This window comes from Streptomyces sp. NPDC048442 (assembly GCF_040651475.1).
In the GTDB taxonomy this organism is placed as follows: Bacteria; Actinomycetota; Actinomycetes; order Streptomycetales; family Streptomycetaceae; genus Streptomyces.
Window position 1 is genome coordinate 1 of the sequence record NZ_JBEZKB010000024.1, and the last position, 114,087, is coordinate 114,087.

The 114,087-nt window shown below is 71.1% G+C and carries 104 protein-coding genes and 2 pseudogenes; 71 read left to right on the plus strand and 35 right to left on the minus strand.

What is annotated here, in order from left to right:
* Nucleotides 1-216: 216 nt before the first annotated feature.
* Together AB0D18_RS29395 and AB0D18_RS29400 are read right to left on the minus strand one after the other, a co-directional pair.
* Nucleotides 217-894, minus strand: coding sequence for a response regulator transcription factor (locus AB0D18_RS29395; RefSeq protein WP_362425041.1), 678 nt, complete (start codon nt 892-894; stop codon nt 217-219).
* 65 nt (nt 895-959) lie between these two features.
* Nucleotides 960-1,841, minus strand: coding sequence for a PD-(D/E)XK nuclease family protein (locus tag AB0D18_RS29400; protein WP_362425044.1), 882 nt, complete (start codon nt 1,839-1,841; stop codon nt 960-962).
* A 151-nt stretch (nt 1,842-1,992) separates the two neighbouring features.
* Between AB0D18_RS29400 and AB0D18_RS29405 the strand changes: the two genes are divergently transcribed.
* The 3 genes from AB0D18_RS29405 (at nt 1,993) to AB0D18_RS29415 (ending at nt 5,356) form a co-directional block, all read left to right on the plus strand.
* Entirely contained in the window at nt 1,993-3,357 is a 1,365-nt protein-coding gene (locus tag AB0D18_RS29405) for a site-2 protease family protein (protein ID WP_362425047.1), read from the plus strand.
* Nucleotides 3,358-3,416: 59 nt separating this feature from the next.
* Nucleotides 3,417-4,325, plus strand: a complete 909-nt coding sequence (locus AB0D18_RS29410) for a tRNA (adenine-N1)-methyltransferase (protein WP_362425050.1) — start codon at nt 3,417-3,419, stop codon at nt 4,323-4,325.
* Nucleotides 4,326-4,789: 464 nt separating this feature from the next.
* Nucleotides 4,790-5,356: a hypothetical protein gene (locus AB0D18_RS29415; RefSeq protein WP_362425053.1), complete on the plus strand. Its 567-nt coding sequence runs from the start codon at nt 4,790-4,792 to the stop codon at nt 5,354-5,356.
* A 33-nt stretch (nt 5,357-5,389) separates the two neighbouring features.
* Here the strand turns inward: AB0D18_RS29415 and AB0D18_RS29420 are convergent, their stop codons facing one another.
* Nucleotides 5,390-5,710, minus strand: a complete 321-nt coding sequence (locus AB0D18_RS29420) for a ferredoxin (RefSeq protein ID WP_362425055.1) — start codon at nt 5,708-5,710, stop codon at nt 5,390-5,392.
* Between the two features lie 242 nt (nt 5,711-5,952).
* Between AB0D18_RS29420 and arc the strand changes: the two genes are divergently transcribed.
* The 6 genes from arc to prcA all read left to right on the plus strand — a co-directional run bounded on the left by arc (nt 5,953) and on the right by prcA (nt 12,065).
* The gene (arc, locus tag AB0D18_RS29425) at nt 5,953-7,719 is read left to right on the plus strand and encodes a proteasome ATPase (protein ID WP_362425058.1); all 1,767 of its coding nucleotides are present in this window, start codon (nt 5,953-5,955) and stop codon (nt 7,717-7,719) included.
* Between the two features lie 274 nt (nt 7,720-7,993).
* Nucleotides 7,994-9,505, plus strand: a complete 1,512-nt coding sequence (gene dop, locus AB0D18_RS29430; protein ID WP_362425061.1) for a depupylase/deamidase Dop — start codon at nt 7,994-7,996, stop codon at nt 9,503-9,505.
* A 98-nt stretch (nt 9,506-9,603) separates the two neighbouring features.
* Entirely contained in the window at nt 9,604-9,822 is a 219-nt protein-coding gene (locus tag AB0D18_RS29435; protein ID WP_362425064.1) for a ubiquitin-like protein Pup, read from the plus strand.
* Between the two features lie 3 nt (nt 9,823-9,825).
* Nucleotides 9,826-10,419 (plus strand): endonuclease VII domain-containing protein, encoded by a 594-nt coding sequence (locus tag AB0D18_RS29440; RefSeq protein WP_362425067.1) that lies wholly within the window; start codon nt 9,826-9,828, stop codon nt 10,417-10,419.
* Entirely contained in the window at nt 10,371-11,216 is an 846-nt protein-coding gene (gene prcB / locus AB0D18_RS29445; RefSeq protein WP_362425070.1) for a proteasome subunit beta, read from the plus strand. Before AB0D18_RS29440 ends, prcB begins: the two co-directional genes overlap by 49 nt.
* Before the next feature lie 99 nt (nt 11,217-11,315).
* Nucleotides 11,316-12,065, plus strand: coding sequence for a proteasome subunit alpha (gene prcA, locus AB0D18_RS29450; RefSeq protein ID WP_362425073.1), 750 nt, complete (start codon nt 11,316-11,318; stop codon nt 12,063-12,065).
* A gap of 95 nt (nt 12,066-12,160) precedes the next feature.
* On the opposite strand, the gene AB0D18_RS29455 is transcribed toward prcA, so the two are convergent.
* Nucleotides 12,161-13,222 (minus strand): LacI family DNA-binding transcriptional regulator, encoded by a 1,062-nt coding sequence (locus AB0D18_RS29455; RefSeq protein ID WP_362425076.1) that lies wholly within the window; start codon nt 13,220-13,222, stop codon nt 12,161-12,163.
* Between the two features lie 135 nt (nt 13,223-13,357).
* Here AB0D18_RS29455 and AB0D18_RS29460 point away from each other — a divergent pair, with 135 nt between their 5' ends.
* From AB0D18_RS29460 to AB0D18_RS29510, 11 genes are all read left to right on the plus strand, one after another.
* Nucleotides 13,358-14,638 carry an MFS transporter gene (locus tag AB0D18_RS29460; protein WP_362425079.1) on the plus strand — a complete coding sequence of 427 codons (1,281 nt, stop codon included), beginning with the start codon at nt 13,358-13,360 and terminating at the stop codon, nt 14,636-14,638.
* A gap of 9 nt (nt 14,639-14,647) precedes the next feature.
* Nucleotides 14,648-16,009: a Pup--protein ligase gene (gene pafA, locus AB0D18_RS29465; RefSeq protein WP_362425082.1), complete on the plus strand. Its 1,362-nt coding sequence runs from the start codon at nt 14,648-14,650 to the stop codon at nt 16,007-16,009.
* 175 nt (nt 16,010-16,184) lie between these two features.
* Nucleotides 16,185-17,207, plus strand: coding sequence for an FKBP-type peptidyl-prolyl cis-trans isomerase (locus AB0D18_RS29470; protein WP_362425084.1), 1,023 nt, complete (start codon nt 16,185-16,187; stop codon nt 17,205-17,207).
* 44 nt (nt 17,208-17,251) lie between these two features.
* On the plus strand, nt 17,252-17,626 hold the full coding sequence (locus AB0D18_RS29475) for an FKBP-type peptidyl-prolyl cis-trans isomerase (RefSeq protein ID WP_362425087.1): 375 nt from the start codon (nt 17,252-17,254) through the stop codon (nt 17,624-17,626).
* 200 nt (nt 17,627-17,826) lie between these two features.
* Nucleotides 17,827-18,783, plus strand: a complete 957-nt coding sequence (locus AB0D18_RS29480; protein WP_362425090.1) for a WYL domain-containing protein — start codon at nt 17,827-17,829, stop codon at nt 18,781-18,783.
* Nucleotides 18,784-18,795: 12 nt separating this feature from the next.
* The gene (locus AB0D18_RS29485; RefSeq protein ID WP_362425093.1) at nt 18,796-19,776 is read left to right on the plus strand and encodes a WYL domain-containing protein; all 981 of its coding nucleotides are present in this window, start codon (nt 18,796-18,798) and stop codon (nt 19,774-19,776) included.
* A 112-nt stretch (nt 19,777-19,888) separates the two neighbouring features.
* Nucleotides 19,889-20,143, plus strand: coding sequence for a hypothetical protein (locus tag AB0D18_RS29490; protein WP_362425096.1), 255 nt, complete (start codon nt 19,889-19,891; stop codon nt 20,141-20,143).
* Nucleotides 20,144-20,198: 55 nt separating this feature from the next.
* Entirely contained in the window at nt 20,199-20,396 is a 198-nt protein-coding gene (locus AB0D18_RS29495) for a hypothetical protein (protein WP_362425098.1), read from the plus strand.
* A gap of 222 nt (nt 20,397-20,618) precedes the next feature.
* Nucleotides 20,619-20,891: a Sec-independent protein translocase subunit TatA gene (gene tatA, locus AB0D18_RS29500; RefSeq protein WP_362425101.1), complete on the plus strand. Its 273-nt coding sequence runs from the start codon at nt 20,619-20,621 to the stop codon at nt 20,889-20,891.
* A gap of 107 nt (nt 20,892-20,998) precedes the next feature.
* Nucleotides 20,999-21,892: a twin-arginine translocase subunit TatC gene (tatC, locus tag AB0D18_RS29505; protein WP_362425439.1), complete on the plus strand. Its 894-nt coding sequence runs from the start codon at nt 20,999-21,001 to the stop codon at nt 21,890-21,892.
* A gap of 144 nt (nt 21,893-22,036) precedes the next feature.
* Nucleotides 22,037-24,859, plus strand: coding sequence for a DEAD/DEAH box helicase (locus AB0D18_RS29510; protein ID WP_362425104.1), 2,823 nt, complete (start codon nt 22,037-22,039; stop codon nt 24,857-24,859).
* Between the two features lie 122 nt (nt 24,860-24,981).
* Here the strand turns inward: AB0D18_RS29510 and AB0D18_RS29515 are convergent, their stop codons facing one another.
* The 5 genes from AB0D18_RS29515 to AB0D18_RS29535 form a co-directional block, all read right to left on the minus strand.
* Entirely contained in the window at nt 24,982-25,977 is a 996-nt protein-coding gene (locus tag AB0D18_RS29515; RefSeq protein ID WP_362425107.1) for an RluA family pseudouridine synthase, read from the minus strand.
* Nucleotides 25,978-26,189: 212 nt separating this feature from the next.
* Nucleotides 26,190-26,840 carry a fasciclin domain-containing protein gene (locus AB0D18_RS29520; RefSeq protein WP_362425110.1) on the minus strand — a complete coding sequence of 217 codons (651 nt, stop codon included), beginning with the start codon at nt 26,838-26,840 and terminating at the stop codon, nt 26,190-26,192.
* 56 nt (nt 26,841-26,896) lie between these two features.
* Nucleotides 26,897-28,717, minus strand: coding sequence for a molybdopterin-dependent oxidoreductase (locus AB0D18_RS29525; protein WP_362425112.1), 1,821 nt, complete (start codon nt 28,715-28,717; stop codon nt 26,897-26,899).
* Between the two features lie 290 nt (nt 28,718-29,007).
* Complete coding sequence (locus tag AB0D18_RS29530; RefSeq protein WP_362425114.1) at nt 29,008-30,195, minus strand: HAMP domain-containing sensor histidine kinase; 1,188 nt, start codon at nt 30,193-30,195, stop codon at nt 29,008-29,010.
* Complete coding sequence (locus AB0D18_RS29535; protein ID WP_362425116.1) at nt 30,192-30,869, minus strand: response regulator transcription factor; 678 nt, start codon at nt 30,867-30,869, stop codon at nt 30,192-30,194. The genes AB0D18_RS29530 and AB0D18_RS29535 overlap by 4 nt, the downstream gene beginning before the upstream one ends.
* A 167-nt stretch (nt 30,870-31,036) precedes the next feature.
* On the opposite strand from AB0D18_RS29535, the gene AB0D18_RS29540 reads away from it, so the two are divergent.
* The gene (locus AB0D18_RS29540) at nt 31,037-31,699 is read left to right on the plus strand and encodes a M15 family metallopeptidase (RefSeq protein WP_362425119.1); all 663 of its coding nucleotides are present in this window, start codon (nt 31,037-31,039) and stop codon (nt 31,697-31,699) included.
* Between the two features lie 348 nt (nt 31,700-32,047).
* Nucleotides 32,048-32,923, plus strand: coding sequence for an endonuclease/exonuclease/phosphatase family protein (locus tag AB0D18_RS29545; RefSeq protein ID WP_362425122.1), 876 nt, complete (start codon nt 32,048-32,050; stop codon nt 32,921-32,923).
* Between the two features lie 101 nt (nt 32,924-33,024).
* Here AB0D18_RS29545 and AB0D18_RS29550 read toward each other — a convergent pair whose 3' ends face one another.
* The 5 genes from AB0D18_RS29550 to AB0D18_RS29570 all read right to left on the minus strand — a co-directional run bounded on the left by AB0D18_RS29550 (nt 33,025) and on the right by AB0D18_RS29570 (nt 37,463).
* Nucleotides 33,025-34,461, minus strand: a complete 1,437-nt coding sequence (locus AB0D18_RS29550; protein WP_362425125.1) for a deoxyribodipyrimidine photo-lyase — start codon at nt 34,459-34,461, stop codon at nt 33,025-33,027.
* Entirely contained in the window at nt 34,458-35,204 is a 747-nt protein-coding gene (locus AB0D18_RS29555) for an anti-sigma factor (protein WP_362425128.1), read from the minus strand. The genes AB0D18_RS29550 and AB0D18_RS29555 overlap by 4 nt, the downstream gene beginning before the upstream one ends.
* Nucleotides 35,201-35,785, minus strand: coding sequence for a sigma-70 family RNA polymerase sigma factor (locus AB0D18_RS29560; RefSeq protein WP_362425131.1), 585 nt, complete (start codon nt 35,783-35,785; stop codon nt 35,201-35,203). The genes AB0D18_RS29555 and AB0D18_RS29560 overlap by 4 nt, the downstream gene beginning before the upstream one ends.
* Nucleotides 35,786-36,012: 227 nt before the next feature.
* Nucleotides 36,013-36,495 carry an ABA4-like family protein gene (locus tag AB0D18_RS29565; RefSeq protein WP_362425134.1) on the minus strand — a complete coding sequence of 161 codons (483 nt, stop codon included), beginning with the start codon at nt 36,493-36,495 and terminating at the stop codon, nt 36,013-36,015.
* Complete coding sequence (locus AB0D18_RS29570; RefSeq protein WP_362425136.1) at nt 36,492-37,463, minus strand: hypothetical protein; 972 nt, start codon at nt 37,461-37,463, stop codon at nt 36,492-36,494. Before AB0D18_RS29570 ends, AB0D18_RS29565 begins: the two co-directional genes overlap by 4 nt.
* Nucleotides 37,464-37,592: 129 nt before the next feature.
* Here AB0D18_RS29570 and AB0D18_RS29575 point away from each other — a divergent pair, with 129 nt between their 5' ends.
* A complete protein-coding gene (locus tag AB0D18_RS29575) occupies nt 37,593-38,252 on the plus strand; it encodes a MerR family transcriptional regulator (RefSeq protein ID WP_362425139.1) in 660 nt (219 codons plus the stop codon).
* Nucleotides 38,253-38,424: 172 nt separating this feature from the next.
* Here the strand turns inward: AB0D18_RS29575 and AB0D18_RS29580 are convergent, their stop codons facing one another.
* Both AB0D18_RS29580 and AB0D18_RS29585 read right to left on the minus strand, forming a co-directional pair.
* Nucleotides 38,425-39,270 (minus strand): siderophore-interacting protein, encoded by an 846-nt coding sequence (locus tag AB0D18_RS29580; RefSeq protein ID WP_362425142.1) that lies wholly within the window; start codon nt 39,268-39,270, stop codon nt 38,425-38,427.
* Between the two features lie 75 nt (nt 39,271-39,345).
* Complete coding sequence (locus AB0D18_RS29585; RefSeq protein WP_362425442.1) at nt 39,346-40,251, minus strand: 5'-3' exonuclease; 906 nt, start codon at nt 40,249-40,251, stop codon at nt 39,346-39,348.
* A gap of 401 nt (nt 40,252-40,652) precedes the next feature.
* On the opposite strand from AB0D18_RS29585, the gene AB0D18_RS29590 reads away from it, so the two are divergent.
* The 4 genes from AB0D18_RS29590 (at nt 40,653) to AB0D18_RS29605 (ending at nt 46,056) form a co-directional block, all read left to right on the plus strand.
* A complete protein-coding gene (locus tag AB0D18_RS29590) occupies nt 40,653-41,834 on the plus strand; it encodes a glycine betaine/L-proline ABC transporter ATP-binding protein (RefSeq protein WP_362425145.1) in 1,182 nt (393 codons plus the stop codon).
* Entirely contained in the window at nt 41,827-44,451 is a 2,625-nt protein-coding gene (locus AB0D18_RS29595; protein WP_362425148.1) for an ABC transporter permease/substrate binding protein, read from the plus strand. The genes AB0D18_RS29590 and AB0D18_RS29595 overlap by 8 nt, the downstream gene beginning before the upstream one ends.
* A 290-nt stretch (nt 44,452-44,741) precedes the next feature.
* Nucleotides 44,742-45,317, plus strand: coding sequence for an XRE family transcriptional regulator (locus AB0D18_RS29600; RefSeq protein WP_362425151.1), 576 nt, complete (start codon nt 44,742-44,744; stop codon nt 45,315-45,317).
* Nucleotides 45,318-45,327: 10 nt separating this feature from the next.
* A complete protein-coding gene (locus AB0D18_RS29605) occupies nt 45,328-46,056 on the plus strand; it encodes a helical backbone metal receptor (RefSeq protein ID WP_362425154.1) in 729 nt (242 codons plus the stop codon).
* Here the strand turns inward: AB0D18_RS29605 and AB0D18_RS29610 are convergent.
* Nucleotides 46,025-47,155 (minus strand): TDT family transporter, encoded by a 1,131-nt coding sequence (locus tag AB0D18_RS29610; RefSeq protein ID WP_362425157.1) that lies wholly within the window; start codon nt 47,153-47,155, stop codon nt 46,025-46,027. The genes AB0D18_RS29605 and AB0D18_RS29610 overlap by 32 nt on opposite strands.
* Before the next feature lie 70 nt (nt 47,156-47,225).
* On the opposite strand from AB0D18_RS29610, the gene AB0D18_RS29615 reads away from it, so the two are divergent.
* Together AB0D18_RS29615 and AB0D18_RS29620 are read left to right on the plus strand one after the other, a co-directional pair.
* Nucleotides 47,226-48,152 carry a LysR family transcriptional regulator gene (locus AB0D18_RS29615; protein ID WP_362425160.1) on the plus strand — a complete coding sequence of 309 codons (927 nt, stop codon included), beginning with the start codon at nt 47,226-47,228 and terminating at the stop codon, nt 48,150-48,152.
* Nucleotides 48,153-48,350: 198 nt separating this feature from the next.
* Nucleotides 48,351-48,707 carry a hypothetical protein gene (locus AB0D18_RS29620; RefSeq protein WP_362425163.1) on the plus strand — a complete coding sequence of 119 codons (357 nt, stop codon included), beginning with the start codon at nt 48,351-48,353 and terminating at the stop codon, nt 48,705-48,707.
* Nucleotides 48,708-48,918: 211 nt separating this feature from the next.
* On the opposite strand, the gene AB0D18_RS29625 is transcribed toward AB0D18_RS29620, so the two are convergent.
* On the minus strand, nt 48,919-50,424 hold the full coding sequence (locus tag AB0D18_RS29625; RefSeq protein ID WP_362425444.1) for an SDR family oxidoreductase: 1,506 nt from the start codon (nt 50,422-50,424) through the stop codon (nt 48,919-48,921).
* A gap of 262 nt (nt 50,425-50,686) precedes the next feature.
* Between AB0D18_RS29625 and AB0D18_RS29630 the strand changes: the two genes are divergently transcribed.
* Nucleotides 50,687-51,325: a hypothetical protein gene (locus AB0D18_RS29630; protein ID WP_362425166.1), complete on the plus strand. Its 639-nt coding sequence runs from the start codon at nt 50,687-50,689 to the stop codon at nt 51,323-51,325.
* A gap of 6 nt (nt 51,326-51,331) precedes the next feature.
* Here the strand turns inward: AB0D18_RS29630 and AB0D18_RS29635 are convergent, their stop codons facing one another.
* From AB0D18_RS29635 to AB0D18_RS29645, 3 genes are all read right to left on the minus strand, one after another.
* Entirely contained in the window at nt 51,332-52,084 is a 753-nt protein-coding gene (locus AB0D18_RS29635) for a gamma-glutamyl-gamma-aminobutyrate hydrolase family protein (protein ID WP_362425169.1), read from the minus strand.
* A 32-nt stretch (nt 52,085-52,116) separates the two neighbouring features.
* On the minus strand, nt 52,117-53,598 hold the full coding sequence (eat, locus tag AB0D18_RS29640) for an ethanolamine permease (protein ID WP_362425172.1): 1,482 nt from the start codon (nt 53,596-53,598) through the stop codon (nt 52,117-52,119).
* Between the two features lie 143 nt (nt 53,599-53,741).
* Complete coding sequence (locus tag AB0D18_RS29645) at nt 53,742-54,467, minus strand: FCD domain-containing protein (protein WP_362425175.1); 726 nt, start codon at nt 54,465-54,467, stop codon at nt 53,742-53,744.
* A gap of 98 nt (nt 54,468-54,565) precedes the next feature.
* On the opposite strand from AB0D18_RS29645, the gene AB0D18_RS29650 reads away from it, so the two are divergent.
* The 4 genes from AB0D18_RS29650 to AB0D18_RS29665 all read left to right on the plus strand — a co-directional run bounded on the left by AB0D18_RS29650 (nt 54,566) and on the right by AB0D18_RS29665 (nt 59,338).
* The gene (locus tag AB0D18_RS29650) at nt 54,566-55,930 is read left to right on the plus strand and encodes a glutamine synthetase family protein (RefSeq protein WP_362425447.1); all 1,365 of its coding nucleotides are present in this window, start codon (nt 54,566-54,568) and stop codon (nt 55,928-55,930) included.
* A gap of 204 nt (nt 55,931-56,134) precedes the next feature.
* Complete coding sequence (locus AB0D18_RS29655) at nt 56,135-57,487, plus strand: aldehyde dehydrogenase family protein (RefSeq protein WP_362425178.1); 1,353 nt, start codon at nt 56,135-56,137, stop codon at nt 57,485-57,487.
* A gap of 5 nt (nt 57,488-57,492) precedes the next feature.
* A complete protein-coding gene (locus tag AB0D18_RS29660) occupies nt 57,493-58,278 on the plus strand; it encodes a 3-oxoacyl-ACP reductase (RefSeq protein ID WP_362425181.1) in 786 nt (261 codons plus the stop codon).
* 67 nt (nt 58,279-58,345) lie between these two features.
* Nucleotides 58,346-59,338 carry a DUF2510 domain-containing protein gene (locus AB0D18_RS29665; RefSeq protein WP_362425183.1) on the plus strand — a complete coding sequence of 331 codons (993 nt, stop codon included), beginning with the start codon at nt 58,346-58,348 and terminating at the stop codon, nt 59,336-59,338.
* A 64-nt stretch (nt 59,339-59,402) separates the two neighbouring features.
* On the opposite strand, the gene AB0D18_RS29670 is transcribed toward AB0D18_RS29665, so the two are convergent.
* Entirely contained in the window at nt 59,403-60,653 is a 1,251-nt protein-coding gene (locus AB0D18_RS29670; RefSeq protein ID WP_362425186.1) for an amino acid deaminase/aldolase, read from the minus strand.
* A gap of 355 nt (nt 60,654-61,008) precedes the next feature.
* Here AB0D18_RS29670 and AB0D18_RS29675 point away from each other — a divergent pair, with 355 nt between their 5' ends.
* The 3 genes from AB0D18_RS29675 (at nt 61,009) to AB0D18_RS29685 (ending at nt 64,047) form a co-directional block, all read left to right on the plus strand.
* Complete coding sequence (locus AB0D18_RS29675) at nt 61,009-61,836, plus strand: hypothetical protein (RefSeq protein ID WP_362425189.1); 828 nt, start codon at nt 61,009-61,011, stop codon at nt 61,834-61,836.
* Nucleotides 61,833-63,062: a type VII secretion-associated serine protease mycosin gene (gene mycP, locus AB0D18_RS29680; RefSeq protein WP_362425192.1), complete on the plus strand. Its 1,230-nt coding sequence runs from the start codon at nt 61,833-61,835 to the stop codon at nt 63,060-63,062. Before AB0D18_RS29675 ends, mycP begins: the two co-directional genes overlap by 4 nt.
* Nucleotides 63,063-63,306: 244 nt before the next feature.
* The gene (locus AB0D18_RS29685) at nt 63,307-64,047 is read left to right on the plus strand and encodes an SseB family protein (protein WP_362425195.1); all 741 of its coding nucleotides are present in this window, start codon (nt 63,307-63,309) and stop codon (nt 64,045-64,047) included.
* A gap of 127 nt (nt 64,048-64,174) precedes the next feature.
* On the opposite strand, the gene AB0D18_RS29690 is transcribed toward AB0D18_RS29685, so the two are convergent.
* Nucleotides 64,175-64,540, minus strand: coding sequence for a DUF1844 domain-containing protein (locus AB0D18_RS29690; protein WP_362425198.1), 366 nt, complete (start codon nt 64,538-64,540; stop codon nt 64,175-64,177).
* A gap of 361 nt (nt 64,541-64,901) precedes the next feature.
* On the opposite strand from AB0D18_RS29690, the gene infC reads away from it, so the two are divergent.
* The 10 genes from infC (at nt 64,902) to AB0D18_RS29740 (ending at nt 76,043) form a co-directional block, all read left to right on the plus strand.
* Nucleotides 64,902-65,591 carry a translation initiation factor IF-3 gene (gene infC, locus AB0D18_RS29695; RefSeq protein ID WP_362425450.1) on the plus strand — a complete coding sequence of 230 codons (690 nt, stop codon included), beginning with the start codon at nt 64,902-64,904 and terminating at the stop codon, nt 65,589-65,591.
* A 133-nt stretch (nt 65,592-65,724) separates the two neighbouring features.
* Nucleotides 65,725-65,919 carry a 50S ribosomal protein L35 gene (gene rpmI / locus AB0D18_RS29700; protein WP_189827454.1) on the plus strand — a complete coding sequence of 65 codons (195 nt, stop codon included), beginning with the start codon at nt 65,725-65,727 and terminating at the stop codon, nt 65,917-65,919.
* A gap of 106 nt (nt 65,920-66,025) precedes the next feature.
* A complete protein-coding gene (gene rplT, locus AB0D18_RS29705; protein ID WP_362425201.1) occupies nt 66,026-66,412 on the plus strand; it encodes a 50S ribosomal protein L20 in 387 nt (128 codons plus the stop codon).
* A 166-nt stretch (nt 66,413-66,578) separates the two neighbouring features.
* The gene (locus AB0D18_RS29710; RefSeq protein WP_362425453.1) at nt 66,579-67,418 is read left to right on the plus strand and encodes an RNA methyltransferase; all 840 of its coding nucleotides are present in this window, start codon (nt 66,579-66,581) and stop codon (nt 67,416-67,418) included.
* A gap of 71 nt (nt 67,419-67,489) precedes the next feature.
* A complete protein-coding gene (locus AB0D18_RS29715) occupies nt 67,490-68,587 on the plus strand; it encodes an ATP-binding protein (protein ID WP_362425204.1) in 1,098 nt (365 codons plus the stop codon).
* Nucleotides 68,588-68,816: 229 nt separating this feature from the next.
* On the plus strand, nt 68,817-69,947 hold the full coding sequence (gene pheS / locus AB0D18_RS29720; protein WP_362425207.1) for a phenylalanine--tRNA ligase subunit alpha: 1,131 nt from the start codon (nt 68,817-68,819) through the stop codon (nt 69,945-69,947).
* A complete protein-coding gene (gene pheT, locus AB0D18_RS29725; protein WP_362425210.1) occupies nt 69,947-72,475 on the plus strand; it encodes a phenylalanine--tRNA ligase subunit beta in 2,529 nt (842 codons plus the stop codon). The genes pheS and pheT overlap by 1 nt, the downstream gene beginning before the upstream one ends.
* Before the next feature lie 204 nt (nt 72,476-72,679).
* Nucleotides 72,680-73,789: a PP2C family protein-serine/threonine phosphatase gene (locus tag AB0D18_RS29730; protein WP_362425213.1), complete on the plus strand. Its 1,110-nt coding sequence runs from the start codon at nt 72,680-72,682 to the stop codon at nt 73,787-73,789.
* Between the two features lie 280 nt (nt 73,790-74,069).
* Nucleotides 74,070-75,425, plus strand: coding sequence for a transcriptional regulator (locus AB0D18_RS29735; RefSeq protein ID WP_362425216.1), 1,356 nt, complete (start codon nt 74,070-74,072; stop codon nt 75,423-75,425).
* Nucleotides 75,426-75,512: 87 nt separating this feature from the next.
* A complete protein-coding gene (locus tag AB0D18_RS29740; RefSeq protein ID WP_362425219.1) occupies nt 75,513-76,043 on the plus strand; it encodes an NUDIX domain-containing protein in 531 nt (176 codons plus the stop codon).
* A gap of 41 nt (nt 76,044-76,084) precedes the next feature.
* On the opposite strand, the gene AB0D18_RS29745 is transcribed toward AB0D18_RS29740, so the two are convergent.
* Nucleotides 76,085-76,342, minus strand: a complete 258-nt coding sequence (locus tag AB0D18_RS29745) for a hypothetical protein (protein ID WP_362425221.1) — start codon at nt 76,340-76,342, stop codon at nt 76,085-76,087.
* A 268-nt stretch (nt 76,343-76,610) separates the two neighbouring features.
* The gene (locus AB0D18_RS29750; RefSeq protein WP_362425224.1) at nt 76,611-77,471 is read right to left on the minus strand and encodes a 3-hydroxybutyryl-CoA dehydrogenase; all 861 of its coding nucleotides are present in this window, start codon (nt 77,469-77,471) and stop codon (nt 76,611-76,613) included.
* A 171-nt stretch (nt 77,472-77,642) separates the two neighbouring features.
* Between AB0D18_RS29750 and AB0D18_RS29755 the strand changes: the two genes are divergently transcribed.
* Both AB0D18_RS29755 and AB0D18_RS29760 read left to right on the plus strand, forming a co-directional pair.
* The gene (locus AB0D18_RS29755) at nt 77,643-78,806 is read left to right on the plus strand and encodes a family 10 glycosylhydrolase (protein WP_362425456.1); all 1,164 of its coding nucleotides are present in this window, start codon (nt 77,643-77,645) and stop codon (nt 78,804-78,806) included.
* Nucleotides 78,807-78,938: 132 nt separating this feature from the next.
* On the plus strand, nt 78,939-79,355 hold the full coding sequence (locus tag AB0D18_RS29760) for a barstar family protein (RefSeq protein WP_362425227.1): 417 nt from the start codon (nt 78,939-78,941) through the stop codon (nt 79,353-79,355).
* A gap of 24 nt (nt 79,356-79,379) precedes the next feature.
* Here AB0D18_RS29760 and AB0D18_RS29765 read toward each other — a convergent pair whose 3' ends face one another.
* On the minus strand, nt 79,380-80,816 hold the full coding sequence (locus AB0D18_RS29765; RefSeq protein ID WP_362425230.1) for a PLP-dependent aminotransferase family protein: 1,437 nt from the start codon (nt 80,814-80,816) through the stop codon (nt 79,380-79,382).
* On the opposite strand from AB0D18_RS29765, the gene AB0D18_RS29770 reads away from it, so the two are divergent.
* A complete protein-coding gene (locus tag AB0D18_RS29770) occupies nt 80,815-81,795 on the plus strand; it encodes a DMT family transporter (protein ID WP_362425232.1) in 981 nt (326 codons plus the stop codon). The two genes, AB0D18_RS29765 and AB0D18_RS29770, sit on opposite strands and share 2 nt — an antisense overlap.
* 137 nt (nt 81,796-81,932) lie before the next feature.
* The gene (locus tag AB0D18_RS29775; protein ID WP_362425235.1) at nt 81,933-82,118 is read left to right on the plus strand and encodes a DUF1918 domain-containing protein; all 186 of its coding nucleotides are present in this window, start codon (nt 81,933-81,935) and stop codon (nt 82,116-82,118) included.
* 65 nt (nt 82,119-82,183) lie between these two features.
* On the opposite strand, the gene AB0D18_RS29780 is transcribed toward AB0D18_RS29775, so the two are convergent.
* Complete coding sequence (locus AB0D18_RS29780; RefSeq protein WP_362425238.1) at nt 82,184-83,788, minus strand: glycosyltransferase family 39 protein; 1,605 nt, start codon at nt 83,786-83,788, stop codon at nt 82,184-82,186.
* A 123-nt stretch (nt 83,789-83,911) separates the two neighbouring features.
* Between AB0D18_RS29780 and AB0D18_RS29785 the strand changes: the two are divergent.
* From AB0D18_RS29785 to AB0D18_RS29810, 6 genes and pseudogenes are all read left to right on the plus strand, one after another.
* Nucleotides 83,912-84,361 (plus strand): annotated as a pseudogene (locus AB0D18_RS29785) (GNAT family N-acetyltransferase); the annotation flags it as partial.
* Nucleotides 84,362-84,514: 153 nt separating this feature from the next.
* Nucleotides 84,515-85,900, plus strand: a pseudogene (locus tag AB0D18_RS29790) (carboxylesterase family protein); the annotation flags it as partial.
* 263 nt (nt 85,901-86,163) lie between these two features.
* Nucleotides 86,164-86,538: a nuclear transport factor 2 family protein gene (locus AB0D18_RS29795; protein WP_362425240.1), complete on the plus strand. Its 375-nt coding sequence runs from the start codon at nt 86,164-86,166 to the stop codon at nt 86,536-86,538.
* 241 nt (nt 86,539-86,779) lie between these two features.
* On the plus strand, nt 86,780-87,655 hold the full coding sequence (locus AB0D18_RS29800; protein ID WP_362425243.1) for a hypothetical protein: 876 nt from the start codon (nt 86,780-86,782) through the stop codon (nt 87,653-87,655).
* 194 nt (nt 87,656-87,849) lie between these two features.
* The gene (gene sigJ / locus AB0D18_RS29805) at nt 87,850-88,764 is read left to right on the plus strand and encodes an RNA polymerase sigma factor SigJ (protein ID WP_362425246.1); all 915 of its coding nucleotides are present in this window, start codon (nt 87,850-87,852) and stop codon (nt 88,762-88,764) included.
* 222 nt (nt 88,765-88,986) lie between these two features.
* Nucleotides 88,987-91,206 (plus strand): NADP-dependent isocitrate dehydrogenase, encoded by a 2,220-nt coding sequence (locus AB0D18_RS29810; protein WP_362425249.1) that lies wholly within the window; start codon nt 88,987-88,989, stop codon nt 91,204-91,206.
* Between the two features lie 112 nt (nt 91,207-91,318).
* Here AB0D18_RS29810 and AB0D18_RS29815 read toward each other — a convergent pair whose 3' ends face one another.
* Complete coding sequence (locus AB0D18_RS29815) at nt 91,319-92,086, minus strand: hypothetical protein (protein ID WP_362425252.1); 768 nt, start codon at nt 92,084-92,086, stop codon at nt 91,319-91,321.
* Between the two features lie 120 nt (nt 92,087-92,206).
* Nucleotides 92,207-92,800 (minus strand): MauE/DoxX family redox-associated membrane protein, encoded by a 594-nt coding sequence (locus AB0D18_RS29820; RefSeq protein WP_362425255.1) that lies wholly within the window; start codon nt 92,798-92,800, stop codon nt 92,207-92,209.
* A gap of 199 nt (nt 92,801-92,999) precedes the next feature.
* On the opposite strand from AB0D18_RS29820, the gene argC reads away from it, so the two are divergent.
* From argC to AB0D18_RS29845, 5 genes are read left to right on the plus strand one after another with little or no spacing between them, the layout of a single operon-like run.
* Nucleotides 93,000-94,028 carry an N-acetyl-gamma-glutamyl-phosphate reductase gene (argC, locus tag AB0D18_RS29825; RefSeq protein WP_362425258.1) on the plus strand — a complete coding sequence of 343 codons (1,029 nt, stop codon included), beginning with the start codon at nt 93,000-93,002 and terminating at the stop codon, nt 94,026-94,028.
* Nucleotides 94,025-95,176: a bifunctional glutamate N-acetyltransferase/amino-acid acetyltransferase ArgJ gene (argJ, locus tag AB0D18_RS29830; RefSeq protein WP_362425261.1), complete on the plus strand. Its 1,152-nt coding sequence runs from the start codon at nt 94,025-94,027 to the stop codon at nt 95,174-95,176. The genes argC and argJ overlap by 4 nt, the downstream gene beginning before the upstream one ends.
* Before the next feature lie 11 nt (nt 95,177-95,187).
* On the plus strand, nt 95,188-96,132 hold the full coding sequence (argB, locus tag AB0D18_RS29835) for an acetylglutamate kinase (RefSeq protein WP_362425264.1): 945 nt from the start codon (nt 95,188-95,190) through the stop codon (nt 96,130-96,132).
* Entirely contained in the window at nt 96,129-97,337 is a 1,209-nt protein-coding gene (locus AB0D18_RS29840) for an acetylornithine transaminase (protein ID WP_362425266.1), read from the plus strand. The genes argB and AB0D18_RS29840 overlap by 4 nt, the downstream gene beginning before the upstream one ends.
* Before the next feature lie 5 nt (nt 97,338-97,342).
* Complete coding sequence (locus tag AB0D18_RS29845; protein WP_362425458.1) at nt 97,343-97,891, plus strand: arginine repressor; 549 nt, start codon at nt 97,343-97,345, stop codon at nt 97,889-97,891.
* 79 nt (nt 97,892-97,970) lie between these two features.
* Here the strand turns inward: AB0D18_RS29845 and AB0D18_RS29850 are convergent, their stop codons facing one another.
* Nucleotides 97,971-98,945 carry a bile acid:sodium symporter family protein gene (locus AB0D18_RS29850; RefSeq protein ID WP_362425269.1) on the minus strand — a complete coding sequence of 325 codons (975 nt, stop codon included), beginning with the start codon at nt 98,943-98,945 and terminating at the stop codon, nt 97,971-97,973.
* Nucleotides 98,946-98,993: 48 nt separating this feature from the next.
* Between AB0D18_RS29850 and AB0D18_RS29855 the strand changes: the two genes are divergently transcribed.
* Nucleotides 98,994-99,167 (plus strand): hypothetical protein, encoded by a 174-nt coding sequence (locus tag AB0D18_RS29855; protein WP_362425272.1) that lies wholly within the window; start codon nt 98,994-98,996, stop codon nt 99,165-99,167.
* Here the strand turns inward: AB0D18_RS29855 and AB0D18_RS29860 are convergent.
* The 4 genes from AB0D18_RS29860 to AB0D18_RS29875 are packed head-to-tail and all read right to left on the minus strand — an operon-like array spanning nt 99,154 to nt 103,153.
* Entirely contained in the window at nt 99,154-99,864 is a 711-nt protein-coding gene (locus AB0D18_RS29860; RefSeq protein WP_362425275.1) for a L,D-transpeptidase family protein, read from the minus strand. The genes AB0D18_RS29855 and AB0D18_RS29860 overlap by 14 nt on opposite strands.
* A gap of 9 nt (nt 99,865-99,873) precedes the next feature.
* A complete protein-coding gene (locus AB0D18_RS29865) occupies nt 99,874-100,464 on the minus strand; it encodes a pyridoxamine 5'-phosphate oxidase family protein (protein ID WP_362425278.1) in 591 nt (196 codons plus the stop codon).
* A 43-nt stretch (nt 100,465-100,507) separates the two neighbouring features.
* A complete protein-coding gene (locus tag AB0D18_RS29870; protein WP_362425281.1) occupies nt 100,508-101,752 on the minus strand; it encodes a hypothetical protein in 1,245 nt (414 codons plus the stop codon).
* A gap of 42 nt (nt 101,753-101,794) precedes the next feature.
* The gene (locus tag AB0D18_RS29875; RefSeq protein ID WP_362425284.1) at nt 101,795-103,153 is read right to left on the minus strand and encodes an NAD(P)/FAD-dependent oxidoreductase; all 1,359 of its coding nucleotides are present in this window, start codon (nt 103,151-103,153) and stop codon (nt 101,795-101,797) included.
* 301 nt (nt 103,154-103,454) lie between these two features.
* Between AB0D18_RS29875 and phsA the strand changes: the two genes are divergently transcribed.
* The 5 genes from phsA to AB0D18_RS29900 all read left to right on the plus strand — a co-directional run bounded on the left by phsA (nt 103,455) and on the right by AB0D18_RS29900 (nt 110,628).
* Complete coding sequence (phsA, locus tag AB0D18_RS29880) at nt 103,455-105,329, plus strand: O-aminophenol oxidase PhsA (RefSeq protein WP_362425461.1); 1,875 nt, start codon at nt 103,455-103,457, stop codon at nt 105,327-105,329.
* Nucleotides 105,330-105,494: 165 nt separating this feature from the next.
* The gene (locus tag AB0D18_RS29885) at nt 105,495-106,688 is read left to right on the plus strand and encodes an argininosuccinate synthase (RefSeq protein WP_362425287.1); all 1,194 of its coding nucleotides are present in this window, start codon (nt 105,495-105,497) and stop codon (nt 106,686-106,688) included.
* 108 nt (nt 106,689-106,796) lie between these two features.
* Complete coding sequence (argH, locus tag AB0D18_RS29890) at nt 106,797-108,224, plus strand: argininosuccinate lyase (protein ID WP_362425289.1); 1,428 nt, start codon at nt 106,797-106,799, stop codon at nt 108,222-108,224.
* A gap of 281 nt (nt 108,225-108,505) precedes the next feature.
* Nucleotides 108,506-109,054 (plus strand): TetR/AcrR family transcriptional regulator, encoded by a 549-nt coding sequence (locus tag AB0D18_RS29895; protein WP_362425292.1) that lies wholly within the window; start codon nt 108,506-108,508, stop codon nt 109,052-109,054.
* Nucleotides 109,051-110,628 (plus strand): MFS transporter, encoded by a 1,578-nt coding sequence (locus AB0D18_RS29900; protein ID WP_362425295.1) that lies wholly within the window; start codon nt 109,051-109,053, stop codon nt 110,626-110,628. Before AB0D18_RS29895 ends, AB0D18_RS29900 begins: the two co-directional genes overlap by 4 nt.
* Nucleotides 110,629-110,755: 127 nt before the next feature.
* Here AB0D18_RS29900 and AB0D18_RS29905 read toward each other — a convergent pair whose 3' ends face one another.
* Nucleotides 110,756-111,427, minus strand: coding sequence for a lysophospholipid acyltransferase family protein (locus tag AB0D18_RS29905; protein WP_362425298.1), 672 nt, complete (start codon nt 111,425-111,427; stop codon nt 110,756-110,758).
* Between the two features lie 262 nt (nt 111,428-111,689).
* Here AB0D18_RS29905 and AB0D18_RS29910 point away from each other — a divergent pair, with 262 nt between their 5' ends.
* The 3 genes from AB0D18_RS29910 (at nt 111,690) to AB0D18_RS29920 (ending at nt 113,996) form a co-directional block, all read left to right on the plus strand.
* Nucleotides 111,690-112,853: a glycerophosphodiester phosphodiesterase gene (locus tag AB0D18_RS29910; RefSeq protein WP_362425301.1), complete on the plus strand. Its 1,164-nt coding sequence runs from the start codon at nt 111,690-111,692 to the stop codon at nt 112,851-112,853.
* Nucleotides 112,854-112,937: 84 nt separating this feature from the next.
* A complete protein-coding gene (locus tag AB0D18_RS29915; RefSeq protein ID WP_362425303.1) occupies nt 112,938-113,462 on the plus strand; it encodes a sigma-70 family RNA polymerase sigma factor in 525 nt (174 codons plus the stop codon).
* Nucleotides 113,463-113,498: 36 nt separating this feature from the next.
* Entirely contained in the window at nt 113,499-113,996 is a 498-nt protein-coding gene (locus AB0D18_RS29920; protein ID WP_362425306.1) for a GNAT family N-acetyltransferase, read from the plus strand.
* Nucleotides 113,997-114,087 lie beyond the last annotated feature (91 nt).

Sequence of the window (114,087 nt, forward strand, 5' to 3'; positions counted from 1 at the left end):
CCCGCACCCGAACCAGCCCTCTGGCAGCACTTCGCCCCACCGGATAAATCCGGTGGGGCGAAACACAGGGCCCACATTCGCCAACAGCGTCCGGAGAATATCCGGCGGGGGCCCTTCCGCTACGTGCTCCGGAGGACGGGTATGCGCTCCGCACGACGGGCGCCCGCCCTGCGCCCGGACCCCTGCGCGCGGACCCCTGTGCCCGGACCGCAGACGCTAGCTGCCGCCCGCGCCGGGCCGCACCAGACCGCTCTCGTACGCATACACCGCCGCCTGCACCCGGTCGCGCAGCCCCAGCTTCGTCAGCACGTGCCCGACATGCGTCTTCACCGTCGTCTCGCTCACGAACAGGTCCGCCGCGATCTCCGCGTTCGACAGACCGCGCGCCACCAGCTTCAGCACCTCCACCTCACGCTCCGTCAGCGTGTGCAGAGTGTCCGGCACCTCGTCCTCGCCGGTCGGCAGATGATCCGCGTACTTGTCCAGCAGCCGACGCGTGATGCTCGGCGCCAGCATCGCCTCACCCGCCGCCACCACCCGGATCGCCTGCACCAGCTCGTGCGCCGGCGCATCCTTCAGCAGGAACCCGCTCGCCCCCGCCCGCAGCGCCTCCACCACGTACTCGTCCAGGTCGAACGTGGTCAGCACCAGCACCTTCGCCGGACCGTCCCGGCCCGGACCCGTGATCTGCCGGGTCGCCTCGACACCGTCCATCCGCGGCATCCGGATGTCCATCAGCACCACATCGGGCTGCAACGCCCGCACCTGATCGAGCGCCTGCAGACCGTCCCCGGCCTCACCGACGACCGCAAGATCCTGCTCGGCCTCCAGAATCATCCGGAAACCGGTACGCAGCAGAGGCTGGTCGTCGACCAGTAGGACGCGGATAGCCACAGGTACTCCTTCGCTAGACGGCCCCATTCTGCCCTGCCCGCCACCCGGGCCCACGGCCCCCTGCCCTACTCCGAAGCCTCCGACGCCGCCGAAGCCTCCGACGCCTCCCGCGGACGGATCTCCAACGGGTAGACCGGCGGCGTCCCGCCGAACTCCGGACACACCGCCCGGTGGTCGCACCAGCCGCACAGCTTCGTCGGACGGGGACGCCACTCACCCGTCTCCGTCGCCTCCTTGATCGCCTCCCACAGCGCATGCAGCTTCCGCTCCATCCGCTCCAGATCCAGCTCGTTCGGGTCGTACGTCATCACGTCGCCGCTGCCCAGATACACCAGCTGAAGCCTGCGCGGCACGATCCGCTTCCACCGCCAGATCACCAGCGCGTAGAACTTCATCTGGAACAGCGCACCCTCCGCATACTCCGGACGCGGCGCCTTCCCCGTCTTGTAGTCGACGATCCGCACCTCGCCCGACGGCGCCACGTCCACCCGGTCGATCACCCCGCGCAGCCGCAGCCCCGACTCCAGCTCCGTCTCGACGAACAGCTCCCGCTCCGCAGGCTCCAACCGCGTCGGATCCTCCAGCGTGAACCACTTCTCGACCAGGTCCTCCGCCTGCCCCAGCCACCGCGACAGCCGCTCGCCCCCGGCATCCTCCGCGAACAGCCCGGACAGCTCCGGCTTCGACTCCAGCAGCCGGTCCCACTGCCCCGGCACCATCGCCCGCGCCTTCGGAGCCGTCCGCTCCACCGCCGGATCGTCGAACAGCCGCTCAAGGACGGCATGCACCAGCGTCCCGCGGGTAGCCGCCTCACTCGGCTTCTCCGGCAGCTTGTCGATCACCCGGAACCGATACAGCAGCGGGCACTGCATGAAATCGCTCGCCCGCGAGGGCGACAACGAAGTGGGCCGCCTCGCCGCGACCGCCGGACCGGAACTCGTATTCATGACTCCGACCCTACGGCCCGCCACTGACAACGCCCCCCTACCATCGACGGCAGACCCTCCCGCACTGCATGATCGGGGCAATGCCCCGCACAACGGCATCAGGGAGACAGAGGATTTACGAACGTTTTCCGTACGATGTTCCACCGGCGCAATGAAGCAGCACCAACGAAGGGACACCGTGGACGAGAGCGGCGACAACGGACGCCCCAAGCCCGGCACCGACGCCACAGACACCACGGACGACAGCACGAACACCACCGACAGCACCACAGGCGGCACCACTGGCACCGGCACCACTGGCGGCACTGGTGGCACCACCGGCACCAGCGGCAACCCGGGCAAGGGCGGCCCCGGACGGCCCGGCGAGCCGGGCGGCGGCCTCCTCATGGGCCGCCCCTTCGGCGTGCCCGTCTACGTCGCCCCCAGCTGGTTCGTCGTCGCCGCCCTCATCACCTGGGTCTTCGGCGGCCAGCTCGACCTCGTCCTGCCCGAACTCGGCGCCGCCCGCTACCTCGTCTCTCTCTTCTTCGCGGTCGCCTTCTACGCCTCCGTACTCGTCCACGAACTCGCCCACACCGTCGCCGCCCTCCGCTTCAAACTCCCCGTCCGGCGCATCCAGCTCCAGTTCTTCGGCGGCGTCTCCGAAATCGAGAAGGAGACCGAGACCCCCGGCCGCGAATTCGTCCTCGCCTTCGTCGGCCCCCTCCTCTCCCTGGCCCTCGCCGGCATCTTCTACCTCGCGATGGACCTCGTCGAAGCGAGCACCGTCCCCGGCGTCCTGCTGGCCGGCCTGATGATCTCCAACCTCATCGTCGCCGCCTTCAACCTCCTCCCCGGACTCCCGCTCGACGGCGGCCGCATGCTCCGCGCCGTCGTCTGGAAAATCACCGGCAACCCCATGACCGGCACCGTCGCCGCCGCCTGGATCGGCCGCGCCCTCGCCGTCGCCGTACTCATCGGCCTCCCCCTCCTCACCCACACCGGCGCCCTCGGCAACCGCACCCAGGACATCACCGGCATGGATACCGTCCTCGACGCGATCCTCGCCGCGGTCCTCGCCGCCATCATCTGGACCGGCGCCGGAAACAGCCTCCGCATGGCCCGCCTCCGCGAACACCTCCCCGACCTGCGCGCCCGCGCCCTCACCCGGCGCGCCGTCCCCGTCGAATCCGCCACCCCCCTCTCCGAGGCACTGCGCCGCGCCAACGAAGCAGGCGCCCGCGCCCTCGTCGTCGTCGACGGACAGGGCGAGCCCACCGCAGTCGTCCGCGAAGCAGCCATCGGCGCCGTCCCCGAACACCGCCGCCCCTGGGTCGCCGTCAGCGGCCTCGCCCAGGACCTCACCGACCGCCTGCGCGTCCCGGCCGAACTCGCCGGCGAAGCCCTCCTCGACCGGCTCCGCGCCAACCCCGCGACCGAGTACCTCGTCGTCGAGGAAACCGGCGAGATCTACGGAGTCCTCTCCACCGCCGACGTCGAGCGCGCCTTCGTCAAGGCCATGGCCCGCCCGCAGTGACGCCCGCACCGAACGGGGACGCGGCGTAAGGCCGGTCAAACAGCCGGTAGGCTGGTCACATGTCCGAACCGACCGGTGCCGCCCGCCGACGCGGGCCCTTCAAGGTCGGGGACCAGGTCCAGCTGACTGACCCCAAGGGCCGCCACTACACGTTCACGCTCGAAGCCGGGAAGCAGTTCCACACCCACAAGGGTGCCTTCTCGCACGACGAGCTGATCGGGGCGTCCGAGGGCAGTGTTGTCCGTACCACGGGGAACGTCGCCTACCTGGCACTCCGCCCCCTGCTCCCCGACTACGTCCTGTCCATGCCCCGCGGCGCAGCCGTGGTCTACCCCAAGGACGCGGGGCAGATCCTGGCCTTCGCCGATATCTTCGCCGGCGCCCGCGTCGTCGAAGCCGGAGTGGGCTCCGGCGCCCTCAGCGCCTTCCTCCTCCGCGCCATCGGCGACCACGGAATGCTGCACTCCTACGAGCGCCGCCAGGACTTCGCGGACATTGCGCAGGGCAACGTCGAGCGCTACTTCGGCGGCCCCCACCCCGCGTGGACCCTCACCGTCGGCGACCTCCAGGACAACCTGTCCGACACCGAGGTCGACCGCGTCGTACTCGACATGCTCGCCCCCTGGGAAACCCTCGAAGCCGTCTCCAAGGCGCTCGTCCCCGGCGGCATCATGTGCGCGTACGTCGCCACCACCACGCAGCTCGCCAGGACCGTCGAGTCCATCCGCGAGATCGGCTGCTTCGCCGAACCCCAGCCGTGGGAGTCGATGGTCCGCAACTGGCACGTCGAAGGCCTCGCCGTCCGCCCGGACCACCGCATGATCGGCCACACCGGCTTCCTCGTCACCGCGCGCCGCCTCGCCGACGGCGTCGAGCCCCCCATGCGCCGCCGCCGCCCCTCCAAGGGCGCCTACGGCGACGACTACGAGGGCCCCAACAAGGAGCGCGGCAGCAGCCAGCAGGCCTGACGCCCGCCGCCCCAACAGACCGGCGCCGCCGTCCAGTTCCCGGACCGACACGAGAACTGGACGGCGGCGCCTTCCAGTTGCCCCGCCCTCACACGCAGCCCCCCGCGAGAGGCTTCCGTACGCCAGGCCCGGTACGAGGCCTCCGTACGCCAGGCCTCGGTACGAGACCTCCGCCCGCAGCCCCGGTACGAGACCTCCGCCCGCGGCCCCCGTGCGACGAGGTCCCTGCCCGCGGCCCCCGTGCGACGAGGTCCCTGCCCGCGGCCCCCGTACGACAAGGCCTCCGCACGCAGCCCCGCTGCACGAAGGCTCCGCCCGCAGCCCCGCGCGAGGCCCCCGTACCAAGACTTTGCCCGCGGGCCCGCACCCCGGCGTTCCGCCCCGCCCGCCCCGTGTGGCACGATGCCAGCCTCCCTCCCGTCGCCGGCGCCCCTCCCGGCACAGCCCCACAGGAGACACCCCGCGTGCAGACCCCCGCGCTCCCGGACCTCGCACACACCCGGCCCCGCGCGGTGCACTGGCTGGCCACCGCCGCCGCGACGGCCGCGGTCGTCGCCCTGGCAGGACTGCTCCAGCCCGCAGCGGCCACCGCCTCCAAGGCCGCGGTGCAGAACGCACCCGGCGGCCCGGCGGCCGCCCGCCCCGCCCCCGGCGCGGCAGCCGCCACGTACCCCCTGAAATGCCGCGGCGGCAAACCCGCCGTCGTCAAACACGCCTCCGGCGACCTCGACGGGGACCACCATCCCGAAACCGTCGCCGTCGTCCGCTGCGAGAGCGGATTCGGCACGCCCCCCAGCGGAATCTACGTACTCACCGCACCGCACCGCGTCGTCGCGACCCTCCTGGACCCCGCCGAACAGCAGAACGCCACCGACCTCGCGATCACAGGCGACACCGTCACCGCGACCCTCCTCGGCTACTCGTCCGAGACCGTCGCCCGCTGCTGCCCGGACACGAAACAGAAGATCAAATGGCAGTGGCGGAACGGGAAGTTCACCCGCTCCGCCACCACCGACGCCCGAGGCGTCTGACCCGGGCCCGGGAAGGACCCGGGCCGGAAGGAACTACTCCGCTTCCGGCCCGTACACCTCGACCCTGTCCGAAACGCGACGTACATGAATACAGTCGCCCGGGCACTCCTTCGCCGAGTCCACGACATCGTTCAACAGAGTCAGCGGCACCGGCGTCGTGGCCCCAGGGGCCTGAAGCAGCTCGTCGTCGCCGCTCTTCACGTACGCCAGTCCGTCGATGTCGAGCTCGAAGACCTCGGGCGCGTACTGCGCACAGATCCCGTCGCCGGTGCAGAGGTCCTGGTCGATCCACACCTCAAGAGGGTCCCCGACCTGGGCACCGTCTGCGGTGGGAGCCTCTTCCTGCACGGTCATATCTCCTGCCGTTCCCTGCGCGGTATGCACCAATTGAAGCCAGCCCTGACGGGTGTTGAACACTTCGACGATACAACCGCCCGCTTTCCGATGTTGCTGGGTGGGTATCCCCCCAGTGTGAGGGAGTACGCAAGGGTGAAGATCAGACACTCCTCGATCGGTTTTTGATCTAGGGGTTTCAACCAGCACCCACCCAGGTAGGGTCAGGAAGCGTCCAGCTCCCCTTGGAGGAGGTGAGGACCGTGGCAGCCCACGACGACGACATCAACCGCGGCATCCGGCCCGCGCGAGGGTCCGAGGACCCCGCCGGACAGGTTGCCTATCTAGAGCAGGAAATCGCCGTCCTGCGACGCAAGCTCGCCGACTCTCCGCGTCATACGAGGATTCTCGAAGAGCGGATCGTCGAGCTGCAGACCAACCTGGCAGGCGTGTCCGCCCAGAACGAGCGGCTCGCCAACACACTCCGCGAGGCCCGCGACCAGATCGTGGCCCTCAAAGAAGAAGTGGACCGGCTCGCACAGCCGCCGGCCGGCTTCGGTGTGTTCCTGGAGGCCATCGAGGACGGCACGGCCGACATCTTCACCGGGGGCCGCAAGCTCCGGGTGAACGTCAGCCCAGGCGTCGAGCTCGAAGAGCTCCGACGCGGCCAGGAAGTAATGCTCAACGAAGCACTCAACGTGGTCGAAGCCATGGAGTTCGAGCGCGCCGGGGACATCGTCACCCTCAAGGAAATCCTTGAGGACGGCGAACGCGCCCTGGTCACCGGGCACACCGACGAGGAACGGGTGGTCAGGCTCGCCGAGCCGCTGCTGGACGTCACCATCCGCCCCGGCGACGCCCTGCTGCTGGAACCCAGGTCCGGCTACGTCTACGAAGTCATCCCGAAGAGCGAGGTCGAGGAACTCGTCCTCGAAGAGGTCCCGGACGTCGACTACGAGAAGATCGGCGGCCTGGGCAACCAGATCGAGCTGATCCGCGACGCAGTCGAACTCCCCTACCTCTACCCCGACCTCTTCAAAGAGCACGAACTGCGACCCCCCAAGGGCATCCTGCTCTACGGCCCACCAGGCTGCGGCAAGACCCTCATCGCCAAGGCAGTCGCCAACTCCCTTGCCAAGAAGGTCGCCGAAGTCACCGGCCAGCCCGCCGGAAAGTCGTACTTCCTCAACATCAAGGGACCCGAACTCCTCAACAAGTACGTCGGCGAGACCGAGCGCCACATCCGCCTGGTCTTCCAGCGTGCCCGCGAAAAGGCGAGCGAAGGCACCCCCGTCATCGTCTTCTTCGACGAGATGGAGTCCCTCTTCCGCACCCGCGGATCCGGCGTCAGCTCGGACGTGGAAAACACCATCGTCCCCCAGCTGCTCGCCGAGATCGACGGCGTGGAAGGCCTGGAGAACGTCATCGTCATCGGCGCCTCCAACCGCGAAGACATGATCGACCCCGCGATCCTCCGACCCGGACGACTCGACGTCAAAATCAAGATCGAACGCCCGGACGCGGAAGCGGCCAAGGACATCTTCGCGAAGTACCTCAAGGCAACCCTGCCACTGCACTCCGACGACCTCGCCGAGCACACCGGCTCCAAGGACGCCGCAGTACACGGCATGATCCAGTCCGTCGTCGAGCAGATGTACGCGGAATCCGAGGAGAACCGCTTCCTGGAAGTCACGTACGCCAACGGCGACAAGGAAGTCCTCTACTTCAAGGACTTCAACTCCGGCGCGATGATCCAGAACATCGTCGACCGGGCCAAGAAAATGGCGATCAAGGCCTTCCTCGACCACAACCAGAAGGGCCTGCGGGTCGCGCACCTCCTCCAGGCCTGCGTGGACGAGTTCAAGGAGAACGAGGACCTGCCCAACACCACCAACCCCGACGACTGGGCCCGCATCTCCGGCAAGAAGGGCGAGCGGATCGTCTTCATCCGCACCCTCGTCACCGGAAAGCAGGGCGCAGACACCGGACGCTCCATCGACACGGTGGCCAACACCGGCCAGTACCTGTAGAACACAGCCCGGCTGCGGATACCTGCGGACACCCCGCCCGGTATCCGCAGCCGACTGCATTCCACCCCAAACACAGCAGGAAACCACCGCACAACCAGCCACAACACAGCAATGACGGTATTGATCTCCCCACCAGCGCAAAGGCGTTCTAGGCTCTTCCCTACCGCCACCGCCGGACGCACAGTGCGGGGACGGGCACCGCACACGCACCCGAAATCCAGCGGTACTTGAGCGCCGCCCCAGGACAGGGGCAGCGCCGGGCAAGGAGGGCCGCATGACCGTACGGCGAGTAATGGGCATCGAGACGGAATACGGAATCTCCGTCCCCGGGCACCCCAACGCCAATGCCATGCTCACCTCGTCCCAGATCGTCAACGCCTACGCGGCGGCGATGCACCGGGCGCGCCGCGCCCGCTGGGACTTCGAGGAAGAGAACCCGCTCAGGGACGCACGGGGCTTCGACCTCGCCCGCGAAGCAGCCGACTCCAGCCAGCTCACCGACGAGGACATCGGCCTGGCCAACGTCATCCTGACGAACGGCGCCAGGCTCTACGTCGACCACGCGCACCCCGAGTACAGCTCCCCGGAAATCACCAACCCCATGGACGCCGTCCTCTGGGACAAGGCCGGCGAACGCATCATGGCCGAAGCGGCGGAACGCGCCGCCCAGCTCCCCGGCGCCCAGCCGATCCTGCTCTACAAGAACAACACCGACAACAAGGGCGCCTCCTACGGCACGCACGAGAACTACCTGATGAAGCGGGAGACCCCCTTCTCGGACATCGTGCGCCACCTCACCCCGTTCTTCGTCTCCCGCCAGGTCTTCACCGGCGCCGGCCGCGTCGGCATCGGCCAGGACGGACACGAACACGGCTTCCAGATCAGCCAGCGCGCCGACTACTTCGAGGTGGAAGTCGGCCTGGAGACCACCCTCAAGCGCCCCATCATCAACACCCGCGACGAACCCCACTCCGACGCCGAGAAGTACCGCCGCCTGCACGTGATCATCGGCGACGCGAACCTCTCCGAGATCTCGACGTACCTGAAGCTGGGGACGACCGCCCTCGTGCTGTCCATGATCGAGGACGGCTTCATCAACGTCGACCTCGCCGTGGACCAGCCGGTGCGCACCCTGCACCAGGTCTCCCACGACCCCTCCCTGCAGCATCTGGTCACGCTGCGCAGCGGCCGGTCACTGACCGCGGTGCAGCTGCAGATGGAGTACTTCGAGCTGGCCAGGAAGTACGTCGAGGACCGGTACGGGGCCGACGCCGACGACCAGACCAAGGACGTCCTCACTCGGTGGGAGGACGTGCTGAACCGCCTGGAGAACGACCCGATGAGCCTGTCCGGGGAACTGGACTGGATCGCCAAGCGGGAGCTCCTGGAGGGCTACCGCCGCCGCGACAACCTCGAATGGGACGCACCCAGGCTCCACCTGGTCGACCTCCAGTACGCGGACGTACGGCCCGGCAAGGGGCTCTACAACCGTCTGGCGGCCCGGGGAAAGATGAAGCGGCTGCTGGACGAGAGCGCGGTCGAGCGGGCCGAGACCAAGCCTCCGGAGGACACCAGGGCGTACTTCCGCGGCCGCTGCCTGGAGCAGTACGCGGACGACGTCGCGGCGGCCTCCTGGGACTCCGTGATCTTCGACTTGCCGGGTCGGGACTCGCTCCAGCGGGTACCGACGCTGGAGCCGCTGCGAGGCACCAGGAACCACGTCAAGGAGCTGCTGGACCGGTGCCGCACGGCGGACGAACTGGTCCGGGTGCTCTCGGGCGGCTGAAATGCGCCGTGAGTGGGAATCACAGAAGTACGGAGCGAATGTCGGACCCCGGTTATAGGGTCTGATCAAAGCATCCAATCGAGCGGGGTGAGGTAGAGATGGCGAGCAAGGACACCGGCGGCGGACAGCAGAAGGCGACGCGTTCCACCGAGGAGACCGAAGAGCAGACTGCGGAGGCGCAGGGCTCGGAAGACCTCAAGGAACGGCAGGAAAAGCTTTCGGACGACGTGGACTCTGTTCTCGACGAAATCGATGATGTCTTGGAAGAGAACGCAGAGGAGTTTGTTCGGGGATTTGTGCAAAAGGGTGGACAGTGAGGAATGTCCGATTCGCTTGACGGAAAGAAATGTTCCACCTGTCAGCGATGTTTGCCCCTGACGGCATTCGCGGCCAACAGGTCGCGGAATGATGGCCTCCAGACGTCCTGCCGGGAATGTGCAGCGGAATATTACCGGCAACGCCAGGAGGCCAGAGGGAAATCCGTTCGGGAAAAGGTGGAGGTGCCTGCGGGGCACAAAATCTGCCGACGTTGTGGAGTGGTGAAACCCCACTCCGAATGGGATCGGAACGTCACCGCCCCTGACGGGCTGTCGTCGCGTTGCAAGGTATGCCGCGCCGTGGAGGGTCGTGCCAGCCATTTGAAACGCTCCTACGGCCTCACCCTCGCCCAACGCGACGAAATGGTCGCCTCCCAAGCGGGGGTCTGCACGATCTGCCTGAAGGCTCCCGCCGTGCATGTGGATCACTGCCACGAGACGGGTAGGGTCCGAGGCGTACTGTGCTTCAACTGCAATGCGGCCATCGGCCAGTTGGGAGACGATCCCGACTCCTTGCGTCGGGCCATCGCATACCTGGAGGGAAACGCGTGGAAGCCAACACTCGTAGCACCGGGCGTCTACCAGCTGCCTTCCTGACGCCCGGGTCGTCCTCGTTCATGGACTTCCTCGGTGAGCACTCGCCCGAGATGCTCCCCGGCAACCGGGTGCTGCCGCCCGTGCAGGGCGTCGTCGAAGCGCCGCACGGGACGACCATCGTGGCCGCCTCGTTCCCCGGCGGAGTCGTCCTCGCCGGCGACCGTCGCGCGACCATGGGGAACATGATCGCCCAGCGCGACATCGAGAAGGTCTTCCCGGCCGACGAGTACTCGGCGGTCGGGATCGCGGGCACGGCCGGTCTGGCCGTCGAGATGGTGAAGCTCTTCCAGCTGGAGCTGGAGCACTTCGAGAAGGTGGAAGGCGCTCAGCTCTCGTTCGAGGGCAAGGCGAACCGCCTCTCGACGATGATCCGGTCGAATCTCGGAATGGCCATGCAGGGGCTGGCAGTTGTGCCGCTCTTCGCCGGTTACGACGTCGACCGCGAGAAGGGCAGGATCTTCTCGTACGACGTCACGGGCGGCCGCTCGGAAGAACTCGGGTTCGCGGCCACCGGGTCGGGTTCCGTGTTCGCGCGCGGCTCGATGAAGAAGCTGTTCCGGAAGGATCTGACGGAGCAGGAGACCACCACGCTGGTCATTCAGGCGCTCTACGACGCCGCCGACGACGATTCGGCGACCGGCGGGCCCGATGTGGCGCGGCGCATCTATCCGATCGTCACCGTCATCACGGAGGACGGTTTCCGGCGGTTGACGGACGAGGAGTCCGCCGAGCTGGCTCGGACGGTTCTGGCGAAGCGTCTGGAGCAGCCCGACGGTCCGCGGGCCGCGCTTCTCTGAGTTGCGGGGTTCCGCGTGAATTCCCGGGCTTCTTCGGCTCGTTCAGCATCTTCAGCTTCTTCGATGGTTTTGCCTCTGACAGAAAGGGACGGATAGCCGGTGTCGACGCCGTTCTATGTCTCACCCCAGCAGGCCATGGCCGACCGGGCGGAATACGCCCGGAAGGGCATCGCCCGTGGACGCAGCCTTGTGGTGCTGCAGTTTGCCGACGGCATTGTCTTCGTCGGCGAGAACCCGTCCCGTGCGCTGCACAAGTTCAGCGAGATCTACGACCGGATCGGCTTCGCGGCCGCCGGTAAGTACAACGAGTACGAGAATCTGCGGATCGGTGGCGTCAGGTACGCCGATCTGCGCGGGTACACCTACGACCGTGGCGATGTGACGGCGCGTGGGCTGGCGAATGTGTATGCCCAGTCGCTCGGTTCGATCTTCTCCAGCAATGCGGAGAAGCCGTACGAGGTGGAGCTGGTGGTCGCCGAGGTCGGTACCGAGCCGGAGGGTGACCAGATCTACCGGTTGCCGCACGACGGGTCGATCGTGGACGAGCACGGTTCGGTCGCGGTCGGTGGCAATGCCGAGCAGATCAGCAGCTATCTGGATCAGCGGCACCGTGACGACATGGGTCTGGCGGAGGCACTGAAGCTTGCCGTGCAGGCGCTGTCGCGGGACACCAATGGTACGGAGCGGGAGATTCCGGCGGAGCGGCTCGAAGTGGCCGTGCTGGACCGTACGCGGCCGCAGCAGCGGAAGTTCAAGCGGATCGTGGGGCGGCAGTTGTCGCGTCTGCTGGAGGCCGACGGTGATGCGTCGGCGCCGACCGAGGTGCCTTCGGACACCGAGGAGGAGTAGTTCCCCGAGAGCCCGCGGGTGGCCCCGGATCGCGAGTGCGGTCCGGGGCCACCCGTGTGTCCGGGGGGGGTGTGGGAGAAGGCCGGGGCGGGGGCTCAGCGGGCAGGAGGGGGTGCCGTGGTGCCGCGTACGACCAGTTCGACGGGGAGTTCGGTGCTGTCCGGGGTGCGGTCTTCCAGTACGGCGAGGAGGGCGGCCATGCCGCGTCTTCCGACCTGTTCGGCGGGGAGCCGTACGGTCGTCAGCTCGGGTTCGAGGGCGGTGGCGAGGGCGAGGTCGTCGAAGCCGGTGACGGAGACGTCGTGGGGGACGCGCAGTCCTAGGCGGTGCAGGGCCTTGCAGGCGCCGGCGGCGAGGATGTCGTCGTCGCAGATCAGTGCGGTGGGACGGGTGCGGGAGTCGGTGAGGGTGCGGGTGGCGGCCTCGCGGGCGCTGTGGACGTCGAGGGCGGCCCGCACGGTGCGCACCGATGCGTCGGGAGCCGAGGCGAGGGCTTCGGTGAGTGCGCGGGCGCGTACGTCGAAGGTCCAGGAGTCGACGGCCGAGGCGAGGTGGACGAAGCGGCGGTGGCCGAGGCCGAGGAGGTGCGCGGCGACCTGGTGCATGCCGTCGGCGATGGCGAGGTTGACGTGTGCGGCGGCGCCCCCGGGGCGGGGGTCCGGGGCGTCGGTGTCATCGGGGTCGCCGGGGTCGCTGTCGAGCATGACGAGGGGGAGGCCCGCGCTGCGGAGTGCGCCGAGGGCGCCGGTGGCCATGGAGGAGGCGATGACGCCGTCGAGGGCGGTGCGGGCGGAGGCGAAGGGGTCGCGGGCGGGTCCTGTGCCGTCGGGGGAGGGATAGAGGACCACGCCGAAGCCGTGTTCGGCGGCGGTGGCGGCGGCTCCGGCGTAGACGCGGGCGAAGAATTCGTTGGTGAGGGCGGGGACGACGAGGAGGGCGGTGCGGGTGCGGCCGAGGCGGAGGCTGCGGGCGGCCTGGTTGGGGCGGTAGCCGAGGCCGGCGGCGGTGGTGCGGACGAGTCCGGCGGTGCGCTCGGAGACGCGGCCCTGCCACTTGTCGCCGAGAACGAGGGAGACGGTGGCCTGGGAGACGCCTGCTGCTCGGGCGACGTCCCGGCTGGTGGGGGTGGTGCGGGCGGGGTGGGCGGGGGTGGTCACCGGATTCTCCGTACGTGCCTGGGCCGGGGCCGGAGGTGGACCTCTGGCGTGTGCACATGGTACGTATGACGTCGGACGTTATACGTAAAACCTGGGTGTGCGCGCGGGCGGCGCCCGGGGAGAAGGGCGGAACAGATGGCCGCGGGATACGCCGAACTGCTCGGGACGCGGCATGCCGCGCGCCTGCTGGCCGGGACGCTGGTGGGGCGGCTGCCCAATGCGACGGCGCCGATCGCGATCATGCTGTTCGTCCGCGCCGAGGGCGGGAGCTACACCCTGGGCGGTGCGCTGGCGGCGGTGTACGGGGTGGCGAACGCGGTCGGGCAGCCGCTGCTCGGGCGGGCGGTGGACCTGCGGGGGCAGCCGAGGGTGCAGTTTCCGGCGGCGTTCGTGTCGGCGCTGGGTGTGCTGCTGCTCTGTCTGTCCGGCATCGACCACCCGGTGCTCGCGTACGCGGCGGTGGTGGTCGCGGGTCTCTTCACGCCGCCGCTGGAGGGCGGGCTGCGGGCGCTGTGGCCGAGTGTGCTGGGGGACGGGGACAAGGTGCACCGGGCGTACGCGATGGATGCGGTCGCCCAGGAGATCATGTTCACGGTGGGGCCGTTGCTGGTGACGCTGCTGGTGTCGCTGTGGTCCCCGGCGGCCGCGCTGCTGGTGATCAACGGGATCGGTGTGCTGGGTGCGCTGTCGGTCGTGGTGTCGGAGCCGTCGCGCACGTGGCGCTCGGCGCCGCGCGAGGCGCACTGGCTGGGGGCGCTGCGCTCGCCGGGTCTGCTGGCGCTGCTGGGGTCGTTCTTCTTCGTCGGGGTGGCGCTGGGGTCGATCACGGTGGCGGGGGTGGCGTACGGCGACGACCACGGGAAGCCGTGGGTGTACGGGGTGCTGATGGCGGCGCTGGGGCTCGGTGCGCTGGTGGGCGGTCTGGTGTACGGGGCGCGGCAGTGGGCGGGGGCTCCGGAGCCGCGGCTGCGGGTGATCGTGGCGCTGCTGGCGGCCGGTTATCTGCCGTTGATGCTGACGCCGGGGATCGTGGCGATGTCGGTGCTGGCGGGGGTGGCGGGGGTGTTCCTGGCGCCGGCGTTGGCGTGTGCGTTCATCGTGGTGGACCGTCATGCGCCGCGCGGGACGGTGACGGAGGCGTTCTCCTGGCTGGTGACGACGTTCGGGGTGGGTTCGGCGGTCGGTACGGGTGCGGCGGGGCCCGCGGTGGAGCTGGGGGGTACGGCGGCGAGTTTCGCGGTGGCGGCGGTCGGCGGGGTGCTGGCGCTGCTGGTTCTGCTGGCGACGCGCCGGGTGCTGACGGTTCCTCCGGCTGACGGCCCGGTGGCCGAGGGCGGCGTAAACATCACCGGGGCTTTTGAAAATGATCGAATCGGTCCCGTCGAACCCGGTTTCAGCACAGGCCATCAGGCGTAATGTTCAGACATGGACCGCCGCATTTTCGGGCTGGAGAACGAGTACGGCGTCACGTGCACGTTCAGGGGACAGCGCCGACTGTCTCCTGACGAAGTGGCGCGCTACCTCTTCCGCCGTGTTGTGTCATGGGGCCGCAGCAGCAACGTCTTCCTGCGGAACGGCGCCCGCCTGTACCTCGACGTGGGTTCGCATCCGGAATACGCAACTCCCGAGTGCGACAACCTGACCGAGCTGGTCACCCACGACAAGGCCGGCGAGCGCATTCTCGAAGGCCTGCTCGTCGACGCCGAACGCCGCCTGCACGAGGAGGGAATCGCGGGCGACGTCTATCTGTTCAAGAACAACACCGATTCCGCCGGGAACTCCTACGGCTGCCACGAGAATTACCTGGTGGCCCGTCACGGTGAGTTCTCGCGGCTCGCGGACATCCTCATTCCGTTCCTGGTGACGCGCCAGTTGCTGTGCGGTGCGGGAAAGGTGCTGCAGACGCCGCGCGGTGCGGTGTATTGCGTGAGCCAGCGTGCCGAGCACATCTGGGAGGGCGTCAGTTCCGCGACGACCCGGTCCCGGCCGATCATCAACACCCGCGACGAGCCGCATGCGGACGCGGAGCGCTACCGCCGTCTGCACGTGATCGTGGGCGACTCGAACATGTCCGAGACGACCATGCTGCTGAAGGTCGGTGCCACCGATCTCGTACTGCGCATGATCGAGGCGGGCACGGTGATGCGGGACCTGACGCTGGAGAACCCGATCCGGGCGATCCGTGAGGTCAGTCACGACATCACGGGTCAGCGCAAGGTGCGTCTCGCCAGTGGGCGGGAGGCGTCCGCGCTGGAGGTGCAGCGCGAGTACTACGAGAAGGCCGTGGACTTCGTGGACCGCCGCGGGATCCGTGAGGGCAATGTGGCGAAGGTGCTGGAGCTGTGGGGCCGCACCCTCGACGCGATCGAGGCGGAGGACCTGGACCGGATCGACACCGAGATCGACTGGGTCATGAAGTACAAGCTGATCGAGCGGTACCGGGCGAAGCACAACATGCCCATGTCGCACCCGAGGGTCGCGCAGATAGACCTCGCCTACCACGACATCCACCGGCGCCGGGGTCTGTACTACCTGTTGGAGAGGAAGGGCCAGGCGGCCCGGATCTGCAACGACCTGAAGATCTTCGAGGGCAAGTCGGTGCCTCCGCAGACGACCAGGGCGCGGCTGCGCGGGGACTTCATCCGGCGGGCGCAGGAGCAGCGGCGGGACTTCACCGTCGACTGGGTGCATCTGAAGCTCAACGACCAGGCGCAGCGCACCGTGCTGTGCAAGGACCCGTTCCGGTCGGTGGACGACCGGGTGGAGAAGCTGATCGCGGGCATGTAGCCGTCGCCTGCCGGGCAGCCGTTCGGGCTTTCCGGCGGGTGGGCGGTGAGTGTTTTCACTCCGGGGCCCCGCAGACATTCGTCTGCGGGGCCCTGTGCATGCCCTCCGCCGTCCTGGGTGGGCCGGGCCGTAGAGTGGCGGCCACTGACCAGTCCCAGCAACCCCGAGGACACCTGTGCGACGCCGACTTGCAGCCTTCCTGATCGTTCCGGCCCTGGCGCTGACTGCCTGCGGGGGCGGTGACAAGGAACCGACGGACGGGAAGAGTTCGTCGTCGTCCCCCGACAAGGCGGCGGAGCAGCAGAAGCAGCCCGAGGCTCCCAAGCCGGTCACTGACGCGGCGCCGATGCCGACGGTGAAGGGCGAGACGGGCAAGCAGCCCCAGCTCACCATTCCCAAGGGCGAGCCGAGCGGGAAGTTCGTCGTGAAGACGGTTTCGGAGGGGGACGGCCCCGAGGTCAAGAAGGGCGACCTCGTGATGGCCGGTTACGAGGCCAGGATCTGGAAGGGTGCCCAGTCGCTGGGTGGTTCGTACGGGGAGAAGGCCGCGCCGCCGCAGGTGATCGCGGCGGGTTCGCCGACGGTCATTCCGGCGTTCGCGCAGGGTGTGCTGGGTCAGAAGGTGGGCAGCCGGGTGCTGGTCGTGGCTCCGCCGGCCGCTGCCTGGGGTCCGCAGGGCAAGCCGGAGATGAAGGTCGGTCCGAAGGACAACCTGGTCTTCGTGCTGGACGTCCAGAAGATCATCCCCAAGAAGGCGGAGGGGAAGCAGAAGGACACCGCCGCCGACATGCCGAAGATCCAGGCGGAGAAGGAAGAGGCCGCCACGATCACGATTCCGAAGAACGACCCGCCGAAGAAGCTGGTCGCGGACACGCTGATCGAGGGTGACGGCGCGGAGGTGAAGAAGGGCCAGACCGTGTACATGCAGTACAGCGGTGCGGCCTGGAAGCTGAACGAGGGCAAGCCGAAGGCGGAGCTCTTCGACGCCAGCTGGAAGACCGGTGCGCCGTTCGTCACCCCGATCGGTGCGGGTCAGGTCATCCCGGGCTGGGACGAGGGTCTGGTCGGCAAGAAGGTCGGCAGCCGCGTTCTGCTGGTGATCCCGCCGGAGAAGGCGTACGGCAAGGAGGCCAAGGGGGAGACCATGCCGGCCAACTCCACGCTGGTCTTCGTGGTGGACATCCTGGCGGCAATGTAAGACTGTCCCGGTTGTCCCGACAGGTACGAAGTAGGAGCAGAGCAGTGAGCATCGAGAAGCCCGAGATCGACTTTCCCGAGGGTGACGCCCCGGAGGTCCTTGAGATCAAGGACGTCTGGGAGGGCGACGGCGCTGTTGCCAAGGCCGGCGACTACGTGAAGGTCCACTACGTCGGTGTGGCCTTCTCCACCGGCGAGGAGTTCGACGCCTCGTGGAACCGTGGCAACCCGCTGGAGTTCCAGCTCGGTGCCGGTCAGGTCATCGCGGGCTGGGACCAGGGCGTGCAGGGCATGAAGGTCGGCGGCCGTCGCCGGCTGACCATCCCGGCGCACCTGGCGTACGGCGACCGTGGCGCCGGCGGCGGTGTGATCGCTCCGGGCGAGACGCTGATCTTCGTCTGCGATCTGGTTTCCGTCTGATCGCAGTACGTGACGGCTGGTCGCACGTACGCGACAGCGGTACGCGGACGCGTCGTGCGTGTGCGGTTCGAGGGCCCCTGCCTGACCGGCGGGGGCCTTCGGCTTTTGCTCTCGGCTTTTGCCGCGACACCCCGGGGCGGTACGGTCGACGGTCGTAGCGCCGGGACGGTTCACGGTGCACTTCGGGAGAGAGGGCGTCGATGGCGATTGCCAAGGCCGAGCGTTTGATGAACCTGGCGCTGTGCCTGTTGGGTACCCGGCGCCCGCTCAGCAAGCGTGAGTTGAAGGAGTCCATCGAGGCCTACCTGGAGGCGGGCAACGAGGAGTCCTTCAACCGGATGTTCGAGCGCGACAAGGACGATCTGCGCGAACTGGGTCTGGTCATCGAGACCGTGGAGAACCTGGACGGCGAGGTCGGTTATCTGGCCCGCCGGGACAGCAACCGGCTGCCCGCCATCACGCTCGACGCGGAGGAGGCCGCCGCGCTGGGGCTGGCGGCGAAGGTGTGGCAGCAGGCCCGGCTCGCGGGAGCGGCCAGTGGTGCGCTGCAGAAGCTGCGTGCGGCGGGGATGCCGGAGGCGGACGATCCGTACGCGACGCAGCACAGTGCGCTGGAGCCGCGGATTCCGGTGCACGAGGCGGCGTTCGAGCCGTTGATGCTGGCCTGCCGGGACCGCCGTCCTGTCGTGTTCGACTACCGCAAGGCGACCGCCGCCCGGCCGGAGACCCGGCATGTGGAGCCGTGGACGCTGGAGTGCTGGCGCGGTCACTGGTACCTGGCGGGCTGGGACCGTGACCGGGGTGCGGAGCGGGTCTTCAGGCTGTCGCGGATCACGGGCAAGGTGCGTTCGCGGGCGGGGGCCTTCACCGCTGAGGTGCCGGACGTGGTGACCGTACGGGAGACTGTGGAGAGCTGGGCGGGGGAGACCGCGACCCGCAGTGCGCTGATCAGGCTGCGGTCGGGGTCGGGGTACCCGCTGCGCTCGCGGGCGAGTGCGGTGCGTGAACTGGGCGACGGGTGGGACGAGTTGGCGATTCCGTACGGGCACGGTCTTGATGCCTGGCTCGTTGAATTCGGCCCGGACGTGGTCGTGCTGGAGCCCGCTGATCTGCGGGCGGACGTCGTGGACCGGCTGCGCGCCGTGGCCAAGGGCTGAGGGGCGGGGACCGTGGCGACCAATGCCATCGACCAGACGCGGCGGATGCTGTCGCTGGTGACGTATTTGCGGGAGCGGCCCGGGGCGCACGTCGACGACGTGGCGCGGGCCTTCGGGATCACCCAGGACGAGCTGATCTCGGACCTGGACGTGCTGCCGATGTGCGGGACGAGTTTCAGGGGCGGTGACCTGCTCGACATCGACACCGACGGCGAGCGGATCTGGTGGCACAACCCGGACGACGTGGCGGAGCCGCTGCGGCTGGCGGCCGACGAGGCGACCGCGCTGCTGGTCGCCGCGCGTGCGGTGTCCACGCTGCCGGGGCTGCGCGAGGGCGACCGGCAGGCGCTGCTGCGGGCGACGGCGAAGCTGGAGGCGGCGGCCGGTGAGGTGGCGGGCGCCAGCTCGCGTCTCTCGGTGACGTTCGAGTCGGAGGGCGGGGTCTTCGCGGACGTCGACCGGGCGATCTCGGAGCGGCGGCGTCTGTGGCTGCGCTACTACTCGCCCGCCCGGGACGAGCTGACCGAGCGTGAGGTGGACCCGATCCGGCTGTTCGCGGTGGGGCACACGTACATGGAGGCGTGGTGCCGGCTGTCCGAGGCGCGGCGTACGTTCCGTCTGGACCGGGTCGCCGAGATCAGGCTGCTCGACGAGCCGTCGGCGCCGCCCGAGCTTGAGCTGCGGGATCTGTCGGAGGGGCTGGTGCAGCCTGCCGCGGAGGACCCGGAGGTGGTGGTCGAGGTGGGGCCCGGCGGGCGCTGGGTCGCCGAGTACTACCCGCACGACAGTGCCGAGGAACTGCCCGACGGGGGGCTGCGGGTCACCCTGCGCACCCCGGACCCCACCTCGCTGCGGCGCCTCGCGCTGCGGCTGGGCAGGGACGGGCGGATCGTGTCGCCGGTCGGCCTCGCGGTCAGTGCGCGCGAGGCGGCCCGGGATGCGCTCACGGCGTACGAGAGGGAGCCGGCCGAGGGGCCGGGCGCTCTCGCCTGACGGGCGGGCCCGCCACGTGAGCGGGGTGCGGAACGCCGCGTGAGTCGTGTGACAGGCGTGCGGAACGCCGCGTGACAGGCACAGGGAACAAGGCACGAGGAGAGCTGGAGACATGTCTGTGATGTCTGATTTTGCCGCTCCGGTGGAGGCGGTCTTCTTCAAGGCGGCCTGCCCGGACTGCCGGGCCCGCTTCGAGCTGGACGCGGACGCGCTGCGGCTGGCGATCGGCGGCAGCCGCCGTACCACCTTCTACTCCTTCACCTGCCCGGAGTGCGGGAACGCGGTCCGCAAGCCGGCCGGGGAGCGGATTGTGGAACTCCTCACGCGCGGCGGCGTGCGTACGCTGCGCCTGCACTCCGCACTCTGACCCGCGCGCTTGGGCCTCTGCTCCGGCCAGGCCCACGACCCCTTAGGCTCTGCCCATGTTCTGGCCCATGCTCGCCATCGCTCTCGGTTCTCTCGGCCTCGCCGTGCTCGGTGTCCTGGCGGTCAGGGTCTTCGTCGAAGTCCGGCGGCTCGGCGCTCAGGTCGCCGAGGCCTCGCAGCGGATCAACGTCGCCGCCGGGGACCTGGAGCGGTCGGCGGAAAGCCTGGCGCGGAGTGGCGAAGCACTGCGGTAGCCGAGTGGTGGTCGCAGTGGTCTCCACCAGTGTGCGCGCGGGCGGTACGCTCGGAGCTGTGGCCTCCGAACGAGGCGGCGGGCCGCAACCGGGGGGACGCACAGGCATTGCCCTGCGTTTACCCCTGCGGGTTACGATCGCTGGCAGCGCGGCGACCGGACAGACGTCCGGCCGGTCGAGTGCCAGACCCCCCTGTCGCCTCGGTGAAGAAGGTAAAAAAGCATGAACCTCGGTGGACCCGAAATCATCCTCATCATTCTGGTCATCATCCTGCTCTTCGGCGCCAAGAAGCTGCCGGACATGGCCCGCTCGCTGGGCAAGTCCGCCCGCATCCTCAAGAGTGAGGCCAAGGCGATGAAGAAGGACGACACCCCCGAGCCGGTCCCCGCGGACACGCAGAGCCCGGCCGCCGAAGCCCCCCGCACCATCAAGGCCGCGCCCGGCGACGTGACCAGCTCGCGTCCGGTGTCCGAGCCCACCGACACCCAGCGCTGACCCAAGGTCCGCCGCAGGCACCGCGACCGGTGACCTGCTGCCGCACGAGATGAGGACGTGGGTTGCTCAAGTCTGCCCGCAAGACGGACAAGGATCCCGAGGGCCGGATGCCCCTCGTGGAACACCTTCGCGAGCTCCGCAACCGGCTCGCCAAGGCTGTGCTGGCGATCGTGGTGGCCACCGTCGGGGCGCTCTACTTCAGCCAGGAGCTGCTCAGCTTCATCACGGCGCCGGTGCCCAAGTGCCCCGACGGCGTGTCCAGCGACGGCGGCAACTGCGCGATGGTCACCTTCCAGACGCTGATGTCACCGATCAGCGTGACGATCCAGGTGAGCCTCACCGCCGGGCTCGTGGTGTCCAGCCCGGTCTGGCTGTACCAGCTCTGGGCCTTCGTCGCGCCGGGCCTGCACAGGAACGAGAAGAAGTACACGTACGCCTTCGTCGGCGCTGCCGTGCCGCTGTTCGTGGGCGGTGCCTACCTCGCGTACCTGATCCTGCCGGTCAGCGTGAAGGTGCTCATCAGTTTTACCCCCGAAGGTGCCGCGAATCTCCTGCAGCTCAACGACGTCCTCGACTTCACGCTGCGCATGGTGCTCGTGTTCGGCGTCTCCTTCGAGCTGCCACTGGTCCTGATCATGCTGAACATGACCGGTGCACTCTCCGGCCGGACGATGGTCAAGTGGTGGCGCGGCGTCATCATGGGCGTCTTCGTCTTCGGCGCCGTGATCACTCCGACGACCGACCCCGTCGGCATGCTCGCCCTGGCCGGGCCGATCGCCGTCCTCTACTTCATCGCGGTCGGCTTCTCGCTGCTGAACGACAAGCGACGGCAGCGCAATGACCCCGACGCCGATCTCGACGACGACGAGGCCTCCCACCTGGACCTCACGCCCGATCCCCTGGGCCACGAGATCGAGCCGGTCACCGCGTCCCGGATGCTGCCGGAGCAGGCGGGCGCCAAGGGTCCGAAGCAGCTGAACGGTTACGACGACATCACCTGATCCTGCAGGTCCCCCCGGACGGCGTCCGGGGGGACTTTTCTGTGACCGGCCTAGGAGCGGAACGGCCGGGTCCGGTGGGCGGATTCCAAGGGTGAATAAAGATCGGGCTGAGTGTCAGAGGTGGCGGGTAGGCTCGAAGACAAGATGACAGAGGACCTCTCACCAGCCGAGCGATACGCCGCCTCCCGGATCCACGCAGCCGAGGAGGCCACCGCGCTCGCCCCCTTCCGCGCCATGTACGAATTCGACCTGGACCCGTTCCAGATCGAGGCCTGCCAGGCGTTGGAGGCGGGCAAGGGCGTTCTGGTCGCGGCACCCACCGGCTCGGGCAAGACGATCGTCGGCGAATTCGCCGTGCACCTCGCCCTCACGCAGGGCGGCAAGTGCTTCTACACCACGCCCATCAAGGCGCTGTCCAACCAGAAGTACCAGGACCTCGTGAAGCGCTACGGCGCCGACAAGGTCGGGCTGCTGACGGGTGACAACAGCGTCAACGCGGACGCGCCCGTGGTCGTCATGACCACCGAGGTGCTGCGCAACATGCTCTACGCGGGCTCGCAGTCCCTGCGCGGCCTGGCGTACGTGGTGATGGACGAGGTGCACTACCTTTCCGACCGCTTCCGGGGAGCCGTGTGGGAGGAGGTGATCATTCACCTGCCCGATTCGGTGACCCTGGTGTCGCTGTCGGCGACCGTGTCCAACGCGGAGGAGTTCGGCGACTGGCTGGACACGGTGCGCGGCGACACCGCCGTCATCGTCTCCGAGCACCGCCCCGTACCCCTGTGGCAGCACGTGCTGGCCGGGCGGAAGATGTACGACCTCTTCGAGGAGTCCGACGACGGCCGCGGCGGGCGCCGCGAGGTCAACCCGGACCTGCTGCGCATGGCCCGCATGGAGAACCAGAAGACGTACAACCCGCGCGAGAGGCGCAAGGGCAAGATGGTCCGCGAGGCCGACCGGGAGCGCGAGCGCCGCCAGCGGACCCGGATCTGGACGCCGAGCCGGGCCGAGGTCATCGAGCGGCTCGACTCCGCAGGGCTGCTGCCCGCGATCACGTTCATCTTCAGCCGGGCCGGCTGCGAGGCCGCCGTCCAGCAGTGCATGTACGCGGGACTGCGGCTCAATGACGAGGACGCCCGGCAGCGGGTCCGCGAGATCGTCGAGGAGCGGACCGCCGCCATTCCGGGCGAGGACCTCCATGTCCTCGGCTACTACGAGTGGCTGGAAGGGCTGGAGCGGGGCATCGCCGCGCACCACGCGGGCATGCTGCCGACCTTCAAGGAGGTCGTGGAGGAGCTGTTCGTACGGGGCCTGGTGAAGGCCGTCTTCGCGACGGAGACCCTGGCGCTGGGCATCAACATGCCTGCCAGGTCCGTGGTGTTGGAGAAGCTCGTCAAGTGGAACGGCGAGCAGCACGCCGACATCACTCCCGGCGAATACACCCAGCTCACCGGGCGGGCCGGGCGGCGCGGCATCGACGTCGAGGGGCACGCGGCGGTGCTCTGGCAGCGCGGCATGGACCCGGGCGCGCTCGCGGGCCTGGCCGGTACGCGCACGTATCCGCTGCGGTCCAGTTTCAAACCGTCGTACAACATGGCGGTCAACCTGGTCCAGCAGTTCGGCCGGCACCGGTCGCGGGAGCTCCTGGAGACCTCCTTCGCACAGTTCCAGGCGGACAAGTCGGTCGTCGGGATCTCCAAGCAGGTCCAGAAGAACGAGGAGGGCCTGGAGGGCTATCAGCAGGGCATGACCTGCCACCTCGGTGACTTCGCCCAGTACGCGGCGCTGCGCCGGGACCTCAAGGACCGGGAGACCGACCTGGCCAAGCAGGGGGCGGCCCAGCGGCGGGTGGCGGCGGCGGACTCGCTGGAGAAACTGAAGACCGGTGACGTCATCCACGTGCCGACGGGGAAGTTCGCGGGGCTCGCCCTGGTGCTGGACCCGGGAGTTCCGGCGGGCCGCACCAACGGGCACCACCGCGGGTTCGAGCAGCACGACGGGCCGCGGCCCCTGGTGCTGACCGCCGAGCGGCAGGTCAAGCGGCTCGCGGGCATCGACTTCCCGGTGCCGGTGGAGGCGCTGGACCGGATGCGGATTCCGAAGTCCTTCAACCCGCGCTCCCCGCAGTCGCGGCGCGACCTCGCCTCCCAACTGCGGTCCAAGGCCGGGCACCTCGCACCCGAGCGGCACCGCAGGGGGCGGGCGGAGGCGGCCGACGACCGGGAGATCGCCCGGCTGCGGGCCGCACTGCGCGCGCACCCGTGCCACGGCTGCGACGAGCGCGAGGACCACGCCCGCTGGGCGGAGCGGTACTACCGGCTGCAGCGCGACACCCGGCAGCTGGAGCAGCGGATCGAGGGCCGGACGAACACCATCGCCCGTACCTTCGACCGCATCTACGCCCTGCTGACCGAGCTGGACTATCTGCGCGGCGACGAGGCCACCGAGCACGGCAAGCGGCTGGCGCGGCTGTACGGCGAGCTGGACCTGCTGGCCTCGGAGTGCCTGCGCGAGGGCGTCTGGGAAGGTCTGAGCCCTGCCGAACTGGCCGCGTGTGTCTCGGCGTTGGTGTACGAGGCACGGCAGTCCGACGATGCGGTGGCGCCGAAGGTGCCGGGGGGCGCGGCCAAGGAGGCGCTCGGAGAGATGGTGCGGATCTGGGGCCGGCTGGATGCCCTGGAGGAGGACCACCGGATCAACCAGGCGGAAGGGGTCGGCCAGCGCGAGCCGGATCTCGGGTTCGCCTGGGCGGTCCACATGTGGGCCTCGGGCAGGAATCTGGACGAGGTGCTGCGTGAGGCGGAGATGCCGGCCGGTGACTTCGTGCGCTGGTGCAAGCAGGTGATCGACGTGCTGGGGCAGGTCGCCGCTGCGGCGCCCAGGGAGGACAGTACGGTCGCCAAGAACGCCCGGAAGGCTGTTGATGCGGTGCGCAGGGGTGTGGTGGCTTACAGCTCGGTGGGGTAGTCGGCTGCTGGTGCTGGTGCTGGTGCTGGTGCTGGTGCTGGTGCTGGGTGCTGGGTGCTGGGTGCTGAGTGCTGAGTGCGTGTCTGGGCCCCGGTCGGATTCTGTTCCGGCCGGGGCCTTCGTCATGCCGCCGCCCAGCCGTCGGGGTCGGACCAGGCCTGGAGGGTGCGGCGGCTCTCGAAGCGGTGGTGCGCGCCCGTGAGGGGGTCGGTGAACTCCAGTGTGCGGGCGAGGAGTTGGAGCGGGCGGCTGAAATCGTCCGGGGCCGGGTCCGTGAGGTGTGGGAAGTACGGATCGCCGAGGATGGGGAGGCCGACGGCGTTCATGTGGACGCGGAGCTGGTGGGTGCGGCCGGTGTGAGGGGTGAGGCGGTAGCGGCCCAAGTCTCCTCTGTGTTCGGTCAGTTCGATGAGGCTTTCGCTGTTGGGTTCGCCCGGGACCTCGCGGGCGGCGACGATGCCGGGGACCTTCTCGATACGGCTGCGGACCGTGCGGGGGAGGGCGCGGGCGACCGAGGAGTCGTACGGCGCCAACGCCTCGTACTCCTTGCGGACTTGGCGGTCCCGGAAGAGGTTCTGGTACGCGCCGCGGACTGACGGGTCGACGACGAAGAGCACCAGGCCCGCGGTCAGCCGGTCCAGGCGGTGCGCCGGGCTCAGGGCGGGGAGGTCCAGATCGTGGCGGAGACGGGCGAGCGCGGTCTGCGTGATGTGGCTGCCACGGGGGGTGGTGGACAGGAAGTGGGGCTTGTCCGCGACCAGGATGCGGGCGTCGCGGTGGAGCACGTGGAGCGGGAAGGGGACCGGGGTCTCCGGGGGGAGATCGCGGTGGAACCAGATTTCGAGCCCCGGGGTGTACGGGGCGTCCGGGGCGAGGGGGGTGCCGTCGGCGGTGACGAACGCGCCGGTGCGGAGCATGTGGTCGATGGTGGTGGGGGAGGCGGCGGAGAGGCGGGTGAGGAGGTGGGAGCGGGCGGTGGGTGGGTTCGTCCCCGGTGCCCCGGCCGTGGCGCCCGCGGCGTTTCCCGCGGGCGGGAACTTCAGGTGGATGGGGTCGATGCCGAGGCGCTGGGGGAGGGGAGCGGGGGTGGGCCTGCGGCGGCGGGGTCTGCGGTTCATGTCGGGACAAGGGTACGGAGGGGTGGGACCGCTGTGCGGCCGGTGACTGTGCCCGAAGCGCGCGAGGGCGCGCCGCCGAGGTGAGACTCGGGGGCGCGCCCGGGCGTCCGGGGGCGTCCGGGGGCGACCGCGGACGGCCGTGCCGACGGACGAGTCTGCGTCCGGGGCCGTTGTTCCGGGACTTCGCGTCGGGGTCCGTCGTCCGGGGGCCGTCAGGACTTCGGCATCAGGACGGTGTCGACGATGTAGACCGTCGCATTGGCCGTCGGGACGTTGCCGCAGACCACGTTCGAGGTGTTGTTGACCTTGTACGCCTCGCCGGAGCCCGAGGTGGTGAGGGTGGACTTCTGGAGGGTCGGGTAGCTGCCGCTCTCCAGCTGCTTCGGGGTCAGCTTCTGGCCGACCACGTGGTAGGTGAGGATGCTGGTCAGCTTGGCCTTGTCGGCGAGTACCGCGTCCAGGTCGGCCTTCGGGAGCTTGGCGAAGGCGTCGTCGGTGGGCGCGAACACCGTGATGTTCTGGGCGTTGTTGAGGGTGTCGACCAGGCCTGCCTTCTTGACCGCGGTCACGAGGGTGGACAGGGCCGGGTTGTGGGAGGCGGCGGTGGCCACCGGGTCCTTGGCCATGCCGTCGAAGCTGCCCTTGCCCTCCTTCGGGACACCGGCACACCCCGGGCCGAACGGGCCGTTCACCGCGGCCGTGTCGGTCTTGCCGGAGGGGGTCGAGCCCATGCTCGCCTTCTGGGAGGGGGACGCGTCCGTGGACTTGCCGTCGTCCGAGCAGCCGGTGAGGGCAAGCGGGAGGACGGCCGCCGCGGCGACGGCGAGGGCGGCTCGGCGGGCGAGGGTACGGGTGGTGCTCATGGCGTTCTCCTGTGTGGTGTGGGGCGGGTATGAGGTGAGTCCAGGGACGCTCGGGGTCAGGTCACGGAGACCACCACCGAATGGAGGCCGGTCGCGCCGTCGGGGACCGTTCCGACGCGGCGTTCGGTCTGGGTGTCGCCCTCGCGGTCCGTCGCGCGGACCTCGAGGGTGTGGCTCCCGGCGGTCGCCCGCCACGGCCACCGCCATTGCCGCCAGGTGTCGCGGCTGGTCTCGGCGGCCAGCCGGGCGTCCTGCCACGGGCCGCCGTCGACGCGCACCTGCACCCGGGCGATGCCCCGGTGCTGCGCCCAGGCGACCCCGGCGACCGTCACCTCGCCGGCCTGCGGCGAGGCGAACGGGCGCGGGGTGTCGATGCGCGACTGCGTCTTGACCGGTGCCTCGCGGGCCCAGTCGCGGCGCACCCAGTACGCGTCGAAGTCGTCGAACGAGGTCAGTTCGAGGCTCTGGATCCACTTGCACGCCGATACGTAGCCGTACAGGCCGGGGACGACCATGCGGACCGGGAAGCCGTGGTCGAAGGGGAGCGGCTCGCCGTTCATGCCGACGGCGAGGAGGGCGTCGCGGCCGTCCATGACCGTCTCGACGGGTGAGCCGAGCGTCATGCCGTCGACGGAGCGCGCCACGAGCTGGTCGGCGGGGCCGCCGTCGGACGGCGGCCGTACGCCCGCTTCGCGGAGCAGGTCCGCCAGCCGTACGCCGATCCAGCGTGCGTTGCCCACGTAGGGGCCGCCGACCTGGTTGGACACGCAGGTGAGGGTCACGTGGCGCTCGATCAGCGGGCGCCGGAGCAGGTCTTCGTACGAGAGGGTCAGCGGCCGGTCCACGCCCTTGCCGCGGATCGTCAGGCGCCAGTGGGTAGCGTCGACGCGCGGCACGACGAGGGCGGTGTCGACGCGGTAGAAGTCCCGGTTGGGGGTGGTCAGTGGGCCGAGGCCGGGCACGCGCAGCTCGGCGCCGGAGGGTACCGGCCGGGCCGGCTCGGCGGGCGCCGGGATCGCGATGCGGGAGCGTGCGGCGGCTGCGTCGGCCTGCCTGCCGGAGTTCAGCCGGCGGCCGAGCAGCCCGGCACCGGCGGACGCGGCGACGACGGAGGACGCGGCGACGACGAAGGCGCGGCGGTCGAAGGAGGGGGTGTGGGAACTGTCGCTTCCGACGGTCCCCGTGATCATGTTCCGGGGGAGTTCTCGGCGGTACGGTCCCCGAGCCCTGCGGTCGTTCTCCGGTGAGGGGTCCGTACGGGCGGAGGCCGGATGTGCAGCATCCGGGCTCCGCCCGTACGGGGCGGCCGGGGACTCCTCCCGCGACGGGCCCCCGGCCTGGTAGGGGCCGGCCGGGCCGGGAGGGGAGCCCACGTTCCCCCGGTCGGCGTCCGGGTCGGCCCCGGGCACCTCGGCCGTCTCCTCGACAGCCGGAGACGGGCGCGGGCCCAGTTTCGAAGTGAGGAGGTACAGCGCCACGCAGCCCGCCAGGCCGCCGATCAGCGAGGGCAGTGCGTCCAGGGGGCGGCTGTCGGGGCGTTCCAGGGCCGCCCACGCGCCGAGCGCGCCGAAGGCGAGGACCAGGAGCACTCCGGTGCGGCGGTGCCGGGCGGACAGCAGGCCCACCGTCACCGCGAACAGGGCCAGCAGCGTCAGGATGCCGAGCTGGAGGACCAGCTTGTCTGCCGTGCCGAAGGTGCGGACCGCGAAGTCCTTCACCGCGGCGGGCGTACGGTCCACGACCGCGCCGCCCACGGCGGCCACCGGGCCCGCCTCGGGCCGTACCGCGCTCGCCGCCAGTTCCGCGGCGCACAGCGCCGAGAAACCGGCGACCAGTCCGCCGGCCGCGCTTGCGTAGGTGCGTTGTTTTCCGCTCACGCAAGGGATTCGCAGCGGTGGGCAGGGCGGATTGGTTCTGCGGAGCGATTCCTTCCTCCGGGGGGTCGGCCGATGTGCGACCGATCCACCGGGCCCACGGCTCCGAAGAAGTGCGGGGAGCTGTGGGCGGACTGCTCGTCCGCCGTCTTTCCCGCCCTTCCCGCGACCCTGAACTCCTGCCCGCGGCCCGGCGCGGGGCCCGCGTCAGCACCGTCACCCTCTCGGCCGTGCAGCGGGACCTGGCGGTGCGGCGCATCGCGGACGCCGGGAAGGCCGGGGCAAAGAGGGGGTCAGCGGAGTTCGGGGAGGGTGATGGATGCGGTGAGGCCGCCGCCGGGGGCCGGGTGCAGGTCCAGTGTGCCGTCGTGCGCGTCGACGATGTCGGCCACGATCGCCAGCCCCAGGCCGTGGCCGCGGGCCGAGCCTCCGGTGGCCGCCAGTCGGCCCCGGCCGCGCAGGAAGGGTTCGGCGTACGTGGCGACCGCCTCCGGCCGGAGCTGCTCGCCGGTGTTCGTCACGGTCAGCGTGGACCGCCCGGAGGGGGCGGTGCCGGTGGTCAGGGTGACGGTGCCGCCGCCGGTGGGCAGGTTGTGCCGCAGGCCGTTCTGGAGCAGGTTGAGGGCGACCTGGCGCAGCAGGACGGCGTTGCCGGTGACCGGGGCGGGCAGTGCTTCGGCGGAGACGGTGATGCCCAGCTCGGCGGCCTCTTCGCGGATCAGGCCGAGGGCCTCGGTGGCGGTGTCCGCCAAGTCGGCTGGTTCCAGGGTGAGTTCGGTGCGGTTAAGGGCCGACAGCTGGAGCAGGGCCTCGACGATCTCGATGCCGCGCCGGTTGGTTTCGGACAGCCGTGAGACCAGCCGCCCGTAGTCCTGGCCCGACGGGTCGGCGACCGCGACGTCCAGCATGGTGCGGGAGACGGAGAGGGGGGTGCGCAGTTCGTGCGAGGCGTTCGCCGCGAAGCGGCGCTGTGCCTCGAAGGACTCCTGGATGCGCCCCAGCATGTGGTCGAAGGTGTCGGAGAGATCGGTGAACTCGTCGCGCCTGCCGGTGAGTCCGATGCGGTGCTCCAGCGAACCGGCGGCGGCCCGGTCGGCCGCCCGGGTGATCTCCTGCAGCGGGCGCAGCACCCGGCCCGCGATGATCCAGCCCCCGGCGAGGCCGATCGCGGTGACGGCGAGCAGGGCGAGGCCCGAGTACCGCACCACCTGGTTCATGATCTCGTCCCGGGTGGGGGCGTACGGATCGTCGCGCGGATTCGACGCCGTGAGTGGGTAGTTGGGGATCTTGTACATGGCCACGTAGATGACGGCCAGGGCGAGCGCGCCCGCGACGACGGCGAACAGGGCGTAGCTGAGGGTCAGGCGGAGGCGGGCGGAGAGGCGCCGGGGGCGGGGCGCGGCAGTGGCGCCGGCAGTGCTGGTGGTGCGCGGGGAGTGGGGGGTGCGGGTGGTGTTCACGGCGTTGTTCACGGCGTTCATGCGGAGGGGTTTGATCCTTCGTCGAGGCGGTAGCCGACGCCGGGCACGGTGTGGATGGCCCACGGCTGGCCGAGTCGCTTGCGCAGGGTGGAAATGGTGATGCGGACCGCGTTGGTGAACGGGTCGGCGTTCTCGTCCCAGGCCTTCTCCAGCAGGCTCTCCGCGCTGACGACACCGCCCCGGGCGGCCATCAGGACCTCCAGTACGGCGAATTGCTTACGGGCGAGCGAGATGTAGCGGCCGGAGCGGAACACCTCGCGGCGGAACGGGTCCAGGCGCAGATCCCCGTACTCGAGGATCGGCGGAGTGCTGTCCTTCGGACGGCGGGCAAGGGAACGCAGCCGTACGACGAGTTCCTTCAGGTCGAAGGGTTTGGTGAGGTAGTCGTCGGCGCCGAGTTCGAAACCGGTGACCTTTTCGTCGAGGTGGCTCGCCGCGGTCAGCATCAGTACGCGGCAGCCGAGCCGGCGCTCGACGATGATGCGGCAGACGTCGTCGCCGTGCGTGCCGGGGATGTCCCGGTCGAGCACGACCACGTCGTAGGAGTGCACGTCGAGGCGTTCCAGGGCGGTGTCGCCGTCCCCGGCGATGTCGGAGGCGATGGCCTCCAGCCGGAGCCCCGCCTGGACGGCCTCCGCGAGATAGAGCTCGTCCTCGACGATCAGCACGCGCATCGGCGGTTTCTCCCTGTACTTGTCGGCCTGCCGCGCCATGGAACTACGGCGGACATATCCGGAACGTATCCGGAATCGAAGACGCCCGGGCAACACGGCGCCCGCTCCACTGGAGGCATTGCACAGCACCCCCGGCCGTGGGGGACGCACGCCGTCCGGAGGAATACATGCGTGAAGGTAAGCGGGCCCGCGTCTGGTGGATGACCGGAGGTCTCGTCCTCGCCGGCGCGGTGGGCGTGGTGGGCGCGGGACTGACCGAGGCCCTGACGGGCGACACGGGTACGGGGACACGGCTGGAGGCGTCGGAGGCGTCCGAGGTATCGGCGGGAGGCCCGGCGCGGCCGAACGGGGAGGTCCCGATGGGCGGCGGGCGGAACCAGGACGGCGCGGCGGACGCGGGTGACGGCGCCATCCCCTCGGCCCGCACGCTGACGCCCTTCGACACCGGGCACTCCGCGCTGCGCAACCTCGACCCCGACCTGCTCAAGGCGGTCCAGGCGGCGGCGAAGGACGCCAAGAAGGACGGGGTCGACTTCTTCGTGACCTCGGGCTGGCGCAGCAAGGAGTACCAGCAGCGACTGCTTGACGAGGGCGTGGTCAAGTACGGCGGTCTGGAGCGGGCGCGGCAGTTCGTGAAGACGCCGGAGACGTCCGAGCACGCACTGGGCAAGGCGATCGACATCGGCCCCACGAACGCGGACGACTGGCTGATCCGCAAGGGCGCGGCGTACGGCCTGTGTCAGATCTACAACAACGAGATGTGGCACTTCGAGCTGCGTACGAGGCCGGGCGGCACGTGCCCGGCGCTGAAGGCGGATGCGACGGGATGAAGCAGACATCGGCCGTGAAGCCGATGCAGGCCGACCGCACACCTCCTCCGAAGGTCCTCCGAAGGGCATGGCATGACGCACGCAGTACGCAACGATCCCTATCCGGACGTGTACATCGGCGGGGGATTTTCGGATCCGACGGGTGGGGTGCCGGGGCCGGAGCATTCCGGGCCGGGGCCCGCCGATCCGGACCCCGTCGATGCGGACCCCGTCGGTCCGGACCCCGTCGGTCCGGACCCCGTCGGTCCGGATCCGTTCCCCAGGTGGGTCCGTCGGCTGAGTCCCGTCCCTGCCCCCGGTGGCAGCCCCTGGCGGCGGGGGCGTACCGCCGCGGCCTCGGCCGTTCTCGTGGGAGTCCTGCCCCTGGTCCACGCCCTCGTGCCCAACTCCGTCGGCAATCTGGGCAGTCTGCTGGAGACCGTGCTGCCCTGGGCCGGTCTCGCCGTGCCGTTCGCGCTGCTTGCCGCACTGCGTCGGCGCTCGGCGTCGGCCGCCGTGGCGGCGGGGGTCGCCGCAGTGCTGTGGCTCGGTGCGTTCTGGCCGGTGGTGGCCGCCGGGGCGGCTGCCGACGAGCCGAATCTGACCGTCGTGACGCACAACGTCGGTGCCGAGAACGCCGACCCCGCCGGCACCGCGCGCACCCTGCTCGCCGCAGGACCGGACCTGGTGGCGCTGGAGGAGATCACCGACGACGCGCTCCCGGCCTACCGGAAGGCTCTGGACAAGGCGCTCCCGCACTCGGTGCGGATCGGGACCGTCGCCCTGTGGAGCCGCCATCCCCTGACCGACACCCGGCGGGTCGTCCTCGACCCGGGCTGGAGCAGGTCGCTGCGCGCCGAGGTCCGTACCCCGGGTGGGACGGTCGCCGTGTACGTGGTGCACCTGCCGTCGGTACGGGTCGGCCTCTTCGGCTTCGGCACGGCGGCACGCGATCGGAACATCCAGGAGCTGGACCGGGTGCTTGCCCAGGAGCGGCAGGACAAGGTGCTGCTTCTCGGGGATCTCAACGGGAGTGCGGCGGACCGCAGTCTGGCTCCTCTGGTGCGCAGGCTGAAGCCGGTGCAGGACGCGGTGGGTGGGGGGTTCGGACTCAGCTGGCCCGCGGCGTTTCCGCTCACACGGCTGGACCATGTGCTGGGGAGGGGGGTCGTGGCGGTTGAGTCGTGGACTCTTGGGGGGACGGGGAGTGATCATTTGCCGGTGGCGGCGAGGGTGCGGGTGTAGGGGGTGGCTGTGCACGGCCGAGCCGTGCGTCCTCAAACGCCGGACGGGCCGAATTGCCGGACGGGCCGAGTCACCGGACGGGGCCGAATTGCCGGACGGGCTCAGTGGACTGGTGTGGACGTGCGTGCCTTTTCGAAGCGTTCCCGTGCTGCCGTCAGGTCCACGATCGGGGTCGGGTAGTCGAAGCGGGCCCGGTCCTGGGCCTTCAGTCGCCACGGTTGATGGACTGCCGGGCCTGCGAGGTCCGCGAGTTCCGGTACCCAGCGTCTGACGTACTCGCCGTGCGGGTCGAAGCGTTTCGCCTGGGTGAGGGGGTTCAGGAGGCGGTTGGGGCGGGTGTCCGTTCCTGTGCCTGCTGCCCACTGCCAGTTCAGCTGGTTGTTCGCCATGTCGCCGTCGACCAGGAGCGAGAGGAAGTGGCGGGCGCCCACCCGCCAGTCCACGTAGAGGGTCTTGGTGAGGAAGGCGGCGACCAGCAGCCGGCCCCGGTTGTGCATCCAGCCCTCGTGCGCGAGCTGTCGCATCGCCGCGTCGACCACCGGGTAGCCGGTCAGGCCCGCCTTCCAGGCCGCGATCTCCTTCGGGTCCGAGCGCCAACGGTCGTTCCGTTCGCGGTAGTTGGACCAGGACGCGGCGGGGCGTGCCGCGAGTACCTGGTGGTGGAAGTCCCGCCAGGCCAGCTGCCGTACGAACGCCTCCGCGCCCGGACCGCCCTTCCGGCGGGCCCGGTGCACCGCCTCCACCGGTGACAGGCAGCCGAAGTGGAAGTACGGGGAGAGCCTCGACGTCGCGTCGCCCGGCAGGTCGTCGTGCCGGTTCTCGTACGCCCCGATGCCCGAAGCGGTGTCCGAAAGCCAGGAGTTGAGGTTCCTGCGGGCCGTGCGCTCCCCGCCCGTCGCCAGGGCGGGGGAGGTGGCCTTGACCGCCGTCCGTGACGGCAGGCGGTCGCTCACCACCCGCTCCGGCACCCGTACCGCCCTCGGCGCCGCGACGACCGCACGCGCGCCCGCCGCCTCCCACCTGCGGTGGTACGGAGTGAACACGGCGAAGTGGTCCCGGCCCGAGCCGGTCGGGGTCTCCGCTCCCGGTGGCAGCACCGTGACCACCGCATCGTGCACCACCAGCTCGCAGCGGGCGTGCGCGAGCGCGGTGCGCAGCCGCTCCTCGCGGCGCAGGGCGTACCCGCTCGCCCCGCCCGCCACGTGCACCGCCCGCGCTCCCGTCTCGCTCACCACCCGGACGACCTCCTCGACGACCGCTCCGGTACGGACGACCAGTCGGCCGCCGCGGTCGCGCAGCTCCGCGTCCAGGTCCGCCAGGCAGTCGGCGAGGAACGCGCGCCGGTTCGGCGCCGCGAAGCCCGCGGCCCGTACCCCGTCGTCGAGCACGAACAGCGGCACCACCTCGTCGGCGCCGCGCAGCGCGGCCCGCAGCACGGGCTGGTCGTGGACGCGCAGGTCGGAGGTGAAGAGGACGACGGCGATACGGTCCGTGTTGCTCGTGCGGTCCGTGCGGTCCGTGCGGCTCATGCGGCTCATGCGGGGAACTCCATCAGTACGAGCGGGGCGGACGTCGGCGCGGCGGATCCGCCGGCCGGTTCCACCGTGATGCCCATGCCCGATGCCTTGCCGACCGGGCCGCTCAGCAGGACCGCGTCCGTGCGCGCGGCCGGGTTCATCAGGCCCGCCGCGCGCATGGAGCCGCCGTCGTTGAACCACAGCTGGTAGACCTTGCCCGCCGGTGGTTCCGGCATCCCGGACGCCACGAACGCGGCCTGGTTGCGGCTGCGCGAGACCACCACCGTCCCCGACGCACCCTCCGCCAGCCTCCCCGTGCCTACCTTCGCGTCCGGCGCGGCCAGCACCGCTGCCAGCGCCTCGGCCCTGCCCTGCACCGCCTGCGCCTGCTGCCGGGCGTCCTTCGCCACCTCGTGCTGCCACACCGCGATCCCGCCGAACGCGGCGGCGGCCGCCACGCACGCCGCCAGGGCGAAGCGGGAGGCGGACCGGCCGTACCGGGTCCGCGGGGGTGTCCGGCGTACCGTCAGTGGGCCTTCCTGGCGTTCGGTGGCGATTCGTCGCAGCACCTGTTCCTTCAGGTGGGCGGGCGGGGTCTCGGTCATGGCTCGGCCCAGCCGGGCCGCGGTGGCGGCCAGTTCGGCCACTTCCCGGGTGCAGGGCGGGCAGGCCGCGAGGTGCCGTTCGAAGGCGGCCCGCTCTTCGTCGGGCAGGGCGTGCAGTGCGTACGCCCCGGTCAGCGTGTGCAGTTCGGCGGTGCTCATGCGCCCACCCCCAGGCAGTCGCGCAGCCGGATCAGTCCGTCGCGCATCCGGGTCTTGACTGTCCCCAGCGGGACGGAGAGGAGCTCGGCGACCTCCCGGTAGGCGAGGCCGCGGTAGTACGCCAGGGTCACCGACTGGCGCTGGAGCTCGGTGAGGGTGCGCAGACAGCGGCGCACCTGCTCGCGTTCGAGGCGCGCCTCCACCTGCTCGGTGACCTCGTCGTACGCGGGCGTACGGTCCAGCAGCGCGGCCCGCCGCTCACGGTCGGCCGACGCCTGCGCCGAGCGCACCCGGTCGACGGCCCTGCGGTGTGCCATGGTGAGCACCCAGGTCATGCCGCTGCCCCGGACCGGCTGGAAGCGGGCGGCGGTGCGCCACACCTCCACCAGGACCTCCTGGGCGACCTCCTCGGACTGCGCCGGATCCCGCAGCACGCTGCGAACCAGACCCATGACGGGGCCGCTGACCAGGTCGTACACCCGGCCGAAGGCTTCCTGGTCGCCCCTGGCCACCCGGCTGATGAGCTCCTGGAGATCGGGCCCCGGCGTGGCGGCCCCACTGATGCGGACGGCTTCTTTCACGCGACTTCCTTCTCTGGCGGTGGGCGGCGAGCGATTCCCACCGGGTATTCGGAGGAGGCGGGCGGACGGATTGGTCGGGCGGCTGTCGCCGTGCTGAGCGCGCTCGGCTCCAGCATGTGGGCCTGGACGGGCGCACCGGGGGAGATCGGGTGCGACACGGTCCTCGGGTCGCCGCTCGACGCGCTCGGCACGATGTTCCGTCGGCGGGAGCCGAGCAGCGCCGACGTTCACCCGCTCCCGTGCGTGGCGCTGCTCCGGGGCAGGTCCGCCCCGTCGGACCCGGCCCTCGAAGCCCTGGTGGTCAGTACCGCCCGGATCGCCAGGAAGATCAGCAGGCCGATCGGCGACAGCACAATGGTCAGGACCAGCAGGGGGCCCATCAGCAGCGGGTGCAGGCCCAGGCGGCGCGCTTCGAGGAACATCCACTGGCCGAGCAGCAGGTCCCAGGCGATGACCTGGGCCCAGATCGCGCCCGCGCCGTTCGCCAGGACCATCAGCTCGCGGAAACCGTCCAGGCTCGGGCTGCTGACGGCCGCCCAGAGCTGGGGGAACACCGGGAGGGCCATCGTCAGATAGACGGCCAGGATCGGCAGCACGGTCAGCGGTGAGCCCGCGATCCGCACGGTCCGGCGCCAGCGCGGCGCGAAGACCATCAGCAGCCAGAAGGGGCAGGCCAGGAAGAAGGACAGGTCGAAGAGGAAGCCGGTCATGCGGCGAGCTCCTTGTCGTTCCGGGCGACCCGGCCGCCGGGGGTGCGGGGGGTGCGGAGCGAGGCGAGCGTGCCGACGGCCGTGGCGACGGCGAGCGCTCCGGCGGCCGCCAGCGTCGTCGCGTCCGGGTGGACCAGTGCCTGTCCGCGCAGCGCCTGCCAGGTCACCAGGGCGAGCAGGGCGGCGTACGAGGCGGAGGCGACCGCGGTCAGCCGCAGCCGGACCACCGGGTCGGCGAGGCGGGCGACGCGCGGGGCGAGCGCGAGCAGCAACAGGGCCAGCAGCGGAAGCAGTTGGAGCGAGTGCATGCCGACGAAGTGCGGTATGCGCAGGTCGCCGCCGGTGGTCGCCCAGCCGGTCACGGCCATCGAGGGACCGCCGTCGGCCATGCCCACGCTGTGCGCCCCGGCCGTGTCCGTGATGCCGGCCCGGCGCTGGGCGGCGGTCGGCTGCGTCATCAGGAATCCGAGCGCGGTCCCGGCCAGGGCGAGCACCGCACCGGCCTTCACCGCGAGGGAGGCCGCCCGGTCCAGGAGCTTCGTCCGCAGCACCAGGACCGCGATGACGAGGCTGCCGAGCCACAGCACCACCACGGTCATGCCCATCAGGGCGAACAGGGTCGCGTCGAGCGGCGTCTCCACGTTGAAGTGGCTGCGCTTGCCGCGGGCCGCCTGGCCCACGATCAGCACCATCTCCGCCAGGCTCGCCACCGCGACCACCGCCCCGGCCCACCAGCCGATCCGGGCCCGGCGGGCGGTGCCGGAGCGGGTGAGCAGGGACAGCATCCAGGCCAGCGAGAGACCGTACGCGGCGAAGGACACCGAGAACTTGAACGGCTTGAACCACACCGGCGAGTTCATGACCGTGCGGTCGTCGATCACCAGACCTGTGCCGGTGACTACGGTTAAGGCAATCATCAGGGCCGAGAAGACGACCAGCGGGCGATGCCAGGTACGCCAGGTGTGCATGGGAAACCCCCGGTGGGAATGGATAGTGGCACTCGCCGCTATCGGATAGCTAAACTATCCATGTGGGGCGGGGGGTTGGCAAGGCCCTTCGGCGAAGCGAGAGGTGAACAGGCAGTGCGCATAGGTGAGTTGAGTCGCAGAACGGGCGTCCCGGTCCCGACGATCAAGTACTACGTCCGTGAAGGGTTGCTCCCGGCAGGGGAGTTGACCAGCCCGAACCAGGCGAGTTACGGAGATGCGCACGAGCGGCGGCTGCGGCTGATCCGCTCGCTGCTCGGGGCCGGGGGGCTCTCGCTCGCGCGGATCGGCGAGGTGCTCTCCGTCGTGGACGACACGTCGCAGCCGGTGCACAAGCTGCTCGGCGAGGTGGCGGGAGCGGTGGCGCCGCCGAGCGCGGTCGGCGGCGGCGAGCCGTCGGAGAAGGCCCGCCGGACGGTGGCCGAACTGGCGGAACGGCGCGGCTGGTCCGTGCCGCCGGGCAGTCCGGACGGTGATGCTCTCGCGCGCACCCTGAGTGAGGCGGAGCGGCTCGGCCACGAGGAGTTCGCGGGGGCGCTCGACGCCTATGCGGAAGCGGCGGAGAAGGTCGCCGAGGCGGACCTGGCGTACGTCGGCGGGCGGGGGACGCAGGACGACGTGCTGGAGAGCGTGGTCATCGGGATGGTGCTGGGGGACGCGATGTTCGGGTCGCTGAGGAGGATCGCGCAGGCGGAGGAGTCGGGGCGGATTTATGGGGTGGGGGAGAAGGGTGCTGGGCGCGGGCGGGGTGGGGGCGGTAGTGGGCGGTAGTGCGGGGCACCGGCTCGGGGGCGGTGTCGGGGGCGTGCGGTCGTGGAGTGTGGGGCTCTGCGTGGGGCCGCCCCCTTGCCCACCCGTCCCGCCCCCGGGGGGCGGCCCCGCTGCCCAAGGGGGCTGGGGGTGGCCCCGCTGCCCAAGGGGGCGGCGGGGGTGTGGGGAGGGGTTAGGCCGGGGTGGTTTCTTGTTCGCGTTCGACTTGTTCGTTCCATTCGCGCTTGACTGCGCGCCAGGTGTCGTCGTCCTGGCCGAGGCGCCAGTAGCCGGAGATCGAGAGTCGTTCGCGCGGGATCTCCCGTTCGATCCGCAGGTGCCGGCGCAGGTCCTTCACGAAGCCCGCCTCGCCGTGCACGAACGCGTGCACGTCACCGGCCGGGAACTCCAAGTCCCGCACCGCGGCGACCAGTTGCTCGCCGATCGGGGCGGAGCCCCGGTGCAGCCACGTCACCTCGACGCCGTCCGGCGTCACGATCTTCTGCTCCTCGGCCGCGTCCGCAACCTCCACGAAGGCGTGCACCACCGCACCCGCCGGCATCCGCTCCAGCGAAGCCGCGATCGCGGGCAGTGCGCTCTCGTCGCCGACCAGGAGGTGCCAGTCGGCCGCCGGGTCCGGGGCGTACCCGCCGCCAGGACCCAGGAAGCGGACCGTCTCGCCGGCCTCGGCGCGGGCCGCCCACGGGCCGGCCAGACCCTCGTCGCCGTGCACCACGAAGTCGATCGCCAGCTCGCCCGCCGCCGCGTCCCAGCTGCGGATCGTGTACGTCCGGTTGACCGGCCACTGCTCCGCGGGGAACTCCTCGCGGATGCGGGCCATGTCGAAGGGCTCCGGATAGGTCACGCCCGGTGCCGGGAAGAGCACCTTGACGTAGTGGTCGGTGAACTCGTCGGCGCCGAGGCTCGCGAGGGCCTCGCCGCCGAGGACGACGCGCACCATGTGCGGAGTGATCCGCTCGGTGCGCACCACCGTCGCCTCGTGGGCTCGCGGTGCCTTACGGGCCGGTCGTTCTGCCACGGTGCTCTCCCCAAAACAGTAAATGGCTGCGTTGCTTAGGCTCACCTAATACTTAGGCTTACCTAAGCTAACAGCTCATCCCTGGAGCACCGAGAGCAGCCGCTGCAAAGAACCTCCCAAGCCCCACCGCTCGGCCAGGGCCTCCAGTGCCGCCGGATCGTGCGGCGCGTGCGGCAGCGCCGCGTCGAACGGCGGCAGCGGTACGTCCCCCGCGACCCGCACCACCTTCGGCGCCACCGCGATGTACGGCCGCGCCTCGTCCAGCTTCTTCCGCTGGGAGGGGGTGAGCTTCGCGGCCGGGTCGTCGACGGCTGCCATGATCCCTGCCAGGTTCCCGTACGTGTCGAGCAGCTTGGCGGCGGTCTTCTCGCCGATCCCGGGCACGCCCGGCAGGCCGTCGCTCGGGTCGCCGCGCAGCAGGGCCAGGTCCACGTACCCCGGGCCGTCCACTCCGTACCTCTCGCGCAGCCAGGCCTCGTCGGTGACCTGGAGCGTGCCGACGCCCTTGATCGGGTAGAGGATGCGGCGTCCGCGGGCGTCGTCGACGAGCTGGAACAGGTCGCGGTCGCCGGTCACGACGTCGACCGGGCCCTTGGCGAGGCCGGTCAGGGTGCCGATCACGTCGTCCGCCTCGTACCCGTCGGAGCCCACCCGGGCGATGCCGAGTGCGGCGAGGACCTCCACGATCACCGGGACCTGCGGGGAGAGGGTGTCGGGGGTCTCCTCGGCGTCGGGGCCGCCCTCGATCTCCTCGGCGACGCGGTGTGCCTTGTAGGAGGGGATGAGGTCTACCCGCCACTGCGGGCGCCAGTCGTTGTCCCAGCAGGCCACCAGGTCGTCCGGCCGGTGGTCGTGGACCAGGCGGGCGATGAAGTCGAGCAGCCCGCGGACCGCGTTGACGGGGGTGCCGTCGGGGGCGCGGACCGAGTCGGGGACCCCGAAGTAGGCCCGGTAGTAGAGGGAAGCGGTGTCGAGGAGCATCAGGCGTCGGGTCACGCCCCCGATGATGCCGCACCGCACTGACACCGGCCCGGCGCGACCGGCCCGGCGCGACTGGCCCGCGCGACCGGCCCGGTGCGACTGGCCCGCGCGACCGGCCCGGTGCGACCGGCCCGCGCGACCGGTCCCGGGTCACCGGCCGCCTGCACCGTGGCTCGCGTTCGCGCAACCGGTGCGTCGGGAATGCGTAAGTGAACTGGATCACTTTCCGTTTGGCTCGTGTCACCCCGGGCAGGGGCGCCTTCGGAGCGAGCCTCGTCCGGAGTTCAACTTCTTGATTTGAAGCTGCATCTTTTGACGGGTGAAGCGGGCCGAATCCGCACCGCTCCACGACCTGCCCACGGGGGTGGCAGGTCGTCATCGGTTCAACCCGTGAGGTGTATGTGTCCAGGCTGCAAGCCGAAGGCCTCTACAAGGTCTTCGGCAGACGACCCGGCGAGGCGGTCAAGAAGCTCGAAAGCGGTTCCGACCGTGACGAGCTCCGCGCCGAAGGTACGACCGCCGCGGTGATCGACGCCTCGTTCAGCGTCGAGCCCGGCCAGATATTCGTCGTGATGGGCCTCTCGGGCTCGGGCAAGTCCACGTTGCTGCGCATGCTCAACGGACTGCTCGACCCGACCGCAGGTCGCGTCCTCTTCGACGGACAGGACCTGACCGCCCTGTCCCCCAAGGACCTTCGCGATGTGCGCGCCAAGAAGATCTCCATGGTCTTCCAGCACTTCGCGCTCTTCCCGCACCGCAGTGTGCTGGAGAACGCCGCGTACGGCCTCGAAGTCCAGGGCGTCCCGCGCGCCGAGCGTGAGAAGCGCGCCCACGAGGCACTGGAGATGGCCGGCCTGAAGGGCTGGGAGAAGTCCTGGCCCGACGAGCTGTCCGGCGGCATGCAGCAGCGCGTGGGCCTCGCCCGTGCGCTCGCCACCGACGCCGACCTGCTCCTCATGGACGAGTCCTTCTCGGCGCTCGACCCGCTGATCCGCCGCGACATGCAGGACCAGCTGCTCTCGCTGCAGAAGACCCTGAAGAAGACCATCGTCTTCATCACCCACGACCTCAACGAGGCCATGCGCCTCGGCGACAACATCGCCGTGATGCGGGACGGCCGTATCGTCCAGCTCGGCACCGCCGAGGACATCCTGGTCACGCCCGCCAACGACTACGTCGCCTCCTTCACCCAGGACGTCGACCGCTCCCGCGTGCTGACGGCCGGCGCCATCATGGCCGAGCCGCACACCGCGATCGGGACGCAGGACGAGTCGGGCAAGGAACTGCGCACCCCGCAGGACGTCATCGCAGCCGCCCCCGCCACGGTCTCCGCGGACACCCCGATCATCGAGCTGTTCACGCCGTGCTCGACGAGCGCCGTGCCCGTCGCCGTGACCGACGCGAAGGGCTCCCTGATCGGCGTCGTCCCGCGCTCCCGGCTGCTCGCCGTGCTCGGCGAGCCGATGGAGCCGACGGTTCCCGGGCTCGCGGGAGACACCGAAGCCGGCCAGCAGGACGCCAAGAACGTGAAGGCCGGCCGGCAGGACGCCAAGAACGTGAAGAAGGTGTCCGCAGGTGCCTAGGCTCAACCTCGGCCAGTGGGTCGACTCCGCAGTCGACTGGCTGACCAAGAACCTCGCGTGGCTCTTCGATTTCATCTCCACCGTCGTCGGCGGCATGCAGGAGGGCATCTACGCCGTCCTCGGCGCCCCGCAGCCGCTGCTCATGGCGGGCATCCTCGCCGTCATCGCCTTCTGGCTGCGCGGTCTGACCGCCGGTGTGCTGTCCTTCGTCGGCTTCGCGCTGATCGACTCCATCGAGCTGTGGGACGACGCCATGTCGACCCTCTCGCTCGTTCTCGTGGCGACCATCATCACGATGGTCATCGCGATCCCGCTGGGCATCTGGGCCGCGCGCTCGGACCGCGTCAGCGCCGTGACCCGGCCGGTCATGGACTTCATGCAGACGATGCCCGCGATGGTCTACCTGATCCCCGGCATCCTGTTCTTCGGCGTCGGCGCCGTCCCCGGCATCATCGCCACCATCATCTTCTCGCTGCCCCCCGGCGTGCGCATGACCGAGCTGGGCATCCGGCAGGTCGACGCCGAACTGGTCGAGGCGGCCGAGGCGTTCGGCACCAAGCCCGGCGACATCCTCAAGCGCATCCAGCTGCCGCTGGCCCTGCCGACGATCATGGCCGGCATCAACCAGAAGATCATGCTCTGCCTGTCGATGGTCGTCATCGCGGGCATGGTCGGCGCCGGCGGTCTCGGTGGCGCGGTCTACCGTGCGATCGGCAACGTCGACATCGGCCTCGGCTTCGAGGCCGGCATCTCCATCGTCATCCTGGCGATGTACCTGGACCGCATGACCAGCTCGCTGGGCACCGCGGTCTCCCCGCTGGGCCGGCGCGCCCTGGCCAAGGCCCGCGCCATGGCCGGAGTCAAGGTCTGGTCGTACCGCCCGCAGCCCGTCGTGGCCGTCGCGGGCATCGTGCTCCTCGCGCTCGTCGCGGGCAGCATGAGCATGTTCGGCGGCAAGAAGGCCGACACCGCGTCCGACCCGTCGCAGATCGGCAACGGCAAGAAGATCTCCATGGGTTACATCCCGTGGGACGAGGGCATCGCCTCCACCTTCCTCTGGAAGGAGATCCTGGAGCAGCGCGGCTTCGAGGTCGACGCCAAGCAGTACGAGGCGGGCGCCCTCTACACCGGACAGTCGACGGGTCAGATCGACCTCAACACCGACGCCTGGCTGCCGACCACGCACGCCCAGTACTGGTCGAAGTACAAGGACAAGCTGGAGGACATGGGCGCCTGGTTCAGCCCGACGTCCCTGGAGCTGACCGTCCCGGCGTACCTGAAGGACGTCAACACCCTCGACGACCTCAAGGGCAAGGCGGACCGGTTCGGCGGCAAGATCGTCGGCATCGAGCCGAGCGCCGGCGAGATGGGACTGCTGAAGGACAAGGTGCTGCCCGCCTACGGCCTCGACAAGGAGTACAAGCTCGTCGAGGGCTCCACGCCCGGCATGCTGGCCGAGCTGAAGCGCGCGTACGCCAAGCAGGAGCCGATCGTCGTCCCGCTGTGGTCCCCGCACTGGGCGTACAACGACTTCAAGCTCAAGAAGCTCAAGGACACCAAGGGTGCCTGGGGCAAGGGCGACGGCGTCCACACGCTGGCCCGCAAGGGCTTCTCGGCGGACAACCCCGAGGTCGGCAAGTGGATCAAGGACTTCAAGCTGGACGAGAAGCAGCTCACCAGCCTTGAGGCGCAGATCCAGAAGTCCGGCAAGGGCAAGGAGCAGGACGCCGTCCGCACCTGGCTGAAGGCCAACCCGGGTCTGGTCGACAAGCTCGCCCCGGTGGCGAAGACCGCCAAGGCGGCCGACGGCAAGGACGAGCGCGAGCGCGCCGTCGAGATGGGCTGGTTCCCCTGGGAAGAGGACATCGCCGCCACGTACCTGTGGAAGAACGTCCTGGAGCAGCGCGGCTACAAGATCAACCTCAAGCAGTTCGAGGTCGGTCCGATGTACGCGGGCCTCGCCGCCGGTGACGTCGACGTCCAGCTCGACGGCTGGCTGCCGTTCACGCAGAAGAACTACTGGGACAAGTACAAGGACAAGCTGACCGACGTCGGCTCCTGGTACGGACCCACCTCCGTCGAGATCGCCGTGCCGTCCTACGTCAAGGACGTCAAGTCCCTGGAGGACCTCAAGGGCAAGGGTGAGCAGTTCAAGGGCAAGATCATCGGCATCGAGCCCGGCGCCGCCGCCATGAAGAACGTCAAGGACAACGTCCTTCCCGGCTACGGCCTGGACAAGGAGTACAAGCTCGTCGAGGGCTCCACGCCCGCCATGCTGACCGAGCTGAAGCGCGCGTACGCCAAGAAGGAGCCGGTCGCCGTCCTGCTCTGGACGCCGCACTGGGCGTACAACCAGTACCAGATGACCAAGCTCAAGGACTCCAAGAAGACCTTCGGTGAGGGCGACCGCCTGCACATCATCGGCAACAAGGACTTCGGCAAGAACTACCCGCAGCTGACCAAGTGGTTCAAGGACTTCAAGCTGGACGAGAAGCAGCTCGGCAGCCTGGAGAACGAGATCCAGAAGCGCGGCACGGGTCACGAGCCGGAGGCCGTCGAGGCCTGGATGAAGGAGAACCCGGGAATCGCGGACAAGATGGCCCCTGCCGCGGGCTGACCGTCCCTCCCCCCCCCTCGTTCTCCCTGCCGGGCCCCGCCGTTCACGACGAACGGCGGGGCCCGGCCTTTTGCTGTCCAGGGGGCGCCCGGGGCTCGTCCGGGGCTCGTCCGCGACTCGTTCGGGGCTCGCCTGTGACTCGTCCGGGACTTGAGGACGGAGCAGCCGGGTAACGCAGGTGTGACATGTGTACGAAACGATGGCGTGAAGCTGCGTAGTCTGCTGTGGGTCGGTGGAAAGAACGAGACGGGGAAGGGAGAAGAGTCGCCGTGCCCAAGGACGACAGAGGTATGAAGGACAAGAAGGACGACAAGGAGATCCTCCGGGTCGGCACAGCCGTCCGGAGGCGGCGCCGCGCCCTGGGGCTCACCCTCGCCGTGGTGGCCCAGCGCAGCGGACTGTCGGTGCCCTTCCTCAGCCAGATAGAGAACGAGCGCGCCCGCCCCAGCATGCGTTCCCTGCAGCGTGTCGCCGAGGCGCTGGAGACCACGGCGGGGCAGCTCCTGGCCGCCGCCGACTCCGCGCTCTCCGTCGATCTCGTCCGGACCACCGACGACCCGGGGCTCGAACTCGGCTCGGGCGTACGGCCGTTGGTGCGCGGCCATCACCAGCTGCACGCCGTGGAGTTCACCGGCATGCAGGACGCGGGCCGCGAGTACCAGCACCGCAACGACGAGCTGATGTACGTCGCGGACGGCGCGGTGGAGGTCGAGGCGGAGGGCCGGGCCTACCGGCTGTCCCGCGGCGACACGCTGCACCTGTCCGGCGGGGTGCGGCACCGGTGGCGGGCCACGGAGCCCGACACCCGGATCGTGGTGGTCGCGGTGGCCGAGCACATCGACGCGGCCGACGAGTCGCGGCGGTAAGGGGGTCGCGGTGCGGGTCGTTTCGTTGGTGCCGTCGCTGACCGAGGCGATCGCCGTCACCGTGCCGGGTGCGCTGGTCGGGGTCACCGACTGGTGCACGCACCCGGCGGACCCCGGGCCCGGTGTCGTACGTATCGGCGGCACCAAGAACCCCGACGTCCCGGCGGTCCTCGCGCTGCGCCCCGACCTCGTCGTCGCCAACGAGGAGGAGAACCGGGAGCCGGACCTCGCCGCCCTGCGGGAGGCGGGCACCGAAGTCCTGGTCACCGAGGTACGCACCCTGGAGCAGGCCTTCGCGGAACTGGAACGGGTGCTGCGCGCGTGCGGCGTCGACGGCCGCCCGCAGTGGCTGACCGCGGCCGAGGCGGCATGGGCCGCGGTGACGGCCCCCGCGGCGCCCGTCCGCAGGGCCGTCGTGCCCGTCTGGCGGCGGCCCTGGATGGTGCTGGGCCGGGACACCTTCGCGGGGGACCTGCTGCGCAGGCTCGGCGTGGAGAACGTGTACGCCACCCACGAGGACCGCTACCCGAAGGTCGGCATCGAGCAACTGGTCGCGGACGGCGCCGAGTTGGTGGTCCTCCCCAATGAGCCCTACCGATTCACCGCCGACGACGGGCCCGAAGCCTTCCCCGATCTCCCGGCCGCGCTCGTCGACGGACGCATGCTCACCTGGTACGGGCCCTCGCTCGCCGACGCCCCGGCCGCACTCAGCGCGGCGCTGCGAGCAGCGCACCGCTGAACAGGCCCCGTACGGTACGCACGGCCGTCACCGCCCACGCGGCCACCAGCAGGACGAACAGCCCGGTCGCCAGCCACCCGAGGGCGTCGAGCCCGGTGTGCCGGGCCAGGCCCGCCGCACCCGTCACGCACGTACCGACGGGAAAGGTGAGGCCCCACCAGGTCATCGCGAACGGCATCCCCGCGCGGGCGGCCCGTACGACCAGGGCGGCGGCCAGCAGCAGCCACAGCAGGGCGAAGCCGAGCACCGGGACTCCGTAGACGACGGCGAAGGCCTGGAAGCCGTGGGCATAGGCCGCCCCTATCGCCCCGGGTGCGACGTCCGCGAGCTGGTTGACGGCGGTGGTCGACTGGCCGAGGGGGCCGAGCACCAGGAAGAGGGTGGGAGTGAGAGCGAGCGGCAGCGGGCCGTGCACCAGCAGCCGGGCGAAGATCATCGGCAGGATGAGCAGGGTGGCCAGCAGGCTCAGCCCGAACAGGGCGTAGCAGGCGAGCAGCATCGCCGTCCGCACCTGTCCCTCGGGCAGGTGAGGGATCAGCTGAGGCCCCAGCGCGGCCGACACCATGGGCGCCACCACCGGCAGCAGCCATACGGGCGACGCACTGCCAGGACCGTCGATCCGGTGCCGTACGACCATCAGATACGGGACGACCAGCGCGGCCAGCAGCCCAAGGACGGTGCCCGCCACCCACAGCGTGGACGCGACGGCGAGCGCGGCGTGCGGACCGAGCACGTCCTGCCCGACGGCCATGGTCGAACCGCCGACGGCGAGCACGGCCATCGCCAGACAGCCGTAGAACGGCGCGACCGCCGGGTCGAGGAGGTGCGCGCGGGCCTGGTCGCGGTGGTGGCGCCAGTGGGCGGTGCGGGCCAGGAGGAGGGTGACCAGGACGACGCAGGCGAGTGCCCAGGCGCCGGTCAGCGCGGTGTGCAGGACGGGGGAGCGGTACGGGAGGGCAGTACCGGCGGTGGCCAGGATCGCGGTGCCCATGACGGTGGCGTACCAGTTGGGGCCGAGGTGGCGCACGGGGGAGGGGGGAGAAGCGGGGGAGGTGGCGGGCGCCTGGAAGCGGGTGAGGGGTTGTGCGGTGGTGGCCATGTATCCAGCGTCGGCCCCGGGGACCGTCCCCACCAGGGAGTTTGCCTCTATGGGCACATAAGCTGGGGTTATGAGCCCCGAGTCGCCGGTACCCGTACAGCTGTCGCACCGTGTCCCCGACCTGGCGGCGCTGGAGCTGCTCCTCGCCGTCGCCCGGCTCGGGAGCCTCGGGCGGGCCGCCCGGGAACGGGGCATCTCGCAGCCCGCGGCGAGCGGCCGGATCCGGTCGATGGAGCGGCAGCTCGGGGTGACGCTGGTGGAGCGCTCGCCGCGCGGGTCGCGGCTGACGGCGGCCGGGGCGCTGGTGACGGACTGGGCGGGGCGGATCGTCGAGGCGGCGGAGGCGTTCGACGCGGGCGCGCGGGCGCTGCGCGGACAGCGGGACTCGCGGCTGCGGGTGGCGGCGAGCATGACGATCGCGGAGTACCTGCTGCCGGGCTGGCTGGTCGCCCTGCAGGCGGAGCGGCCCGGCACGGCCGTGTCGCTGCTGGCGGGCAACTCGGCTGCGGTCGCACGGCAGTTGCTGGAGGGGGCGGCGGACCTGGGGTTCGTGGAGGGGCTCGCGGTGCCGGAGGGGCTCGACGGGGTGGTGATCGGGCACGACCGGCTGATAGTGGTGGCGGCGCCGGGGCATCCGTGGGCGCGGCGTGGACGTTCCCTGGGCGCTGCGGAACTCGCGGCCACGTCGCTCATCCTGCGCGAGGAGGGGTCGGGGACCAGGCAGGTGCTCGACGCGGCGCTGGCCCCGTACGGGGGGTTGGCGGAACCGCTCCTTGAACTGTCCTCCACGACTGCCGTGAAGGCGGCGGCGGTGAGCGGGGCGGGGCCGAGCGTGCTGAGTGAGCTGGCGGTGGGGGAGGAGGTGGCGTCGCGGCGGCTGGTGGAGGTGGAGGTGGCGGGGGTGGTGCTGAGGCGCGACCTGCGCGCGGTGTGGCCCACGGGGCCGGGGCCGGCGGGGCCGGGGAGGGATTTGCTGGCGCTTACTCGGAGGGGGTAGGGGGTGCCTGGTGGTGGAGCGGGGATCATGCGGGCCGGTGGTCGTCGTGCGGGTGCGTCGTGGCTGGTCGCGCAGTTCCCCGCGCCCCTGGATGCCTGCCCCTTGGCCCCCTGGTCCCCTGGCGCTCGGAGCGTGCAGGATTCGCTCTGAGTGGCGCCCCCGCCGTTTGCCGGTCCGGCGAACGGTTACCCGATGGTCATGACTGCACAGAACACGAACGCCAAGTCCACCGCCGCCGAGGCCAAGAAGGCCGCCGCGAGCGCCACCGACCAGGCCAAGGGCGCCACCGACCGGGCGGGCGCCGCCGCACAGACGGCGACGTCGGCCGGGCTCAAGGGTGTCGAGGCCGGCAAGCAGGCCCTGGAGTCCGCTTCGGGGAAGGTCGTCTCCACGGCGGCCACCGCCTGGACTCTCCTGCAGAACCGCAAGGCGATCGTCGCCGGGGCGGGCGCCGGAGTGGTCGCCGTCGGCGCCGTCTCCTACGCCGTCGGCCGCAGGGTCGAGCAGCACAGCCACGGCCCCCTGACGAAGCTCCTCGCGGGCACGAGGCTCTGAACAGCGGCACCCCCGCGCGGGCCGGTGGAACCCCTGCGCGCGGCGACGGCGGTACGCCGCGGCCGGACCTGACGCCGTGTCGGTGACACGACAGGACACGTCAGGCGGTCGCGGCCGCCGCTCGTGCGGTCGCGGCCGCCACGCCGCTCGTGCGCTCGCGGCGCTGCCCGCTGCTGCAGGCCGGCTCAGGCGCTCGGAGTCACCCGCACCTTCACGCCGTCGCGGCCTTCGCGACGTTGCGGGCCATTCCGCCGAACACCACTCCGTGGAACGGCGCCACGCTCCACCAGTACGCGTGCCCGGCGAGACCGCGCGGGTGGAACAGCGCCCGCTGCCGGTAGACCGTACGGCCCTCGTCGTCCTGTTCCACGCCCAGCTCCAGCCAGGCGAGACCCGGCACCCGCATCTCGGCGCGCAGCCGCAGCAGCCGCCCCGGCTCGATCTCCTCGACCCGCCAGAAGTCCAGTGAGTCCCCGACCCGCAGCCGCGCCCCGTCGCGCCGCCCGCGGCGCAGGCCGACTCCGCCGACGAGACGGTCCAGCCAGCCGCGCACCGCCCAGGCCAGGGGGAAGGAGTACCAGCCGTTCTCGCCGCCGATGCCCTCCACCACCCGCCACAGCCGCTCGGGCGACGTCTCCACGACCTGCTCACGTTCGTCCGTGTACAGGCTGCCGCCGGCCCAGTCCGGGTCGGTGGGCAGCGGATCGCTCGGCGCGCCAGGGGCCGAGGCCGACGACCACCGGGTGGTCACGTCCGCCTCCTGCACCCTGCGCAGCGCCAGCTCCACCGCGCGCTCGAAGCCGATCGGAGCACCCGGCGGTCCGGGCACGTACTCCTCGATGTCGTGCTCCGCGCACACCACCTCGTGCCGCAGCGACTCCGACAGCGGCCGGGCGATCGACGCGGGCACCGGCGTCACGAGCCCCACCCAGCGGCTGGACAGGCGCGGCGTGAGCACCGGCACGGGCAGGATCAGCCGCCGCGGCAGGCCCGCCACCCGTGCGTACCGCTGCATCATGTCGCGGTACGTGAGGACGTCGGGCCCGCCCACGTCGAAGGTCCGGCTCACGTCGGCGGGCAGCTCCGCGCAGCCGACCAGCAGCCGCAGCACGTCCCGCACGGCGACCGGCTGGATCCGGGTGCGCACCCAGCTCGGGGTGACCATCAGCGGCAGCCGCTCGGTCAGGTACCGCAGCATCTCGAACGACGCCGAGCCCGAACCGATGATCACCGCAGCGCGCAGCACCGCCGTCGGCACCCCGGACTCCAGCAGGATCCGGCCGACCTCGGCGCGCGAGCGCAGATGCGGCGAGAGTGCGCGTTCGGGAACCCCCGCGGGCGTCAGACCGCCGAGGTAGACGATCCGCCGCACTCCGGCGAGCCGCGCCTGCTCACCGAAGATCCTGGCCGCCTCGCGGTCGGTCTTCTCGAAGCCCCTGCCGGTGCCGAGCGCGTGCACCAGGTAGTACGCGACGTCCACCCCGGCCATGGCGCGCCCCGTCGACTCCGGGTCCAGCACGTCTCCCCGTACCGTCTCCACCTGCGCCGACCACGGGAAGTCCCGCAGTTTCGCGGGCGTGCGCGCCAGAGCGCGCACCTCGTGGCCGGCGTCCAGCAGCTCGGGCACCAGCCGCCCGCCGATGTATCCGCTTGCTCCGGTCACCAGACACCGCACCCGGCCGCCTCCTTCTGTCGTCGGCCCTGTCGCCGTCCGCACTGTCGCCTTCCGCACTGCGTCATCCGCCACCGGCCACCCTTCCACCACGGGCCCTGCCCGGCATGCGGAGCGCCGGGGCCGCCGGATGGGGGAGAGCGGGTGAGGAGAGCGAAACCATCGGGTGAGGGCGCGGTGGGTGCCCGGTGAGATGCGGACAGTGACCGGGGGTGCGGCGGGAGAGGTGCGCGGCGCTTCGTAAGGTGCGTGCGCGGTGCCCGGTTCCAGTACGGGCGCCTTCACTGCCACCTGTCGAGGAGATCGCGTGTCCCACCGGAAGAAGCTCGCTCTGCGTGCCGCCGTCCCCGTCGCCGTCCTGGCGCTCGCCCTGACCGGCTGCAACGGGGACGACAAGGCCGAGGGTGCCAAGGGAGGTGCCGGAGCGGCCAAGGAGACCACAGGCGCGGCGAAGCCCCCGGCCGACGGCGCGGGCGAGGCCGCGGGCAAGAAGGAGCTGGCCGCCGGCGAGTCCGTGACCAGCCCCTTCAAGGAGAAGGAGGCCGGCCAGGTCACGTACGAGATCGCCGCGCAGAAGGCCGACGTCGGCACCGAGGCCGACGCCAAGAAGATGATCGACGACCCGGCGAAGGCCAAGGGCCTGGTGCCCGTCGTCGCCCATGTGAAGTACACCCACAAGGGCGGCAAGCCCGTCGGGTCCTACCCGGACGTCGCCGACAACGTCGAGGTCTACGCCGACGGCGCCCGCGGCGGCCTCCTGATCGGAGCCTCCGAGGACGCCAAGGGCTGCGAGGACGACGGCGACGTGGAGAACTGGGCCCAGGGCCAGAGCCACACCTTCTGCCAGACCTACATGGTCCCGGTCGGCGCCAAGGAGATCGAGGTCCACTGGGCAGCCGACGAGGACTCCAAGGAGCCCTACGTCTGGAAGTTCAAGGGCGCCTGACGGAGTTCAGGGGCGCCTGACGGCGGGCACGGACGCGGCAGCCGCCACCGGGACCGGTGCGGCTTGCGCACCCCGTGCCGCGGCGGCCGCGACCAGGGCCTGCATCACCCGCAGGTCCCGGCCCATCTCCGGATGCCACTGGACGCCCAACGCCCAGGTGGCGCCCGGGAGTTCGACGGCCTCCACGGTGCCGTCCGCCGCGTACGCCGACACCACCAGGCCGTCGCCGAGCCGGTCCACGGCCTGGTGGTGGTACGTGGGGACAGTGTCGGGGCCCGGCACGACCGCCGCGTAGCGGGTGCCCGGCACCGGTGTCACCGGGTGCTCCCCGAAGGTGCCGACCGCCCGGGTGTGCCCGTCGAGGTGCTGGACGAGGGTGCCGCCGAGCGCGACGTTCAGCAGCTGCATGCCCCGGCAGATGCCCAGCAGTGGGGTGCCGTCGTCCAGCGCCGCCCGGATCAGGGCGAGTTCCCAGGCGTCCCGCCGGCCGGCGGGCGGCCCGGTGCGCGGGTCGCGCTCCGCCCCGTACCGCACGGGCTCGACGTCGGGCCCGCCCGCGATCACCAGGGCGTCGAGACGGGCCACGACCTGTGCCGCGTACGCCGGATCGTCGGGCGGGAGCAGGACGGCACTGCCGCCCGACGCCTGCACGAGCCGCGGATAGCCCGCCGGGACCAGGGCGGCCGGGAGCTCCCAGACACCCCACCTCACGGACTGCTCCAGATACGTGCTGACGCCGACGAGGGGCTTGCGGGACACGGGCGGATCCTCCCATTGTGCGGTGGTGAGAGCTACTTGCGGTCGAGTTCGGCCTCGGCTGCGGCGAGCGCCGCGAACTCCTCCTCCGGTGCGGACGCGACCAGATGGTGCCGAGAGTAGAGGGCGAAGTAGGCGAGTGCGACGCCGTACACGACGAGCGCGGTGAGCGCCGCCGTCTTGTCCACCAGGAACGTCGCCACCAGCGCGAACAGCGCCAGCACGAAGGCCGTCGACGACGTGGCGATGCCGCCGGGTGTGCGGTACGGGCGCGGGAGATCGGGCTCGCGGCGGCGCAGGACGATGTGCGACAGCGCCATCAGGGCGTACGAGATGGTCGCGCCGAACACCGCGATGTTCAGCATCCTGGCGCCGTTGCCGGTCGAAGCGGCGAGCGCGAAACCGAGCGCGCCCGGTATCAGCAGTCCGAGGTACGGCGCCTTGCGGCGGCTGGTGAGGGACAGGAACTTGGGCAGGTAGCCGGCCCGGGACAGCGCGAAGAGCTGGCGGGAGCCGGCGTAGATGAGCGAGAAGAACGACGCGACGAGCCCGGCCAGACCCGCGTAGTTCACGAACCGGCTGAGACCGGTCGCCCCGCCGTCGCCCTGGAGCGCCACGACCAGCGGATTCCCCGCGTCCTGCACGGCGGCCGAGCCGCGCGCCCCGGTCGCCGCGAAGAACGTCAGCATGGCGAGCAGGATCAGGATGCCCATCGAGATCGACAGGGCGCGCGGCATCGACCGCACCGGGTCCTTCGCCTCCTCGGCGGCCAGCGGCACACCCTCCACACCGAGGAAGAACCACATGCCGAACGGGAACGCCGACCAGATCCCGATCAGCCCGAACGGCAGCCAGGAGTTCGCGCCGAACGCGCCCTCGTCCACCGGGATGTCATTGAGGCCGTCCGCACTGAACTCGGTGAACGCCCCCACCGCGAAGATCAGCAGCGCGGCGACCGCGATGGCGGTGACGACCAGGCTGAAGCGCAGCGCCTCGCCGACACCCCACAGATGGATGCCTATGAAGATCACGAAGCAGGCGAGGTAGACCGGCCAGCCGGAGGTCAGACCGAAGAGGTTCAGCGACTCGACGTAGTCGCCGATGAAGATGGAGATCGCGGCCGGGGCGAGGATGTACTCGATGAGGATCGCGGTGCCGGTGAGGAAGCCGCCCCAGGTGCCGAGCGCACGCCGGGCGAAGCCGTAGCCGCCGCCCGCGGTGGGGAGGATGGCGGACAGCTCGGCGAGGGCGAAGACCAGGCAGGCGTACATCACGCCCATCAGGAGGGTGGCGATGGCGAGACCGCCGAAGCCGCCCTTGGAGAGGCCGACGTTCCAGCCGGAGAAGTCGCCCGAGACGACGTACGCGACGCCGAGCCCGGTGAGCAGCAGCCAGCCCGCGCTGCCGCGGCGCAGGGCGCGCCGTTTGAGGTAGTCGGTGTCTGCCTGACCCGTCCTGATTTCCGGGCCCGTTGGGCTTTCGTGACTCGCTGGGCCGTTGCGCTCTTCCGTGGCCATGGGCCGCTCCCGCCGTCGCCTGGCAATGGTGTGGTCCCACACCATTGCGGCCGGAGTGGTGAGTGCGCAACCCCCGAGTCATTACAGGGGAGTTACTTCCGGAGTTACTTCCGGAGTTGCATTCGGGAGTTGCTTCCCCGCGGTCATACCAGGAATCCCCGCAGCAGCGCCGCCGTCCCCGAGCAGTGCTCCCGCATCACCTCGCGCGCCGCCTCCGCATCCCCTTCGAGTACGGCCTCGACGAGCGAGGTGTGCTGTGCCTGCGAGTGCTCCAGGTTGCGCACCAGCAGCGGGATGCAGTCCAGCAGTTCGTTCACCTCGGCCCGTACGGCGGCGTACTGGGCGGCCAGTCTCGGCGACCCGGACAGCTCCGCCAGGGTCAGGTGCAGCAGGGTGTCCAGGCGCCGGTAGTCGGTGAGCGGCGCGTCGTGTGTCGCGGTCAGGGCGGCGCGCAGCCGGTCCGCGTCCGCGCCCGCCAGGCCCTCCCCGGCACAGAGCCCGGCCGCCCCCACCTCCAGGACCTCCCGGAACCTCAGCGCGTCCTCCACGTCCAGCGCGGCGACCCTGCGCCGCAGCTCGCTCTCGCCGGGGCTCTTTGGACGAGGGCAGACGAACGTCCCCCCGTACCGTCCGCGCCTGCTCTCCACCAGCCCCTGGTCCTGGAGCACCTTCAGCACCTCGCGCAGCGTGACCCGGCTTATCCGCAGCCGCTCGGCCAACTCGCGCTCGGCGGGCAGCCGTTCACCCGCCGGTACGAGCCCCAGCCGCAGCACCTGCAACACCTGCTCCAGTGCTTCCTCGAAACCGTTCCCCGCCCGCACGGGGCGCAGCACGGACGTCAGCCTTCTCGCCCCCACGTCGTCCGACACGTTCCCGAACCCCCTTCCCAATCAATGGTCTTGAGTCATACCTTAGGGCTCCCGGCCGACGCAGGAGGTACTTTCCCGTGGCAGAACAGCCAGGCTTGTTGTCCGACCGCACACCCCCGCTCCCGCTCGAAGAGCTGCGCGCACTGGTCGCGAACGGCGAGATCGACACCGTCGTCCTGGCCTTCCCCGACATGCAGGGACGATTGACGGGCAAGCGGTTCGCCGCCCCGTTCTTCCTGGACGACGTACTGACCAACGGCGCGGAGGGCTGCAACTACCTCCTCGCCGTCGATGTCGACCTCAACACCGTCGACGGCTACGCCATGTCCTCCTGGGACAGCGGTTACGGCGACTTCGCCATGCGCCCCGACCTCGCCACCCTGCGCCGCGTGCCCTGGAACGACGGCACCGCCCTGCTGATGGCCGACCTGCTGTGGCACGACGGCTCACCCGTCGTCGCCGCACCCCGGCAGATACTCCGCCGCCAGCTGGAGCGCCTCGCCGAGCTCGGGTTCACCGCCCACGCGGGCACCGAGCTCGAATTCATCGTCTTCAAGGACACCTACGAGCAGGCCTGGGACGCCAACTACCGCGAACTGACCCCGGTCAACCAGTACAACGTCGACTACTCCATCCTCGGCACCGGCCGCGTCGAGCCCCTGCTGCGCCGCATCCGCAACGAGATGGCCGCCGCAGGGCTGACCGTCGAGTCGGCCAAGGGCGAGTGCAACCCGGGCCAGCACGAGATCGCCTTCAAGTACGACGAGGCCCTCACCACCTGCGACCAGCACGCCCTCTACAAGAACGGCGCCAAGGAGATCGCCGCGCAGGAGGGCGTCTCGCTCACCTTCATGGCGAAGTACAACGAGCGCGAGGGCAACTCCTGCCACATCCACCTCTCGCTGCGCGACGCGGACAACCAGAGCGTCATGGCGAGCGACGACCCCGACGGCATGTCCCCGCTGATGCGGCACTTCCTCGCCGGACAGCTCGCCGCCCTCCGCGACTTCTCCCTCCTCTACGCCCCCAACATCAACTCGTACAAACGCTTCCAGCCGGGCTCGTTCGCCCCGACCGCCGTCGCCTGGGGCCACGACAACCGCACCTGCTCGCTGCGCGTCGTCGGCCACGGGCCCTCGATGCGCTTCGAGAACCGGCTGCCAGGTGGCGACGTCAACCCCTACCTCGCGGTCGCGGCCCTGATCGCCGCGGGGCTGCACGGGATCGAGCAGAAGCTCGAACTTCCCGAGCCCTGTACGGGGAACGCGTACACCGGCGACTACGAGCATGTGCCGGGCACGTTGCGTGAGGCGGCCGAATTGTGGTCCGCCAGCCCCATTGCCCGGGGCGCTTTCGGCGACGAGGTGGTGGCGCATTACGCGAACATGGCGCGGGTGGAGCTGCGGGCCTTCGACGCGGCGGTCACGGACTGGGAGCTTCGGCGCTCCTTCGAGCGGATGTGAGTCGGGGCGTCGTGGGCGGCCGCTGTGCGTGGGGATTACGTGCGGGTGCGTCGTGGCTGGTCGCGCAGTTCCCCGCGCCCCTAAATGCCTGCCCCTCAGCCCGCTGACCCCGAGCCTCCTTGGGCGGCCCCACGCGGAGCCCCGCCCTCCGACCGCCCACCCCGACACCGCCCCCACCTCGCCCCCCGTAAGGAAGCCACCCCCTTGCAGATCCTGAACCCGGCCACCGAAGAAGTCATCGCCACCGTCCCCGCCGTAAGCCCCGCCGACGTCGACGCTGCCGTCATCCGTGCCGTCGAGGCGCAACGCACCTGGGCCGCCGCACCCCCCGCCGACCGCGCCCGCCACCTCCGCCGCTTCGCCGTCACCGTCGACCAGCACATCGAGGAACTCGCGCAGCTGGAGGTGCGGGAGGCCGGCCACACCCTCGGCAATGCCCGCTGGGAGGCGGGCAACGTCCGTGACCTCCTCGACTACGCGGCCGGCGGAGCGGAGCGCCTCAACGGCCGCCAGATCCCCGTCCCCGGCGGCCTCGACGTCACCATCCTCGAACCCCTCGGAGTCATCGGCGTGATCGCGCCGTGGAACTTCCCCATGCCGATCGCCGCCTGGGCCACCGCCCCCGCACTCGCCGCCGGCAACGCGGTGATCCTCAAGCCCGCCGAGACCACCCCCCTCACCGCGCTGCGCCTCGCCGAACTCGCCCTGGAATCAGGCCTTCCCGAGCACCTCTTCCAGGTCCTCCCGGGCGAGGGCGCCGTCGCGGGCAACGCGCTCGTCGAACACCCAGACGTCGCCAAGATCGTCTTCACCGGCTCCACCCGTGTCGGCAAACAGATCATGGCCAAATGCGCGGAGCGCGTGAAGCGCGTCACCCTCGAACTCGGCGGCAAGAGCCCCAACATCGTCTTCGCGGACGCCGACCTCGAAGCCGCCGTCGCCGCCACCCCCATGTCGTTCCTCGACAACTCCGGCCAGGACTGCTGCGCCCGCACCCGCATCCTCGTCGAGCGCAGCGTCCACGACCGCTTCCTCGAACTCCTCGGCCCCGCCATCGAGTCGATCGTCGTCGGCGACCCCTCCGACGAGAAGACCCAGATGGGTCCGCTGATCTCCAAGTCCCAGCTGGACAGGGTGCGTTCGTACGTTCCCGAGGGCGCGCAGGCGATCCGGGGCAGCGCCCCCGAGGGCCCCGGGTTCTGGTTCCCGCCGACCGTCCTCACCGGCCTCGGCCCCGACGCGCCCGCCGCCATGGAGGAGATCTTCGGCCCCGTCGCCGTCGTCCTCCCCTTCGACGACGAGGCCGACGCGATCCGCCTCGCCAACGCCACCGACTACGGGCTCGCCGGATCCGTCTGGACCCGCGACGTGGGCCGCGCGCTGCGCGTCTCGCAGGCCGTCCGCGCGGGCAACCTCGCCGTCAACTCCCACAGCAGCGTCCGCTACTGGACCCCCTTCGGCGGCTACCGCCAGTCGGGCCTGGGCCGCGAACTCGGCCCCGACGCCCTCACCGCTTTCACCGAAACCAAGAACGTCTTCATCAGCACGGAGGCCTGAACCACATGACCACTGAAGAAATCGTCTGCCGCCGCCTCGTCGGCCGTACCGCCGTCATCACCGGAGCAGGCAGCGGCATCGGCCTCGCCGCCGCCCTCCGCCTCGCCTCCGAGGGCGCGAACGTCGTCTGCGGCGACATCGACGAGACCGCGGGCAAGGCCGCCGCCGAGGCCGTCGGCGGCACCTTCGTCAAGGTCGACGTCACCGACGCCGAACAGGTCGACGCGCTCTTCAAGGCCGCGTACGACACCTACGGCAGCGTCGACATCGCCTTCAACAACGCCGGCATCAGCCCGCCCGAGGACGACTCCATCCTCACCACGGGCCTGGAGGCCTGGAAGCGCGTCCAGGACGTCAACCTCACCTCCGTCTACCTCTGCTGCAAGGCCGCCCTCCCGTACATGCAGCGCCAGGGCCGCGGCTCGATCATCAACACCGCGTCCTTCGTGGCGATCATGGGCGCCGCGACCTCGCAGATCTCGTACACCGCCTCCAAGGGAGGCGTCCTCGCCATGTCGCGCGAGCTGGGCGTGCAGTTCGCCCGGGAGGGCATCCGCGTCAACGCGCTCTGCCCGGGGCCGGTCAACACCCCGCTCCTGCAGGAACTGTTCGCCTCCGACCCGGAGCGGGCGGCCCGCCGGCTGGTCCACATCCCGCTCGGCCGGTTCGCCGAGGCGACCGAGATCGCGGCGGCCGTCGCCTTCCTCGCCAGCGACGACTCGTCCTTCGTCAACGCGACGGACTTTCTGGTCGACGGCGGCATCTCGGGCGCATACGTGACGCCGCTCTAGGGCCGCTCCAGGTCTGCCTGCCGGACGGGCCCCGGACCTCCGGGGCCCGCCCCTTAAGGTGAGCCGCATGAGCATGACGACTCCGCCCGGCTGGTACCAGGACCCCAGCGCCCCCACCCAGGAACGCTGGTGGGACGGCAACGCCTGGAGCGCGCACACCCGCGCCCCCGGCCAGCCCCAGCAACCCCCGGCGCCCGCACCGCAGCAGGCCCCGCAGTTCGGCCAGCCGCAGCCGCCGCAGCAGGGCTACGGATATCCGGGCGCCGCCCCGCAGCAGCAGTACGGCACCCCGCCGCCCCCGCAGGCACCCCCCGCCGGAGGCGGCTCAGGCGGCGGGCTCAGCAAGAGCGCGCTCATCGCGGTCGTCACCGCCGGAGTCGTCCTGGTCGCCGCGATCATCACCGGCGTCGTCGTCCTCGGCAAGGACGGCGACCCCGAGCCCCCGGTCGCGGCGCCCACCTCGTCCTCCTCCGGCGAAGTCCCCGGCGGCGGGAAGACCCTGCCCACCCCGCCGCCCGCCTCGCCCCCGGCCGGTGACGCCAGCACCCTCCCGGACCAGTTGAACGGCATCACGCTTCCGATCCTCGAAGGCTGGGAGAAGCCCGAGTTCGGCGGCGACCGCGAAGCCGCCACCATGCAGACCAAGGAGACGTACGACTGCCCCGCCGACGGCGGCTACTGCCACCACGGCACGGTCACCTCGCGCACCGCACCCGCCGACCAGACGACCGCGGAGGCCGTCGCCAAGGCCGACATCGCCAAGGCCACGGACCTCGCGTACGGCCGGGACACCCTCGGCCGTCAGAAGTACGGCGGCGTGAAGTCCCACACGGAGGTCAAGTCCGAGGCCGTCACGGTCGCGGGCAAGCAGGGCTACCTGGTCCGCTGGAAGGTCGTCACCGGCAAGGGGGCCGGCGGTCACGTCCAGTCCCTCGCCTTCCCCAGCAGCCTGGGCGGAGGGTCGATCGTCCTGGTCCGCTTCAGCTTCGACGGGGGCCCCGGCGGTCCGCCGCTCGCCGGCATGGACCAGATCACCCAGGGCATCCGCAACACGACGTGACCCCTGCGACCCGTCCCGGGCGGGCGCCGTGCCCGGAAGCGGAACCCTGCCGGAAGCGGGGGCCTCACAGGAAAGTGTGTCCCTCGCCCCGGTACGTCGCCGCGGTGTCCGTCACCCGGTCGCCCTCGATCAGCTGCAACCGGGCGAACCGCTCGCACAGTTCGCCCGCCTTGGCATGCCGGAACCACACCTTGTCGCCGATGAGCAGATCGTCAGCGGCGGCCCCGAGCAGCGGCGTCTGCACCTCGCCCGCCCCCTCCTGCGCGTCGTACCGCAGCCCCTCGGGCAGGTACGGCACGGGGGAGCGGTCGGGCCCCGCGGCGCCCGACGCGGGGTACCCGCCGCCGAGCACCGTCACGACCCCGACCCCCGGGCGCCGTACGACCGGCAGCGCGAAGAGGGCGGCCGGACGCCCGCTGAACGACCGGTAGTTGTCGAACAGCCGCGGCACATAGAGCCCCGACCCGGCCGCCACCTCGGTCACGGCGTCCTCCGCGACGGTGCTCTCCACGCTCCCGGTGCCGCCGCCGTTCACGAACTCCAGGTCGGGTACGACCGACCTGACCGCCCGTACGACGGCCGCCCGCCGCACCGCCAGCTCCCGGCGCGCCGCACCCTGCATCGCACGCACCATCCGCGAGCGCACCGGCCGTCCGGCGATCGAGTCGCCGACGCCGGCGACATGGCCCTCGTACGCCATGATCCCCACCAGCCGGAATCCGGGCCGCCGGTCGATCGACCTGGCCAGCTCGGCGAGTTGCGCGGGCTCGCGCAGCGGCGAACGCAGCGCCCCTATCCGCACCCGCCCGCCGAGCATCCGCAGCGAGGTGTCCAGCTCCAGACAGACCCGGATCTCCTCCGTCCCGCCGTTGCGCGCCCGCTCGATCAGCTCCAGCTGCGCGGGGTCGTCCACCATCACCGTCACGGCCGCGGCCAGTTTCGGATCGGCGGCCAGCTCCGCGTACGCAGCCCGGTCGGCGGACGGATAGGCGAGCAGTACGTCCTCGAACCCGGACCGCGCCAGCCACAGCGACTCGGCCAGGGTGTACGACATCACCCCGGCGAAACCGTCCTTCGCCAGCACGCGCTCCAGCAGCGCCCGGCATCGCACCGACTTGCTCGCCACCCGTACGGGCTTGCCGCCCGCCCGACGGACGAGATCGGCGGCATTGTCGTCGAACGCTTCCACATCGACGACGGCCAGCGGCCCGTCGAGATGCGCGGTCGCCCGGTCGTAACGGGCACGGTCGTCGGCTCGGGGAGCCGTGCGGGCAACTGCACGAGGAGTTACACGGGGAGTCACACGGGGAGTCATGGGCGCAGCTTGCCAGAGTGGAATACCACCCGGTAGGCCCCGGCCGACTGTTCCCCCGGCGAGACTCCCGGGGACGATCCGGTCAGATCCTCCCCACGCCGCACATCGGTTCCCATCGCGGCCCGACCAGCCCGTAGAGTGACGGAATCCCGCTGGCAGCCCGGGTGACGGGGCTGCCGAGTGGCACAAGCCGGGAGTACGACAACAGACGGACCTGGGGGCCGGGATGACCACCGAACCACACCACCCCGTCACCCCACCCCGCCCTCCTTTCCCCCCTTACACCCCACCGTCCCCCACCCTCACGCTGCCCGAGCCCCCTCCCGCGCCCCCGCTGGCCGAGCCCCCTTGGGCAGTGGAGCCGCACGCCTCGCGACCGCCCCACCCCGACACTGCCCCGCCCCCTCCCGAAGTCCCCCTTGCCCCCCGCTCGCGGGCCCGCCGAGCCACCACCGCCGCCTGCGCAGTCCTGGGCCTGGGCCTCATCAGCGGCGCCGGCGCCGGAAGTTGGCTGGCCGCCGACGCCCCCCGGGCACCCACCCCCGCCACCCGCTTCGCCGACGCCCGCACCGCCTGGCGCAACGTCCCCGTCGACACCCTCTTCCCGCGCGCACTCAAGGGCTCCGGCGCCGGCCCCGGCAGCGCCGACCGGGCCTGGACCCGGGTCGCCGTCGCCCCCGACAGCGGCTGTGCGAACGCCATGGACCCGCTCCTCCTCAAGGCCCTCGGCCCCGTCGGCTGCACCCGCCTGCTGCGCGCCACCTACACCGACGCCACCACCAGCAGCGTCACTACCGTCGGCATGGTCTTCACCCAGGCCGACGAGGCGGCGACGAACGCCCTGCGCACCCGTTTCACCCGCGAAAAGCTGGCGGAGCGCACCGATCTGATGCCGCGCACGTTCCCGGTGCCCGGCACCGTCGCCGCCGGATTCGGCGACGGGCAGCGGGCCAGCTGGGCGATCAGCGTCCTCAAGGACGTGCCCGTCGTCGTGTACGCGGTCTCCGGCTTCGCCGACGGACGTACCGTCAGCGACCCCCAGCCCAGCACGCTCGGCACCGCCGAAGGCGCGACCACCGCCCCCGCCCAGTCGGGCCTCGCGCACGAGGCCAAGGGCATCGCGGACCGTGTCGAGCGCGGACTGCGCAAAACCGTCAACTCGGCCACGGAGCAACCCGGATGACCCCCCGACGACCGAGCCTCCGACGGCCGGGCCTCCGACGCCCGAGCCCCCGACGGCCGAGCCTCCGACGACGTACCGCCACCACTGCCGCGGCGGCTGCCCTCACCGCCGCGGTGCTCGTCGTGCTGCCCGTGCCCGCCGCGTACGCGGACGCCATCCGCGACAAGCAGTGGGGCCTGGCGGCCATGCACACACAGCAGGCGTGGCGTACCACCAAGGGCGCGGGAACGACGGTCGCCGTCCTCGACACCGGCGTCGACGACACCCACCCCGACCTGCGCGGCAACGTACTGAAGGGCAACGACCTCGTCGGCTTCGGTGCGCGGAGCGGCGACCGCTCGTGGGCCAGGCACGGCACCGCCATGGCGTCCATCATCGCGGGCCACGGACACGGCCCCGGCCGCGGCGAGGGCGTGCTCGGCATCGCCCCCGAGGCGAAGGTCCTGCCCGTCCGGGTCATCCTCGAAGGCGGCGACCCGGCCCGCGACAAGGCCCGCGTGTCCCGCGGCAACGCCCTCGCCAAGGGCATCCGCTGGGCCGTCGACCAGGGCGCCGACGTCATCAATCTCTCGCTCGGCGACGACAGCGAGTCCGCGCACCCGGAGGCGGAGGAGGACGCGGCTGTCCAGTACGCGCTGAGCAAGGGCGCCGTCGTCGTCGCCTCCGCGGGCAACGGCGGCGAGAAGGGCGACCACATTTCCTACCCGGCCGCCTACCCCGGCGTCATCGCGGTGACGGCCGTCAACGAGGCCGGCACGCACGCCTCCTTCTCCACCCGGCGGTGGTACGCGACCGTGGCCGCACCCGGCGACGACATCGTGATCGCGGACCCCGACCGCAGCTATTACGAAGGCTGGGGTACGAGCGCGGCGGCGGCCTTCGTGTCGGGCGCGGTGGCCCTGGTCCGTGCCGCGCACCCGGACCTTCCTCCGGCCTCGATCAAGCGCCTCCTGGCGAAGACGGCCCGGGACGCCCCGCCGGGCGGCCGGGACGACTCCCGGGGCCACGGAATCGTCGACCCGGCGGCGGCGATCGCGGCGGGTGGCAGGGGGGAGGAGGGGAGGCCGACGGCGACGGGGTACCCGAAGCGGTACTTCGGCGCGGGCCCGGAGGTGCCGGCTGAGGAGCCGGCGGGGCCGGAGGTCTGGGCACTGGTGGCCGGTGGGGTGGGGGTACTGGTGCTGGGGGCCGCCGTGGCGGTGTGGCGAGGTGGCCGGCCACGATGAAACCCGCTCCCGCGGGCCGGTGGTCGTCGTGCGGGCACGTCGTGGCTGGCCGCGCAGTTCCCCGCGCCCCTAAATGAATGCCCCTCAGCCCCGAGCCTCCTTAGCCCGCCAGCCCGCCAGCCCGCCAGCCCGCCAGCCCGCCAGCCCGCCAGCCCGCCAGCCCGCCAGCCCGCCAGCCTTCTGGGCCGACGCCGCCGACCCCCAGCCCCCACGCCGAGCTCGCCGTACCCGATATCCTCGACCCGTGCAGCTCAAGAACATCCCTGACCCCGGTTTCTCCGACGACGACGGCACCGCCGACCCCACCCTCGCCGCGGCCCTCGCCGCCTGGGGTGCGGGCCCCCGCAACGAAGAGTCCGAGCAGCTCGTCCTCGACGCGCTGCCCGCCGCCCGCCTCCTCGTCCCCATCGTCGCCGTCCTCGGCGAGGTCGAGACCGATCCGGAGACCGGGCTGAAGCGGGAGAAGACGAGCGACATGGCCGTCCCCACCCTCCGTTCCGGGGACCGGAAGGCGCTGCCCGCCTTCACCTCCCTCGAGGCCCTCGCCCTCTGGGACCCCGCCGCCCGCCCCGTAGCCGTTCCCCTGCACCAGGCTCTCCAGGCCGCCGCCCACGAGCAGGCCGACACCGTCGTCCTCGACCTCGCCGGTCCTGTGCCGTACCAGCTCACCGGCCCCGCCCTGCGTGCCCTCGCCGAGGGCCGCACCAGTCCGCGCCCCCTCGACGACCCCGCCGTGACCGAAGCGGTCCGCCGGCTCGTCGCCGCCGAGCCGGGTGTGCTCCGTGCCCACCTCGGCCCCGGCGAGGCCGACGGCACCCTCGCGCTCGTACTCGCCCCGGACGCGGCCCCCGCCGACACCGCCCGCCGCATCGCCCACGCCCTCGCCTCCGACGAGGTGCTCAGGGCCCGTCTCGTACGAGGGCTGGACCTGGCCCTGCTGCCGCCGGGCAGCACCCCTCCCGGGGAGCCCCTGCTCACGGCCTGAAGCCGAACAGCGGAAACAGCTGAACAGGCACGTCGCCGCGCACCGGCAGGCAATTGCGAAACGGGTTCACACCCCGTCGACGGTCCGCGCAACCACGCGGACGAGGCGGCGCTCCGACGGCAGGTGCTCAGCCGTAGACGGGCCCCGTGAACTTCTCGCCCGGACCCTGGCCCGGCTCGTCCGGCACGACCGACGCCTCGCGGAACGCCAGCTGCAGGGACTTCAGCCCGTCCCGCAGCGGCGCCGCGTGGAAGGAGCTGATCTCGGTGGCGCTGGCGGTGATCAGGCCGGCCAGTGCCTGGATCAGCTTGCGCGCCTCGTCCAGGTCCTTCTGCTCCTCGCCGCCCTCGGCGAGACCCAGGTTCACGGCGGCGGCGCTCATCAGGTGCACGGCGACCGTGGTGATCACCTCGACGGCGGGAACGTCCGCGATGTCGCGGGTCATGTCGTCGAAGGCGGGGGTGTTGTTGTCGGTGCTGGTCACGTCGCTCATGACGTCCACGATAGGTCCCGGCGAGCGAGGCCCCGCACACCGGACCGGTTCGCCGCTTCCCCGCCGCCCTGGTACGCTGGTCGAGCGACCGGCCGGACACATCTGTGCCCGGCCCACAAGTGGAGGCTCCGATCTCCCACCTGGCTGTCCTCACGGACGGCGGGTCACCGGTCAGAAGATGGTCCCCATCGTTCCGTACGGACGATGGAACTGTCCGATGTGCGCGCCCCGCGGTTTCAGACGCGGTGGTGCTCCGGTATTTCCTGGAGCCCTGCCTGTGTCCCGTCCGGGGCATTTTTTATGTTCCGAAGCGGTTGGTCCAAAAGAAATAAGACGTTACGTGGCTGTCTGCCAGACAGTCATGTGGTGCTACTTAGGAGGATCCATCAGCGCCGAGCCCCGCATTAACGACCGGATTCGCGTTCCCGAGGTACGGCTTGTAGGCCCCAGCGGCGAGCAGGTCGGAATCGTTCCCCTCGCAAAGGCCCTTGAGCTGGCGCAGGAGTACGACCTCGACCTGGTCGAGGTCGCGGCGACCGCCCGTCCGCCCGTGTGCAAGCTCATGGACTACGGGAAGTTCAAGTACGAGTCGGCCATGAAGGCCCGTGAGGCGCGCAAGAACCAGGCGCACACGGTCATCAAGGAAATGAAGCTCCGCCCGAAGATCGACCCGCACGACTACGACACCAAAAAGGGTCACGTCGTCCGGTTCCTCAAGCAGGGTGACAAGGTCAAGATCACGATCATGTTCCGTGGTCGTGAGCAGTCCCGTCCCGAGCTTGGCTTCCGGTTGCTTCAGCGACTCGCCTCCGACGTGGAGGACCTGGGCTTCATCGAGTCCAGCCCGAAGCAGGACGGCCGGAACATGATCATGGTTCTTGGCCCGCACAAGAAGAAGACCGAGGCGATGGCCGAGGCCCGCGAGGCCCAGGCCGCCCGCAAGGCAGAGCGTCAGGGCGTCACCGCCCACGACGAAGAGCCCGCGGACGAGGTCGTCGAAGTCACTGAAGTTGCCGCCGAGGCCCCGGCCGAGGCACCTTCCGAGGCGTGATCCACGGGGCCGCCATCCAGGCGGCCCCCGGATTTCCGACCGGAAACCCCCAACCAAAGATCTGACGCTCCCGTAAGTACCGGTGCCCGCACCGGGGGCCGGGGGAGCGGCACTGACGAGGAGATACGGCGCGATGCCGAAGAACAAGACGCACAGCGGTTCCAAGAAGCGCTTCAAGATCACCGGCTCCGGCAAGGTGCTCCGCGAGCGTGCCGGCAAGCGCCACCTGCTCGAGCACAAGTCGTCCCGCGTGACGCGCCGCCTCACCGGCACCGTTGAGCTGGCCCCGGGCGACGCCGCGAAGATCAAGAAGCTTCTCGGCAAGTGATCCCACTGCCTTCGGCGGATCTGCCGCAGGCGCTGGATCGGGACCGGGACCAATTCGTTTTCGGGTCGTGTGAACACCCCCACGACCCCGCTACAAGGAGTCAAAAGTGGCACGCGTCAAGCGCGCAGTAAACGCCCACAAGAAGCGCCGGGCAATCCTCGAGGCGGCCAAGGGCTACCGCGGCCAGCGTTCGCGCCTGTACCGCAAGGCCAAGGAGCAGGTCACCCACTCCCTGGTCTACAACTACAACGACCGCAAGAAGCGCAAGGGCGACTTCCGCCGTCTGTGGATCCAGCGCATCAACGCCGCTGCCCGCGAGAACGGCATGACGTACAACCGCCTCATCCAGGGTCTGAACGCCGCCAACATCGAGGTGGACCGCAAGATCCTCGCCGAGCTGGCCGTCAACGACAGCAACGCGTTCGCCGCGCTCGTCGAGGTTGCCCAGAAGGCGCTTCCGAGCGACGTCAACGCCCCGAAGGCCGCCGCCTAGTCTCCCCAGACAGGCAAGAGCTCTTCTTGGCTTGAAGCCGGACCCGCAGACGCACGCCGTGTCTGCGGGTCCGGTTGTTTCCCGGCCGGAGGTCCGGGGGTTGCCCCCGGGAATGCGCAGCCGCCCCTGTCAGTCACGTACGTACGAAGAAGTGAGCCGCACACCCATGGGCACCCCCGAGCTGATCTCCCCGCGTTCCCCCCGTGTCGCCGCCGCCAAGCGGCTGGCCAAGCGCAGCTTCCGGGGCAAGGAGCGCCGGTTCATCGCCGAGGGGCCGCAGGCCGTGCGGGAGGCCGTCGACCACCGGGGGCCCGACGGGCAGCCGACGCTGATCGAGCTGTTCGCGACCGTGGAGACCGCCGAGCGGTACGCCGACATCGTGGACGCCGCGCAGGCGGCCGGCGCCCGGGTGCACCTGGCCGGGGACGACGTCCTCGCGGAGATCTCGCAGACCATCACCCCGCAGGGCATCGTCGGCGTCTGCCACTTCCTGGACTCCCCGTTCGAGGACATCCTCGCCGCGAAGCCCAAGCTGGTCGCCGTCCTCGCGCACGTACGCGACCCCGGGAACGCCGGTACGGTGCTGCGCTGCGCGGACGCCGCGGGCGCCGACGCGGTCGTGCTCACCGACGCCTCCGTGGACCTGTACAACCCCAAGTCGGTGCGTGCGTCGGTCGGTTCGCACTTCCACCTGCCGGTCGCCGTCGGGGTGCCGGTCGAGCAGGCCGTGGCCGGGCTCCAGGCGGCAGGGGTACGGATCCTGGCCGCCGACGGCGCGGGGGACCGGGACCTCGACGACGAGCTGGACGCCGGCACCATGGGCGGCCCCACCGCCTGGGTCTTCGGCAACGAGGCCTGGGGGCTCCCCGAGGAGACCCGCGCCCTCGCGGACGCCGTCGTGCGCGTCCCGATCCACGGAAAGGCCGAGAGCCTGAACCTGGCCACGGCGGCTGCCGTGTGTCTCTACGCATCCGCGCGCGCACAGCGGGTACGCACCACAGCCTGAGGGCTCCAGGTTCGGAGTAGGGTGACGGCTCGGGCCCTCTGCACTGTCGGACGGGTGGAGGCGGGGCGGGGATGGCTGCGGAAGTGTCGGAACAGGTCGTAGGCGTACGGGAGTTGGGTGCGGCAGGGGTCGACCCGGACGATCTCCCGGACGGTCTGGTCGTCGCCGACGAAACCGGTCGCATCGTCTGCTTCAACGCGGCCGCCGTACGCATCACCGCCGTGCCGGCCGCTCTCGCGGTGGGCCGCCCGCTCGTCGACGTACTGCCGCTGGAGGACCTCAAGGGCCGCCGCTGGTGGACCCTCACCGACCCGTACGGCGGACTCGCCATCCGGGGCGGCCAGCCGGAGCGCAATCTGCTCCTCGGCGGGCGCGAGGTGCTGGTCTCCGCGCGGTACGTACGGGACCGGCCGTGCGGTCCGGTGCGCCGGGTCGTGGTGTCGCTGCGGGGGACCGAGGCGCGGCGGCGCACCGAGCGCAGCCACGCCGAGCTGATCGCCACGGTCGCCCACGAGCTGCGGTCGCCGCTGACCTCGGTGAAGGGGTTCACCCGGACCCTGCTCAGAAAGTGGGAGCGCTTCACCGACGACCAGAAGCTGATGATGCTGGAGACCGTCGACAACGACGCCGACCGCATCGCCCGGCTGATCGCCGAACTCCTCGACATCGCCCGTATCGACACCGGACGCCTTGAGCTGCGCCGCCAGCCCGTCGATGTCGCCGCCGCCGTCGGACGGCACGTACACGCACGCATTTCGGCAGGTCAGGCCGCCGACCGGTTCCTGGTGCACATCCAGTACCCGCTGCCGGACCTGTGGGCCGACCCGGACAAGGTCGACCAGGTGCTCGGCAACCTGCTGGAAAATGCGGTGCGGCACGGCGAGGGAATGGTCACCATTGAGGTGGCACCCGCCACCGCCAAGGACGACGAGAAGGGCACGGCCGTGACCGTCAGCGACGAAGGCCCGGGTATTCCCGAGGAGTCGCTGAGCCGCGTCTTCACCCGCTTCTGGCGGGGCAGCAAGCGGGGCGGCACGGGACTCGGGCTGTACATCGTCAAGGGCATCGTCGAGGCGCACAGCGGGACCATCACGGTCGGCCGCGGGCCCGGCGGCGGCGCCGAATTCCGATTTATCCTGCCCGTCGGGGCTCCCGCCTACCTGGCCTGAGCGCCCCACGGGCTTCGCCGCACTCCACGGCCCCAGGGCCTGTCTGGCAGGTCCGGCCGCGGTCGCGTGCCCTGGCACGCACATCTGCTGCGTTGTCAGCACCGAGAGGGGTGGGTCGCCCCATGCGGCCCGACCTGCCAGACAGGCCCTAGACTCGACCTTTGGCACCTTTGCGTCCTCACACGTGTCGAGCGGGGCCGCCCACCAGCCATCGGAAGTACGGGAAGAGATGTCCGCACCCAATAAGTCGTACGACCCTGTCGAGGTCGAGGCGCTGAAACCCGAAGAGATCGAGCGCATGCGGGACGAGGCGCTCGCCGCCTTCGAGTCCGCCGCCGACCTCGACGCGCTGACGCACGCCAAGACCGCGCACACCGGGCCCACCTCGCCGCTCTCGCTCGCCAACCGCGAGATCGGCGCGCTCCCGCCCCAGGCCAAGGCCGAGGCGGGCAAGCGCGTCGGCATGGCCCGCGGTGCCGTCAATAAGGCCCTCAGCTCCCGGCTGACGGTTCTGGAGGCCGAGCGCGACGAGCGCGTGCTGGTCGAGGAGGCCGTCGACGTCACGCTGCCGTACGACCGCGTCCCGGCAGGCGCCCGCCACCCGCTGACCACCTTCATGGAGCGCGTCGCCGACGTCTTCGTGGCGATGGGCTACGAGGTCGCCGAGGGCCCCGAGGTCGAGGCGGAGTGGTTCAACTTCGACGCCCTGAACTTCGTGCCGGACCACCCGGCCCGGCAGATGCAGGACACCTTCTTCGTACAGGGTGCCGACGGCGCGAAGACCGACGAGTCCGGTGTCGTGCTGCGCACGCACACCTCGCCCGTGCAGGCCCGCGCGCTCCTTGAGCGCCGTGAGCCGCCCGTGTACGTCGTGTGCCCCGGCCGCGTCTACCGCACCGACGAGCTCGACGCCACGCACACCCCGGTCTTCCACCAGATCGAGCTGCTGGCCGTCGACGAGGGCCTGACGATGGCCGACCTGAAGGGGACGCTGGACCACATGGTCCAGGCTCTCTTCGGCGAAGGCATGAAGACCAGGCTGCGCCCGAACTACTTCCCCTTCACCGAGCCGTCCGCCGAGATGGACATGGTCTGCTACGTCTGCCGCGGCGAGTCCGTCGGCAACCCGGACCGCCCCTGCCGCACCTGCGGCAGCGAGGGCTGGATCGAGCTCGGCGGCTGCGGCATGGTCAACCCCAAGGTGCTGACCGCCTGCGGCGTGGACCCGGAGAAGTACAGCGGGTTCGCCTTCGGCTTCGGCATCGAGCGGATGCTGATGTTCCGCCACCACGTGGAAGACATGCGAGACATGGTCGAGGGTGACGTGCGTTTCACTCGGCCCTTCGGGATGGAGATCTGATGCGGGTCCCGCTTTCCTGGCTGCGGGAGTACGTAGACCTCCCCGCCACCGAGACCGGCCGTGACGTGCAGGCCAAGCTGGTGTCCGCCGGCCTGGAGGTCGAGACGGTCGAGCAGACCGGCGCCGGCCTCAAGGGCCCCCTGGTCGTCGGCCAGGTCCTCACCATCGAGGAGCTGGAGGGCTTCAAGAAGCCGATCCGCTTCTGCACGGTGAATGTCGGAACCGCCAACGGCACCGGTGAGCCGCAGGAGATCGTCTGCGGCGCGCGCAACTTCGCCGTCGGCGACAAGGTCGTCGTGGTCCTCCCGGGTGCCGTCCTGCCCGGCGACTTCGCCATCGCCGCGCGCAAGACGTACGGCAGGACCTCGCACGGCATGATCTGCTCCGGCGACGAGCTGGGCATGGGCGACGACGGCACGCACGGCATCATCGTGCTGCCGATGGAGTACGAGCCCGGCACGGACGCCATCGCGCTGCTCGAACTCCTCGACGAGGTGCTCGACATCGCGGTCACCCCCGACCGGGGTTACGCGCTGTCGATGCGCGGCATCGCCCGCGAGGTGGCCACCGCGTACGGCCTGCCGCTGCGCGACCCGGCGCTGCTCGACGTGCCCGCCCCGAACTCGTACGGCTACCCGGTGAAGATCAGCGACCCGCAGGGCTGCGACCGCCTCACCGTGCGTACGGTCACCGGTCTCGACCCCGAGGCCCGGTCACCGATCTGGATGCAGCGCCGTCTGCAGAAGGCGGGCATGCGCCCGATCTCGCTCGCCGTCGACATCACCAACTACGTGATGCTGGAGCTCGGTCAGCCGCTGCACGCCTACGACCGCTCGCGCGTCCGGGGCGCCATCGGCGTCCGCCGTGCCGAGCAGGGCGAGAAGCTCACGACGCTCGACGGCACCAAGCGCGTCCTCGACGCCGCGGACCTGGTCATCACCGACGACCGCGGGCCGGTCGGCCTCGCGGGCGTCATGGGCGGCGCCGACACCGAGGTCGCCGACACCGAGATCGACCCGGAGACCGGTGCGGCCAAGGGCACCACCGAGCTCGTCATCGAGGCGGCGCACTTCGAACCGCTGACCATCGCGCGGGCCTCGCGCCGTCACAAGATCAGCTCCGAGGCGTCCAAGCGCTTCGAGCGCGGTGTGGACCCGGAGGCCGGACCGGCCGCCGCCCAGCGCACCGTCGACCTCCTCGTGCTCCTCGCGGGCGGCAGCGCCGACGCCGGGGTCACCGAGGCCATCGCGCCCTCCGCGCCCCGCTCGATCTCCATGCGGGCGGACCACCCGGACCGCGTCGCGGGCGTGCCGTACGGCCGCGAGACCGTCGTGCGCCGCCTCCAGCAGGTCGGCTGCGACGTCTACGGCACCGACGAGCTCGTCGTGACCGTGCCGTCCTGGCGTCCCGACCTGGCGTTCCCGAACGACCTGGCCGAGGAGGTCATCCGGCTGGAGGGGTACGAGAACCTGCCCTCCACGCTGCCGACCCCGCCCTCGGGCCGCGGACTCACCGAGCGCCAGCGCCTGCACCGCCGCGTCGGCCGTTCGCTGGCGGGCGCCGGTTACGTCGAGGCGCCGAACTACCCGTTCGTCGGGGACGCCTCCTTCGACCAGCTCCAGCTGGCCGCCGACGACGCGCGCCGCAACACCGTCAAGCTGGTCAACCCGCTCGCCGACACGGAGCCCGCGCTCCGCACGACGCTGCTCCCCGGGCTGCTCGGTGCGCTGCGCCGCAACGACGGCCGCGGCAGCCACGACCTGGCGCTCTTCGAGACCGGTCTGGTCTTCCGGCCGACCGGCGAGGAGACCAAGGCCGTACGGCTGCCGGTCGACCGCCGTCCCACGGACGAGGAGATCGCGGGCCTCAACGCCTCGCTGCCCGCCCAGCCCCGGCACGCCGCCGTCGTTCTCGCGGGTGCCCGCGAGCAGTCCGGCTGGTGGGGCAAGGGCCGCCCGGCGACCTGGGCCGACGCCGTCGAGGCCGCCCGCGGCCTGGCCCGCGAGGCCGGTGCCGAGCTGATCGTCGCCGCCGCGGTGAACGAGCCCTGGCACCCGGGCCGCTGCGCCGCGCTGTCCGTCGTCGTGGACGGCACGGAGCAGGTCATCGGGTACGCGGGTGAGCTGCACCCGCGCGTCGTGAAGGCGATGCACCTCCCGGAGCGCACCTGTGCGGCGGAGCTCGACCTGGACGTACTGGAGAAGGCCGGACAGGGTGTGCTGCAGGCGCCCCGGATCTCCACCTTCCCCGTCGCCACCCAGGACGTCGCTCTGGTCGTCGACGCGGACGTGACGAACATCCGCGTCGAGAAGCTGCTGCGCGAGGGTGCGGGTGAACTCCTGGAGGACATCCGCCTGTTCGACGTCTTCACCGGCGAGCAGCTCGGCGAGGGCAAGAAGTCCCTGGCGTTCGCGCTGCGCTTCCGCGCCGCCGACCGCACGCTCACCGTCGAGGAGGCCTCGGCCGCCCGCGACGCGGCGGTGGCACTCGCGGCCGAGCACACGGGAGCCGTACTGCGCGGCGCGTAGGGGCAGTAAGCGAGCGGCGACTGCTGAAGGCATGTCACCGCTGTTGAGCGCGTTACAGAGGGGCACATCCGGGACACGGGTGTGCCCCTCACTCATTTGGGTGAGATGGGCGGGCGATGTACGCATCGCGGCACGAACAGTAGACAGAATCATTCCGGCCGACCGGCCGCGCCGCTGCGAAGTCCTCCGAGGGGGCCGTCAGGAATGATCAGTCAGAGGGCGGGGCTGCGGCACAGAGCGGTGCGGCACACCGGGGCGGTGCGGCGCCCGTGCCGGGGACTGCGCATCAGCCGCGGCACCTGGTCCGCCCGGTACGCGGTCGGGGCCGCGCTCCTCGGTCTCTGGCTCGGCGGCGTCGTCGCCCGGGAACTGGCCCGCCCCCTCCCGGACCTCGTCACCTGCTCGTGCTTCGTGCTGGGCGCGGTGGCCCTGGGCGTGGCGGTACGGCTCGGACCGCTGCGGGAGCTGCGCCAGGTCAAGGAGGTCGCGCGCGCCGCACAGGAGGTACTGCTGCGCCCGCTGCCCGCCCGGCTCGACGGTCTCGCCCTGGCCGCCGGGCAGCTCTCCGCGAGCCGGGGGGCCGTCGTCGGCGGCGATCTGTACGAGGTGATGGCGACCGCGCACGGGGTGCGGGTGGTGATCGGGGACGTACGGGGGCACGGCCTCCCGGCGATCGGGGCGGTCGCCGCCCTGCTCGGCAGCTTCCGCGAGGCCGCCCACGACGAGGGTGAACTCGGGGGCGTGCTGCGGCGGTTGGAGCGCGCCCTGCAACGGCATCTGCGGGAGCGCTCCCGGGACGAGCACCCGGCCTCCGGAGGGGCGGAGCCGGACTGCCCGCAGGCCGAGGAGTTCGTCACCGTACTGCTCCTGGAGATCCACGAGAACGGCGAGGTGCTGGCCCTCAACTGCGGTCACCCGTGGCCCTACCGGCTGCGCAGGAGCGCCGAGCCCGTCGCCGGCGGGGATCCGCTGCCGCCGCTCGGCCCGTTCCCGCTGCCCGCCGATCTGCACGCGCAGCGGTGTGTCACGCTGCTGCCCGGCGAACTCCTCGTACTGCACACCGACGGCGCGGAGGACGCCCGGAACGCGGACGGGGAGTTCTTCTCACTGCGGGACGCGCTCGCCGGGGCGGCGGCCGAGCTGCCGGTGTCGCCCACCGCGCTCGTCGAGCGCGTACAGCGTGCACTGCTGCGGCACACCGGCGGTCAGGTGTGCGACGACGTGGCGCTGGTGGCGCTGCGCAACGACCGGCTGCGGGTGCCCGCCCAGGGTACGGGCTCCCGCCGTCAGAGCCCCGAACCCTCGCACCGCTGAGGGGTGTTGGGGGACGCTCCGGGAAACTCAGCTGCCGTCCGTCCCGCCGCGGAAGGTGCAGGTCGGCCGGGCGGGACGGACGGCGGTGGGATCGGGCCGCCGCACTGATGGAGGGGGGAGCCGGCGGCCCGGCCGCCTCTTGCGAGGCAGTTGAAGTCAACCGATTCACGGGGTACGGCGGGAGTGGGTGAGGGGTGTGGATGCAGGCATTCCGTTCACCCCCCGTGCGAATGGCCCGGTACTACGCTGGTGTACGACCGAGTCAGCCGGAGGCGCTCCCATGCAGCCCAATGCTCTTCTCGACGCCCTGCTGGACGAGGCCGGGGTATCCCAGGCCGGTCTGGCCGCGCACGTCAACCACGCGGGAGGGAAACGGGGGTTGGCGCTGCGCTACGACCACACGGCGGTCCGCCGGTGGCTCAAGGGACAGCGTCCGCGCGGCCAGGTGCCCGACCTGATCTGCGAGGTGCTCAGCGCACGGCTGCACCGGCAGGTCGCGCTCGACGACATCGGACTCGGCGGATTCCAGGGCGGGTTGATCTCACCGGGCAGCAGCAGTACCGGCTCCTCCCTCTCCGGATTCGTGGAGCGCGCCACCGCCCTGTGGCGCTCCGACGAGCAGCAGCGCCCACACGTCCTCGGCGCCCCCGCCGTCACCGGTACACCCGCAGTGATGCCGGTCTGGGAGTGGGAGAACCCGCCCGAGGACAGCGATGTCTCCCGGTCCGGGCAGACCTGTGTGAACCTCGCGGACATCGAGACCCTCAAGGCCGCGCGGGCGCACTACGAGCAGATGTACCGCAAGGCCGGCGGCGTCGCGACCCGCTCACGCGTCGTCGGCTACCTCAACTCCGAGACTGCGCCCCTGCTGCGCGGCGGCTACAACGACGCCACTGGCCGCCAACTGCACCGCGCCACCGGCGGGTTGGTGGCCATCGCCGGCATCTGCGCCTACGACTCCGACGCCCAGGGGCTCGCCCAGCGCTACTTCCACCAGGCACTGCGGCTCGCCAAGGCCAGCTGTGACCGGGGGCTCGGTGCGTACGTCATCGCCCTGCTCGTCAACCAGTCGCTGTTCATGCGGGAGTACCGGCAGGCGGTCGCCTTCGCGGAGGCCGCCCTGCGCACTGCCGGGCGTGAGATCAGCCCGGCGCTGGCCGCCGACCTGTACGCGATGCAGGCCAAGTCGTACGCCCACCTCGGCGACGGGGGAAGCGCGCTCGCCTGCATCCGGCGGGCCGAGAAGGCCGCGAGTCGCATCCGCCCCGGCCACGAGCCGGACGAGACCGGCTACGTACAACCGGGCCTGGTCAATGTGCAGGTGGCGGAGGCGCTGCTCAGCATGGGGGACCTCGCGACCGCGCGGGAGCACGCGGCGGCGGCGGTCGACACCCGCGCACACGACCGCGGCCGGGTGCACCGGCTCGCCATCCTCACCCATGTCGAACTGCGGCAGGGAGAGGCGGACCGGGCGGTGGCCACCGCGGTCGAGATGGCCGAGCAGGCACGGGGCATGGAGTCCCAGCGGCTGAGAGACCGGCTGCGTGCCGTGCGGGAGCATCTGGCGGCCAGCGGATGCGCCCAGGCCGACGAGGCGGCCGAAATGATCGACGGGGCTCTGCGCATTCCCCTGTAAGGGCCGCCGGGCGCTGGTTCCCCCAGCGTGCTCCCTGCTGCGATGTTGCCATCTACGTGCATCCAAATGCCGGAAGGTGGCAGAACCGTGCAGTGGACGAACCTAAACGAACAAACTGTGTATGAGAACCCGTGGTTCCGGGTGAATCTCGCGGACGTCGAACTCCCCAACGGCCGTCATCTGGACCACTTCCTCATCCGCCTGCGCGCGGTCGCCGTGGCGACGGCCGTCAACGAGGCGAACGAGGTGCTGATGCTCTGGCGCCACCGCTTCATCACCGACAGCTGGGGCTGGGAACTGGCCGCGGGCGTCGTCGAGGACGGCGAGGAGGTCGAAGCGGCAGCGGCGCGCGAGATGGAGGAGGAGACGGGGTGGCGGCCGGGTCCGCTGCGCCACCTCCTCACCGTCGAGCCGTCGAACGGCCTGACCGACGCCCGGCACCACCTCTACTGGGCGGAAGGGGCCACGTACACCGGCTACCCGGTGGACGACTTCGAGTCCTCGCGCCGCGAGTGGATACCGCTGAAGCTGATCCCCGAGATGATCGCGCGGGGTGAGGTCCCGGCCGCCAACATGGCGGCCGGGCTGCTGATGCTGCATCACCTGCGGCTGGGGTAACGGAAGTTGGCCGGGCCGGCCTGTGAACCGGCCTCCGTCGGCTAATGGCCGATGGCCTGCCAGACGGTGACGGCGAGCGCGCCGAGCGCGGTGAGCGCCGCCACTGCGGGCAGCGGCCAGCGAGAGCGTTCCAGGACGCTGACGCGGGCGATCAGATCGGCGAGGTCCTTGTCGTTCTGGTCGTCACGCAGCGTATGTACGGCGAGCCGTCCCTCGATGTGGGCGAGTCCCACATCGAGGCGACGGCGGATCTCCGAGACTTCTTCTACGACCACGCTCTGTTCGGGGCCGGTGGTCACGATGTCCGCTCCTTCACGGGGGAGTTGGCTCATGCTGTGGTGACGGTGAGTCAACTCCCTTTGCCCGTATGGCGGGAGCGTGTGTGCGGGGCATATGCGAGCACACCCCGCACACCGCGCGCGCCCCCGCACACTCCGTGCGAATCAGGAGTGCGGCGGGGGCGCGGGGGGTGCTGCGGAAGGCGCGTGACGTTCTGTCAGCTGCCCGGCACGACGTAGGTCAGCCGTGCCGGGTGACGTCCTGTCGGCCGTGCGGAGTGACGTTCCGTCAGCCGTACGGGTAGAAGCCCGAGCCCGTCTTGCGGCCGAGCCGGCCCGCGTCCACCATCCGCTGCAGCAGCGGCGGGGCGGCGTACAGCGGCTCCTTGAACTCGGCGTACATCGAGTCCGCCACCGAGGCGACCGTGTCCAGACCGATCAGGTCGGCGAGCTTCAGCGGGCCCATCGGGTGGGCGCAGCCCAGCTCCATGCCGTTGTCGATGTCCTCGCGGGACGCGATGCCCGACTCGAACATCCGGATCGCGGAGAGCAGGTACGGGATCAGCAGCGCGTTCACCACGAAGCCCGAGCGGTCCTGGGCGCGGATCGCGTGCTTGCCGAGGATCTTCTCCACCATGGAGTGCGCCCGGCTGATCGTGCCCTCGGAGGTGGTGAGGGCCGGGATCAGCTCGACGAGCTTCTGCACCGGGGCCGGGTTGAAGAAGTGGATGCCGATCACCGCGTCCGGACGGGACGTGGCGACGGCCAGCTTCACCAGCGGGATGGAGGAGGTGTTGGAGGCCAAGATGGCGTCCGGGCGGGTCACCACCTGGTCGAGGACCTGGAAGATCTCCGTCTTGACCTGCTCGTTCTCCACGACGGCCTCGATGACGAGGTCGCGGTCGGCGAACTCCCCGAGGTCGGTGGTGAAGCTCAGGCGGGCGAGCGTCGCGTCGCGCTCCTCCTCGGAGATCTTGCCGCGCTCGGCGGCCTTCGAGAGGGAGTTGTAGAGGCGGGTCCGGCCGATCTCCAGGGCCTCGCCCGTGGTCTCGGCAACCTTGACCTCAAGGCCGCTGCGGGCGCACACCTCCGCGATGCCGGCGCCCATCTGGCCACAGCCCACTACTCCGACGCGTTCGATGTCGGTCACATCGTGCCTTTCGCTCTGCGTATCCGAACCCCCGACGTTACTCCGCGTCTTCGCGGTGACAGCGCGGAGGGGCGGGCATGCTGTCCCGGAACGCAGGTCCGGACCGAAACGGTGAGGTGTTGTTTTGTGGGACATATCGCACGAAGGAGGCTTGTGGCGGGCGCGCTCGGAATGCTCTCCGCACTGTCCCTGACGGGGACCGCCGCAGCACGTCCCGGACCACCCGCGCGACGTCCGGTGCGGGGGATGTGGCTGGCCTCCGTGGCCAACCGGGACTGGCCGTCACGCAAGGGCCTCACCGCCGCCGAACAACGCGCTGAGCTGCTGGTTCACCTGGACACCGCGGTACGCAGACGGCTGAACACGGTGGTGTTCCAGGTGCGCCCGACCGCCGACGCCCTGTGGCCGTCCCCGTACGAACCCTGGGCGGAATGCCTCACCGGCGAGCAGGGCCGCGACCCCGGCTGGGACCCCCTCGCCGTGGCCGTCGAGGAGGCCCACCGCAGGGGTCTGGAACTGCACGCCTGGTTCAACCCCTACCGGGTGGCGAATCACACAGACCCCGGCCGCCTCTCCGCGGCTCATCCGGCCCGCCGGCACCCCGGGTGGGTGGTCCCGTACGGCGGGAAGCTCTACTACAACCCCGGCCTGCCGGAGGTCCGCCGCTTCGTGCAGGACGCGATGCTCGACGCGGTACGGCGCTACGACGTGGACGCGGTCCACTGGGACGACTACTTCTACCCGTATCCGGTGGCGGGGCAGACCTTCGACGACGCCGACGCCTACGCGGCGCACGGGACGGGCTTCGGGAAGGTCGCCGACTGGCGGCGGCACAACACCGACCTGCTCGTACGGGAGATGAGCGAGCGGATCCAGGAGGTGCGGCCGGGGGTGCGCTTCGGGGTCAGCCCCTTCGGGGTGTGGCGCAACGCCGACCGGGACCCCGAGGGCTCGCGGACCAGGGCGGGCGTCGGCACGTACGACGACCTGTACGCGGACACCCGCAAGTGGGTGCGGGAGGGCTGGCTGGACCACGTCTGCCCGCAGCTGTACTGGAACATCGACTTCCCGTCGGTGGACTACGCGGAGCTGGTGCGGTGGTGGGCGGCGACGGTACGGGGCACCGGGGTCGACCTGTACGCGGGCGAGGCCCTCTACAAGGCGGGCGACCCGGCCCAGCCGCCGGCCTGGCAGGACGCCGGGGAGCTGTCCCGGCACCTGACGCTGGCGGCGAGGTACCCCGAGGTGCGCGGGCATGTGTTCTTCTCGGCGCGGGAGGTCGGGGAGGATCGGACGGGGGCGATGAAGCGGGTGGTGGACGACCACTACCGGTAGGCGGGGGGAGCAGGAGCGCGGGCCGGGAGCAGGGCCGGGAGCCTGGGGCAGGGGCAGGGGCGGGGGCCGGGAGTCTGGGGCGGGGGCCGTTTCCGCTCGGCGGCCCCCACCCCGTACGGGCACAATGCCCCCATGAGCGATGATCAGCGTCCCGTGGACATCAGCGCCCTCAGCCGCCCCGGCGCCTGGACCGACCTCGACCCGGAGGGCCGCCTGGCGTGGCTGGCCGCGGTCCAGGAGCACCATTTCGCCCGGTCGGCCGTGGGCGAGGACGCCCCCGCCGGCCGGACGTACGTGCTCGACGGGCGGTACCTCACCGACCGCTCCGCCCTCTTCCTCGCCCTCGGCGAGGCCGTCAACGGGCCAGGCGGTTACTTCGGGGCCAACCTGGACGCCCTCAGCGACTGCCTGCGCGGCGGCTTCGGCGCGAGCACGCCCTTCGTCCTGGAGTGGCAGGACTCCGAGACCGCCCGCACCCACCTCGTGGCGTTCTTCGACTCGGCTCTCGACGTCCTGCGGGAGCACGAGGTGGACGTACGCCTGGGATGAGGACGGGCCGCCGGGTGGCCCGTGTCACCGGGTCAGCCCGTCGCAGGCCGTGCGCAGCCGCCGTACGCCCTCGGTGATCTCGGCGGCGGACGCCACCGCCGCGAAGCTCAGCCGGATGTGCCCGGCGGGGGCTTCCGCGCTGAAGTACGGGCGGCCGGGGGCGACGGCCACCCCGGCCCGCAGCGCGGCGGACACCACGGCGCTCTCGTCGGCGCCCTCCGGGAGACGGAGCCACAGGTGGTAGCCGCCGAACGGGACGTGCGGGAGGCCGAGTTCGGGCAGCCGGAGCCGGAGGGCGGCGGTGAGGGTGTCGCGGCGGTTCCTCAACTCCCCTGCCGCCGTACGGAGATGGCGCGGCCAGGCCGGAGATCCGACCAGTTCCGTGGCGGCCTCCTGGAGGGGGCGGGGGACGAAGAAGTTCTCGACGACCTGGATGGCGCGCAGCCGTTCCAGGACCGGCCCGCGCGCGACGAGCGCGCACACCCGGAAGCTGGGCGAGGTCGCCTTGGTGAGCGAGCAGACGTGGACCACCACCCCGTCGTGGTCGTCGGTGGCCAGCGGGCGGGGCAGCGGCCCGGAGTCGGTGTGGACCAGCCGGCGTACGAAGTCGTCCTCGACGACGAACCCCCCCGCCGCGCGTGCGATCCGGAGCACCTCCGGGCGGCGCTCCGGCGACAGGACCGCGCCGGTCGGGTTCTGGAACAGCGGCTGGCAGATGAAGACCCGGGCCCCCGTCGCCCGGAAGGCGGCTTCGAGCAGCTCAGGACGCACCCCGTCCGCATCCACCGGCACCGGCACCGGCCGCAGCCCGGCGGCCCGCGCGATGGCGAGCATGCCGGGGTACGTCGGTGACTCCACCAGTACCGGGGCGCCGGGCGGGGCGAGTGCGCGCAGCGTGGTGGTGAGGGCGCTCTGTCCGCCGGCGGTGATCAGTACGTCGGCGGCGGTGACCGCCCCGCCGATGCCCCGCGCGAACCACTCGCGCAGCTCGGGGATGCCGTCGGTGGGCGGGCGCCCCCACGCACCCGGCCGCCGCCCGGCGCGGGCGAGGGCGTCGGCCATCGCCCGCTCGGGCTGGAGCGATGCGTGCAGATAGCCGCCGTTGAACTCGATGACGCCGGGGGCGGGCGCGGCGAGGGTCACCAGAACACCGGACGCGTCCACCGTGCGCGGTACGAGATCGCTGGCCCCGTCCGCGCTGAGTGCGACCTCCTGCCAGGAGGTGTCGCCGGCCGGCCGGGGCTCCTCGCGCACCTCGGCCCGGAAGGCGCCTGTGCCGGGACGGGTGACGACAAGACCCTCGGAGGCGAGCTGCGCGAGGGCCCGGGAGACGGTGACGGGGCTGACCCGGTGGTGCGCGACGAGAGCGCGGCTGGACGGCAGCTTTCCACCGGGGGAGTAGCGGTGAAGATCTGCACGGAGGACTGATGCCAGTTCGGCGACACTGCTACGCTCATGCATGACAGCACAGAATAGCGCTACTCCTGCTTCGCCGATAGCAGTTGCAGTGTCTGAGGCCCCGGAGACGGACCCGGCTCCTCGGACGGGCCCGGCCCCCGCGGCGGGTGTCGACGCCGCTCTCCGTGCCCGGAAGGGCACTCTGCTCGCTGCCCTCGGCATCGTCGCCTTCTCGCTCACCTTTCCCGCCACCGCGTGGGGCCTCGAAGGCTTCGGGCCGTGGACCCTCGTCGCCGTACGCAGCGTGCTGGCAGCGCTCGTCGCCGGCAGCGCACTGCTCGCCCTGCGGGTGCCCGTGCCGCACCGCCGGCACTGGGGCGGTCTCGCCGTCGTCGGCATCGGCGTGGTCCTCGGCTTCCCGATGCTGACCACGCTCGCGCTCCAGACGTCCACCACCGCCCATTCCGCGGTGGTGGTGGGTCTGCTGCCGCTGACCACGGCCGTCTTCTCCGCCGTGCGCACCGGGAACCGGCCCTCGCGCGCCTTCTGGGCGGCGGCGCTCGCCGGAGCGGCCGTCGTCATCGGCTTCACGGTGCAGCAGAGCGGCGGGGAGCTCTCGGCGGCGGACCTCTACCTCTTCGCGGCGCTGCTGGTGTGCGCCGCGGGATACACCGAGGGCGGGCGCCTCGCCCGGGAGATGCCGGGCTGGCAGGTCATCGGGTGGGCGCTGATCATGTTCCTGCCGGTGGCGGTGCCGACGGCGGCGGTCGCGCTGGCCTTCGAGCCCGTGCACCTGACCGTGCACAGCGTGGCCGGGCTGCTGTGGGTGGCGGTCGGGTCGCAGTTCCTGGGGCTGGTGGTGTGGTACCGGGGGATGGCCGAGATCGGAGTCGCCAGGGCGAGTCAACTCCAGCTGGCCCAGCCCTTGTTGACGCTCGTGTGGTCGGTGCTGCTGCTCGGCGAGGTGCTGCCGGTGGCGGCTCCTGTCGCGGCGGTGGCGGTGCTGGTGTGCATCGCGGTCACGCAGCGGGTGCGGAGCTGACGGCGGGTGTCGGCCAGTATGGACGCCCGGCTGTACCGGCGGGTGTCAACTGCCTTGTGCGGTCCTAGACTTGGGCCCGCAGATCGGACGCCGTCCGACCTCGTCCGGCTTTGTCCGACCTCAGGAGGTCAGTCGCGATGCGAGCGAGTGTGGGTGACCGGCTGTTGACACACGGCAGGATCGTGGGCCAGCAGGACCGGGTCGCGGAAGTCGTCGAAGTGCTGGGGCCGGACGGGGCGCCGCCGTACAGGGTGCGGTTTGCGGATGGGCGGGAGACGGTGGTTTCGCCGGGGCCGGACACGGTGGTGTGGCGGCACGGGTGAGGTGTGCGCGGGGGTCGCGAGCGCGGGCGGTCGGGCGGGGCGAGCTCCGCGTGGGGGCCGTGGTGTCAGTAGAAGTGGCGTAGGTGGGGCCAGAGTTGGGACCAGGGTTTTGTGGTGCCTGTGCAGAGCAGTATTGCCGTGCCCTGTTCCTCGTTCGTCACGTTCAGGCCGTTGTCGACCCGGGTCACCTGGTGGCAGTCGCGGAAGAACGTTCCGTGCCCTGTCCCGGTGCCGCGCTGCTGGAGCAGTAGTACCCGGCCGGTTGCCGTGTCCGGTGGCGGGCCCCAGTCGGCGAAGCTCATGTGGCCGGAGTACGGGGCGGGGAGGCGGCGCGCGGGTCCGTACCGTACGAGGGCGCCGGCCTGTCCGTAGTTCTGCGTGAAGACGACCGACGTGGCCCGTTCGCCCTCGGGGATCCGCTGCCATCCCGCCGCCACCGCGTCCGCCAGTTCGGGCCAGCCCACCTGCTCGCCCTGCTCCGGGTTGATCCCGACGACCCACTCCAGCCGGCTCGTCGGCAGCACCGGCAGTCCCACTGCCAGGCTCATTGCCGCCGTCACCGCGACCGCCCCGGCCAGCAGCCCGTGCCGCAGCCGCCGCGTTCCGCCCGCCAGCCATTGCACCGCCGGTGCGCAGCCCGCCGCGAGCAGCACCAGCAGCAGTGGCAGCGCGTAGTACGGCTTGCCGCCCGCCCCGATCACCTGCAGGCACAGCAGCGGATACGCCCACGCCACCGCCCGCGCCCAGCCCACCTCCGCGTTCCGCCACAGCCGCAACAGGCCCGCGACGCACACCGGAACGTACAGCGGGGAGAGGAAGAGCAGCTGCTGCGGTACGAACAGGAGCCGGTTCTCGGTGCCGTCGTCGGCCACGATGCCGCCCGCGACGGTGAGTTGGGGCCAGCCGTGCTGCTCCTGCCACCACAGGTTGGGCCAGGCGATCAGCACCGCGACCGCGATGCCGACGCCCAGCCATCCGCTGCGCAGCAGCCTGCGCGGCCCGGCGATCGCGAGCCCGCCGAGCAGCGCGGCCACCAGCATCGCCACCAGGTACTTGTTCTGCACGCCGATGCCGACGGCCGCCCCGACCGGCACCCACCACCGGGCGTCGCCGGACCGCAGCAGCCGCAGGAACAGCCAGCTGACCGCCGACCACGCCACCAGGTCGTACGTCGCCGTGGTCACGATGTGACCCACGGCCAGCACGAACGTCGAGGTCGCCGCGCACACCGCCGCGAGGGTCTGCGCCCGCCGGTCGCCGCCCAGCTCCCGCGCCACCGCGGTCACCAGCAGCACCAGCATGACGCAGGCGAGCGTCCCGGCGACCCGCAGCCCGGCCGGGCCGTCCCCGAACACCGAGCTGAACGCCCTGGTCAGGAGCGGGGTCAGGGGCGGCTGGTCGACATAGCCCCAGTCCGGATGGCCGCCCGCGACGAGGAAGTACAGCTCGTCGCGGTGGTAGCCGTAGCGCCCGGACAGGGAGGTGAGCAGTGCCGCCGCGAGGAGACAGACCGTGGCGGCGGGGGCGGTGGCGAAAGCGTGGAGCGAGCGGGGCCCGGGACAGGAATCGGAGCGGGTCTCGGCGAGGGGCACACCCTTGTCGTACACGGCCAGGAGCCTACGGCCGGACACCGCCCGCCAGAAGGCCTCGTACCGCAACGAATCGGTCAACTCGGTGAGTACGAGGCGAAGTTACGCCCGGACGGGACGGATCGAGCCACGGAAACCCCCTGGGGCCATGGATGGGCGTCCGGCTAACGTGACGGCACACCGACAGACGGAGACCCGCACCGCATGCCCCGCACGCCACAACTGCCGCAGTCCGAGGTTCTCAGGACCGACCGGCTCGACCTCGTCCCCCTCACCGCCGGGCACGCCCCGGAGATGGCCACGGTCCTCGCCGACCCCGCCCTGCACACCTTCATCGGCGGGGAACCGCTGTCCGCCGAAGCGCTGCACACCCGGTACGTACGCCTGGAGGGCGGCCCGCAGGCCCCGGCCGTCGGCTGGTTCAACTGGGTGCTCAGGCTGCGCGACGAGAACCGCCTGGCGGGCACCGTCCAGGCGACGGTCGAGGGCGGGGTCGCCGAGATCGCCTGGGTGGTGGGTGCCGACTGGCAGGGCCGCGGCATCGCGACCGAGGCGGCCCGCGGCCTGGCGGACTGGCTGTCGGGACAGCCGGGCATCGGCGCGCTGTGCGCCCACGTCCACCCGGAACACCTGGCCTCACAGGCCGTCGCCAGGGCCGCCGGACTGGAGCCGACGGAGAAGTGGGAGGACGGCGAGGTCCGGTGGGAGCGCCTGCTCCGGCCGGCGGACTCTGGGGATTCGGCGGACTCTGGGGGTTCGGCGGACTCTGCGGATTCGGCGGATGCTGCGCCCGAAGCCGCCGTCGTACGGGTCGAGCAGGGCCGGGTAAGGGGCCTGGCGGCCGCCCCCGGTATCACCGCCCACCTCGGAATCCCTTACGCCGCACCGCCGTTCGGCCCGCACCGCTTCCGGGCTCCGCAGTCGCCGGCTCCCTGGGACGGCATCCGGGACTGCACCGCATTCGGCCCGGTCAGTCCGCAGTCGGCGGAGCTGCCCGGTGCGCCTGCCTGGTCGCCCGGCGACGAGGACGTCCTCACGCTCAACGTATGGGCTCCCGGCGAGGGGGCCGTGCGCGCGGACGAACCGCTGCCCGTGCTCGTCTGGTTCCACGGCGGCGCCTACACCTTCGGCTCCTCCGCCCAGCCCGACTTCGACGGCACGGTCCTGGCCGGGGCGGGCCTGGTCGTGGTCACCGTCAACTACCGGCTCGGCTTCGAGGGCTTCGGGCACGTCCCCGGCGGCGACGCCGCGTACCCGGAGAACCGGGGCCTCCTCGACCAGGCCGCCGCACTGCGCTGGGTACGTACGAACATCGCGGCCTTCGGCGGCGACCCGGACCGGGTGACCGTCGCCGGACAGTCGTCCGGGGCCACCTCCGTGGTGAGCCTGATGCTCATGGACGGGGCGCGCGGGCTGTTCCGGCGGGCCGTCGCGCACAGCGCCGTCGGCCCGTGCTTCTCACGGGACACCGCGGCCGAGAACACCCGCTGGATCGCTGCCGCCGCAGGCGTCCCCTGCACCGCCGAAGGGCTCGTCGCCGCCTCCCCGCAGGCCCTGGTCGCCGCCTGTGACCAGGTGGCCGAGACCCTCCGCCGGGACCCGGGCTTCGGCGCCCGCCACTACGACCCCGTCCTGTACGGGCCGGTCGCCGACGGCACCGTCCTGCCCGCCGACCCTCTCGCCGCACACGCCGCCGCGCCTGTGGAAGGGGTGGACCTCCTGGTCTGCCACACCACCGAGGAGTACTGGCTGCTTGACGCGGTCGGCAGCAGCGCGAAGATCACCACTGAACCCCAACTGGCCGCATTCGGCGAGGACTTCGGGCTTCCCGCAGCCCTCGTCGAGGGCTACCGCGATCGGCTGCCGGACGCCTCCGTCCTCGACGTCTACCTCGCCCTCTTCGGCGACCTGAGGTTCGCCGAGTACAGCAACCGCGTCGCCGACGCCCACGTCCGCGCCGGTGGCCGCACCTTCCTCTCCCGCTTTGCCCGCCGCCGTACGGACTCGGCGGGGCGGCCCGTGGTGCGCGCCTGGCACTGCGCCGACATCCCCTTCGCCTTCGGCAACCACCACGACCCCCGCCTGGAGTTCCTGATCGGCGGGCCGCCGACCGCCGAGGACGACGAGCTGTCCGCGCAACTGGTCCGCGCCTGGGCCGGGTTCGCGGCCACAGGCGACCCGGGCTGGCCGCCGTACGACGGAACGGACGCGGGTGCGGTACGGATCTGGGGCGCGCCCACGGGGGACGGCCCGCCGCGCGAGCTGTGGCGGGGTGTGGGCATCACCCCGCAATCGTCCTGAGCGGTGTCAGCGGAAATGCCCTGAGCCGCAGGGGAGTTACCTCTGGAGTAATCGACGATGCCGGGCCGGCGGGAGATCGTACTTCTGCCGGGAACGTTCCCGGCCGGCACGCACAGCCGAGAAGACACGGACCGACGAAGAATGAGGACACGACCATGAGCGCCGCTTTCGAAACCGCACTCCAGCGCTACTTCGCCGCCTGGAACACCACCACCGGCGCCGACGACCTCGCCAAGGCCGTCGAAGCCGCCTTCACCGAGGACGCCGCCTACACCGACCCGGCGGCCGACGTGCGCGGGCACGCGGAACTGACCGCGATGATCGCCGGGGCGCTCGCCCAGTTCCCCGGCTTCGAGTTCCGGCTGAGCGGCGAGCCGGACGGGCACCACGACATCGTGCGCTTCGGCTGGGAGCTGGTCTCCCTGGCCGACGGGTCCGCGCCCGTGGCGGGCTTCGACGTCGCCACGCTCGCCGAGGACGGCCGGGTCTCCTCGGTCAAGGGCTTCCTGGACCGGGTGCCCGGCGCCTGACGGGCTCATGTCAGGGGGTGGTGGGCCGGGGTCCGGTCAGTGGTTCCTATGGTGGCTTCTCATGTGGCAAGGACAGCAGCCGTCGGGGGCAGGACAGAACCCGCCGCAACAGCAGACGAATTTCCCTCTCCAGCAGCTCCAGACGCTCCAGCAGCTTCAGCAGCTTCCGCAGCAGGGTCGGCCGGTGCCGCCGCGACCGCCCCGGGGTCCGGCGCCCGGCAGAGGCCGCCGGCGGACAACCGTGACCGTCGGCGCTGCGGCGGCCGTGCTGGTCGCCGCCTGCGGGCTCACCGCGTGCAACGACAAGAAGGACGCCGGCCCCGTCGACCCGAAGCCGACCGCCACCCCCTCGGCCCCCAAGGCGCAGCCCAGCAACATACGGGGGAAGTACGTCCCGCCGAAGCCGGTCGTCGCGGGCTGGAAGACCGTCGTGAACCCGAAGCTCGGCATCGCCTTCGACGTACCGCCGCAGTGGGACCGCAAGGAGTCCAGCTGGGTCAGCTACGTCGCCGAGAACACCGACCCGCAGGAGAAGCCCCTCGTCGGCTTCACCGCCCCCGGGATCCTCAAGGAACAGTGGTGCACGTCCGACGACGACAGGGACGGCAACAGGGAGGAGACCGCGCTCGCCTCGGCCGGTTCGCGCGGCGAGAGTCACGCCAAGAGCGCCGACGAGGCGGCCCGGAACACTGCGGGCCTGTGGCTCTACGGCGCGTACACGCAGCCCGACCGCACCCGGGCGAAGGCGGGCCCCGCGCAGCCGTACACCACCGCATCGGGCCTCAAGGGAAGCCTGGCGTCGGCCACTTCGACCGGACTCGCGCAGAAGGCGGCCAAGGCGGGAAAGAACCCGGTCAAGCCGGGCAGGCCCAGCAAACCCAGCAAGCCGAGCAGGCCCAGCAAGGCAGGTAGGCCGGGCGGGGTGGGCGAGCCCGAGGAGACCGGCGAGACGGTCGCGGGGAAGTGCACGACCGACGGCAAGGTCAGCACCTTCGCCTTCACGGGCGGCGCCGGCAAGCTGGTGTCCTGGTCGTTCGTCGGCGCAAAGGGGGTGCCGGAGGAAGTCCCGGACGCTACGGTACGCAAGATCGTCAGCACGGTGCGGCTGGTGAAGTGAAGGCCTCGTAGCCCGGTCCGGGCCCGGGTCGACCGGGTTCGGGGTCCCTGCCGTCGGCCCCGAACCCGACCCGAACCCGACCCGAACCCGGCCTCGACCCCGAACCCGAACCCGTTCCCGTCACATTCGCCGTCCGAGGATCGTCAGTCTGTTGCGACCTTACGACCGCTTACGAAGACGAGAACGAGGGCCCGATGGAATCCGCACGCACCCCGCAGAGCGAACCCGACTTCCTGGCCGGGCAGTTCGAGGCCAACCGCGACCGTCTGCGCGGTGTCGCCTACCGCATGCTGGGTTCCTCCAGTGAGGCCGAGGACGCCGTCCAGGAGGCCTGGCTGCGGCTCGGCCGTCAGGACGCGGGCAGCATCGACAACCTGCCAGGCTGGCTGACCACCGTCGTCGCCCGCGTCTGCCTCGACCAGCTGCGCTCGCGCACCTCGCGCCGCGAGGCCCCGCTCGACCCGCTCGACGACACCCACGTCCCCGACCCGATCGTGCGCCGCGACGACGCCGACCCGGAGCAGCAGGCGGTGCTCGCGGACTCGGTGGGGCTCGCGCTGCTCGTCGTACTGGAGACGCTGGGGCCTGCGGAACGGCTCGCCTTCGTCCTCCACGACATGTTCGCGGTGCCCTTCGAGGAGATCGCGCCGCTGGTGGACCGGACCCCGGCGGCAACCAGGCAGCTTGCGAGCCGGGCCCGCCGGCGGGTCCAGGGCACCGCGCCCGCACCGGACACGAACGCGGTACGTCAGCGGGAGGTCGTGGGCGCGTTCCTGGCGGCGTCCAGGGGCGGCGACTTCGACGGGCTGCTGGCTCTCCTTGACCCGGAGTGCGTGCTGCGGGCGGACGCGGGGGCGACGCTGCCGGGGGCGTCGAGGGTGATCAGGGGGGCGCGGGAGGTCGTCTCGAACGCGCTCATGTTCTCGCGGGCGGCGCAGTTCGCGCGGATCGCGCTGGTCAACGGGGTGCCGGGGCTGGTCACGGTCATCAACGGCCGGCCGCTGTCGGTCATGGACTTCACGGTGGTGGACGGGAAGGTCGTCGAACTGAACGTTCTGGCGGATCCGGAGCGGTTGGCTGCGCTGGACCTGAGCTTCCTGTCCGAGTAGTGAGTAGCGAGTAGGGGGCCGGGGGCTTCGTGCGGGTGCGTGGGGGCTGGTCGCGCGGTTCCCCGCGCCCCTGGGTGTCTCAGCCCGTCCGGCGTTCGAGGACGCGCGGACGTAGTCCGGGCCCCGGGTGCAGCCCGGGGCGCCCGCCCCGCTTCGCCCCGAGCCGCGCTTACGAGATATCTTGACGTCAAGCAATGTTGCAGACGTGGAGCGGAGTACCCGGTGACTGACTCGACCATCATCTATACGCACACCGACGAGGCCCCGGCCCTCGCGACGTATTCGTTCCTGCCCGTCGTCGAGGCCTACGCCTCCACGGCCGGTGTCACGGTCGAAAGCCGCGACATCTCCCTGGCCGGCCGCATCATCGCGAGCTTCCCCGAGTTCCTGAAGGAGGAGCAGCGTATTGATGACGCGCTTGCCGAGCTCGGCGAGCTGGCCAAGACGCCCGGCGCGAACATCATCAAGCTTCCCAACGTCTCGGCCTCGATCCCGCAGCTGAAGGCCGCGGTCGCCGAGCTCCAGGCGCAGGGCTACGCGCTTCCGGACTACCCGGACGAGGTGAAGTCCGACCAGGACAAGGACGTCCGCGCCCGCTACGACAAGATCAAGGGCAGCGCCGTCAACCCGGTCCTGCGCGAGGGCAACTCCGACCGCCGCGCCCCCGCCTCGGTGAAGAACTACGCCAAGGCCCACCCCCACCGCATGGGCAAGTGGACCCCGGACTCGAAGACGAACGTCGCCACCATGGGCGTCGACGACTTCCGCTCCACCGAGAAGTCCGCCGTGATCGCCGACGCGGGCTCGCTCCGCATCGAGCTGGTCGGCGACGACGGCTCCACCACCGTCCTGCGCGAGTCGGTCCCGGTTCTCGCCGGCGAGGTCGTCGACGCCGCCGTGATGCGCGTCGCCGCCCTGCGCGAGTTCTTCACCGCGCAGCTCGCCCGCGCCAAGTCCGAGGGCGTGCTCTTCTCCGTGCACCTCAAGGCCACGATGATGAAGGTCTCCGACCCGATCATCTTCGGCCATGTGGTCCGCGCGTTCTTCCCGAAGACCTTCGCCCAGTACGGCGACGTGCTCACCGCGGCCGGCCTCACCCCGAACGACGGCCTCGGCGGCATCTACAAGGGCCTTGAGGGCCTGCCCCAGGGCGCCGAGATCAAGGCGTCCTTCGACGCCGAGCTCGCCGAGGGCCCGGAGCTGGCGATGGTCGACTCCGACAAGGGCATCACCAACCTGCACGTGCCGTCCGACGTCATCGTCGACGCCTCGATGCCGGCCATGATCCGCACCTCCGGCCACATGTGGGGCCCGGACGGCGGCGAGGCCGACACCCTCGCGGTCCTCCCGGACTCCTCGTACGCGGGCATCTACCAGGTCGTCATCGACGACTGCCGCGCCCACGGCGCCTACGACCCGTCGACCATGGGCTCCGTACCCAACGTCGGTCTGATGGCACAGAAGGCCGAGGAGTACGGCAGCCACGACAAGACCTTCGAGGTCCCGGTCACCGGTACGGTCCGCGTCGTCGACGCCGCCGGCAACGCCGTCCTGGAGCAGGCCGTCGGTGCGGGCGACATCTTCCGGATGTGCCAGACCAAGGACCTCCCGATCCAGGACTGGGTCAAGCTGGCCGTCACCCGCGCACGCGCCACCGGCGTCCCGGCCGTGTTCTGGCTGGACGAGGACCGCGCGCACGACGCGCAGCTCATCGCCAAGGTCAAGACGTACCTCGCCGAGCACGACACGGACGGCCTGACGATCGAGATCATGTCGCCGGAGAAGGCCATCGCCTACTCCCTGGAGCGCATCCGCCGCGGCGAGGACACCATCTCCGTCACCGGCAACGTGCTCCGTGACTACCTCACGGACCTCTTCCCCATCCTGGAGCTGGGCACCAGCGCCAAGATGCTGTCCGTCGTCCCGCTGATGAACGGCGGCGGCCTCTTCGAGACGGGCGCCGGCGGCTCCGCCCCGAAGCACGTCCAGCAGCTCGTCAAGGAGAACTACCTCCGCTGGGACTCCCTCGGTGAGTTCCTGGCCCTGGCGGTCTCCTTCGAGCACCTCGCCACCACGACGGGCAACGCGCGCGCCCAGGTGCTCGCCGACACCCTGGACCGCGCCACGGGCTCCTTCCTCAACGAGGACAAGTCCCCGAGCCGCAAGCTCGGCGGCATCGACAACCGCGGCAGCCACTTCTACCTGGCCCTGTACTGGGCCCAGGAGCTGGCCAAGCAGACCTCCGACGCCAAGCTCGCCGAGGCGTTCGGCCCGCTCGCCAAGACGCTGGCCGAGCAGGAGCAGACCATCGTCGACGAGCTGATCGCCGTGCAGGGCTCGCCGGTCGAGCTCGGCGGCTACTACCAGCCGGACGCCAAGAAGGCCGCGGCCGTCATGCGCCCGTCGAAGACGCTGAACCAGGCGCTCTCGATCCTCGCCTGAGCCTAGCCTTGTAGAGTGTCTGACTCTGCGTCAACAGGGCTGCCCCGGACGGTACTTCACCGTCCGGGGCAGCCCTGTTCTCAGGTGAGGGCGCGTTCGGGCGAGAACGTGTTCAGGCGAAGATCCCCCAGGCGGCCGCTCCCGCCACCGCCGCCCCGTACACCCACACCCCGCCCCGCACGACCCGCTCGCGTACGTCCTCGTTCCACGCCGTACGCACCGACATCAGCCAGGCCAGCGAGGGCAGCACCAGCACCGCGTGCAGGCTCACCCCGTGCAGCGGCTTCAGCGCGGCCGTCGAGGCGTACGCGTCCAGCTGGTGCCCGGTACGGGTCAGGACCACCCCGCGCGCGATCATCGCCGCCCCCGAAGCCAGCCCCACCAGCAGCACCGCGAACCCGGCCCGCAGGGCGAGCGCCATCCCGGCGGGTCCGGCAGGACGGCGCCGGAACGACGCCACGGCCAGTACCGTCAGCAGCACCACGAGGAGCCCGCCGCCGGCCGCCAGAGACATCGACACGGCAGAGTCGAAACCGGTCTCCATATTGAGATGCGAGGGCCGGTGCCGCCACGCCTGGAGGGTGATCCCGCCGACCTCCAGCACACAGTCCGCCGCGAACAGCCCCAGCACCACGGCCCGCGTCCGCTCCCCGATGCGCAGGTACGACGCCACCCACGCGACCGCGAGCAGCGTCACCCCGAAGGACAGCCCGAACGTCACCGGCTTGCGCCACGACACCGGCCCGGTCCACGGCCCGCCGTCCACCGCGAAGACCACCAGGTGCAGCAGTCCGGACGCGAGGAGCAGCAGGCCGACCAGGACGCAGGCACGCTCGACGGGGCGCAGGGCGCGGGAGGGGAGTGCGAGGGTCGTCGTCATGTCGTACAGACTCGGCCACGGCCGCCCTCGGGGCGTCGTACCCCAGGAGACAGCCGTACTGCTCCACGGGCAGTACGCATCGCGAGCAAGTCGCGAGCAAGGCAGGGGCGGGGCCGCCCGTCAGCCCCGGCCGTTCACCCTTACCCCGGCGGTACGGTCGCCGTCCGGCACGGGCGCCTGCTCGGCGGTTCCCGCGGAACCCCTGGCGAAGAGTTCCGCCAGGTTGTCGGTGGACAGCACCAGCACCGCCCCGATCAGCCCGGCGACAACGGCCGCCACCACTCCCGTCCAGTGCGTCCGGCTTTCCCAGGGGGTCTGGCAGAGCAGCCCGGCCGCGACCACCGCCAGCAGCGCCGCGTTGCGCACCAGGTGGCGGGGGCCGATCGGCGCGGTGGTGGACCCGAAGCAGTTGCAGGACTGGTCCTTCCCGCGCAGGAGCACGCCCGCGATCCCGGCGGTGAACCCCACCAGCAGCACCCCCGCCACCACGAGGCCCGCCACCCCGCCCGGCCACAGCACCACCAGCACCACCGCGGCGACCTCTCCCGCCACCACGCCGACCGCGACGGCGGGAGCGAGCTGGGCGGGGACCGCCATGTCACGGGTGGCCGTCACGAACGACCGGAACGACGCGACCGAGAGCAGCTTGCTCGCTGCGGAGGCCACGAACACGAATCCGACCAGTACGCGGCACGCCAGCACGACGTATTCCACAGCCGACCTCACATCCCCCCGGTATTCAGGCAGCCGCAATGTATCCCCACGCGCCCCATGCACAACAGGTGTCATTCCGCCAACAAGTCGCTGCTTGCGCCCCACGGACTGAGCCTGTCCGGGTTGCCGCTACCTGGTCAACGCTTTGCATAAAACTACGCCTGTACGTATAGTCATGCCATCGACAAGGAGGGTTCCGATGGTGGTCAGGGCAGCAGTGGCTGGTGCGAGTGGATATGCGGGCGGGGAGCTGCTCCGCTTTCTCCTCGCGCACCCCGACGTGGAGATCGGCGTCCTGACCGGGCACTCCAACGCGGGGCAGGCGCTCGGTGCGCTGCAGCCCCACCTCGGGCCGCTCGCGGACCGGGTGCTGGAGCCGACCACTGCCGAGGTGCTCGCCGGACACGACGTTGTCTTTCTCGCGCTGCCGCACGGCCAGTCCGCCGCGGTGGCCGAGCAGCTCGGTGACGACGTCCTGGTCGTCGACATGGGGGCGGATTTCCGGTTGGCGGACGCGGGCGACTGGGAGCGGTTCTACGGCTCCCCGCACGCCGGCACCTGGCCGTACGGACTGCCCGAACTTCCGGGCGGCCGCGCCGCGTTGGCGGGGTCCAAGCGCATCGCGGTGCCCGGCTGCTACCCGACGGCCGTCTCCCTCGGACTCTTCCCGGCGTACTCGGCGGGGCTGGCCGAGCCGGAGGCCGTGATCGTCGCCGCGTCCGGCACCTCGGGCGCGGGCAAGGCGGCCAAGCCGCACCTGCTCGGCTCCGAGGTCATGGGTTCCATGTCCCCGTACGGCGTGGGCGGCGGCCACCGGCACACGCCCGAGATGATCCAGAACCTCAGCGCGGTCGCGGGGGAGCGGGTCACCGTCTCCTTCACGCCGACGCTGGCACCGATGCCGCGCGGCATCCTCGCCACCAGCAGCGCGAAGGCGAAGCCGGGGGTGACGGGGCAGGACGTACGGGCCGCGTACGAGAAGGCCTACGCGGGCGAGCCGTTCGTACGGCTCCTCCCTGAGGGGCAGTGGCCCGCCACCGCCTCCGTGTACGGCTCCAACGCCGCCCAGATCCAGGTCGCGTACGACGCCGCCGCACACCGCATCGTCGCCGTCAGCGCCATCGACAACCTCGCCAAGGGCACCGCCGGCGGCGCGGTACAGAGCATGAACATCGCCCTCGGACTCGACGAGTCCACCGGGCTCACCACGATCGGAGTAGCACCGTGAGCGTCACGGCAGCACAGGGATTCACCGCGGCGGGCATCGCCGCGGGAATCAAGGCGAACGGCAACCCGGACCTGGCCCTCGTGGTCAACACCGGACCGCGCCGAGCCGCCGCGGGCGTCTTCACCTCCAACCGCGTCAAGGCCGCCCCGGTCCTCTGGTCCGAGCAGGTCGTCAAGGGCGGCGAGATCTCCGCCGTCGTCCTCAACTCCGGTGGTGCCAACGCCTGTACGGGGCCGAAGGGCTTCCAGGACACCCACGCCACGGCGGAGAAGGCGGCCGAGGTGCTCGACCTCGGCGCGGGCGAGGTCGCCGTCGCGTCGACCGGCCTCATCGGCGTGCTCCTCCCCATGGACAAGCTGCTCCCCGGCATCGAGAAGGCCGCCACCGAGCTGTCCGTGCACGGCGGCGAGAAGGCCGCCATCGCCATCAAGACCACGGACTCCGTGCACAAGACGGCGGTGGCGGAGGGCGACGGCTGGACCGTCGGCGGCATGGCCAAGGGCGCGGGCATGCTCGCCCCCGGCCTGGCCACCATGCTGGTCGTCCTCACCACCGACGCCGACCTCGAAGCCTCCGTACTCGACAAGGCGTTGCGCGACGCGACCCGGCAGACCTTCGACCGGGTCGACTCGGACGGCTGCATGTCGACGAACGACACGGTGCTGCTGCTCGCCTCGGGGGCTTCTCAAGTCGCCCCGGAGTACGACGAGTTCGCGGCTGCGGTGCGTACCGTCTGCGACGACCTCGCCCGGCAGCTGATCGGCGACGCCGAGGGGGCCAGCAAGGACATCCGTATCGAGGTGATCAACGCGGCGACCGAGGACGACGCCGTCGAGGTGGGCCGGTCCATCGCGCGCAACAACCTCCTCAAGTGCGCCCTGCACGGCGAGGACCCCAACTGGGGCCGGGTGCTCTCAGCCATCGGCACCACGAAGGCCGCCTTCGACCCGGACGCACTCAACGTCGCCATCAACGGCGTCTGGGTCTGCAAGAAGGGCTCCGTCGGCGACGACCGCGACCTGGTCGACATGCGCTACCGGGAGATCAAGATCACCGCCGACCTCGCCGAGGGCTCCGAGTCCGCCGTGATCTGGGCGAACGACCTCACCGCCGACTACGTCCACGAGAACAGCGCGTACTCCTCATGAGCGCCGAAGACATGAGCAGCGACCCCACGACCGCCGCCGCACCGGCGCACCCCACCGCCCGCAAGCACACCGCCCTCCCCAAGGCGCAGATCCTCATCGAGGCCCTGCCCTGGCTGACCCGTCACCAGGGCAAGACCGTCGTCATCAAGTTCGGCGGCAACGCCATGGTCGACGAGGACCTCAAGGCGGCGTTCGCCCAGGACGTCGTTTTCCTGCACCATGCCGGTCTCAAGCCGGTCGTCGTGCACGGCGGCGGCCCGCAGATCAGCAAGCAGCTCGACGCGGCGGGCATCGTCAGCGAGTTCAAGGCCGGACTGCGGGTCACCACGCCCGAGGCGATGGACGTCGTACGGATGGTCCTGGCCGGCCAGGTGCAACGCGAGCTCGTCGGCCTGCTCAACCAGCACGGCCCGCTCGCCGTCGGCCTGACCGGCGAGGACGCGCACACCATCACCGCCACCCAGCACTTCCCGCAGATCGACGGCGAGGCCGTCGACATCGGCCGGGTCGGCGAAATCACCGCGATCGACACGGGCGCCATCGAGGCGCTCCTCGCCGACGGCCGCATTCCCGTCGTCTCCTCGATCGCCCGCTCCCAGGACGACGGACATGTCTACAACGTCAATGCTGATACGGCAGCTGCGGCACTCGCTGCGGCGCTGGACGCCGAAACGCTCATGGTCCTCACGGACGTCGAGGGCCTCTACGAGGACTGGCCCCACAGCGACGACGTCATCAGCCGCCTGACGGCGACCGAACTGGAGAAGCTGCTCCCCGAGCTGGCCAGCGGCATGGTCCCCAAGATGCAGGGCTGCCTGCACGCCGTACGCAACGGCGTCACCACCGCCCGCGTCATCGACGGGCGGGTCCAGCACTCGATCCTGCTGGAGATCTTCACGGACGAAGGAATCGGCACGATGGTCGTGCCCGACGAGCAGCAGGAGCCCCAGGCATGAGCAACGCCGACCTCACCGGGCGGTGGCAGTCCGCCCTCACCGACAACTACGGCACCCCCGAGCTCGCCCTCGTCCGCGGCGAAGGCTCCCGGCTCTGGGACGCCGACGGCAAGGAATACGCCGATTTCGTCGGCGGCATCGCGGTCAACGCCCTGGGCCACGCGCACCCCGCGATCGTCTCGGCGGTCTCCCACCAGATCGCCTCCCTCGGCCACGTCTCCAACCTCTACGTCGCCGAGCCGCCCGTCGCGCTCGCCGAACGGCTGATCGAGGCCTCCGGCCGCCCCGGCCGCGTCTACTTCTGCAATTCGGGCGCCGAGGCCAACGAGGCCGCCTTCAAGATCGGCCGGCTCACCGGGCGTACCCACATGGTCGCCACGACCGGCGGATTCCACGGCCGCACCATGGGCGCCCTCGCCCTCACCGGCCAGCAAGGCAAGCGCGAGCCGTTCCTGCCGCTGCCCGGCGACGTCACGCACGTACCGTACGGAGACGTGGAAGCGCTGCGCGCGGCGGTCACCGAGGACACCGCGCTGCTGGTCATCGAGCCGATCCAGGGCGAGATCGGCGTCGTCGTACCGCCGCCCGGCTATCTCTTGGCAGCCCGCGAGATCACCCGCGCCACCGGCACGCTGCTCGTCCTCGACGAGGTGCAGACCGGCACGGGACGCACCGGACACTTCTTCGCCCACCAGGCCGAGGTGGGCATCGACCCGGACATCGTCACGCTTGCCAAGGGCCTCGGCGGCGGCCTCCCGCTCGGCGCGACGATCGTGTACGGCCCGGCCGCCGACCTCCTGAAGCCCGGCCACCACGGCTCCACCTTCGGCGGCAACCCCGTCGCGTGCGCCGCCGGAATCGCCGTCGTGGACACCATCGCCGCCGACGGACTGCTCGACGAAACCAAGCGCAAGGGCGAGAAACTGCGTGACGGGATCCGGTCACTCGGACACCCGTTGGTCTCCCACGTCAGGGGCGCGGGCCTGCTCCTGGGTATCGTCTTGTCCGAGTCCCTCGCTCCCCAGGTGCAGCGGGCGGCTCAGGACGCCGGTTTCCTGGTGAACGCGCCCGCCCCCGATGTCGTACGGCTGATGCCCGCCCTGACCATGGGGGACGACCTCGTGGACGCCTTCCTCCAGACCCTCCCCGGCGTCCTCGACGAGGCGTACGCCGCAGCACACGGGGACCAACGATCCGGAGAATGACGACGATGACCGAGGCGCAGGCGCGGGACAACGAGCACGGCAACGGCGGGCCCGCGGTACCGCAGACCCGGACCGCACGCCACCGCCGGATCGTGGACATCCTCAACCGGCAGCCGGTGCGCTCGCAGAGCCAGCTCGCCAAGCTCCTCAGCGACGACGGGCTGAGCGTCACCCAGGCGACGCTCAGCCGCGACCTCGACGAGCTCGGCGCGGTGAAGATCCGCAACACCGGCGGCGAGCTGATCTACGCGGTGCCCAGCGAGGGCGGCTTCCGCACCCCGCAGGCGCCCCTCGGCGAGTCCGCCAAGGAGGAGCGGATGAGCCGCCTCGCCGCCGAACTGCTGATCTCCGCCGAGGCGTCCGCCAACCTGGTCGTGCTGCGCACGCCGCCGGGCGCCGCCCAGTTCCTGGCCTCGGCCATCGACCAGGCGGAGCTGCGCGCGATCCTCGGCACGATCGCGGGCGACGACACACTGATGCTGATCAGCCGTGACCCGGCGGGCGGCCAGGCCCTGGCCGACCACCTGCTGCGGCTGGCGCAGAAGGAGCGCTGAGCGGTCCGCCGGAAACTGCCACTGGGCGCCGTCGGTTCTCCGCGGGTGCGTCGTGGTTGAGCGCGCAGTCCCCGCGCACCTAGTGGGGCTTGCGGTGGGACATCCAGGCCGCGACCAGCGCGCCCGACACGTTGTGCCACACCGAGAACACGGCCGAGGGCAGCGCGGCCAGCGGGCTGAAGTGGGCGGTGGCCAGGGAGGCGGCGAGGCCCGAGTTCTGCATGCCGACCTCGAAGGCCATCGCCCGGCTCGCGGGCGTCCCGAGCCGGGCCAGCTTTCCGGCGCCGTAGCCGAGCGCGAGGCCGAGCCCGTTGTGCAGGACGACCGCGACGAAGACGAGCAGCGCCGCCGACTTGATCGCGGCGGCGCTCCCCGCCACCACGACCGCCACGATCACCGCGATGGTCGCCGCCGACAGCCAGGGCAGCGCACCGAGCACCCGGTCCACGTACCGCCCGGCCAGCAGCCGCACCAGCAGCCCCGCGATCACCGGCAGCAGCACGGTCTTGAGGATGTCCTCGACCATCGAAGCGGCGTCCACGGGCAGGTACTCGTCCGCCAGCAGCAGCGTCAACGGAGGTGTGACCAGCGGCGCGAGGACCGTCGAGACGGTCGCCACGGACACCGACAGCGCCACATCACCCCGGGCCAGATACGTCACCACGTTCGACGCGGTGCCGCTGGGCGCACAGCCGACCAGGATCACGCCGGCCGCGAGCTGCGGCGGCAGGTTCAGCGCGTGGGCGATGAGCCAGCCGAGCCCCGGCATGATCACGTAGTGCGCGCCGAGTCCGAGCGCCACCGCCCACGGGCGCTTCGCGACCCCCTTGAAGTCCAGCGGAGTCATCGTCAGGCCCATGCAGAACATGACGATGCCGAGCAGGTACGGCACGGAGGTCTTCCAGCCGGCGAAGGTGCCCGGGGTGACGAGCCCCAGCACCCCCGCCAGGAGGACGAGCGCCGGGAAGACGGTGACGGCCAGGCGGGCTCCACGATCGCTGTCGTTCTTGCTGGTGGGAGCTATGCCGGACGGGGATTCGGATTCGGTACGCACGCCGTGATGCAACGCCCCGGCGGGCGTTCCGCGCAACACCGTCTCGGTATGTGGTCGCTACACGCAGCGGTCCGCGGCGGTGTCGAAGGCGGCCTCGGCAACGGCTTCGGCACGGCTGCGGTACGGCGTTGGCAAGGCTGCGGCACGGCGTCGGCAAGGCTGCGGCACGGCTTCAGCAACGGCGTCGGCAACGGCTTCGGCAGCGTGCTCAGTACCGAGTGATCGCCGTCGCCCCGCCGGCCGTCCCGATCGCCATGTGGGGCCGCCGCCACGGCTCGGCCCACCGGAGGATCTCCCGCATGGCGTCCGCCGGCACGGACACGCAACCGGCCGTCGCCCCCCGCCCGTTGACGTGCAGGAAGATGCCCGCGCCACGCCCCCGTACCGGCTTCGCGTAGTTGAACCCGACGACCAGCGCGTGCGCGTACTGCCTCCCGTACGCGTCGAGCTTCTCGGCCTCGCCGGGGCGGCAGTCCTTCGGCAGCCCCTCCACCCACCGGTTGTAGGAGAGCGACCGATTGTCCTGGCACCACCAGGACTTCGGGCCGACCCGCCGGTACGCGACCTCCGTGCCGTCCGGTGCGGCCTCGGCCCCGAACCCGTACGGCAGGTCGTACAGCCCGGTCGGCGTGGTGTCCGTGCTCTGCACCCGCACGGCGCCCTCCACGAGGCCCTTCGCCCCGAACCGTGCCGGGGCCCTTCCCGCCTCGACCCACCGCCCGCCCCGCCGGTCCCACCAGGCCACCGTGCCCGTCGTCGCCCGCGCATCGGCGGCGACGGCGGTGATGAGCTGGCGCCCGCCGCCGGTGTCGGCCATCCGCGCGGGCAGCGGGTCCCGCGTCCCCCCGCCCGGCAGGGCGAGGACGGCGATCAGGACGGCGGAGGCGGCGGAACCGGCGGCAGCGCGCAGCGAGGTCATCCCCAGACGTTAAGAGACATGCAGCGGCGGAAGCGGCAACGGCACTCCCGGCAAGCCGTCGATGCTCGTCGCGATGTCGTCCTTCTTCGCGAAGTACGCCGACAGCGACTCGTCGTCCTCGCGCGCGAACCGGGAGCCGTGCAGCGTCCGGTCCTCGTCGTACGTCATGAACGGCACGGCGTAACCGCACGTGTCCCGGACCGTCTCCGCCGACACCACGATGATCGCCCGCAGCCCGTGCTGCGTGACGTCGATCGAGTCGAAACGTGCGAGGAGTTCGGGGAAACGGGGGTCGTCGCGGAAGACCGGCTCACCCTGCCCATGGACGCGCACGATGTTCGGCGGCCCCTCGAAGGCGGTCCACATGAGCGTGATGCGGCCGTTCTCCCGCAGGTGCGCCACGGTCTCGGCGTTGCTCCCCGCGAAGTCCAGGTAGGCGACGGTGAGTTCGTCCAGCACCACCCAGGAGCCCTTGAGGCCCTTGGGGGAGAGGTTGATGGTCCCGTCACCCGACAGCGGTGCGGTGGCCGTGAAGAAGATCGGCTGCGCCTCGATGAAGGCGCGCAGCCGGCCGGTTATCCGTTCGTGAGTCTTTCCCATGCGGCCCATTGTGCAGCGGTCAACGGCGCTGCGGTCGGCGGGGTCACGGAGCGGGACGGTGGCCGTAGGGGCCCAAGTGCCGCCTGCCGGCCTGCCGCAGCCGCGTCGCGGCGATACGGGTGGGATGCGCAACCCCTTCGGCCAGGCGCTCGGCGAACCACGGCTCGGGCAGCCGGTCGGCAGACGGCAGCAGTGCCTCGGTGGCGGCCCGGACCACGGCGGCGGCCGGGTCGTCGACGAGCGGCAGCAACGCGTCGACGGTGGTGACGTCGAGGGCGCGCAGTCCGACGACGGCCTGGGCGCGGACCTGGGGGAGCGGGTGAGCGAGCAGAGGCCGCAGCAGGGCGGCGTCCGCACGCTCACCGCATTCACCAAGTCCTGCCGGGGCGGCGGCAGTTGTACGCTCCAGCCGGTCCGGGTCCGCGCAGAGCTCCCGGTAGCGGGGCAGTGGGTCGCCGCCGTGCTGCCGCAGCACCCAGCGGGCGCAGGCCCGTACGATCGGCGCCCGGTCGGCGAGGAACGGCTCGGCGCGGGCGGGCAGGCCCAGCCGGTTGAGGGCGGTGACGCCGGTGGCGCGGACGCGGGGCTGCCGGGAACCGAGCAGCAGGGCGAGCACCGCTGCCACCTCCTCCTCCGCCGCTTCGCCGGGCAGCGAGGCGGCGGCGGCCTGGGCGAACCGGTCCTGTACCGCGATGTCGGCGCCGGTCGCGGCGGCCCCGGCCAGCCGGAGCGGGGTGAACAGGCCCCGCCCGATGACGACCCGGGCGGCGAGGCGCTGCACGAGCCGGTCGGGCGCGGCAAGGCACCCGGCGACGAACTCGGCCTCCGCGCCGTGGAGTTGCTGCTCGACCAGTGCGAGCGCCGGCCCTCCGCGGTGGCGCGGTGCCACGCGCAGGACCACGGCCGCGACGTCGCAGAAGGCGCCCACGGGGAGGGCGGGCAGAGCGGTACGCAGCAGGGCGAACGCCCGGCGGCGTACCGGAGCCGCCCAGTCCGTGCAGCGGATCGCGACGAGCGGCAGCAGGGCGGGGCAGTCGGCCGCCCGGCGGACGGCAGTCTCACGGGTCCGGCCGTCGGCATGGCAGAGGGCGACCGCGAGGGCCCGCTCGCCGAGGACGGGGGCGAGGGGTTCGGGCTCCCGGGCTCCGCCCCAGAGGTACGCCCGGCGCAGCGCCGCCCGGGTGTCGAGATCCAGCGCCACCCAGGCCCGGGGGTCCCGGACGTCGAGGAGCGCCCGGGTGGGACCCGGGGGCTCCCCGGCGGTGGCCGCAGTGTCAGTGAGGTTCACCCTGGTGAGGCTACGTAAGCGGGCCGCGCGGCGAAAAGCGGATTACGCCTTGGTCCGCAGCGTCTCGCTGTACTTCTTCACCTCGTCCTGCGACAGGTACGACTTCGTACGCTCGAAGTCCTGGAGGGTCTTGGGCCTGTTGTCCTGGAAGCCGGTGCGGACGAAGTCGTCGCCCGCGAACGCGTTCAGCCCCCAGTTGACCAGCACGCGGGTGCGCGCCGTCAGCGTCGGCAGCGCCATCACGTGGTAGCCGCGGGCCACCACTTGGGCGGGGAGGCCGTGGAGTTCGATGCCCAGGGGCTTGGAGACGGCATCCATGCCGCCCAGGTCCACGACCAGGCCGAGGTCCTTGTGGATGTACGGCTTCAGGGGGGTGCCGGACATGCTCGCCACGATGTTGTCGGCGAGGACCTTGCCCTGGCGCTGGGCGTGCTGGGCGGTCGGCGGGCAGATCGCGTCGCCGCCCTTGGCGACGTCGGGGACCGCGGCCACGTCGCCGGCCGCGTACAGGCCGTGGTAGCCGGGGACGGTGAGCTGGTTCGAGGCGACGATGCGGCCGCGTACCGTCTCCGCGCCGAGCGTGGTGACCAGGGGTGATGCGGCGACGCCCGCCGTCCAGATGAGGGTGCGGGACGGGAGGGTGCGGCCGTCGGTGAGCTTGACGGTGTTCTCGTCGACGGAGGCCACGGAGGTGCCCAGCGAGAATTCGATGCCGCGCTCGCGGAGCATCGCCATCGCCTTGATGCCGAGCCTCTCGCCCAGCTCAGGGAGGAGGCGGGGGGCCACGTCCACCAGGTGCCAGCGCAGTTGGGCGGGGTCCAGGCGGGAGTAGCGCTTGAGGGCGTTGGTGGTGAGCCGCTGCAGACAGGCGGCCGTCTCCACGCCCGCGTAGCCGCCGCCCACGACCACGAACTGGAGCCGGGCCCTGCGCTCCTCCTCGTCGACGGCGGCCGCCGCCAGGTCGAGCTGGGCGATCACGTGGTCGCGGATGTACGCGGCCTGGGCCAGCGTCTTCACCCCGAGCGCGTGGTCCGTGAGGCCCGGGATGTCGAAGGTGCGGGTGGTGGAACCGGCGGCGATGACCAGGTGGTCGTACGGCTTGACGGTCACCTCGCCCGTCGCCCTGCGCACGATGCACACCTTGGCCGCCGCGTCGATGCCGATCGCCACACCGGGCACGATCTTCGTACGGCGCAGGCGGCGGCGGAGCGAGACCGCGACGGACTGGGGGGTGAGGACGCCCGCCGCCACATGGGGGAGCAGCGGGAGGTAGAGCTGGAAGTCCGTCGGCGAGATCAGTATCAGTTCGGCGTCGCGCGGGGAGAGCTTGCGCTCCAGCCGGTGCAGGCACTCGATCCCGACGAAGCCTGCGCCGACCACCACAATCCTCGGTCGCGTCATGGGTCCACTGCTCCTTCGGTACGTCGGGAATCTTTACCAGCATCGGGGCTCATCGCCGGGGCCGCGCGTCGGCGGGGTGCGTTCGGGGTGCGCGGCGGGAAACCAGCGGGCCGGGAAGCACCGGATTTGCCTGACCTGGGCGGATGCAGCACCACTCGGCCCAATTTCGGACAGATCGGCTACGGCGGAAAACCTCGGCCACCCGGGACGGGTCTTACCAGGAGAAGGAAGCACCGCAACGAGCACCGACACGAGCACGGAAACGAAGTACTGGTACGGGGGAAACACCTTGACCGAGATCATCGAAGAGCTGACCCGCAGGATCGGCGAGAAGATCGCCGAGTGGAGCGCGGGAGAGCACGAACTCCAGCCGTTCGTCGACGAGTTGACCGTCCCGCCGGTCCTTCGCCCGTACGCGGGCGAGCAGGGCGACGTGCGCCGGGAGACCGAGATCGCCCTGCGCCCCACCTGGGCCAGGCTGCACCGCCGGCTGCCGCCCACCCTGATGTGGGGTTACGGCGGTACGGTGCCGGGCCCGACCATCGAGGTGCGGCGCGGCCAGCGCATCCGTATCGCCTGGACGAACCGCATCCCCAAGGGCAGCGAGTACCCGGTCACCGTCGTCGAGGTGCCGGCCCGCCCGGCGGGTGAGCCGCCCGCCTCCACCGAGCCGGGCCGGGGCGGCGCGGAGCCCCACAAGGACGTCGCCGCACTGCCCGCCTGGGCCGTCACACACCTGCACGGCGCGCAGACCGGCGGCGGCAACGACGGATGGGCCGACAACGCGGTCGGCTTCGGGGACGCCCAGCTGTCCGAGTACCCGAACGACCACCAGGCCGTCCAGTGGTGGTACCACGACCACGCCATGAACATCACCCGGTGGAACGTCTTCGCCGGGCTGGTGGGCACCTATCTGGTCCGCGACGACGAGGAGGACGCGCTCGGGCTGCCGTCCGGCGACCGCGAGCTGCCGCTGATCCTCGTCGACCGCAACCTCGACACCGACGAGGTCGGCCGCCTGAACGGGCGGCTGCTGCACAAGACCGTGATCGTCGACCCGGAGAACGCCGAGACCAAGAAGCCGGTGACGCTGCCCTTCACCGGCCCGTACACCACGGTCAACGGCCGCATCTGGCCGTACCAGGACGTGGCCGCCGACTGGTACCGCTACCGCCTGGTCAACGCCTCCAACGCCCGCGTCTACAACCTCGTCCTGGTCGACGAGGACAACGAACCGCTCCCCGGCGTCCTCCACCAGATCGGCAGCGACGGCGGCCTGCTGCCGCACCCGGTGCCGGTCGACTTCGACGGGGAGCTGCCCACACTGACCGTGGCGCCCGCCGAGCGGATGGACCTCCTGATCGACTTCCGGGGGCTGGCGGGCCGGCGCGTACGGCTGGTCAACAAGGGGAGGGCGCAGCCCGCCGGAGTGCCGGACGCGGCCAATGACGTCCGGTATCCGCAGGTCATGGAGTTCCGGGTGAGCGAGGAGGAGTGCTCAGGCGATTTCGAGCTGCCCGAGGTGCTGTCCGGGTCCTTCCGCAAGTACGAGCACGCGGACGTCGAGCACAACCACCGGCTGATCGTGCTCACCACCCCCGGCACGGTCGGCGGCGGCGGGCACCCGGAGATCTGGGAGATGGCCGAGCTGACGGAGGGCGAGGCGGCCGGAGTCCGACTGCCGGCCGACGGGGTCATCCAGCTCAAGGGCTCCGACGGGAAGGTGAAGACCTACCGGCGCACCGCCCGGACCTTCAACGACGGACTCGGCTTCACCATCGCCGAAGGCGCGTACGAGCAGTGGAGCTTCCTCAACCTCGGCGGACCGCGTCACCCGATGCACATCCACCTCACCGACTTCCAGCTGATGGGCCGCGACGCGTACAAGGTCGAGGGCTTCGACCTCGGGGCCGGCGGGACCCGGACGCCGGTGGAGTTCGACCCCGGGAGGAAGATTCCGCTCGCTCCCAACGAGCGCGGCTGGAAGGACGTCTTCCTGGTTCCGCCGGGGCAGCTGCTGCGGGTGATCGGGCGGTTCGACGGGGCGTACGGGCGCTTCATGTACCACTGCCACCTGCTGGAGCACGAGGACATGGGGATGATGCGGCCCTTCGTGGTGATGCCGCCGGAGGCCGTGAAGTTCGACCACGGGGCGGGGCACGGCGGGCACCACTGAGCCGCCGGCGCTGCTGCCGCTGAGTGGAGGGGAGGGGCCGCCGGAGACGGCGGCCCCTCCCCTCCACTGCTTTCCCCTGCTTTGACAAAACATACGGACCTCTGCATAGTTATGCCTATCACTGCATGGGCATTGCGGTGATCGCAAGCACGTGAGGAGAGAGCAGTGGCCGAGCGCGTCGTACTCGCCTATTCGGGCGGTCTTGACACCTCCGTCGCCATCGGCTGGATCGCCGAGGAGACGGGCGCCGAGGTCATCGCCGTCGCGGTGGACGTCGGTCAGGGCGGCGAGGACCTGGACGTCATCCGCAAGCGCGCACTCGCCTGCGGTGCGGTGGAGGCCGAAGTGGCCGACGCCAAGGACGAGTTCGCCGAGGAGTACTGCCTCCCCGCGATCAAGGCCAACGCCCTCTACATGGACCGCTACCCGCTGGTCTCGGCCCTCTCCCGGCCGGCCATCGTCAAGCACCTCGTCGCCGCCGCCCACAAGCACGGCGCCGGCATCGTCGCCCACGGCTGCACCGGCAAGGGCAACGACCAGGTCCGCTTCGAGGCCGGCATCTCCGCACTCGGCCCCGACCTCAAGTGCATCGCCCCGGTCCGGGACTACGCGATGACCCGCGACAAGGCCATCGCGTTCGCCGAGAAGGCGAACCTCCCGATCGCCACCTCCAAGAAGTCCCCGTACTCCATCGACCAGAACGTCTTCGGCCGCGCCGTCGAGACCGGCTTCCTCGAAGACATCTGGAACGCGCCGATCGAGGACATCTACGAGTACACCGCCAACCCCGCCGAACCGCGCGAGGCCGACGAGGTCGTCATCTCCTTCAAGGAGGGCGTCCCGGTCGCCGTCGACGGCACACCCGTCACCGTCCTCCAGGCGATCCAGCAGCTCAACGAGCGGGCCGGGGCGCAGGGCATCGGCCGGATCGACATGGTCGAGGACCGCCTCGTCGGCATCAAGTCCCGCGAGGTGTACGAGGCGCCGGGCGCGATCGCACTGATCACCGCCCACCAGGAGCTGGAGAACGTCACCGTCGAGCGCGAACTCGCCCGCTACAAGCGGCAGATCGAGCAGCGCTGGGGCGAGATGGTCTACGACGGCCTGTGGTTCTCCCCGCTCAAGCGCGCCCTCGACGGCTTCATCAACGAGGCCAACCAGCACGTCACCGGGGACATCCGGATGACCCTGCACGGCGGCCGGGCCGTCGTCACCGGCCGTCGCTCCGAGCAGTCCCTGTACGACTTCAACCTGGCCACCTACGACTCGGGCGACACCTTCGACCAGTCCAAGGCCCAGGGCTTCATCGAGATCTTCGGTCTGTCCTCGAAGATCGCGGCCCGCCGCGACCTCGCCTGAGCCCGCGTCGTTACCCGTACGACTCGTACGACCCGTTTGACTCGTCGCCTCCCCGCCCCTGTGCGCGGGGAGGCGACCGCACACCCGAATCCTTGAGGAGTTCCAGCTGTGAGCAGCAACACCGGTGAAGGTCGGCTCTGGGGCGGCCGGTTCGCGGACGGTCCGGCCGAGGCCCTGGCCAAACTGTCCGCCTCCGTCCACTTCGACTGGGTTCTCGCGCCGTACGACATCGCCGGATCCCGCGCCCACGCCCGCGTCCTGAACAAGGCCGCCCTGCTCACCGCCGACGAACTGACCCGCATGCTCGCCGGGCTCGACCTGCTCGAAGCGGACGTCGCATCCGGCGACTTCGTCGGTACGATCGCCGACGAGGACGTGCACTCCGCACTGGAGCGGGGCCTCATCGAACGGCTCGGCGCAGACCTCGGCGGCAAGCTCCGGGCCGGCCGGTCCCGCAACGACCAGGTCGCCACCCTCTTCCGGATGTATCTCCGGGACCACGCCCGGATCATCGGCGGCCTGATCGCCGAACTCCAGGACGCGCTGATCGGCCTCGCCGAGGCACACCCGGACGTCGCGATGCCGGGCCGCACCCACCTCCAGCACGCCCAGCCGGTCCTCTTCGCGCACCACGTCCTCGCCCACGTACAGCCCCTGGCCCGGGACGCGGAGCGGCTGCGGCAGTGGGATGCCAGGACTGCCGTGTCGCCCTACGGATCGGGGGCGCTGGCGGGTTCCTCGCTCGGCCTCGACCCGGAGGCGGTCGCCGCCGACCTCGGCTTCGAGAACGGCTCGGTCGGCAACTCCATCGACGGGACGGCGTCCCGGGACTTCGTCGCCGAGTTCGCGTTCATCACCGCGATGATCGGCGTGAACCTCTCCCGGATCGCCGAGGAGATCATCATCTGGAACACGAAGGAGTTCTCCTTCGTCACCCTCCACGACGCCTTCTCCACCGGCTCGTCGATCATGCCGCAGAAGAAGAACCCGGACATCGCGGAGCTGGCGCGCGGCAAGTCGGGACGCCTGATCGGCAACCTGACGGGCCTGATGGCCACCCTGAAGGCGCTGCCCCTCGCCTACAACCGGGACCTCCAGGAGGACAAGGAGCCGGTCTTCGACTCCTGCGACACCCTCGAAGTCCTCCTCCCCGCCTTCACCGGCATGATGGCGACCCTCACGGTCAACCGCGAGCGGATGGAGGAGCTGGCCCCGGCGGGCTTCTCGCTCGCCACCGACATCGCGGAGTGGCTGGTCAAGCAGGGCGTGCCGTTCCGTGTCGCGCACGAGGTCGCGGGCGAGTGCGTCAAGGAGTGCGAGCAGCAGGGCATCGAACTGGACGAGCTGACGGACGCTCAGTTCGCCAAGATCTCCGAGCACTTGACGCCGGAGGTGCGGACGGTGCTGAACGTGCCGGGCGCGCTGGCGTCGCGCAACGGGCGCGGGGGTACGGCGCCCTCGGCCGTCGCCGTCCAACTGGCCGAGCTGAAGGCGGACTTGGCTGCGCAGCACGAGTGGGCGACGGCCAAGAGGTAGCGGGTTCGCGGGGTGCGGGCCGGTGGGGGCTGGTGCTGGCTGCGGGTGGTGGGTGTCGTGCGGGTACGTCGTGGCTGATCGCGCCCACGCGGCGGAGCCGCATATCGATACAGCCCCGCGCCCCTAACTGCCTGCCCCTCAGCCCTCAGCCCCCCGCGCGGAGCACGCCCCCCTCCGCGACCGCCCGTCCCGCCCCCGCCCCCGCCCCCGCCCCCAAGCCGGAGGCCCGACCCCATAGCCCGCGTGAGACGTCAATGTCTCACGCGGGCTATGCTCGTCTCATGACAGTCGACCGCGAGCGCGTCCTCCGTACCGCCGCCGCTCTCCTCACCCGTAAAGCCACCTCGACCATGGATGAGGTCGCCAAGGCCGCGGGCATCGGACGGGCCACCCTGCACCGGCACTTCGCCGGCCGCGACGCCCTCATCAAGGCGCTCGAAGAGTTCGGGCTGAGCGAGCTGGACGCCGCGCTCGACGCCGCCGCCCTCGACGAGGGGCAGGCCGCGGACGCCGTCCGCCGTCTCGTCGCCGAGGTCGAGCCGGTCGCCGGTCTGTTCGCCTTCCTCATCACCGAGAACCAGCTCTTCGAGGCGGGCCAGAACCCCGGCTGGGACCGCGTCGACGCCCGACTGGGTGCCCTGTTCCGACGCGGTCAGGAGAGCGGCGAGTTCCGCATCGACCTCAGCCCCGCCTGGCTGACCGACGCCCTGTACGGGCTCGTCTCGGCCGCCGCCTGGTCCGTCCAGGACGGGCGGAGCGCGGCAAAGGACTTCCAGCACATGATCGTCGAGTTGCTGCTCGGCGGCGCACGACGGAGCGTGGAGAAATGACAAGCACCGACCACCAGCACCCGGGCGGCGGGCCGGGCTCCGGGCCGGGCGACGGACCGGGCCCGGGGGACACAGCCAGACCCGGCCGCTGGCTCGCGCTCGCCGTGCTCGTCTTCGCCGTGCTCCTCGTGGCTGTCGACGCCACCGTGCTCGGCCTTGCGACGCCGTTCCTGAGCGAGGACCTCAAGCCGTCCGGCACCCAGCTCCTGTGGATCGGCGACGTCTACTCGTTCGTCATCGCGGGCCTGCTGGTCTCGATGGGCAGCCTCGGTGACCGCATCGGCCGCAAGAAGCTGCTGCTCACCGGTGCGGTCGCGTTCGGCGCGGTGTCGGTGCTCAATGCGTACGCCACCAGCCCCGAGATGATGATCGTCGCCCGTGCGCTGCTCGGTGTCGCCGGTGCGACGCTGATGCCGTCCACGCTCGCGCTGATCCGCAACATCTTCCACGACCCCAAGGAGCGCAGCCTCGCCGTCGGTGTCTGGGGCGCCGCCGCCTCGGCCGGCGCGGCCGTCGGGCCGGTCGTCGGAGGGGTCCTCCTAGAGAACTTCTGGTGGGGATCGGTCTTCCTCATCAACCTCCCCGTGATGGCGGTCCTGGTCGTCGTCGGCATCAAGCTGCTGCCCGAGTCCAAGGATCCCTCGCCCGGCCCGTGGGACATGCTGAGCGTGCTGCTCTCGCTCGTCGGCATGGTCGCCGTCGTGTACGCGATCAAGGAAGCGGCGGTGCACGGCTTCCGCTGGGACATCGGCGTCTCGGCGGTCGTCGGTGTGGGCGCGCTGTACTGGTTCGTACGACGCCAGCGCACCCTGCCGTCCCCGCTGCTCGACATGCGGCTCTTCCAGCACCGGGGCTTCTCCGGCGCCGTACTCGCCGACCTGCTGACCATCCTCGGCCTCTCCGGGCTGGTCTTCTTCCTCTCCCAGTTCCTCCAGCTGGTCCAGGAACGCACCCCGCTGAACGCCGGGCTCATCGAACTCCCCGCGGCCGTCGGCGCGGTCGCCGCGGGCCTCACGGCCGGATTCCTGGCCCGCCGTGCGTCGGTACGACTCGCGGTGTCGGGCGGACTGACCGCCGTCGGCCTCTCCCTCCTCGCGTGCACGGTGTTCACCTCCGACACCGGGGAGGTCGCGCTCGGCTGCGCGCTGTTCCTCGGCGGGCTCGGCGCGGGCCTCGCCTTCACGGTCACCGCCGACGTGATCCTCTCCAGCGTCCCCAAGGAGCAGGCCGGCGCCGCGTCCGCCGTGTCCGAGACGGCGTACGAACTCGGCGCCGCCCTCGGCATCGCCCTGCTCGGCTCCATCGTGACCGGCATCTACCGGGGCTTCCCCGTCCCGGCCGGGGTCCCCGCCGACGTGGCCGCGGCGGCGCACGATTCGCTGGGCGGCGCCGTCGAGTCGGCGGCCGCACTGCCCAGAGACCAGGCCTTCGCACTGCTGGAGTCGGCCAGGGACTCCTTCACCGACGGCTTCCAGACGGCGGCCCTGGCCGGTGCGCTGGTGCTGTTCGCGACGGCGGTCGCCGCGTGGATCATGCTGCGCGGCCAGAAGCTCGAAGAGGGCATCGAGCACTGACGTACCGCATGAGATCGAGCACTGACGTACCGCGTGAAATCGAGCACTGACGTACCGCATGAAGTACGCGCGTGGGCCCCGCCGGAAGAAGATCCGGCGGGGCCCACGTCGCTCGACTTCCGTACGGTCAGGCTGCCTTGGCCTTCGTGGCGTACATGTCCACGTACTCCTGGCCGGACAGCTGCATGACCTCCGACATCACCGAGTCGGTCACCGCCCGCAGCACGTAACGGTCGCGGTCCATGCCCTCGTACCGCGAGAACTCCATCGGCTCGCCGAACCGGACCGTCACCTTGCCGGGGCGCGGCAGACCCGAGCCGCCCGGCTGGATCTTGTCGGTGCCGATCATCGCGAAGGGGACCACCGGCGCACCCGTCATCAGCGTGAGGCGTGCGATGCCGGTACGGCCCCGGTAGAGACGGCCGTCGGGGGAGCGGGTGCCCTCGGGGTAGATGGAGAACATCTTGCCCTCCTCCAGCACCCGGCGGCCGGTCATCAGCGCCGCGACGCCGCCGCGCCCGCCGTCCCGGTCCACCGGGATCATGCCGCAGCTGGTGAAGAACCAGGCCATCAGACGGCCCTTGAGCCCCTTGCCCGTCACGTACTCGTCCTTGCCGATGTAGTGGACCGGACGGTCCAGGCAGATCGGCATGATCATCGAGTCGATGAAGGTGAGGTGGTTGCCGGCGAGAATGACCGGACCCGTCCCGGGGATGTTCTCAGCGCCTTCCACCTGGGGGCGGAACATCAGGCGCAGGATCGGTCCGAGCACTGCCTTGATGAGCGCGAGACGGGACAACGGTTCCTCCGAAGTCGTTGAGTTTCAGGCTGGGAAGCTTCAGTCCGGCGCGGGTTCCGCGCAGGTGAGGACGATACTCGCGGGTTGCCGCTGATCGCACATCGGGTTCATCAGGTGGATACGCAGTGTTGACGTGTGTTTCCACTGCGTTCCGTCCCAAGCCTCCCCCCTTTAATGCGTAGCCGCCTACCATCGGGCCCCCATCGAGGCACGGGACGGCTCTGCACAGGGCATGGGCCGGCCAGGAGAACGAGGAGCTTTCATGACACAAGGTGCGGAATTCGGTCCCGGGCGGCGCGCGCTGCTGGGCGCCGCGGTGCTCGGCGCCTCGGGCGCCGCCCTCGGACTCTCCGGTACGGCGAGTGCCGCGAGCCCCGCGAGAAGTGGCCGCGGTCACGGCGGGCCGGCCTACCGGCACCTGCCGGTACCGACCGTCGTCGCCCACCGCGGCGCCAGCGGCTACCGCCCCGAGCACACCCTCGGCTCCTACCAGCTGGCCCTCGACATGGGCGCCCACGTCATCGAACAGGACCTCGTCCCGACCAAGGACGGACACCTGGTCTGCCGCCACGAGAACGACATCACCGGCACGACCGACGTCGCCGCACATCCCGAGTTCGCCTCCCGCAAGGCGACGAAGAAGGTCGACGGCGCCGAGCTGACCGGCTGGTTCACCGAGGACTTCACGCTCGCCGAACTCAAGACGCTGCGGGCGAAGGAACGTATCCCCGCCGTACGCCAGGAGAACACCCTCTACGACGGCCGCTGGCAGATCCCCACCTTCGAGGAGGTGCTGCGCTGGGCCGAGCAGGAGGGCCGCAGGCGCGGGCGTCCGGTGTGGCTGCACGTCGAGACCAAGCACCCCAGCTACTTCCGGGGCCTCGGCCTCGGCCTGGAGGAGCCGCTCGCCCGCCTGCTGCGCACGTACGGCCGCCACAAGAAGGACTCCACGACCTTCCTCCAGTCCTTCGAGCCGAGCAGCATGCAGCGGATGGCGAAGCTGGTGGCGGGGCCGCGCGTCGTCCTGCTCGGCGGCCGCACCGACCGGCCCTGGGACTTCGTCCAGTCCGGCGACCCGCGCACGGTCGCCGACCTGATCACGCCCGAGGGCCTCAAGTGGATCTCCGGCTTCGCACAGGGCATCGGCCCGACCCTGGACCTGGTCATTCCGCGCGACGCGGCGGGCCGGCTGGGCAAGCCGACCACGCTCGTACGGGACGCGCACGCCAAGGGCCTGGTGCTGCACCCGTACACGATGCGCAACGAGAACAGCTTCCTGCCCGCGGACTTCCGCCGCGGCACCGACCCGGCCGCCTACGGCGACGCCTTCGGTGCCTTCAAGACGTACTTCGCGACCGGAATCGACGGCATCTTCTCGGACAACGCGGACACGGCGCTGCTCGCCGCCGCGGACTTCCGGGCGTAAGCGCCGTAATCAATCCGTTACCCGTACGGGTGAGACGGGCCCCCGCCGGCAACCGGGCCTGTCGGCGAGCGCGTCCCGCCTGGCATGGATCTACTGCTGCAAGAGGTTCAGGCCCTGACCCCGCTGCTCGCCGCCGAGGCCGCGGCGGAGGCTCCGGGCGCGGGAGTCGAGGCCGCCGATCTCGAACAGGCCGTCTGGGTGAGGCTGTTGGAGCACCCGGACGGGGTTCCGGCGGAGCCCGCCGACTGGCTGCGGGGTGCGGTGCGGGCCGAGGCGCGGCTGGCCAGGCACCGCACACAGCACGAACTGCCGTACGTCGCCGAGCCGTCGGCGGCGTACGACAGCGGCCCCGAACCCGAGGTGCTCGCTGCCGAACGGCGCCGGGCGCTGCGGGCCGCCGTCCGCCGCCTCCCGGCGCGCTGCCGCCCGCTGCTGGCCCTCCTGCTCTCCCCGGCGGACCCCACCTACCGGGAAATCGCAGGGGAGTTGGGAATGTCACAAGGGAGTTTGGGGCCCATGCGTTCCCGTTGCCTGGGATGCCTGCGCAGAATGCTCGCGGCGGAGCTGGCTGAGGTTGCGCCCCCTGCGCGCAGGGGAATGGAGCCGTAGAACCGGCCGGTGGAGCGGGCGAGCAGGAGGCAGCACATGGGCACGAGCGTGATCATCTCTGCGGTGGCGGGCGAGCGGGACGCCGAGCAGATCCTCAAACTCCAGTACCTCTGCTACCAGAGCGAGGCGGAGCTCTACGACGACTACACGATCGAGCCCCTCACCCAGACCCTCGCGGATCTGACGGCCGAACTCGGCCGGGGGTACGCACTGGTGGCCCGCCTCGGCGACGAAGTCGTCGGCTCCGTACGGGCGGTGGTCGACGAGGGAGGCACGGCGCGGATCGCCAAGCTGATCGTGCACCCGAGGATGCGGCGGCACGGGCTGGGCGGGCGGCTCCTCGCGGCGGTGGAGGGGCACTTGGCGGCAGAGCTCTCCGCGAAACGCTTCCGGCTCTTCACCGGCCACCGCAGCGAGACGAACCTGCGGCTCTACCGGAGCCGGGGGTACGCGACGGTGTCGAGGGATGCGGCGGGGCCGAGGCTGACGGTGGTCACGCTGGAAAAGGAAGCGGCGGTGACGGCGAGCGTGTAGCGGGTTGGCGGGTGCGTGCGGTCGTCAGGGGCGGCGCTCCGCGGTGGGGCCGCCCCCTTGCCCACCCGTCCCGCCCCCGGGGGGCGGCCCC

Coding starts and splice junctions, on each gene's coding strand:
- pheS (WP_362425207.1), top strand. CDS start 68,817: ATGTCCGCACCCAATAAGTCGTACGACCCTGTCGAGGTCGAGGCGCTG.
- AB0D18_RS29845 (WP_362425458.1), top strand. CDS start 97,343: ATGACCGAGGCGCAGGCGCGGGACAACGAGCACGGCAACGGCGGGCCC.
- AB0D18_RS29460 (WP_362425079.1), top strand. CDS start 13,358: ATGGCCGCGGGATACGCCGAACTGCTCGGGACGCGGCATGCCGCGCGC.
- AB0D18_RS29405 (WP_362425047.1), top strand. CDS start 1,993: ATGAAGCAGCACCAACGAAGGGACACCGTGGACGAGAGCGGCGACAAC.
- AB0D18_RS29865 (WP_362425278.1), bottom strand. CDS start 100,464: ATGGGAAAGACTCACGAACGGATAACCGGCCGGCTGCGCGCCTTCATC.
- AB0D18_RS29710 (WP_362425453.1), top strand. CDS start 66,579: ATGGGCACCCCCGAGCTGATCTCCCCGCGTTCCCCCCGTGTCGCCGCC.
- AB0D18_RS29715 (WP_362425204.1), top strand. CDS start 67,490: ATGGCTGCGGAAGTGTCGGAACAGGTCGTAGGCGTACGGGAGTTGGGT.
- AB0D18_RS29540 (WP_362425119.1), top strand. CDS start 31,037: ATGCGTGAAGGTAAGCGGGCCCGCGTCTGGTGGATGACCGGAGGTCTC.
- AB0D18_RS29520 (WP_362425110.1), bottom strand. CDS start 26,840: ATGAGCACCACCCGTACCCTCGCCCGCCGAGCCGCCCTCGCCGTCGCC.
- AB0D18_RS29875 (WP_362425284.1), bottom strand. CDS start 103,153: ATGACGCGACCGAGGATTGTGGTGGTCGGCGCAGGCTTCGTCGGGATC.
- AB0D18_RS29920 (WP_362425306.1), top strand. CDS start 113,499: ATGGGCACGAGCGTGATCATCTCTGCGGTGGCGGGCGAGCGGGACGCC.
- infC (WP_362425450.1), top strand. CDS start 64,902: ATGTGGTGCTACTTAGGAGGATCCATCAGCGCCGAGCCCCGCATTAAC.
- AB0D18_RS29895 (WP_362425292.1), top strand. CDS start 108,506: ATGACAGTCGACCGCGAGCGCGTCCTCCGTACCGCCGCCGCTCTCCTC.
- AB0D18_RS29585 (WP_362425442.1), bottom strand. CDS start 40,251: ATGCTCCTCGACACCGCTTCCCTCTACTACCGGGCCTACTTCGGGGTC.
- AB0D18_RS29570 (WP_362425136.1), bottom strand. CDS start 37,463: ATGCACACCTGGCGTACCTGGCATCGCCCGCTGGTCGTCTTCTCGGCC.
- eat (WP_362425172.1), bottom strand. CDS start 53,598: ATGGCCACGGAAGAGCGCAACGGCCCAGCGAGTCACGAAAGCCCAACG.
- AB0D18_RS29440 (WP_362425067.1), top strand. CDS start 9,826: ATGTCCGATTCGCTTGACGGAAAGAAATGTTCCACCTGTCAGCGATGT.
- AB0D18_RS29730 (WP_362425213.1), top strand. CDS start 72,680: ATGATCAGTCAGAGGGCGGGGCTGCGGCACAGAGCGGTGCGGCACACC.
- AB0D18_RS29795 (WP_362425240.1), top strand. CDS start 86,164: ATGAGCGCCGCTTTCGAAACCGCACTCCAGCGCTACTTCGCCGCCTGG.
- dop (WP_362425061.1), top strand. CDS start 7,994: ATGACCGTACGGCGAGTAATGGGCATCGAGACGGAATACGGAATCTCC.
- argB (WP_362425264.1), top strand. CDS start 95,188: ATGAGCAGCGACCCCACGACCGCCGCCGCACCGGCGCACCCCACCGCC.
- AB0D18_RS29690 (WP_362425198.1), bottom strand. CDS start 64,540: ATGAGCGACGTGACCAGCACCGACAACAACACCCCCGCCTTCGACGAC.
- AB0D18_RS29550 (WP_362425125.1), bottom strand. CDS start 34,461: ATGAGCCGCATGAGCCGCACGGACCGCACGGACCGCACGAGCAACACG.
- tatA (WP_362425101.1), top strand. CDS start 20,619: ATGAACCTCGGTGGACCCGAAATCATCCTCATCATTCTGGTCATCATC.
- AB0D18_RS29510 (WP_362425104.1), top strand. CDS start 22,037: ATGACAGAGGACCTCTCACCAGCCGAGCGATACGCCGCCTCCCGGATC.
- AB0D18_RS29535 (WP_362425116.1), bottom strand. CDS start 30,869: ATGCGCGTGCTGATCGTCGAGGACGAGCTCTATCTCGCGGAGGCCGTC.
- AB0D18_RS29600 (WP_362425151.1), top strand. CDS start 44,742: ATGAAGGACAAGAAGGACGACAAGGAGATCCTCCGGGTCGGCACAGCC.
- AB0D18_RS29840 (WP_362425266.1), top strand. CDS start 96,129: ATGAGCAACGCCGACCTCACCGGGCGGTGGCAGTCCGCCCTCACCGAC.
- AB0D18_RS29410 (WP_362425050.1), top strand. CDS start 3,417: ATGTCCGAACCGACCGGTGCCGCCCGCCGACGCGGGCCCTTCAAGGTC.
- AB0D18_RS29900 (WP_362425295.1), top strand. CDS start 109,051: ATGACAAGCACCGACCACCAGCACCCGGGCGGCGGGCCGGGCTCCGGG.
- sigJ (WP_362425246.1), top strand. CDS start 87,850: ATGGAATCCGCACGCACCCCGCAGAGCGAACCCGACTTCCTGGCCGGG.
- AB0D18_RS29660 (WP_362425181.1), top strand. CDS start 57,493: ATGACCACTGAAGAAATCGTCTGCCGCCGCCTCGTCGGCCGTACCGCC.
- AB0D18_RS29770 (WP_362425232.1), top strand. CDS start 80,815: ATGACAGCACAGAATAGCGCTACTCCTGCTTCGCCGATAGCAGTTGCA.
- pheT (WP_362425210.1), top strand. CDS start 69,947: ATGCGGGTCCCGCTTTCCTGGCTGCGGGAGTACGTAGACCTCCCCGCC.
- AB0D18_RS29490 (WP_362425096.1), top strand. CDS start 19,889: ATGTCTGTGATGTCTGATTTTGCCGCTCCGGTGGAGGCGGTCTTCTTC.
- AB0D18_RS29515 (WP_362425107.1), bottom strand. CDS start 25,977: ATGAACCGCAGACCCCGCCGCCGCAGGCCCACCCCCGCTCCCCTCCCC.
- AB0D18_RS29665 (WP_362425183.1), top strand. CDS start 58,346: ATGAGCATGACGACTCCGCCCGGCTGGTACCAGGACCCCAGCGCCCCC.
- AB0D18_RS29530 (WP_362425114.1), bottom strand. CDS start 30,195: ATGAACGCCGTGAACAACGCCGTGAACACCACCCGCACCCCCCACTCC.
- AB0D18_RS29855 (WP_362425272.1), top strand. CDS start 98,994: ATGTGGTCGCTACACGCAGCGGTCCGCGGCGGTGTCGAAGGCGGCCTC.
- AB0D18_RS29755 (WP_362425456.1), top strand. CDS start 77,643: ATGCTCTCCGCACTGTCCCTGACGGGGACCGCCGCAGCACGTCCCGGA.
- AB0D18_RS29735 (WP_362425216.1), top strand. CDS start 74,070: ATGCAGCCCAATGCTCTTCTCGACGCCCTGCTGGACGAGGCCGGGGTA.
- AB0D18_RS29765 (WP_362425230.1), bottom strand. CDS start 80,816: ATGCATGAGCGTAGCAGTGTCGCCGAACTGGCATCAGTCCTCCGTGCA.
- AB0D18_RS29775 (WP_362425235.1), top strand. CDS start 81,933: ATGCGAGCGAGTGTGGGTGACCGGCTGTTGACACACGGCAGGATCGTG.
- AB0D18_RS29610 (WP_362425157.1), bottom strand. CDS start 47,155: ATGGCCACCACCGCACAACCCCTCACCCGCTTCCAGGCGCCCGCCACC.
- AB0D18_RS29670 (WP_362425186.1), bottom strand. CDS start 60,653: ATGACTCCCCGTGTGACTCCCCGTGTAACTCCTCGTGCAGTTGCCCGC.
- AB0D18_RS29420 (WP_362425055.1), bottom strand. CDS start 5,710: ATGACCGTGCAGGAAGAGGCTCCCACCGCAGACGGTGCCCAGGTCGGG.
- AB0D18_RS29915 (WP_362425303.1), top strand. CDS start 112,938: ATGGATCTACTGCTGCAAGAGGTTCAGGCCCTGACCCCGCTGCTCGCC.
- AB0D18_RS29910 (WP_362425301.1), top strand. CDS start 111,690: ATGACACAAGGTGCGGAATTCGGTCCCGGGCGGCGCGCGCTGCTGGGC.
- AB0D18_RS29760 (WP_362425227.1), top strand. CDS start 78,939: ATGAGCGATGATCAGCGTCCCGTGGACATCAGCGCCCTCAGCCGCCCC.
- AB0D18_RS29860 (WP_362425275.1), bottom strand. CDS start 99,864: ATGACCTCGCTGCGCGCTGCCGCCGGTTCCGCCGCCTCCGCCGTCCTG.
- argC (WP_362425258.1), top strand. CDS start 93,000: ATGGTGGTCAGGGCAGCAGTGGCTGGTGCGAGTGGATATGCGGGCGGG.
- rpmI (WP_189827454.1), top strand. CDS start 65,725: ATGCCGAAGAACAAGACGCACAGCGGTTCCAAGAAGCGCTTCAAGATC.
- pafA (WP_362425082.1), top strand. CDS start 14,648: ATGGACCGCCGCATTTTCGGGCTGGAGAACGAGTACGGCGTCACGTGC.
- AB0D18_RS29400 (WP_362425044.1), bottom strand. CDS start 1,841: ATGAATACGAGTTCCGGTCCGGCGGTCGCGGCGAGGCGGCCCACTTCG.
- AB0D18_RS29555 (WP_362425128.1), bottom strand. CDS start 35,204: ATGAGCACCGCCGAACTGCACACGCTGACCGGGGCGTACGCACTGCAC.
- AB0D18_RS29620 (WP_362425163.1), top strand. CDS start 48,351: ATGACTGCACAGAACACGAACGCCAAGTCCACCGCCGCCGAGGCCAAG.
- AB0D18_RS29480 (WP_362425090.1), top strand. CDS start 17,827: ATGGCGATTGCCAAGGCCGAGCGTTTGATGAACCTGGCGCTGTGCCTG.
- AB0D18_RS29435 (WP_362425064.1), top strand. CDS start 9,604: ATGGCGAGCAAGGACACCGGCGGCGGACAGCAGAAGGCGACGCGTTCC.
- tatC (WP_362425439.1), top strand. CDS start 20,999: ATGCCCCTCGTGGAACACCTTCGCGAGCTCCGCAACCGGCTCGCCAAG.
- AB0D18_RS29815 (WP_362425252.1), bottom strand. CDS start 92,086: ATGACGACGACCCTCGCACTCCCCTCCCGCGCCCTGCGCCCCGTCGAG.
- AB0D18_RS29565 (WP_362425134.1), bottom strand. CDS start 36,495: ATGACCGGCTTCCTCTTCGACCTGTCCTTCTTCCTGGCCTGCCCCTTC.
- AB0D18_RS29495 (WP_362425098.1), top strand. CDS start 20,199: ATGTTCTGGCCCATGCTCGCCATCGCTCTCGGTTCTCTCGGCCTCGCC.
- mycP (WP_362425192.1), top strand. CDS start 61,833: ATGACCCCCCGACGACCGAGCCTCCGACGGCCGGGCCTCCGACGCCCG.
- AB0D18_RS29615 (WP_362425160.1), top strand. CDS start 47,226: ATGAGCCCCGAGTCGCCGGTACCCGTACAGCTGTCGCACCGTGTCCCC.